We start from the raw sequence: 113,616 nt of genomic DNA on the forward strand, positions 1-113,616 counted from the left end.
AACGGCACCACTTCGGTCACCTACACCCCGCCAACCGGGGCCACACAACCCGTGGTGGCCACCTTCAGCTACCGGGCGGTGGACGCCAAAGGGCTGAAGTCGGAACCGGCAACGGTCACCATCAATGTCGCGCCCAACCGGGCACCGACCGCCAACCCGGAAACCGTCGCCACCCTGGGCGTGCCATTGACCATCAATGTGCTGGCCAACGACACCGATCCGGAAGGCAACCTGCCGCTGACGGTGCCCGCTGCCTCCCTCACCCAGCCGGCTGCCGGCCGGGGCACAGTCAGCACCAACGGCACCACGGTGACCTACACCCCACCGGCCACGGTAACCACGGCCTTCACCACCACCTTCACCTACCAGGCACGTGACTCGCTGGGGGCGCTGTCCAACCCCGGCACCGTTACTGTCAACGTGTCGCCACGGCCTGCGGCCGAAACCTTCGCGGTCACGGCAGCCACGGTCACGGCGCGCTCCAACAACCGTTACAACTGGGACATCAGCGGCACCTCGTCGGTCACCACCGGCAACACCGTGACCGTACGGGTGACCACCACGACCGGCGTGCAGACCCTTGGCACCGCCACGGTACCGGTGAACGGCCGCTGGCGCCTGGCAGTGAGCAATAGCACCACGATCATCCCGACCGCGGCACCAACGGCGACGATCACCACCAGCCAAGGCACCACGCGCACCGTCAACGTTGTGGTGCAGTGAAGGCCGGAGGTTGCAATGAAACGCCTGTACTCCCTGCTGCTCAGCCTGGCCTTGGCGGGCCAGGCCAGTTGGGCCGAGGACCTGATGGACAATGCCGACCTCGCACCCGGCAACGACCTCGGCGAACCGGTGATCATCCGCCTGCTGCCGGCCGGTGCCGGCCAGGCTGCGGTGATCGGGCAGCAAGGCTCGGGCAACCGCGCCGCCATCGACCAGAACGGCCAGGCCCTGCTGGGCCGCATCGTCCAGGCCGGTGGTGCACAGGAAGCGTACATCCTGCAGGAAGGCAGTGACCTGATGGCCATCATCAGCCAACAGGGAAATGGCAACAGCGCGTCGATCCGCCAGAGCGGCAGCAGCAACAGCGCAGCCATCCAGCAGATCGGCAACGACAACAGCGCCAGCATCGTGCAGTCCGGCACAGGCCTCAACAGCTCCGTGACCCAGGCCGGCAGTGGCCAGCATGTTCAGATCACCCAATACCGATAGACCTGGAGGCACCACCATGTACAAGCTCGCTCCGTTAAGTGCCGCTATTGTCCTGGCCCTTGCAGGTCAGGCCATGGCTGCTGACAGCACCTCGTCCCAGACCCAGGACGGCAAGGAAAACATCGCCGAAGTCAGCCAGACCCTGGCGCCATACGCCTCGGCCACCCAGACCCAGACCGGCAAAGGCCACAACCACATGGCGGTGCAGGCCGAAAGCACCAGCGATATCCGGCAGAGTGCCACCGGCCAGTACAACGCCGGCTACGCCGAGCAACTGTTCGAGAACGGCAGCCATATCACCCAGCACGCCGACGGCAGCTACAACGATGCCTTCGCCAGCCAGTCGCTGGGCCTGGGCAACGAATCGCTGCAAACCCAGCAAGGCGCCGAGAACACCTCGACCGTGTGGCAGGACAGCCAGGAAGGCAGCAAGGCCACCACCTGGCAATCCGGCCAGCGTAACGAAGCCTTCATCGAGCAGACCTTTGGTGGCAGCAACAACCGCAGCAGCATCAACCAAACCGGCCAGGACAACTATGCCGCCGCAGAGCACCTGAACCACGTCGATGGCGATATCCAGATCTACCAGGATGGCCAGGGCAACTGGGCGTATGGCGACCAGCGTGACGGCACCGGCGGCACCATCGGCATTGGCCAGTACGGTGGGGGCAACTCGGTGGAAGTGTGGCAAGACACCCAGACTGGCAGCCAGGCCTCCGTGACCCAGTCCGGCCAGATGAACGAAGGCTATATCGACCAGAGTTTCGGCAAGAACAACAAGGTCAGCCTGTCACAACAGGGCACGGCCAACGCCAGCTGGTCGGACCAGTTCGAGACCAACAACTCGACCACCACCATCACCCAGACCGGTAGCAACAACCTGCATTTCACCTACCAGAACGGTGAAAACCTCAATTTGACCATCAACACCAAGGGCAATGGCAACAGCATCACCGCCAGCAACTGGAAAGGCGCCAAGATGGGCGGCCAGTTCGGTACCAACCACAACGCAACCATCAACCAGAACGGCAATGGCAACGGCGTCAACCTGACCCAGAACGGTGACAACCAGCTGGCCACGCTGACCCAGAAAGGCACCGGCAACCAGATGGAGACCAAACAGTCCGAGATGAACAACGAGCTGTACTTCGAGCAGAACGGCACTGACAACCTCCTGATCGCCGACCAGCGTGGCACCGACAACTATGCCTACGGCAACAGCCAGGGCAAGGACAACGTCATCAACCTGGACCAGTCCGGCTACAGCAACCAGAGCTACACCAACCAGCTGTACGGTGGCGGCAACGAAGCCACCATCAAGCAGGCTGACAGCTACAACATTGCCTATGTGACCCAGGGAGGCCAGGGCAACAAGGCGTACGTCGACCAGAGCGGTGTCAACCAGACCGCGACCATCAGCCAGCTGGGCAGCACGAACCTGGCCACTGTGACCCAGCAGTAGATCGCTCCCCCTTGAACCGCGGTGCTCCTCTCCCTGGTGCCGCGGTTCCTTTTTATTCTCGTCAGAACTTCTTTTTCTTGCCGACCTGTTCGCGGGCACGCCCGCTCCCACAGGTACTCCACTGCCGTCAGAGCCTGTGCCAACCCTGTGGGAGCGGGCGTGCCCGCGAATTAGGCCAAGCCTGCCAAGCGCACTACAATGGAACCCACCCAACCCGATACAAAGCCCATGATCCAGTCCGACCTCGACCTGTTCGGCCCCCAGCCGCAACGCCTGGCCAGCCACACCGTGCTGCTGCCCGGCTTCGCCCTGGCCGATATCGAGGCGCTGCTCGATGCCCTGCGCCCGGTGCTGCGTGCCGCGCCGTTCCGGCGCATGCACACCCCGGGCGGCCTGCGCATGGCGGTCGGCCTGACCAACTGCGGCACCCTGGGTTGGGTCAGTGATGAACACGGCTACCGCTACAGCCCCTGTGACCCGCTCAGCGGCAAACCGTGGCCTGCCCTGCCCCCAGTGTTGCTCGACCTGGCCGCCCGCGCCGCGGCCATGGCCGGGTTCGACGATTTCGTACCGGACGCCTGCCTGGTCAACCATTACCTGCCGGGCACCCGCCTGAGCCTGCACCAGGACCGCGACGAGCAGGACTTCGGCCAGCCGATCGTGTCCGTGTCGCTGGGGCTTGCGGCGGTGTTCCTGTTCGGTGGCCTGCAGCGCGTCGACAAGACCCGGCGCATCCCGCTGAGCCATGGCGATGTGTTGGTCTGGGGTGGCGAAGACCGCTTGCGCTTTCACGGCGTGCTGCCGATCAAGCCCGGCGTGCATCCGCGCCTGGGCGAACGGCGGATCAACCTGACCTTGCGCAAGGCCGGTGGCTGAATCGGACCCGCGCTCCGTCACCCGGCGCAAACAGGATGAACGCACATGAAACACGTTGAACATCTTGGCCAGGCAAGCTTCCAACGATAAGCCACGCCCTCTTCAGCCTGGAGCCCACCATGCCCTGCAAGCCCTGTTCCCCGACCCTACACAGCGGAGCCGCGCGCCTATGAAAATGCCCTGCCGCGCGCCCAATGCCTCGCTGCAACTCGATTACGTACGCGACACCCTGTTCGGCCCGGTGGCACAAAGCGTGGAGTGCCAATGCCAGCTCGCCGCCCTCAACCTGCAAGGCCGGCCGGGGCTGCGCCTGCACATCTGCCCGCCGTTGCCTGACAAGGTTGACCGTGCCCACAGCGTGGCCTTTGTCTGGGACGGGCGCAGCTACCACGGTGTGGTCCGCGACCAGGGAAAATGCGGTGATGGCGGCCTGAACCTGCTGCTGGAGCTGCAGTGAGGCGATCAATGAGTGTGCCTGAGCATGGTCAGTGCCGCACAACTGGCGGATAGATGCGCCCGGCCAGCCTGGGCTGAGCAGGGCGCGGTGGGCGCGCTCAGGCAATCGCCTTGAGCGGCGCCGGGTGGCTGTCACGCAGCGCGTGCAGCTGCCCGACCAGGTTGACCAGGTCACGGCAACTGTTGAGGCTTTGCAGCGGGACCCCGCTCAGGGTCACGCCCTCATCGAGACTCTGGCCCTGACCCAGGCGGATGGTCAGGTTGGCGCCGTCCGGGCAGCTGACTTCACAACGGTCGGGCAGGCAGGCCTGCTCGATCATCTGCCGCATTTCTAGCATCGAAACTCCTATCAACGACATGGTACGACCCTCTCTGTGGGATGGCCTGTTGTGTGAGTACGCCTTTGTCAGGCGAGGCGCCAATTGATATTGCGCATGCCCGGGCAGGCGTCCATGCGCCGGGGCAATGATCGTGCGGGGAATCCTCTAGCACCTTAGTGGAAGATCGCTTGCGCAGGCGGAGGGTTCGAACGCAACGGCAGACTTAACGACGAGCGGTCCCGGCAGGCCCCAGCGATGCCCACAGGTGCTGGGCCGCATAGGCCCGCCACGGTCGCCAGGCCAGGGCTCTATGCGCCAGTTGGGCGTCATCGCCTTCGAGCAAGCGCAACGCCTTGACCAGCGCCACGTCGCCCAGCGGCAAGGCATCGGCCGCGCCGGCCTGACGCAGCGCCAGGTAGTGCGCGCTCCAGGGGCCGATACCCTTGAGTTCGCACAGCTTGCGTAGCAGGTCGTCCAGCACCTGCCCGCTGCGTAGCAGCCGGGGCTCGGCCAGTAAGGCACTGGCCAGCGTGCCCAGGGTGGCAGCGCGTGCCCGCGGCATGCCCATGCCGTCGAACTGCGCAGCCGCCAATACCGGCAGCGCCGGGAACACGTGGCTCAGGCCCGGTGCAGGCCGGCGCAGGGCCACGCCGTGGCGTTGCACCAGGCGGCCGGCCAAGGTCATTGCCCCAGCCACACTGACCTGCTGGCCCAGCACAGTGCGCATAGCCTGCTCGCAGGCGTCCCAGCCTTGTGGCACGCGCAGGCCTGGACGCTGCTGTATCAGGCAGGCCATCAGCGGATCGCGGGACAGTTCGGCATTGATGCGCGCGGGGTCGGCATCGAGGTCGAAGACCCGCCTCAGCCTGGCGATAAGGCCGGGTAGCGCAAGCGCCGGGACGCCTTCAAGGCGGACCCGCAGGTGCTGGCTGCCCGAAGGCGTCGCGTGCAGCACGGCGTGGCGACCGGCAACCACCAGGGTACGGCGGTAGGTGCCATCGAAGCAGGTCTCGATGCCGGGGATGCAGCGTGCAGCAAGGAAGGCCAGGGTCGAGGGCCAGTGGTAAGGAGCACGGTAGCGCAGCCACAGGGTGTGGTGGCCGGGGGTGGGCAATGATCGGCGCACGGCGTGCAAAGGCGTTAGCTTGGGCATGGCTGCATCATGCCAGCAAATCCAATGCCTGTACCGGCCCTGTCGCCGGCAAGCCAGCGCTCATAGAACTGCACATGACTCATTGAATTAGCAGGGACCCTGTGGGAGCGGCTTTAGCCGCGAACACCGGCGCAGCCGGTGCCATGCACCGCGTTGGACTCTTCGCGGCTAAAGCCGCTCCCACAGGGTACGAGGATCGCTTGCAAATTCAGTTATCTGTGCGACAGGGCCGGACAAGCCATTCAATCAACCAGGATCAATGTGCAGCACCGTCCCGCGCATCCTGCATCTGCCCGAACCGCCCGGCATGGAAATCGTCGAACGACTCGGCAATCTCTGCCTGGCTGTTCATCACGAACGGGCCATAACCCACGATCGGCTCGTCGATCGGCTCACCGCTGAGCAGCAGCAGGCTGGCACCTTCCAGCGCTTCGACGGCAACATCCTCACCGCCCCGGTCAAGCAGCACCAGGCTGGATGGCCCGGCTTCGCGCTCGCCGTTGATCCGCACATTGCCGCGCAACACCACCAGCGCCGCATTGCGCCCGGCGGCCACCGGCAACTGCAAGGTTGCACCGGCATTCAGGCGCAGGTCCCAGACATCCATGGCGGTAAAGGTCCGCGCCGGCCCCGAGTGGCCACGATAGTCACCTGCAATCACCCGCAGACTACCGCCCTCGCCGTCCAGGGTCGCCACCGGGATGTCTTCGGCCAGCAACGTCTGGTAGCCAGCCGCTGCGCGCTTGTCCCGCGCAGGCAGGTTGACCCACAGCTGTACCATCTCCAGCGTACCACCACTGCGGGCAAAACCTGGGGAATGGAACTCTTCATGGATGATACCGTTGGCAGCCGTCATCCACTGCACGTCACCGGGGCCGATCAAGCCACCAGCGCCGGTGGAGTCACGGTGCTCCAGCTCGCCCTGGTAAACGATGGTCACGGTCTCGAAACCGCGGTGCGGATGCTGGCCAACGCCGCGCCGCGCACTGGTCGGGGTGAAGTCGTGAGGGCCGGCATGGTCCAGCAGCAGGAACGGGCTGATCTTGCTGGCCAGGTTGTCGTAGGTGAACAGGCTGCGCACCGGGAAACCATCACCTACCCAGTGGGCGTGAGGGCTGCGGTGAATACCCAGAATCTTTTTCATGAGAAGGCTCCTCTCTTGGTTGAGATAACCTTATCAATGACGCCAATCAGCCGGTAGCTGGCTGGTTTGGCATTCATCGTTCCACTGATGGAACAATTAGCCTTGCAAGAAACCGAGCACCTGTTCGGCAGCCGTGGCCGGGTCCTCCTGCATGAAGCAGTGCCCGCCGGCGACCTGCTGCGCGGTCACATTGTGGTTGAGCGCCGCCAGGCGGTTCACCGAATGGGGCACGAAGGGGTAGGTGTGCTCGCCATACAGCACCCGCGTGGGCGTGCGGATCGCCGTAAGGCTTGCCCACATGCGCTTGGGGAACGAACTGAAGATTTCCACTTCGCGGCTGGGTCGGCACTTGAGCACCACCGCTTCGCCACAGTCGCCAATGGCATGCTCGATGTAGGCCCGCAGCGCCGCATCGGTCCAACCCTTGAAGATCCCCCGCCCCTGCAGCGAAGCCAGGGCTGCCTCGCGGTCAGGCCAGTGGCTGCGACGGCTGGCGGCCTTGCGCGCCAGGGCATGACGCTGGTGCAAGCCGACCAGGGCTGCAACCCCCATTACACCCAGCATGCTCCGGCTGAACAGTACCGGGTCCAGCAGCACCGCACGCCTGAACAGTTGCGGTTCACTGGCCAGGATCAGGCCGGTCAGTACGCCACCGAAGCTGTGGCCCACGGCAAAGCGCGGCACGTCGCCATACTCGCCTCGTCCGGCTTCGAAAGCGTCCACTGCCAACGCAGCGGTACGGTTCCAGCCACGAAACACTCCGCCATGGTCACTGTCACCATGGCCCTGGACATCGCTGAGCCACAGGTCGAAATGCTCGCCCAGGCGCATCAGCAACGGTTGGTAGGCCAGGCAGCAGAAGCCGTTGCCGTGCAGAAAGTGCAGCAGCGGCTTGCCACTGGCCGGGGTTCGCCAACCACGCAGGGTGAAGCCTTCGGCGCATTCGTGGGACCAGGGAATCAACTGCATCGGCTTACTGTACTCGCAGGTCAGGAAAACGCCGATTCTACAAACAGCAGCGGGTACAGTGAAATCACCAGTAACAAGGCCATCAGGACATTGAACAGCATCAGCCAGCGCGGGTTCTGCAACAGGTTGCGCAGGGCACTGCCGAACATCACCCACACCCCCACGCTGGGCAGGTTGACCAAGGCGAACAAGGCGGCAATGACAATGACGTTGGTCACATAGCCTTGCGCCGGCGTGTAGGTGGTGATTGCCCCCACTGCCATCACCCAGGCCTTGGGGTTGACCCACTGGAAGGCCGCCGCCCCCCAGAAGCCCAGCGGTTTGCGGGCACTGGACGAGGCTGTTCCGACCGGCCCGGAGGTGGCGATCTTCCAGGCCAGGTACAACAGGTAGGTGGCCCCGGTGTAGCGCAGTACCGTGTACAGTGCCGGCCAGGCCTTGAACACCTCGCCCAGGCCCAGGCCGACAGCCAGCACCATCACCATGAACCCGATGCTGATACCCATGGCATGGGGGATCGAGCGACGCACGCCGAAGTTCACCCCCGAGGCCAGCAGCATGGTGTTGTTGGGGCCAGGCGTGATGGAAGATACAAAGGCAAACAGCACGAAGGCGGTCAGCAGGTCGGCAGAGGCAAGCATGGCAGGCATTCCACATTCGTTATGGGTGCTGTCACACTAACGGAGTCGCCCTCCTCTGCGACCGGTACAGTTCTACTAAATTGTGTAGATACACATCGCTGTACCGCTACCACCAGACCAAGGAAGCCGTCACCATGAGCCTCACCATTCGCCCTGCCGTACGCGCCGATGCCGAGCAGATCCTGGCCTTCATTACCGAGCTGGCCGAGTACGAACGCGCCCGCCACGAGGTGATCGCGAGCGTTGCCGATATCGAAAACAGCCTGTTTGGCGAGGGCAGCACCGTACACAGCCTGATTTGCGAACGCGATGGCCAGGCCATCGGCTTTGCCGTGTACTTCTATAGCTACTCGACCTGGCTCGGGCGCAACGGCATCTACCTGGAAGACCTGTACATCACCCCTGAGCAACGCGGCGACGGCGCCGGGCGACAGTTGCTGCAACACATTGCCCGCGAGGCAGTTGCGAATAATTGCGGGCGGCTGGAATGGAGCGTGCTGGACTGGAACGAACCGGCGATCGGCTTCTACCAGAAGCTGGGGGCCGAGGCGCAGGATGAGTGGGTGCGCTACCGGCTGGATGGGGACAAGCTGGCTGCGTTTGCCCGGGGATAACCGGGGGCGCTTGCGTCCGGTTTCCGGTCAAACCCGCTCTCCTGGAACTGCGCATCACTCGGCAGGGACACTGTGGGAGCGGCTTCAGCCGCGAACACCGGCGCAGCCGGTGCCATGCACCGCGTTGGATTCTTCGCGGCTGAAGCCGCTCCCACAGGATGCCCGGAGCCCCCGCAAACTCAATTCTGGCAATTGACGCCAGCCCCGCCCCATGCTCTCCTTATGCCTCGCGTTCAGGTGCCCCCAATGGGGGTGAAACGGGAAACCGGTGCGTCGCAGGCCCTCCAGCAGGGCCGGACAAGGCCGGTGCTGCCCCCGCAACGGTAAGCGAGCGAAGCGTCTGTGCCACTGTGCCCGGTCACCGGGCATGGGAAGGTGACGCCTTCCAGGAGCCTGGCTCCTCCTCGCAAGCCCGGAGACCGGCCTGGCGTTCATGAACACCCCGCGGTGGGCGGGCGCTGTTGCATTCCCCTGGGCCGCCACGCTCGGGGCTGCCGCGCTTGCCCATTGCCCACAAAAAGCAGAGGAACGCGTCATGCCCGTCACCAGCGCCAAGCAACATAGCATCACCACCCCCGTCACCCTCAGCCAGCGTGTCGTCATCGCCGTGGGCGCCAGCCTGCTGGGCCTGTGCCTGGTGTACTTCGCCGGCTTCTCGCACATCGAGGCCGTGCACAACGCCGCCCACGACACCCGCCACAGCGCCGCCTTCCCCTGCCACTGAGTACGCCCGATGATCACACGCATTGCCCGTACCGCGGGCTTCAGCGGGCTACTGGCGGCCTTGCTGCTGACCCTGCTGCAAAGCTTCTGGGTCGCCCCGCTCATTCTCGAGGCAGAAACCTACGAGTCCGCGGCTCCGGCCGCCCAGCACGAACATGCTGGTGAAGTGGCCGCCCATGAACACAGCGCCGAAGCCTGGTCGCCGGAAGACGGCTGGCAGCGGGTGCTGTCCACCACCGGCGGCAACCTGGTGGTCGCGGTTGGCTTCGCCCTGATCCTCACCGCCCTTTACAACCTGCGCGAACCAAAGCGTGCCGGCACCGGTGCGTTGTGGGGCCTGGCCGGCTTCGTCGTGTTCTGCCTGGCCCCGACCCTGGGCCTGCCGCCGGAACTGCCAGGTACTGCAGCCGCCGACCTGGGACAACGCCAAGCCTGGTGGGTCGGCACCGCCAGTGCCACTGCGCTGGGCCTGGCCCTGCTGGTCTTCGCCCGCCACTGGTTGCTGAAGGCGCTGGGTGCCGTGCTGCTGGTCATTCCCCATGTAATCGGTGCACCGCAACCCGAGGTGCACGAGAGCCTGGCCCCTGCCGCACTGGAAACCCAGTTCAAAGTGGCCTCCTGGCTGACCAACGCGGCCTTCTGGCTGGCCCTGGGCCTGCTCAGCGCATGGCTGTTCCGGCGCTCCAGCAAGGCCTGATGCCAGCCTTTTACGCCGGCTTCGGCTGCCGCCGGGGTTGCCCGGCGGATACGCTGGAAGCCTTGCTACACCAGGCCCTGGACAACCAGGGCCTGGCGTTGGCCGACCTGCACGGCATCGCCAGCATCAGCCTGAAGGCCGACGAAGCCGGCTTGCAGCAGTTGGCCGAACGCCTCGACGTGCCCTTGGTGTTGTACGATACCGCGCAGTTGCAACCCTACGAACACCAACTCAGCCACCGCTCCGCCGCAGCCCATGCCCACAGCGGCTGCTGGGGCGTGGCCGAGAGTGCGGCACTGGCCCTGGCCAGTCAGCGGCTTGGCACGGCCAGTTTGCTGCTGACGCGCCAGGTATTGGGCCCGGCCACCCTCGCCCTGGCCTGTTGAACGTTTCACCCCCTCTTTCTTGCAAGGACTTTCCATGACGGTCTACTTCATCGGCGCCGGCCCCGGCGACCCGGAACTGATCACGGTCAAGGGCCAAAGGCTGATCCGCCAGTGCCCGGTGATCATCTATGCCGGTTCGCTGGTGCCGGCCGCCGTGCTCGAGGGCCACCAGGCCGAGACCGTGATCAACAGTGCCGAACTGCACCTGGAACAGATCATTGCCGCCATGCGCAGCGCGCATGAGCAGGGCCAGGATGTGGCCCGGGTACACAGTGGCGACCCCAGCCTGTACGGCGCCATCGGTGAGCAGATCCGCCACCTTCAGGCGCTGGGCATCGATTACCAGATCATCCCCGGAGTCACTGCCACGGCGGCCAGCGCCGCCCTGCTCGGCTGCGAACTGACGCTGCCGCAGGTAGCGCAGACCGTTATCCTCACCCGCTATGGCGACAGTTCGCCAATGCCGCCCGGCGAACAACTGGGTGACCTGGCGCGCCACGGCAGCACCCTGGCGATTCACCTGGGGGTCAAGCACCTGTCGCGTATCGTCGATGAACTGTTGCCGCACTACGGCGCGCACTGCCCGGTGGCGGTGGTGCATCGCGCCACCTGGCCGGACCAGGACTGGGTGCGCGGCACCCTCGGCGATATCGTCGAACGCGTCACGGCCAAGGACTTCCGGCGCACGGCGTTGATCCTGGTGGGCCACGTACTGGGCGATGCACCGTTTGCCGAATCGTCCTTGTACCGCGCGGGGCACGCCCACCTGTATCGCCCTGGCGACTGAGCATTGCCAGCTTCGCCGCGGGCGTAGCAGACTCCAGGTTCCCGCCTGCAAACAGGAGTCATGCCCATGCTGGACCTACGCCCCAACTGCGAGTGCTGCGATACCGACCTGCCGGGTGACAGCCCCGACGCGCTGATCTGCTCCTTCGAATGCACCTTCTGCCGCACCTGCGCCGAGACCCGTTTCCAGGGCCGCTGCCCGAACTGCACCGGCCAGTTGGTGGCACGCCCGACACGGGTTGGCCGGGCGCTGGCCAACAACCCCGCCTCGACCCAGCGCGTGACCAAATCGCACTCCGCCTGCGCTTGACCGACCTCAAAAAACAGACATTGCCGCTTTGGTAGGGTGATGTCTTTCCCCATTTTTGTAGGACTTTTCAACAAAAAGTGCGGGGACTTTCAACACTTCTATACTCGGCATTACCAAATTTCGGGAATGGTCGTATCGTGCAGCGCTTCCGATAACCCCACTTGCAGACGTATTCCTGAGTGATCCAGGAAGCGGACCACACCCCGACAGGAGTTTTCCTCATGACTACCGTGCTGATCGTCGACGACCACCCCATCGTCCGGCTGTCCTTGTGCATGTTGCTCGAACGCGAGCGCTTCCATGTCGTCGGCGAGGTCGGCAATGGTAGCGAGGTGGCGCAGGTGGCCCGCGAACTGCGCCCGGACGTGGTCATTCTCGACATCGGCCTGCCCGGCCTGGACGGCATGGAAGTGATCAAGCGCCTGCAATGCCTGGAGCCAGTCCCAAAGATCATGGTGCTGACCGGCCAGGCCACCGATCTGTATGTGCGGCGCTGCCTGGATGCCGGCATCGGCGCTTTCGTCACCAAGGAAGAAGATCACGAGGCGTTGCTGTTCGCCCTCAAGGCCTTGGTCAAGGGCTACTCGACCTTCCCGCAGATGTCGGTCAACAGCAACTCGCTGGAAAGCGAGCCGGTGCGCCTGGCCAGCCTGTCCAACCGGGAAATGGAAGTGCTGCGGCGTTTGGCGCGCGGCGAGAACAACAAGAATATCGGCACCTGCATGAACCTCAGTGCCAAGACCATCAGCACCTACCGGGGCCGCATCATGGAGAAGCTCAAGACCGAATCGCTGGTTGAAATGGTCGACCTGGCCAAGCGCAACAGCGTTTACTGAGCACTTGACGGCGATGAAGCGCCTGCTGGCAAGCGCCCTTCTGGCCATCGGCCTGGCCGGTCCCGGCGCGCTGCTCGCCAACAGCGAACCCCGCCAGTTGCTGGCCCGCTCGGTCAGCGCCGCCGCCCCGCTCGCGCTGTCCCACGAAGAGCGGCAATGGCTAAAGCAACGCCAGCACCTGGTGCTGGGCAGTTCGCGGCCCGACTACCCGCCGCTCGAAATCAACGTCAGCCAGCGCGACTACGAAGGCCTGAGCGCCGACTACGCAGGCATCATTGCCGAACAGCTGGGCATCCCCATCGAAGTGCGACGCTACGACAGCCGCCACGAAGCCATAGCTGCCCTACGCGAGGGCCGTATCGACCTGCTGGGCAGCTCCAACGCCTTCGAGGCGGCGGATGCACAGCTCATCCTCAGTGCGACCTATGCCGACGACCTGCCGGTCATCGTCACCCCGAGGGGCACAGCCTGAAGAACACGCCCGACCTTGCCGGCCTGCGCCTGGCCATGGTCGATCATTACCTGCCCGCCAGTAGCGTCCGCTCCCTGTACCCCAAGGCGCAATTGAGCCTGTATCGCTCGACCCTGGCCGGGCTGGCCGCCGTCGAACTGGGCGAGGCCGATGCCTACCTGGGCGATGCCATCAGTACCGACTTCGCGATTGGCAAGAGTTACCAGGGCACACTGAAGATCGACCATTTCTGCCAGGTCGCCCCCGGGGCGTTTGCCTTTGCCCTGGCCAGTGACAACCCGGGCCTGCGCCAACTGGTCGACAAGGCGCTGGCGCGCATCAGCGAAAGCGAACGCCTGAACATCCTGCGCCGCTGGAGCAGTGGCAACACCAGCCTGCTGCTGCAGCGCCACGTCACCGCCCTGAGCGCAGAAGAAGAAGCCTGGATCGCTGCCAACCCCAGCATCAGCGTACTGGTCAACACATCGCTTGCGCCGCTGACCTTCAACGACGCCCAGCACCGCCCCAGCGGCATTACCCTCGACCTGCTCAAGCAGATCTCGCTGCGTACGGGGCTGCATTTCAAGCCGGTCGAAAGCCCTTCGGCTCAGGCAATGGTCGAGCGCCTGGCACGCGGCGATGCGCAGATGATCGGCGCATTGGGCTACGGCACGGACCGTTCGAAACAACTGCGCTATACCCGCCCCTACCTGGTCAGCCCGCGGGTGCTGGTAACCCGCGGCGACAACGCATCACCGGCGCAGACCAAGGCGCTGGATGGCCAGCGCATCGCCCTGGTGCGCGGCTCGCCGCAACAGGCCCTGCTGCAACAACGCTACCCGCAGGCCAGGATGGTCGAAGTGGACAACCCGCTCGGCCTGATGGAAGCCGTGGCCAACGGTGCCGCCGACGTCGCCCTGAGCAGCCATATCAATGCTGCCTACTACATCAGCCATGTGTTCAAGGACCGCCTGCGCATCGCCAGTGTGCTCGACGACGACCCGGCCGTCGCCGCCTTCGCCGTGGCCGCGGGCCAACCCCAGCTGCAGGCAATCCTCGACAAGGCACTACTGAGCATTCCACCCGAAGAGCTGGACCAGCTGATCAACCGCTGGCGCACCAGTACCTTGGTCAGTGACAGCCCCTGGCGTGACTACCGCACCCTGGCCCTGCAGGTGCTGGTGCTGTCGGCCTTGCTGCTGGCCGGGGTAGTGTTCTGGAACAGCTACCTGCGCAAGTTGATCAACCAGCGCACCGAGGCCCAGCACGCGCTGCAAGCCCAGTTGGCGCTGAGCCGCGGCCTGCTCGAACAACTGCGCCAGGCCAAGGACGACGCCGAACAGGCCAGCCAGACCAAAAGTACCTTCCTGGCCACCATGAGCCATGAAATCCGTACCCCGATGAATGCCGTGATCGGCCTGCTGGAGTTGGCCCTGGAAGACAGCCGCGGCGGCCGTTGCGACACCCAGACCCTGCAGACCGCCCATGATTCGGCCATCGGCCTGCTTGAACTGATTGGCGATATTCTCGACATTTCCCGCATCGAATCCGGGCACATTACCCTGCAGCCGGTGCCCACCAACCTGGTCGAACTGGTACGTGCCACCGTGCGGGTGTTCGAAGGCAATGCAAGGGCCAAAGGCCTGCATTTGCACAGCGAACTGCCCGTTGCACCGGTCTGGGTGCTGGCTGATCCGCTGCGGCTCAAGCAGGTTTTGTCCAACCTGATCAGCAACGCCATCAAGTTCACCGATCGCGGCGAAGTCCACGCCAGCCTGCTGCTGCCCACGCCCCCCGACAACGACCACCTGGCAGTGGAACTGAATGTGCGAGACACCGGCATCGGCATCAGCCCGGCCGACCAGGCCCGGCTGTTCAATACCTTCGTCCAGGCCGACGGCCCCCGGGCACGCCAGGGCGCTGGCCTGGGACTGGTCATCAGCCGCACCTTGGCCGAGCTGATGGGCGGCAACTTGAGCTTGCAGAGCGTCGAAGGCGTTGGCACCAAGGTGCAGGTCAGCCTGCAACTGCCCGCCTGCGCAGCACCGGAGCAGGTCCAACAGCACGCCCCGACGCTGGAAAGCAGCAGCGGACCGCTGAACATACTGGTGGTCGACGACTACCCCGCCAACCTGCTGCTGCTGGAGCGGCAACTGCAGACCTTGGGGCACCGCGTGACGTTGGCGGAAAACGGCGAAATCGCGCTGGCGCGCTGGCAGGCAGCGCGCTTTGACCTGGTGATCACCGATTGCAGCATGCCGGTCATGGATGGCCACGAGCTGACCCGCCGCATCCGCAACCTCGAGGGCGAGCGCGGCCTGGCGGCATGCCGGATTCTCGGCGTCACCGCCAACGCCCAGGCCGAGGAGCGTGCCCGCTGCCTGGCCAGCGGCATGGACGAATGCCTGTTCAAACCGATTGGCCTGCGCACGCTCAAGACCCACCTGCCCCAGGCGCGTGCCCGGCAACAGCCGCCGGCGCGGCCCGGCAGCGGCTTCAACCTGAGCGAACTGCGCCACCTGACCCAGGACGACGAACAACTGATTCGGCATTTGCTGGAACAGCTGTCGCAAAGCATCAGCGAAGACCTGGGCACCTTGCGTGCACTGGCGGCGGACGCCCCCGGTGAGGCGGTGCGCGCACTGGCTCACCGGATCAAGGGTGGGGCGAAGATGCTCAGGGTGCGCACACTGGTCAAGGATTGCGAAGCCATCGAACAGGCCCACGGCCAAGGCCTGTCGACGGCTGACTTGCGCCTGCAATTACAAGCCAGCCTGGAGGCCTTGCTGGACGAGCTGGGCGATGCGCTCAGTGCAATTGCAGCGTCGAACTGATCTGGCTGATGGCGTCCACCACGTGCCGTGAACCCTGCTGGATTTCCATGATCACTGTGCCAGCCTCGTTGGCCAGCGCCACACCATGATCGGTGCGCTTCAGGCTCGACTGCATGCTGGCCACGGCCAACAGCGACAGGTCTTGGTTCTGCCGCACCACGTCGACGATTTCCAGGGTGGCCTTGCTGGTTCGCGCCGCCAGGCTGCGCACCTCGTCGGCCACCACGGCAAAACCACGCCCGTGCTCGCCGGCGCGGGCCGCCTCGATGGCCGCGTTCAAAGCCAGCAGGTTGGTCTGGTCGGCAATGCCACGGATGGTCAGCACGATCTGCCCGATCACATCCGACTGCTTGCTCACCGCATCGATGCTGCGTGCAGCATCGTTGAGCTCATGGGAAATCTGCTCGATCACCTGCACCGCCTGCTGCACAACCTCGGTACCCTTGCGCGCGCAGGCATCGGTCTGCACCGAACTGGCATGGGCAGCATCGGCGGCGCTTTGCTGGGTGCTGACCTGGCGGGTGATGTCGCTGGCGAACTTCACCACCTTGTACAAGCGGCCCTTGCTGTCGAAGATCGGGTTGTAGGAAGCCTCCAGGTAGACCGTCCGGCCATGTTTATCGATGCGTTCGAAACGGTGCGAATGGTATTCGCCACGGTTGAGCGAAGCCCAGAACTCGCGGTATTCGGCCGATTCGCGCTCATGCGCCAGGCAGAACAGCCCGTGATGGCGGCCGACCACCTCGTCCAGGCGATAGCCCATGGTATCGAGGAAGTTCTGGTTGGCCTTGATCACCCGGCCCTGCGGGGTGAATTCGATCACCGCCATGGAGCGGCTGATGGCCTTGAGCAGGCTTTCGCTCTCGTGCTCCTCCATCACCCGCTGGCTGATGTCGGATGCCACCTTGATCACGCTGCTAACCTGGCGCTTTTCATCCAGTACCGGCATGTAGCTGGCTTCCAGCCAGACTTCGCGGCCGGCCTTGTCAATGCGCTCGAAGGTACCGCTGATGGCCTTGCCCTGCCCCAGTTCGCGCCACAGTTGCTGGTATTCGGCGCTTTTCGCGTAGTCGGGGTCGCAGAACAGCCGGTGGTGCTTGCCGCGTAACTCGTCCGCGCTGTAGCCCATGGCCTGGCAAAAGCGCTCATTGGCATCGAGGATTGTGCCGTCTGGGGCGAACTCGATCATTGCCATGGAGCGGCTGATCGCCGCCAGCTTGGCCTGCAAGCTGGCCAAGGCCTGATGACTGCGCTGGATCTCGACCAGATCGGACTTGCGGTGGAAATCGAACATCCTGTCTATGCTCCCGTTGCCACCAACGAAACCCTCGGTTTCTGGCGATCCTTAGATTCAAGATACTCCAAATCGCTGCATTGTCCAGCGGGCCAGTGGTAGTATCCGCACAGATTTTCATACCACCTTGAACAGCGGATACTCACAGTGCCCCACAGCGTAAAACAGCAGGCCAACAGCGATGCTGCTGCCCGTGGTATCACCACCCCCGGCAAGTACACCGAGGGTTCGGTGCCCGGTGTCTTCCTCCATGTCACAGAGACGGCCAAGGTCTGGCGACTCCGGTACCGGCTGCATGGTGTCGGTGGCCTCTTCACCATAGGCAAGTTTCCTGATATCGGCCACGCCCGGGCCTGTCAGCTGGGGCAGGAAGCGCGCACGCTGGTTGCCGAAGGTATCAAGCCACTGACTGCCAAGAAGGAGCGCATCGCAGCCCAACTGGAAAAGGAGCAATGGACATTTCAGCGTGTCGCGGATCTTTGGTTGATCTACAAGTCGAAGAAGGCCGCCAAGACGCAGGCTGGCTACCGCTCCGTGCTGAACAACCATATCCTGCCCCGCTTTGGCGACATGCAGGTCGACCGCCTGCAGTACATGCAGGTGCGCGACCTGATACTGGGCCTTGCCCAATACCCGACCATGGCCAAGAAGGCACACAGTGTGGTCCGGGAAATCCTCGACTACGCCATTGACCTCGGCGTGCTCAAGGAGAACATCGCTGACCGTCGTATCAAACTGGTCGACATACCAAAGACAGTCCACCACGCCGCCATCGAGAACCCCGACGACCTCAAGGAGTTCATCCGCCGCCTGAATGACACGAACAGCAGCACTATCGTCTCGGGTCTTTGGCTGATGGTGCTGCTGGCAGTCCGCTCCAATGAACTGGTGCAGATGCGCTGGGAACAACTCGACCTGGACAAGGGTGAATGGCGCTACCACATGTCAAAGACGAATAAGGACCACATCGTGTTCCTGCCGACGCAGGCGGTGGGCCAGTTGAACCTACTCAAGGAACGGCAACAGGCACGCCGGATAGCACAGGTGCCGACCCCTTTCGGCAGCGGTGGCCGTACCCCCGTCGAACCTGTGCTGACAGGCTGGGTCTTGCCTTCCAGCCAAAAGGCCGGGCGTCCCATCGCTTCAATATCCCTGCTACGCCAGATCCGTGCGATGGGCTACAAACATGGCGAGCTTACTACCCACGGCTTCCGGGCGACATTCAACATACTGGGCGAGGAAGAACTAGGCATTCGCCAAGCCGTACTTGATGCCTGCCTAGGGCACAAGCGAAAGGATACCGGGAGCCTTGGGACTGCCTATGCCCGGGCCAAGCTGCTGGCACAACGGCGGGAGGCCATGCAGAAGTGGGCGGACTACATTGAGGACCTTTGGTTTGAAGTGGTCAACGGCATCTCCAGAGCGCAGGCCGAAGCACCGCTGCCCTCCCTCGATACCCCACTGCCGAGGACTTGAAATCGGGGTTCTTGGGTCTTTGGAAATGATGGCACTTCCAGAGAGCGCAGGTGCGACAACCAGAAAAAGTTACTAGTTTTTCAGTGGGCAGAACTAGTAACCGAGGCAGTGACGAGCTGTAAAGCTAAAATTAAAGTCGATATATATCGATAAATGTGGTTCCTAGTTCTTAGGTTTTGGGCACAGGTTATGAGGCGGGCTATGAACCTAGTAACCTTCTGAGAGGCCTTAGCACAGTGGTTACGTGGCTTGGTTCTTAGGTTATTAGTTTTTTATAAGATATAGGGGGGGTGTAAAAGGAAGGAGTATACCCCGATACGCATAGCCGTATAACGCTGTGCAGCAGCCCGGCGTCGGCAGAATAGGCCAGAACCTAGGAACCTGACTAAAACTAGGAACCTGACGCGCCATCATTGGCCATGTGCCATGTATGTATTTTCGTACAGTATTGGCCATTCGCCGCTATGCCGTCCTTGGCTTCTGAGAGTCACAATCAACCCTTTAACGCTCGTTGAACTGTGCTGACGCCAATGCCCAGCTTCTGCGCGATAGCCCGTATCGACATGCCTGAGTCACGCAGTTCCATAATCGCAGCGTTACCCTTGGCTGCAGTGCGCCGCTCATAGACCCCTGCCTCTTTGGCCTTGGCGATACCTTCGGCCTGACGCTCGCGGATGATTGCCCGCTCAAACTGTGCAACCGCGCCCATCATGCTCAGCATCAAATCCTGCATCGGGTCTGTCTGGCCGGTGAACGTCAGATTCTCTTTGTGGAATCGCAGGATCACCCCTTTGCCCCTGAACTCTTCGACCAGCCCCAGCAGATCGCTCAGGGAGCGCGCTAGGCGGTCGATGCTATGCACATGCAGGGTATCACCAGCTCGCAACGAACGACGCAGCAAGGCCAGCTCTGGGCGCTCCACGGTGCTGCCGCTCACCTTGTCGGTGAATACCTGGTCGAGTGTCACGCCGTCGAGCTGACGAGCAGTGTTCTGGTCGGTCGAACTGACCCGGATATAGCCAATGTCCATGCTGTTCACCTATGTATTCATAAGTCTAGACATAGACAGCATCACCCTAAAACCGTGGCGCAGCAAGCTTGGAGCGCAGGCACCTGTGTTCATTCCGACTAGTGGTCATGAGTGTACTTGTGAATACACTGAGTCAATCACCCCTGAGCACCCGAATACCTTGCTCGATGCCCTCGGCGTTAGCGTCCAGCGTTTGCAGGGCAATCATCACGCTATCGCAAGCGGGGACAGAGCCTCGCTGCTTGATCCACAGCGCCAGTTCCTCAATGCCTGCGCGCAGGGCTTGCTGGTTAAGCAGGATCAGTTCGAGGGTATCTGCAGTTACTGTCGCTTTGTCCATGATTGCTCCGGGTCAATGGCTATCGGTCAAGCGTAGCGTCAGGCCGCCAGAAAATGCGCCCCTGCCGGGCTGGAAAGTCGGCCGTGGTAGGGGTGTGTCGTCCTTTGCGTGATCGTTGAAACGTAATACTAGGGGTAAGTCCCCACGGAAATTTTCCAAGAATTTCGGCCTAAAACCTGTGCCCCTTGCACCGACGCCAATGTGCGATGCCCCTCCCCCTTAAAAATCCCCTCAAAATCCCATCATAAAATCCTTAAATTTTAATTTTCCGTATAAATCTAAACGGTAACTCATAAACGCAAACTTAAAATTCCCAGGCTAAAACAGCAACTTGTGCCAATAACCAGTTAAAAGAACGCAAACGGTACCGGGATAAATTGTCTCGGTAACTCTAACCCGCTGCCCGCAAAAGAATTTTTACGCCGAGTCGTCTACATGCAATAAACATGCCGCTCGTCGGAAAGTTATTGTATAGACAACCAACTTACAATAACGTTAGTTCATTAGCGGAACATCCGGGGGGATGCGCCAATGAACTCCAAGTCCAGTACGACAGCCGTCACTACCAGCCAGTTGGCCGACTTGTGCGCCGTCACCCCCGCTGCCATCCGCCACCACACCGAACTGCCCCGCATCCCTGTGCATGGCCCAGCCCCGGGTCGACCTGAGCACGCCATTGCATTGGCTGCCCTCGCACAGTTCGCCTTCGACCAGACCGCCCACCTCACAGAAGCCGAAGTCCGTCTGCGTCTGGCGCTGGCCGGCCGCACTGAACCCCGCCGCCTGCGCAGTAAGCACGGCAAGGTCGGCCCGTTCTACCTGACACCCAATCCAGACGGCACCTACCAGATGCGCCCACTGCTGTGCCCCAACGACCTCACCTTCGACGAACAGCTGGACCTCAAAGCCGCCATCACCACGGAGCAGCAACCATGAATCTTCCAACCTCGATGACCACGGGCCTGATCGGCCAACCGACCGAAACCCCCGACCTGAGCCAACTGGCCATCGGCATGCAACAGCTGCTGATCGAAGGCCACTACAAAGTCATTCGTTCGCTGGAGCGTGAACTTGTGCTGATGCAGCTCATGGCACTGGAAGAACGCGACAACGGCGGGTTCACCACCCATTGATTACCAGCCGCCGCGCTGGTGGAGTAAGGAGAAATGCCCGGTATTGCAGACTATTTCAGTGCCGAGAACGTCGGCAGTCTGATGCAGGACCCCCGCCTTTTGATGGGCCTCCAATTGCTGGCGCAAGGTCGCCAAGGCAGTTCCAGTCAGGCCATTGGCCAAGCGGGTGGACGAGCTGTGCAGATGTACGGCGAGCAGAAGCGCCAGCAGGAACTTGGCGACTACCGCCGCCAGATGATCGAGGCCCAGCAGGCCGACCAGCAACTGCGCCAACAAGCTGCTCAAGCCAAGGCACAGCAGCAAGCCGAGTACCGCGCCCGCCTCCAAGACCCCGCCTTCCTCGCAAGCCTCAGCCCCCTCGCACGTCAAATGGCCCAGCTTGGTGTGGACCCATCCGAACTGATCCGCGCCACCAACAGCGACAACATGCAACAGCATCGCCAAGCCTCGCTGGCTCAGCAGAGCGCCCAGTTCAACGAACGTGAAGCACGCATCGGCGCCAACACTGGATCGTCCAGCCCGCGCATGCCCACGCAGCGTCAGGTGCTGGACCAGCCCCTTGGTGACGGGATGATGCAGCGCCATGTGCTCAACCCGCAGACCGGCCAATATGAGGTCTACGGAAAACCTTTCCCGCAGTACAGCCCCGGCCGCAAGTCCAAGGATGCAACCGGTGCCGACGCCGCCACTGAGGCGATCATGGGCGCCGAGGCCGAACCTGTGCCCAGCCTGCCCGGTACCGGCAACCTCCAGTCGTATGCTCCAGGTCTACAGCAAGGCCCGGTCGGTGTCCTGCCAATGTCCGCAGCCGGTGGTAACGCCGCAGCGAAACCACAGGTCCGGGTACCGAACACCCGCAAGCCAGCAGTCAGTGGTGACCTCGCCGCCGCAAAAGGCGCCGTGGCAGCGGGCAAGTCGCGGCAGGCCGTAGTCAACCGACTGATGCAGGCCGGCTACACCGCCGAGCAGATCAAGGAAGCGGGGATTTGAACCATGGCCCTTTCGTTCGACGACTTGCCGGATGAACAACCGGTAGTTGCTGCCGCCCAGCCCGCCCCCGCACCGCAAGGTGGATTGTCGTTTGACGACCTGCCCGACGAGCAGCCAACCACTGTGCCAGCCGATCAGCCATGGAACGCCAACGACATGCTGCCGGAAAGCCTGCGCCCCATCGGTCAGGCCATCGACGATTACGGCCTGTCCCTGAGCAAGGGCATGATCGGCGCCGCCGAAGGTGTCACGGGGATTGGTGACCTTCTGACTGGTGGCCGTGTATCGCCGGGACTCAATCAGCAATATGGCTATGACCCGGCAGGCCGTCGCGCAGAACTCGACCGCATGGCCACCCCACAGCATCAGCAGGCCATGCAGCACCTCGACCGCGCCCAAGGCATGGCGGGCACGCTCCAGGCACTGCGCGAAAACCCTAGCTTGATCCCGCACGCTGTTGCCGAATCCCTGCCGAGCATGGCACTGGGGGGCGTGGCTGGCCGTGGTATCGCTGCTGGTGCAAAAGCCCTTGGCGCTGCGCCGGGTATGGCGGGCGTACTGGGCGCGGGCGCTGGTGAAGGTGTTATCGCTGCCGGCCAACAGGCCAGTTCCACAGTGCAAGAAAACCAACAGAAAGGTGTAGATGGCCTGACCCTTGGCCAGTCCGGCTTGGCCCTCGCCTCTGGTATCGGTACCGGCTTACTCGGTGCCGCTGGCGCCCGCATCGGTCGCGCCCTCGGGGTCGCGGATATCGACGCGCAGCTGGCCGGCGCCAATGGCGTGGACGTAGCCAAGGGTCTGGTCAACCGGGCGCTGGTCGGCACCGGTGTCGAAAGCCTCGAAGAACTCACTCAGTCCGGCCAACAGCAGGTACTCCAGAATCTGGCGAATGACCGCCCGGTGATGGAAGGCGTATCCAAGCAGATGACCGTAGGTGGCATCGTCGGTGGTGCCATGGGTGGCGCTGCCGGTCTGCGCCGGCCAACTATGAACACTCCAGCAGAACAGCCACAAGTGGCAGCGCAACAGCCCGAGGCTATGGCCACCCCAGCACCGGCACCCCCACCAATCCCACCACTCGCACCACAGCCGGCGCCAACTGTGCCGAAAGTGCCGTTCGCTGGGTCCACCAATGTGCGTCCACTGTTCGAGTCGATGGGTCTGAGCCAAGACCAAATGGACAGCAGCCTTGCCCTGCTGGCGGACGATGAGCCGGATATTGAAGCCGCACGCCGAGGCACCATCAGCTGGGAAGAAACCGGCCGTCTTGCTGCCCTCACCGGTACCACGGTGGAGAAGCTGCGCAAGCATCGCTTGGGCGTGGCATTCAACGCCGAAGAGCAGGTCGCGGCCACCCGCCTACTCAAAGACCAGACGATCAAGACTCTGGACCTGAGCGCCAAGATCAGCAGCGGCAACGCCACCGAACTCGAACAAGCGAACTTCCTGCAAAGCCTCAACGACCTGCGCAGTACGCAAAAAGCCGTCATGGCCAGCCGTGCCGAGATTGGTCGTGCAATGTCTGCCATGCGCGCCGACGTGACCACCATGAAACAGGCCGGCCACATGCTGGATGCCGTGGGCGGTGCTCAAGGCGTCAAGGCCATTGCCGACGCGTTGACCAATGCCTCCCGCATTGGTGGAGTGGAAGCGGCCAATAAGCTGGCCCGTCAGGCTGGCAGCGATGGTTTCTGGACCTTCTACAAATCCATGCTGCTCAGCTCGCCTGACACCCACTTCGTCAACGTCCTGTCGAACTTGGCCACCAGTGTCATGCAGGTTCCCGTCCGCGCCTTGGCCGGTGGCATCGGTGCAGCCAAACGCGCAGTAGGACTGAATGGCGAAACCCGTATCGGGGAATCCGTCTACCAGTTGGGTGGCATGCTCGAAGGTGCTATCAACGGCGCCCGTGGTGCTGTCGATTCGTGGCGCACCGGGGAAGACGCGTTCGGCGGTGAGAACAAGGCCGAGGTCTACCGCGACGATTATCCAGGTCAAAAGGTGTGGGGTGTGCCGCTGCGCATGCTCCAGTCGGAAGACCAGTTCTTCAAGTACCTGAACGATGGTATGGCCCGCTATGCCGAGGCCTACCGCATGGCCGCCAAAGAGCTAAAAGGCAAGGGCAAAGGCCCTGCAGATGTGCATAAGCGCGTACAGGAAATCATCGCCAATCCTCCCGCCGAGCTTGTACAGGCTGGTGAGGACGCGGCCCTGTTCCACACCTTCAACAACCGCGCCGGGGAAATCACTCAGGCCGTGAACCGCCTGCGCCACGCGATCCCTTATGGCGCAGGATCCTTGGTAATCCCGTTCCTAAAGACCCCTATGAATCTGGTCACCTACGCGGTTAAGCACAGCCCCGCCGCGCCGATCTTCAAGCAGGTTCGGCAAGACCTGAAAACCGGTGGCCATAGAAGTGAAGAAGCGCTGGCGCGTATGGGTATCGGCTCCCTGCTGATGGCCCTCGGTGTCGTCGGCGCCTTGAACGGCAATGTTTCCGGCGGTGGCCCGGAAGACCCGGAAGAGCGCCGGGCATGGCTCGCCGCAGGTAACCAGCCGTACAGCCTCAAGATCAACGGGCAATGGCAGCAGTACAGCCGTATCGAGCCTATGGCCACCTTGGTCGGTATCGCCGCTGACGTGGCGCACGGCTGGGAAAAACAGGAACTTGGTCTGGCCAGCTTGATGAAAGCCATTGGCCGCAACTTCACCAGCAAGACATGGCTACAAGGCCTGTCCGGTGTGATGCAGGCCATGACTGACCCCGACCGTTACGGCGGCAGCTGGATCAATCGCAGCGCTGCCACACTTGTGCAGCCCGCCACTGCCCTGTCCCATATCGGCCGGTACCTCGACCCGTTCCAGCGCGAAACCGACCGCGACAGCTTCACCGACCAACTCGCCTACCGCCTGCCCGGCCTGCGCGAATCGCTGCCCATCAAGCGCGACCAGTTCGGCGCACCACTGATGGAGCCACAGCGCCAGATCGGCCGCGCTGGCCCTATCCCATCCACTGTGCCAAGTGATGACCCGCTACGCGTGGAAGCTGACCGCCTTGGCTGGGCACCGCAGGCCATGAGAAGCACCTACCATGTGGCATCCAAGGTCCAAGGCCAGCGCGGTGAAAGGTTCGAGCTGGCCACGGAACAGCTGAACGAACTGAGCGAACTGGCCAACAGCCGGATGCACGCCGAGGCCAGCGCACTGCTGCGCTCCAGGCTCTGGCAATCCATGGACGATGACGAGCGCGTAGAGGCTCTGGACAAGATCATGAAGACCGCACGCAGCAGCGCAAAAAAGGCCTTCACCCCGCACCTACGCAATGGCAGCCGGGGCCTTATCGACTTGTACCGCAAGCAGACGGCCACCATGGCCAGAGGTAGGAAATGAACCCTGAAATTGAAGCTGCGCAAGCAGCTGTGCAAGCCGCCCGGGCACAGGTGGTCGAGCTGGAAAACGTACAGCGCTATGTAACCGACGCACTGCCGAAAGCCCAGCAGGCCCTTGAAGCGGCCGTGGCCAAGCTGCGCCGGCTGACCCAAGCAGACGGCAGCGCCGACCAACTGTGCCGCCAACACGAAATCGACCGGCTCAATGCCGCCATCAAAGAGGCCCGCAATCATGCGTGATACTGAACTGGACACCCTGCGCCGTGACGCAGAACTCCACAACTTGGACACCAGCCGCGTGCGCATCACTCCAGATGACGGCGCCTATCTGGTCACCTTCCCGCGCCCCCTGATCGCGCTTGGCCCGTGGGCTGAACATGTGCAACCAGCCGGCGCCGTTCGCTGCCGTACCGCAGCACAGGCCGAGGAAACCATGCTGCGCGGTCTGCTCAAGTTGAGCATTGCCGAGCGCCAACGGGTTCGGTGCGGCTTTGTAGTCGGCTGGGACTCACTCAGGATCAACCGCTGCCCGCTGTCCGACGATGAACTCGACGCGTACCGGCTGCGCATTGGCCACGCAGCGAAAGTGGCCCAGCTGCAGGAAGAGCTGACCGAGGCCTTGGCCGCACAGGCACGTCGCGAAGCTGCCGAACGTGGCGCCGCCGACCTGAGCGCACGCCATGGCCTGACCATACCAACTGTGCAATCCACTGAGCATCCGTCCCTGCCATTGTCTGGCAAGAAACGTCCGCGCACCCAGCGCAAAGAGGTGAACAATCATGAGTGACATTGAAAACGAAAACGGTTTTGACCTTGGCGCCATGGTCACCGAAATGACTGACAGTGCCGGCGTGGCCGATGATGTTGGCCCCGGGGACGCGGTCCCCAGCGCCATTGCCGACGACGTAGAGGACTACGCCGAGCACGACCAGCGCCAGCACGGACACTTGGCCGAACAGGCCGAGGAAGACGACAGCGAGCAGGTCGACGACCAACCCCAAGGCAAGGGCCAACGTCATGTGCCCCTTGGTGCCCTGCAGGAAGAGCGTCGCGCACGTCAGGCCGCACAGGAACAGGTACGCCAGATGCAGGCGCAGATGGCAGCCCAGCAAGCGCAGATGCAACAGTTCCAGCAATGGCAGGCGCAACAGCAGGCAGCCCAGCAACAGGCGCAGATTCCGACGTTCGAAGAGGACCCCCAAGGTCACGTAGAAGCACGGTTGCAGCAGATCGAGCAGGCCCAGCAAGCCGATGTGCAGCGCCGGCAGTTCGAGCAGGCCAGCGCGCATGTAGACCAGCAGATGCGACAGGCTGCGCCCATTGTCATGCAGATCGAAGCCGAGTTCACCGCGCAGCATCCTGATTATGGTCAGGCCTATGCGCACCTGGACAGAGAAGTGACGGCGCTTATCCAGCAGCAGCGCCCGGGCGCCACGCCGGAGCAGCACGCCTTCGCTAAAAATATCGCCATGCTGGGATTCATCCAACACTGTGCAGACAACAACCTGAACCCGGCCCAGTTGCTCTACAACAAGGCACAGGAACTTGGCTACCAGAGTGCGCACCGTACGCCAAATGGCCAGATCAAGCAGGCACCGACCAGCCTGTCCAATCTGCCAGCGGGTGGTCGGGCACCAGACGAACAGGGCGCCATTTCGGCAAGCCGGATCGCATCCATGAGCAATGATGAGTTCGACAAAATGTTCGAGGCCATGCGCCGCAGCTCTGGCGAAGGCCAGTTCGGGTTCTGACCATGGACAGTCCAATCATCCCCACCCGACGAGCCACACGCGGCGACCGGATCATGCAGGGCCTCGCAGCCCTGCAGCGTGATGTCGAGTTAGGCCGGAACGAGACGCTGAAACGCCAGCGCCGAGCTGTGTTGCGCGGCATGCGTGCCGGCATATGGGCTGACGGTCAGGGACTGACGATTGACGAGGTGGTGCAGGGGCTGAGGGCCGAGCTGTTCGGCTGGCCACTCAGGATGCTGCCGGTCCATGACGATGACGACGAACTGTGCCAGTCGGATGGGGAGTGAGGGCTTCTGGCACAGGTGGCAGGGATGCCCTTATTAACCTTCGTAGTACCTCTTAAATTCATAGGTGTCCGTGGCCTCGTCTAACTCATAGACGAAGGACTGATGCCTTACTACGCCGACCCTATCATAATAAGTGATAGTAGCTCTGCCATTACGCGGGCTTTCGTTATCGTTGAAATTGAAAGAGTAGCTTTCCTGTCCTCCAGACCTCATATCCAAAAGACGCAAACCTACTCCAGGGATTTCTGGCTCAAAAGTCATAACCAGATCGGTGGCGTCGGCGCCATTGTTACGGACAATAATTGTGTTTCTAACCAACCCCGAAACGTAGGATGCGTAGCCGGACTCAATTGAAAAAATCGCCCTGAGTGCCTCGTCCCGCTCGTCTATTTGCATTTGTAACGTGGCCCGCTGTGCCTCCATCTGCTCTAGCGCCGCTGTCGCCATAGTTGACTGATGCTGAACTGATCGCTTGAGTTCACCGGCTTGGTCCTCCAGAGCCTTAGTGCTCAATCTCAGTTCATCACCTTGCTGCAGGAAACCCAGGACCAGCCATAGGAACGCAACCGGGCCGAAGGCACCGGCTAGGAAGTCGCCCACTTCGTTCAAAGGCATATCGCCAAGGGTGCCGATGCGGCCCCACGTTAGCGCAGTGATGCCAACCAGATAGACAAGCGTGAGTGCACCGCCAATCTCCACCATGTGCTGTCGCAGGTGCCATTCTGGCTCCTTACGCTTACTGGCAATGCGTGCTCCTATCCCCACAACCGCGACGGCTACAAACAGAAGCACAATTGCTATCGGCCAATGCACCCAACCGTCATTCGGCGGCACGCTCCAGAACACACCACCAACCGGTTCCCACAAACTCGCCATTGCAACCTCTTCGCATTATTCATGGCATATGGCCAGCGATGATAGCGGCGTCGGGGTGCGTAGGGAAATAATTGGCTGTGGCAGAGAGGCCTAGGAATGCCATTTCTTGCGCCGCCAGTGCCACCATTTGCGGGGAGGGCGCGGCGCGTGCACCTCTTTATAGCCGCCCAGCCAGTTTTCAAATTCTTTCGTCGATGGTACTAGCCCGGTCCTATAGGCAGCTTCTTCGTTAACAGTGATGATTCCGACAGGTTCATCCGACAGTTGTTTAATTTCTTTCACCAGAACTTGCCCGTGAGCCTCCAGGTCTTTGCACAGCTTGAGGGAAAAGAAAATAACCTCATCGTTATAGCTGCATACAGCATCGAGAGTGCTGCGATACTCCTTGTTGTGCCCGCCAGCAACAGCTGTGCCGAAATAAAGGTCCGCGAGCGAAAATCCTGGCGGGAGGTCTTCTTTAGAAAACCGGTCTAGGAGATTATTCCTATGATTGATAGCTTCCCCAAGCCGCGTATCGCTATCCATAAGCGCAAGGGCAGCCCGCAGGGCAAGCCCGGAACTGGATATTTTATGCATCACTAGTTGCTGCAGATCCCCTGTCGGCATAGATACATGCAAAAACTTCAGGCGGTCAATTACTAGCACCGCCTCGCCAGTACCCGCTTTAACCGCAGCGTGGAACTTTTCTCGCTCTGCCTCATACCTAACTTTGACAGGTTTGATGTACTGGCTTTTCGAGGACAATGCAGCGTTGAGGATCGCCATACCAATGGTTATGCCTGTATTCACCGCCCTGATTTCGGCAGTCAGCTCGTCTATCCGCTTGGCCTTCTTGGCGATCTTCTGTGCTGCCGAGGCGCCGACCTTCGCGCCCACTAGGGCAGTGATGAACGCGGCGGCAGCCGTCATAATGAAGGGAAACCAGTCGAACTTATCCCAAAAATCCATCGCCGGCAGCCACGATGGCGAAGCCGTAAACACACCATGCACTGGTTCCCACGAAGCCATTGCAATCCCTTCTCTCAATCCATGGCACATAGCCAGCGATGATAGCGGCGTCGAGGATAATCTTGCCAGCATGGACCGCACGCCGACCATGTGCTGAACTGACTGTGCCCACCATCGGAGCAAGCAGCCATGTCACCCGACGACATCCTGGCATTCGTTGAACGTGAGTACAGCCACCTGGTAGCAGAGCCGCGCCACAACCCTGACGGCTGGGCATTCTTCCTCGGGGCTCCGCGTCGTGGTGCTGACAGCAACCGGATTTTTCGCGCAGTACAGCACAGTGGTGGCGGCCCCACCAGGCTCAAGTTGGCAGTGACCTCCAGGCTGAAGGGCGAGCCGGTGGAGATTGATTTCACGGGGGGTAGTGCAGCGCTCCAGGCCTTGATCGACAGAGAGCTGGAGCGGTACCGAGACGGCCTCTAGTCGATCATGCCGCATCCCCAGGGAAAGGGCCACGCAGGCAGCTCAGGATGTATTTGGTATCGAGACCGGCGATGTGGTCGCGTATCTGCTGCGCCAGCTCGGGGTCGGTCGCAGGATCGAGCGCCATCCGCGCTTCCTCCTGCAGCATGGCCAACGCAGCGTCGAACATCATCAGCTCCAGGCGACACTTCGCTTCGGCCAGCCGGTATTCCAGCTCGTCGAATTCATCCATTGTCATCGTCACCCTCGAAGAACTCGCCCAGGTCGATATCACTGGGCGGGGTGATGTCCTTTTCGTTGCGCTCAATGCGGGGCACAGCTTTACCCGCTTCCTCGACAGCGCGATTCGCTACTGACCACGCACCCAGCGCGTCCAGCAGCTTCTGTGCAGCAGTGTCACGCTGTTTCGCGTCGTCCGGGTCGGCATCGCGCGCCCTGCTCAGCTCGATAATATCCATGCGCAGCTGTCGCGCTAACTTCGGGTCGGTTGCTGGGTTCAAGGCAGCGGCAATGTGCTGGTCGAGCATGATATCCGCATACTCGACGGCCTTGTTTTCCACCGCACGCTTGGCCGCACGCAGCTTTTCGCGATGCTCGGCAGCAACGGATTTGACCGCTTCCTTTTCAATGCGCTGGCCAGCCCTGCCGGTCAGAATCAACGGGATCAGCACAGGTTGTGCCAGGGCGGCGGTGCCGGAAATGGAATTACTCATGGTTGGCCACCTCGCAGGGTTGGTCTTGAACTGGGAACACACACTTGTCAGATTTCAGGAAGGTGCCACGGTCCTTTGGTGACATGCCCCGCCACCAGTCATCGGTCGGCGTTGTCAGGTAAACACTGACCCTTGCCCCGCCCGATTTCCCGCCCGGGTATTCGACTTTGCCTTCCCATGGCTTCCAGCCCATTTTGTTCAGCGCCTTGCCCACCGCTGGGTAAGTGACTGCGCAGCCCCACAGCTCGTGCTTGCGTTCACCCAATAGCAAACTTGCAATCTGGTCAGCAGTGACTGCGCCTCGGTTGAACGGCGGTACGCTCGCCTCCCGCATTTCCAGCAGCTTGACGTACAACGTGCCTTGGCTGATGCCCTGCAGGGCCTTGGCAGCTTCGGTCTGAGGCACAGGGGCATAAGGGTTCCAGTCGGCATCGAACTTCCAAGTGGCCAACACACCTGCCACCAGCGCCGGCCCCGGCCCATCCATCCATTCCAGCAGCTTGACGTAGTATTCAGGGGGTTTCCGGTCAGCCTCGCACTGGAACACAGCGATACGCCGGTCACCCTGTGCCAGTGGCAGCGCGTCCCTGTGGTTTGTCGTGATAACGAAATGCGTGATGTTGCGAATATCCTTGGCCGGCCGGCCCTTGCCCTCGAAGCTGGTCTGCCCCTCGGAAATCATGTTCTTGAAGTTTTCGTACCAGTCGGCCCGGTCGCTTCTGGTCGCCTCGTTAATCACGAGCAACCGCTTGTGCTCCATAGCGTCATCGAAGCCCTTGGTCAGTGCCCGGCCGCTGACGTTGCCGACCATGGACCACCCGAATACCTTGGACAGCAGGTTGTACAACGTGGACTTACCAACGCCTTGCTCTCGCGAATAGAACAGGAACGCCGATGGAATCTTGATTTCAGGCGTCTGGTACAGCTGTGCCAACCAGTGCATAAAGTACCGGACCACAACATGGTCGCCATCGCTGATATACATGAGGTGATCGGTCAGTGGCTTGATGCTCTCGGGCGTGGCGGTCATGTCGGGTGGGCACATGTCTTTCTTGCGCTCATACCAGAGGTTGAACACCTCCGGGTTGCATTCATGCTCCAGCTTGCTGGTCGGCTCCATGACGATGCGTCGGGCCACTCGCTGCAAGGGGTCATTCCACGTCCACCAGATCAGCCCCGAGGGTTGGCGCTCTTCGCTGCCGTCAGCCTTGGTGATCGTCAGGTCGCCATAGTGCTTGCTGCAATACTTGATGAACCCGTTCTTGCCGAACACGTCACCCGACGCGATGTGATAGGCGCGTTCATCACCGTTCGCTGTGAGCATCACGAAGTCTTGCGAGATATAGCGGAGGATTTCCCTCGACTCGGGGTCGATGTGTAGACCACCGCCAGACTTGGGCGGGGTGGATTGCACTGGTGGTTGCTGCACCTGTGCAGTCGACTTCGACGCGCTCGGTTGCACAGGGGCTTGCTGTGCAGGCGCTTCCCGCGCTTGCTTCATGGAGGTCAGCAGACCGCTGGCGTCAGCCTGCCTTGTGCCGAACTCGACCTGCTCATTCGGCACGACGGTTTGTTCTGGCAGACCGTCCGCATCATTGGTCGGTGGCAGGTCAAGCAGTGTGGCACTGCTCGAAATACTGACATTGGATTCACCGGGCACAGGTGACGCTTGCTTGGCAGCGCGCTTGGATTTTCGGCGTGCGTCCTTTGCTTCCTCTTCGGCCAACTTGGCGGCCATTTCTGCATTCATCTTGTCCTTGATTTCAGGCGGGATGCCACTTGCCCCAGCGCCAGCGCCTGTTAAAATATTGCTACTCATTAGATACACCCCCTAGCCTCTACCGGAATGCACAACTGGTAGGGGCTTTTTCTTTTCAGGCTGGTTGACCACGGCCGTAGGCAGCATCGCGTTCTGCGAGCTTGGCCTTGATCCACGCTTCCACTTCGGTACGCACGAACATGCGCTTGCCTACAGCACCGTCGGTACGGCGTGGGCTGATTTCCAGTGGTGCCGGGAACCCCAAGGCGATGTACTTGTACATGGTCGCATCGCTTCGGGCGTCAATCAGACGCTTGGCCTCTTCCCACGGCATCAGGAAGCCGGGGGCAGTCATCAGGGGTTTCTTTTGGTTGCTCATCTCAAATACTCCCAAGGTGATATGCATGGGGGTTCGTGAGATGGCTTTTTAGGTGGGAGTACTGCGCTAGAGAGGCTGCTTTATCCTGTGCTGCCGTCGCGGTGGAAATCGAACATGACGCCGGGCTCCTGTATGCGCGGTGTCCTGAGCATAGTTCGCCTGGTGTAAGTCGTGTTTTTTGTGGCGCCTGTGAAATCGAGCGCCGCCCGCGCTGCGCATCGCGAGCGAAGCTCGCTCCTACATTTGTTTCGGGCCAGTAACGCCTGCACCAGCGCGCGCGACCGCCTTGTTTGTTTCACACGATATCGAGGTGGACGCCAAAGGGCCGCGCGCCTCTGCCTCAGGAATAATTGGCCCGAAACAGATGTAGGAGCGAGCTTCGCTCGCGATGCGCCGCGCGGGCGGCGCTCGGTCTCGAAACCACCCCACCCCTCAAGACGAGCTCAGGAACTCTCCCGCACCATCAACTCAAAGCCCAGGTCCTGCTGCGCATTCGGTACCCGCTTGCCATCGAGCAACGCCAGCAGCGCCTGCGCCGCACCGCGCCCAACGGCGGCCCGAGGCGTGCGAATCGAGGTCAGCCGCGGCACCATGTGCGCCGAAGCCGGCAGGTCGTTGAAACCGACCATCGCCACCTGTCGCGGTACCTCGACCCCCTGGCGCAATGCCTGCAGCACCGCGCCCTGGGCCAGGTCGTCGTTGCAGAAGAAGATACCGTCGACATCCGGCGCCTGCTGCAGCAGCTGGCTGAACAGCGCGCTGCCCAGGGCAATGGAAGAAGGCTCCGGCGCCAGCACCTCCAGCTCGGCCGCCTGCAAGCCGGCCTCGGCCAACGCCTGGCGGAACCCTTCGGCACGCTGCATCACCCGCGGGTCGAGCTGGGCGGCAATGAACGCCAGGCGCTTGCGCCCGCGCTCGATCAGGTGGCGGGCCGCAGCACGCCCGGCCTGCTGTTGCGAGAAGCCGACCGACAGCGCCCCGGCCTCGCCATTGAGTTCCATCATGTGCACGCAGGGTACGCCACTGGCCGCCAGCATCTGCCGCGATGCCTCACTGCGCTCGAAGCCGGTCAGCAGCATGCCGCAGGGCTGGTAGGCCAGGTAATTGCGGATCAGGTTCTCTTCTTCGGCAAGATCGTAGTGATAGTTGCCGATCAGCACCTCGAGCCCGCGCGGGCGCATGACCTCATGAATGGCCTCCAGGGTGTCGATGAACAGCTGGTTGGACAGCGACGGGATCAACACCACCACCGACTGGCTGCGTGCCGAAGCCAGGGCCCGGGCCGCCGGGTTGGCCACATAGCCCAGGCTCGCTGCAGCCGCAACGACCTTTTCGACCAGCTCCGGCGCAACCGTGCTGACACCACGCAGGGCGCGCGAGGCGGTAATCGGGGAAACCCCGGAAAGCCTGGCAACTTCTGCCAGGGTGGGACGACCTGTGGTGCGGGAGCCGGTGCGGGACATGAGTGTTGTAATTTTACTACTTGCAAGGAAAGGGAACGGCCACTAAGGTAGCGCTGTCTCAGGACGCAGGCAATGTAATCTTTGGTAGCAGCCTCCGCACGCTCGCCGCCAAGCGTCCATACTGCGTAAGGACAAGATCAATAACACCGGGGAGGTGACTGTTCGTCGATGACGGGACAGCGCTATCTCACCCGCAGGAGGTACTGATGAATTCTCCCCTGTCCGCCATCGTGGTGATGGGCGTGGCCGGTTGCGGCAAAAGCTGCATCGGCGCTGCAATCGCCACCCGAAGCGGCGGCCGCCTGATCGAAGGCGACGCTTTCCACCCTGCCGAAAACATCCGCAAGATGAGCGCTGGCATCCCCCTGGACGACAGCGACCGTGCCGGCTGGCTGGTGCGTCTTGGTCAGGAACTGCAAGCCACGACCCAGGCTGGGGAGCGTCCGATCCTGACCTGTTCGGCCCTCAAGCGCCGCTACCGTGACACCCTGCGTGATGCCATGCCGGGGCTGGTGTTCGTGTTCCTCGAACTGTCGCCCGCCGAGGCCGAAAAACGCGTGCTGGCCCGCCCCGGGCATTTCATGCCGGCGAGCCTCATCGACAGCCAGTTCGCTGCCCTGGAACCGCCACACGGCGAACCCCTGACCCTGGCGCTTGACGCCACCCAGCCCATCGAAGCGCTTGCCGAAGCGGTGGACCGCTGGCTAAAGGACCGCGGTGAGCGGGGCCTGGCACAAACCGCCTGACCTTGCCGACTTTCCTGGCTCACTAAAGACAGCGCTACCCTGCCCCGTAAACGTGCGCAAAGTTTCAAAAAAGCTACGCCAAAACAACGATAAGACCGAGGCCTTCAAACCATGTTCGGACTGGCTACTGATACCTTCCTGCTGCTCGACGCGCTGGTTACCATCGTCGGGCTGATCCTGCTGATCACCCACTTCAAAGTTCACCCCTTCGTCGCCCTCACGATCGCGGCCGGCTTCCTTGGCCTGACCTCCGGCATGCCGGTGGCCAAGGTCATGAAATCGTTCCAGGACGGTTTTGGCGGCGTGCTGGGCTTCGTCGGCATCGTGCTCGCCCTGGGTACCATGCTCGGCAAGCTGATGGCCGACTCCGGGGGCGCCGACCAGATCGCGCAAACCCTCATCCGCGCCTTTGGCAAGAAGAACGTGCACTGGGCCATGATGTTCGCCGCCTTCCTGGTGGGCATCCCGCTGTTCTTCGAAATCGGCTTCGTGCTGCTGATTCCACTGGTGTTTATCGTCGCCCGGCGCTCGGGCGTGTCGCTGATCAAGATCGGCATTCCGCTGCTGGCCGGCCTGTCGGTGGTGCACGGCCTGGTGCCCCCGCACCCGGGCCCACTGCTGGCGATCGGCATCTTCCATGCCGACATCGGCAAGACCATCTTCTATGGCCTGATCGTGGCATTGCCTACCGCCATCATCGCCGGCCCGCTGTTCGGTAACTTCATTTCCCGCTACATCCCGGGCACCCCGTCCCAGGAACTGATGGACCAGATCGCCAAGGAGTCCGACCAGGGCAACCTGCCGAGCTTCACCATTACCCTGGTCACCGTGCTGCTGCCGGTGGTGCTGATGCTGCTGAAGACCTTCGCCGACGTGGTGCTACCCGCCGAGCACATCGTGCGCCAGTGGATGGACCTGATCGGCCACCCCATCACCGCCCTGCTCGCCGCCCTGCTGCTGGCCTTCTACACCTTCGGCGCGGCCCGTGGCTTCAACCGCCAGCAGATCATGAAGATGCTCGACCAGAGCCTGGCTCCGACCGCGGCGATCGTGCTGATCGTGGGTGCCGGTGGCGGCTTCAAGCAGATGCTGGTGGACACCGGTGTGGGCAACGTGATCGGGCAGATGGCCGTACAGGCGGAGATTTCGCCGATCATGCTGGCCTGGCTGGTAGCGGCGGTAATCCGCATCGCCACCGGTTCCGCCACGGTCGCCACCATTACCGGCGCAGGCATCGTCGCACCAGTGATCGACCTGGTGCCGGGGGTTAACCGTGAACTGCTGGTGCTGGCCACCGGTGCCGGCTCGTTGATCCTGTCCCATGTGAACGACGCCGGCTTCTGGCTGGTTAAGCAGTACTTCAACATGACCGTGGCGGAAACCTTCAAGACCTGGAGCATGATGGAGACCATCCTGTCGATCGTCGGCATCATCTTCATCATGTTGCTGTCGCTGGTGGTGTAACCGTTGATCGGAGTAATGGCACCTTGAAGTTCGGGTAGGGCCGAAGGGAAGTATCAGCCCTACCCGAAGCAAAGGAGCCTGCCATGCCCCGCTCAAGCATTCTGCTGATTGCCCTGCTCGCCACGCCGCTGGCCCTGGCTGCCGGCACCGGCCCCACCTACCCCGACGACCCGCACAACCCGGCGCCCAAGCCGGGCGCGGACAGCACCCTCAACCCGATCGAAAAGCCCATGCCACGGGACACCGACCCACGCATAAAGGGCAACGACCCGGACAGCCCGCCGGCGGAACAGAATGACGACCGGGATTTGCCGGGGATGGATGGCAGCGGCTCGGAAGGCACCGGGCGGCAGGGAGCAGCCGATATTCAGCGTTGATCAATGATCCTGAATGTTTCGCGGCCCCTTTGGGAGCAACTGTCTTGCTCAAATTCTAAAAGTTGGCGCGCTCCCACAGGGGCCCCTGTACGGCCCATTATACGATGCTCACCACTGGCGCTTGTCCGGCCTGGTCAGCCCCAGCTTCTCGATCCGGTAACGCAGCATGTCCCGCGATAGCCCGAGCAAGCGCGCCGACTTGGTGACGTTCCAGTCCGTGCGGTCCAGGGTCTTGCAGACCAGGTCGCGCTCCATGTCCGGCAGGCTGGTGCCCGGCTCCGGTTCGTGCCGGGGCATTTCGAACATCGCAGGCGCCGCTTGCTGCACCAGCGGCTCGTCGATCAGGGTCATGCACAGGTTCAGCTGATGCGCCTGCACCACCTCGTTCGGTGCCAGCAGCACTGTCTGCTCCAGCATGTTGCGCAGTTCGCGCACATTGCCTGGCCAGCTGTAACCGAGCATCAGCTTTTCCGCCTCGGCGCAAAAGCGCAGGTTCGGCTTGCCATAACGCCGGCCATGATGGGCCAGGAAATGCCGCGCCAGCAGCAGCACGTCCTGCCCGCGGGCATACAGGCGCGGCACCTTAAGGGCAATGATGCGCAGGCGGAAGAACAGGTCGCGGCGGAACTTGCCTTGCTGCACCATCTGCTCCAGGTTGCAGTTGGTAGCACTGATCACCCGCAGGTCGACCTTGCGCTCCTTCACCGCGCCGATCCGGCGGATGCTGCGGTCTTCCAGCAACTTGAGCAGCTTGGCCTGCAGCACCAGGTCCATCTCGCCAATCTCGTCGAGGAACAAAGTACCGCCATCGGCAGCCTCCACCAGGCCCACCCGGCGCTCCTTGGCGTCGGTAAAGGCGCCCTTCTCATGGCCAAACAGTTCGGCCTCCAGCAGGTTGGCCGGGATCGAGGCGCAGTTGAACTCGATGAACGGCCCCTTGCTGCGCGACCCATCAAAATGCAAGGCGCGGGCCACCAGCTCTTTGCCGGTACCGGTCTCGCCTTCGATCAGCACCGGTGGCAAGTCGTCGCTGGCCATGCGCCGCTCGGCATCCAGCACCTGCCGCAGGGTGTGCTTGAGGGAGAGCATCGTCGGTGATTCGCCGATCAACGCCTGCAACCCTGACTTCTGCGCCTCGCGCTCCTGGTAGAACGACAACGTGCGCTCCATGCGCTCAGCGGCCAGTGCCTTGTCCAGGGTGAGCTTGAGCTCGGCCAGCACCACCGGTTTGCTCAGGTAATGGAAGGCGCCCTCCTTCATTGCCTGCACGGCATCTTCGACATTGCCATAGCCGGTCATCATGATCACTTTCAGGTCCGGCACCTGCGCCACCAGGGTGCGCAGCAGGTCGTGCCCGCTCATGCCCGGCAGCGAGTTGTCGGTCAGCACCGCATCGGGCTGGGCCCGCTTGATCTGCTCCAGCGCCAGCTCCGCGCTGTGGCATACGGTGACCTCGAAGCCCTTGAGGCTGAGGTAGGTGCGAATGTTGTCGGCGAGGATTTCATCATCCTCGACTACCAGGATGCTGTGCTCCATGGTCCCCTCCCGCTGCGATATTGAATGTGAGGCTTACGCGGGTTCCTTCCTCTTCGCGGCTGCTCAGGCTGACCGAGCCGCCAAAACGTTCCATGATGCGTTTGACCAGGGCCAGGCCTACGCCCAGGCCGCCCTGCTTGGTGGTGTAGAACGGCTTGAACACCATCCGTTCCTGCTGTTGGCTCATGCCCTTGCCGGTATCGCTAAGGACGAACTCGGCACGCTGCCCATCCTGCACATTGACCTGGGCGCGCAGCATGCCGCCTTCGGGCATGGCTTCCAAGGCATTGGAAAACAGGGTGTTGAGAATTTGCGTGAGCTGTAACGGCTGGCTGGCCACCCACTGTGACTCGGGGCCTTCGTAGCAGAAGCGCACGCCGTTACGTTCGATCTGCTGGGCGAATGCCAGGTGGGTGTCCTCGATGGCCGTCACCAGGTCCACGGCCTCGGCCTCGTCGCTGGTCGGGCGCAATGACACCAGCAAATCACGCACCCAGCGCGACATGCGGTCGACCTGGCTGATGATGTCGGTGATGTTCTTCTGCGCCGCGGGGTTGGCGATTTCCTGGGCCAGTTCGGCGCTGGAACGAATGTTGGCCAGTGGATTGCGCAAGCTGTGAGCCACCGCTGAGGACATCTCGCCCAAGGCCACATAGGTTTCACCCGCCACCAGCCGGTCCTGCTGTAGGCGCAGCAGCTGCGCCGCGCGGCGCACGATCCAGAACAGGCCGAAGTAGACCAGCGCCCCGCCCACCAGGGTCGAGGCCCAGATCAGCACATAACCGCGCTGGATGCGCCGGACCAGGTCCTGCGGCTCCTTGTATATTTCCACCATGGCCAGCACCTGCTCGCCCTGGCTGTCGAACAGCGGGATGTAGTTCTCGATGAACAGGTAGCGCGGTTCACGCTGGAACTTCTGCTCCTCGCGGTCGTCCTCGGCCTGGTGGTAGCTGGCCGACACCGCCTTGCGCGAGCGAAAGGCGCGGTCGAGGTCGCCGTCGGCCTCGATGCGCTCACCGATCAGCTCCGGGTTGGTCGACCAGACGATGGTGTGGTCGCGGGCATAGACGTTGGCCAGCAAGGTGTCCGGCAGGTGCTCGACATGGTCGAGAAACTCGACCCGGGTCGATTCAGCCAGCGCCGGGGTGAACTGCAAGTGCTGCTGGTCCAGGCGCGGGTTAAGCAACTCGCCCATGGTGGTACCCGGCGGCAACTGCGAATGGCGCACCTCGGCCTGGGCCATGGCCTGGATGAACTGAGCGGTGAGCATGGCATCGCGCTCGACGCTGTCGTTAACCACGAAACGCGTCGACACATAACCCAGCCCGCCCGCCACCGAGGCGATGATCAGCAAGCTGATGACCGAAAACCAGCGCAGCAGATTGAATTCGCGCAATGGCACGGCCACATCGCTGGCGGTAGTACTGGCCTTGTCGGAAACTTCGTTTTCCAGCGTCTGCATCGCGTGCTTCCCGCGCAGGGCGTCCGTTCAGAAATGCGTCAAGGCGACCAATGGTAGCCAATTGATAGCACCTCACCCGTGCAGCCGCAGCTGCCATTTGTCGCGTGTTGCGCTTCACCTGTCACATTGCAAGAATTTAGCCAGCCATCTAAAAATATTTTTATTTGTTATTTTTTCAAGTAGTTACTCAATATTCCTAAAGTAGTCCGGAGGAAAATTCCCCACATTTGGGTTTTTTTACCCTAAAAACATTAGTTATTTAAAATCAATAAGATATTTAAATTTGTTAACGTCAATCAGGAAGATTTGAACAGCCGGAAGTTCAACGAAACCCGGGTGCCATGGCCTTCACTGCTGCTGAGCCGGACGGTGCCGCCGAAGCGCTCCATGATGCGCTTCACCAACACCAGACCCACGCCCAACCCACCCTGCTTGGTGGTGAAGAACGGCCGAAAGGCCATGCGCTGCTGCTCTTCGTTCATGCCTTTGCCGTTGTCGGACAGGCGCAGGGTCAGGCTACGCCGGTCGTGGCGCACCACCTCGACACGCAACCGCCCCCCCTGCTCCATCGACTCCAGGGCGTTGGCGATCAGGCTGCTGAAAATCTGCCGCAGTAACGCCGGGTGCCCCAGCACCTGCACCGCCGGTAACGGTTGCAGGTCCAGGCTCACCCCACCACGTGCCAATGGCACCGCGTAGGTCTGCAGGCTTTCCTGCAATGCCAGCGGCAAATCCACCGCCACTGCCTCATCGTTGAGCGGGCGCAATGACTGCAACATCTGGCGGATCCACTGCGACATGCGGTCGACCTGGCTGATGATGTCGTTGACATTGCGCTGCGCCGGGCCATCATCGAACGCCTGGGCCAGTTCGGCACTGGAACGGATGCTGGCCAGCGGGTTGCGCAGGCTGTGGGCCACCGCCGAGGACACCTCACCCAGTGCCACGTAGGTTTCGTTGTTGATCAGCCGCTTCTGCTGCACCGCCAGTAGACGCGCGGCGCGGTGCATGATGCCGTACAGGCCGACGTAGACCAGGCCGGCACCGACGGTGATCGCCAGCCAGATCAGGATCAGGCCATGCTCGATGCGCCCGATCAGGTCATGGGGCTCTTTGTAGATCTCGACCATGGCCGTGACCTGCTCACCATCGGCATCGAACAGCGGAATGTAGTTCTCGATGAACAACTGCTCGGGTGAAGTGACGAACTTCTGCTCGGCGCGGGCCTGCTCGAAGTTGTGGTAGCTGGCCGAGACTCGCATCTTGTACTCGAAGGCCTGCTCCAGGTCGCTGTCGCCCTCGATCAGCTTGCCGACCAGCGCCGGGTTGCTGGACCAGATCACCGTCCGGTCCGGGGCATAGATGTTGGCCAGCAGCATGTCAGGCAGGTGGGCGATGTGGTCAAGGAACTCCCCGCGCGCCCTGCGTCGGGCGTCCGGGTCGACGTCGAGCAGGTTGGCGCGGTCGATGCGTGGGTCGAGCAGTTCACCCATGGTGCGCACATTGGGGATCGACACATGGCGCACTTCGGCATCGGCGATGGAGGTGATGAACTGCGCAGTGAGCAAGGCATCGCGTTCGATACTCTCGTCGATGATGAAACGGCTGGAAATCAACCCCAACCCGACCGCTACCGAGAGGATGATGGCCAAGCTGACCCAAGCGTACCAGCGCAGCAGGTTGAAAGGCTTGCGTGGGGTGGCCAGCTCGCTACCGGCAGGTACTTCAATAGCGTCGGAACGAGGGGCGATGTCCATGGCGGACTCCACAACTGGGCACCTTCAGAAGGTTATAGTCCAGAGTTGGGGAAACCATCGGGTTAGCTTGGTGGCATCCGCCGAAGGGTATTGTTTCCGTACTTGCCGAGTGGCGCCCGCCCTGAAAAAAATCCAGATGCCGGCGCGGCCCCTGTGGGAGCGGGCTCGTCGAGGCGTCGAACCGCCGCGAACACCGGCGCGCCGGTGCCAGCCACCGCGTTGAATTCTTCGCGGGCACGCCCGCTCCCACAAGGGAACGTGGCACGCTCTCGAACATTGTTCCCTGTGCGGCAGCGCAGCCCAAAGGGCTGGGCAATCTCCCACAGGGAAAATTGCAAAGGCTAATCACCCGACAACCCCTGCAACCTGCGGTACTCCCGCAGCACATTGGGCACATAGCGCCGGGTCTCGGCGAACGGTGGTACCGCACCACGGCGCAACACCGCGTCGGGGCCGGCGTTGTAGGCCGCCACGGCCAGGGTGATGTCATTGTCGAACAAGTCGAGCATGCGCTTGAGGTAGCGGGCCCCGCCCTGCACGTTGTCTTCCGGGTCCAGGCGGTTTTCCACGCCCATCTCGCGGGCGGTATCCGGCATAAGTTGCATCAGCCCCACCGCACCCGCCGGTGAACGGGCCTTGGGGTTGTAGCCGGACTCAGCCTTGATCACTGCATGCAGCAACGCCGGGGGGACATCGTTGGTGCGCGCTGCGGCGGCAACCAGCTTGGCGTAGGGGCGGCCTGTGATCAGCTGCGCGTTGGCCGGGCCGGCCTGGGCCTTCGGCTCGCTGATCACCGTTTCATAGAGGCGCCCGGGTCGATGGACGTTGGTCAGTATGTAGCTGCCTTTGGCATCGATGGAAATGTACACATCGGCCTGGGCAGCACCTGCCACCAGCCAGATCAAACCGAGAATGAGTCCACGCATGTCGGTCGCCTCTTCGTGGTACCCCCAATGTTGGGGAATATGCCCCGGAAAACCCGAGGTCGATGACCACGACGCAAGCACTGTGCCGCTTTCCGTGCCGCATGCTGCAAGGCCCCAAGGCAGGCGTGCACGGCTGTTGCATGGAGCCTGCAAAAGCTTGTCCCCATGCAGCGGAGGGCTTCACCATGCAGCGCAGAACCAACCCCCAACATGGTTTCACCCTGCTTGAACTCCTGGTGGTGCTGGTAGTGCTCGGCCTGCTGGCCGGTATCGTCGCGCCCAAGTATTTCAGCCAGCTCGGCCGCTCCGAGGCCAAGGTGGCGCGGGCTCAGATAGAGGGGCTGAGCAAGGCCCTGGACCTGTACCGCCTGGAAGTCGGCCACTACCCCAACAGTGAGCAAGGCCTGCAGGCCCTGGTGGTCGCCCCCAGTGGCGAAGCGCGCTGGACCGGCCCGTACCTGCAGAAGGCCGTGCCGCAGGACCCGTGGGGCCGCCCGTACATCTACCGGCAACCCGGCGAGAATGGCGGCGAGTACGACCTGCTGTCGATGGGCAAGGACGGCCAGCCCGGTGGCGACGGGGAAAACGCCGAAATCACCAGCTGGCAATAGGGAGAGCGGCCATGCGCTACAGCCTCAAGGCCCTGGGCAGGCAGGGTGTGGTGCAGTTGCAGATCGACGCCGAGGACGCCGACCAGGCCCGCCGCCAGGTCGAGGACCAGGGCCTGCGCGTGCTCAGCCTGCGTGGCCACGGCGGCGCCTTGCGCGGCATGGCCTGGCGCCGCGAGGCAAGCTTTGACCTGGTGCTGTTCAGCCAGGAGCTTTCGACCCTGCTCAACGCCGGCCTGCCGCTGATCGACGCGCTGGAGAGCCTGGCGGAAAAGGCCCCCGCAGCCGCAACGCGCAAAGTGCTCGCCGAGCTGGTCCGCCAACTGTACGAAGGCCGCTCGCTGTCCCAGGCCCTGGGCCAGCAGCCACGGGTGTTCCCACCGCTGTACGTGGCGCTGGTGCAGTCCAGTGAGCGTACCGGCGCGCTCGGCGACGCCCTCGCCCGCTACATCAGCTACCGCCAGCGCCTGGACCTGGTACGGCAGAAACTGGTGGGGGCCTCGGTCTACCCGTTGCTACTATTGCTGGTGGGCGGTGGCGTGGTGCTGTTCCTGCTTGGCTACGTGGTGCCGCGTTTCAGCCAGGTATTCGAGGGCATGGGCACGGAATTGCCCTGGCTGTCACGGTTGCTGATGCAGATAGGTCTGTTCCTGCATGCCCAGCAACTGCCGCTGGCTCTGGGCAGCCTTGGCACGGTCACAACGCTCTGGCTGCTGCGCCGCCAGCCACGGGTGAGGCGCTGGGCGGCCTGCCAGCTGCGGCGCCTGCCGGCACTGCACCAACGCCTGATGATGTACGAACTGGCGCGCTTCTATCGCTCGTTGGGCATCTTGCTGCAAGGCGGCATACCCATCCTCACCGCCATGGGCATGGCCCGCGGCCTGCTCGGCAGCGCGGCAGCCCAGGGCCTGGAACGGGCCAGCCAGCGGGTCGGCGAAGGGCTGCCGCTGTCCGATGCGCTGGAGGCCGGGCAACTGGTCACGCCGGTATCGCTGCGCCTGCTGCGGGCCGGCGAGCAGTCCGGCAACCTGGGCGAGATGCTGGAGCGCTGCGCCGACTTCCATGACCAGGAAATCGGCCGCTGGGTGGAATGGTTCGTCAAGCTGTTCGAACCGCTGCTGATGACCTTCATCGGCCTGCTGATCGGCCTGATCGTGATCCTGATGTACATGCCGATCTTCGAACTGGCCTCGAGCATTCACTGAAGCGCCAGGCCCATGTTTTCACGCAGGTCATAGGGCTTCCTCGGAAATGGTGGTGCCTGTCCCGGCCTCTTCGCGGGCAAGCCCACTCCCACAGGTACTGTGCAGCACTTCAGGACTGTGCAATCCCTGTGGGAGCGGGCGCGCCGGCGAACACCGGCGTAGCCGGTGCCATCCAGCGCATCGCTCGCTCCCACAAGGTCCGCCGCTACAGCTCCAAAACCCCAAGGCCAAGCCCGCCATGCCCAAAATCGATGATTGACCCACACATATCATTCATCGTGATAATAACCTTCGGCCCGTTCGATTCGTGCCTCACGCGCAAGACACTCACACTCCGCCCACTACTAATACATTGGCGGAGTTCTCCATGGAACAATCACTCAAACCCTTGCGCTTCCCCCTCGCTGCCCTGGCAGTGGTGGTGATCAGCGCTTGCGGTCGAACCCCCGACGCCGTGCAGGCTCCCGCCGCGCCGAAGGTCAGTGTGGCCAAGGTGATCGAGCAACCGATCAACGAATGGGACGAGTTCACCGGCCGCCTCGAAGCCCCGGAAACCGTCGAGGTGCGCCCACGGGTCTCCGGCCAGATCGACCTGGTGGCCTTCACTGAAGGCGCCCAGGTCAAGAAAGGCGACCTGTTGTTCCAGATCGACCCACGCCCGTTCCAGGCAGACGTCCGCCGCCTCGAAGCCCAACTACAGCAGGCCAAGGCCACCGCCATCCGCAGCGCCAACGAAGCCCGCCGTGGCGAACGCCTGCGTGACAGCAACGCCATTTCCGCAGAGCTGGCCGAATCGCGTAGCAGCGCCGCCGCCGAAGCCCGCGCCGGGGTCGACGCGATCCAGGCCCAGCTCGACCTGGCACGCCTGAACCTCAGCTTCACCCGTGTCACCGCGCCCATCAGCGGCCGTGTCAGCCGCGCCCAGTTCACCGCCGGCAACATCGTCACCGCCGATGTCACCCCGCTGACCAGCGTGGTTTCCACCGACAAGGTCTACGCCTACTTCGACGCCGACGAGCGCGTGTACCTCAAGTACACCCAGCTGGCCCGCGAAGGCCAGCGTGGCCAGAGCACCCCGGTGTACCTGGGCCTGACCAACGAAACCGGCAACCCGCACCTGGGCCAGATGAACTTCGTCGACAACCAGGTCAACCCGCGCACCGGCACCATCCGTGGCCGCGCGGTGTTCGACAACAGCGACGGCCAGTTCACCCCGGGCCTGTATGCACGCCTGAAACTGGTGGGCAGCGCCCAGTATCAGGCCGTACTGATCAACGACGAAGCCGTAGGCACCGACCTTGGCAAGAAGTTCGTGCTGGTCATGGACAAGGACAACAAGGCCGCCTACCGCGCCGTGGAGCTGGGGCCGAAGCTGGAAGGCCTGCGCATCGTGCGCAGCGGCCTGGGCAAGGACGACCGCATCGTGGTCAAGGGCCTGCAGCGCGTGCGCCCTGGCTCACCGGTCACCCCGGAAGAGACACCGATGGCCAGCGAACAGACCCTCGCCGCCCTCGCCCAGCAGCGCCAGGCTCTGGAAGCCAGCAACCCGGCGCCGAAGGTGGCGGGCAACAACGTGAAAGTCGCCAGCGCCCAGGCGCCACGCGGTTAAGGGACCACACCGATGAACTTCTCGAAATTCTTCATTACCCGGCCGATCTTCGCCGCGGTGCTGTCCCTGGTGCTGCTGATCGCGGGTTCGATCTCGCTGTTCCAGCTACCTATCAGCGAATACCCCGAAGTGGTGCCGCCCACCGTGGTGGTGCGCGCCAACTTCCCCGGCGCCAACCCCAAGGTCATCGGCGAAACCGTCGCCGCGCCGCTGGAGCAGGCCATCACCGGTGTGGAGAACATGCTGTACATGTCCTCCCAGTCCACCGCAGACGGCAAGCTGACCCTGACCATCACCTTCGCCCTGGGTACCGACCTGGACAACGCCCAGGTGCAGGTGCAGAACCGCGTCACCCGTACCCAGCCCAAGCTGCCCGAGGAAGTGACCCGCATCGGTATCACCGTCGACAAGGCCTCGCCCGACCTGACCATGGTCGTGCACCTGACCTCGCCGGACAACCGCTACGACATGCTCTATCTGTCCAACTACGCCATCCTCAACATCAAGGACGAGCTGGCGCGCCTGGGCGGCGTGGGTGATGTGCAGCTGTTCGGCATGGGCGACTACTCGCTGCGTGTATGGCTGGACCCGAACAAGACCGCTTCGCGCAACCTCACCGCCAGTGATGTGGTAGCTGCCATCCGCGAGCAGAACCGCCAGGTGGCCGCCGGCCAGCTGGGCGCCCCGCCCGCCCCGGGCTCGACCAGCTTCCAGCTGTCGATCAACACCCAGGGTCGCCTGGTCAATGAGGAAGAGTTCGAGAACATCATCATCCGCGCTGGTGCCGATGGCGAAATCACCCGTCTGAAGGACATCGCCCGGGTCGAGCTCGGCTCCAGTCAGTACGCCCTGCGTTCGCTGCTGAACAACCAGCCGGCGGTGGCCATCCCGATCTTCCAGCGCCCAGGCTCCAACGCCATCGAGATCTCCGACGAAGTACGGGCAAAAATGGCCGAACTGAAGAAGGACTTCCCCGAGGGCATGGACTACAGCATCGTCTATGACCCGACCGTGTTCGTCCGTGGCTCCATCGAGGCCGTGGTACACACCCTGTTCGAAGCGCTGGTGCTGGTCGTGCTGGTGGTCATCCTGTTCCTGCAGACCTGGCGCGCCTCGATCATCCCGCTGATGGCCGTGCCGGTATCGCTGATCGGTACCTTTGCCGTGATGCACCTGTTCGGCTTCTCGCTCAACGCGCTGTCATTGTTCGGCCTGGTCCTGGCCATCGGTATCGTGGTGGACGACGCCATCGTCGTGGTGGAAAACGTCGAACGCAACATCGGCCTGGGCCTGAAACCGCTGGAAGCCACGCAGAAGGCCATGGGCGAAGTGACCGGGCCGATCATCGCCACCGCCCTGGTGCTGTGCGCCGTGTTCGTACCTGCCGCGTTCATTTCCGGCCTGACCGGGCAGTTCTACAAGCAGTTCGCCCTGACCATCGCCATTTCCACGGTCATCTCGGCGTTCAACTCCCTGACCCTGTCGCCGGCCCTGGCTGCCGTACTGCTGAAGGACCACCACGCGCCGAAAGACCGTTTCTCGCGGTTCCTGGAAAAACTGCTGGGCAGCTGGCTGTTCACCCCGTTCAACCGCTTCTTCGACCGCGCCTCCAACCGCTACGTCGGCGGTGTGCGTCGGGTCATCCGCTCCAGCGGCATCGCCCTGTTCGTGTATGCCGGCCTGATGGGCCTGACCTACCTGGGCTTCTCGTCCACTCCGACCGGTTTCGTACCAGCCCAGGACAAGCAGTACCTGGTGGCGTTCGCCCAGCTGCCTGACGCAGCCAGCCTCGACCGCACCGAAGCGGTGATCAAGCGCATGAGCGAAATCGCCCTGAAACAGCCTGGCGTGGCCGACTCGGTAGCCTTCCCTGGCCTGTCGATCAACGGTTTCACCAACAGCCCGAACAGCGGCATCGTGTTCACCCCGCTCAAGCCGTTCGACGAGCGCAAGGACCCGAGCCAGTCGGCAGCGGCCATCGCAGCTGCACTGAATGCCCAGTTCGCCGACATCCAGGACGCCTACATCGCGATCTTCCCGCCCCCGCCGGTACAAGGCCTGGGCACCATCGGCGGCTTCCGCCTGCAGATCGAAGACCGCGGCAACCTGGGCTACGAAGCGCTGTACAAGGAAACCCAGAACATCATCGCCAAGAGCCACAACGTGCCGGAGCTGGCGGGCCTGTTCACCAGCTATCAGGTCAACGTGCCGCAGGTCGATGCCGCCATCGACCGGGAAAAGGCCAAGACCCACGGTGTGGCAATCACCGACATCTTCGACACCCTGCAGGTTTACCTGGGCTCGCTGTATACCAACGACTTCAACCGCTTTGGCCGCACCTACCAGGTCAACGTCCAGGCCGAGCAGCAGTTCCGCCTCGATGCCGAGCAGATCGGCCAGCTGAAGGTGCGCAACAACCTTGGCGAGATGATCCCGCTGGCGACCTTCCTCAAGGTCAGCGACACCTCCGGGCCGGACCGGGTGATGCACTACAACGGCTTCATCACCGCCGAGATCAACGGCGCCGCGGCACCGGGCTACAGCTCCGGCCAGGCGGAAGCTGCGATCGAGAAGCTGCTGAGAGAGGAACTGCCCAACGGCATGACCTTCGAGTGGACCGACCTGACCTACCAGCAGATCCTCTCGGGTAACACCGCGCTGTTCGTGTTCCCGCTGTGCGTGCTGCTGGCCTTCCTGGTGCTTGCTGCCCAGTACGAAAGCTGGAGCCTGCCGCTGGCGGTGATCCTGATCGTACCGATGACCCTGCTGTCGGCCATCACCGGGGTGATCGTGTCGGGTGGTGACAACAACATCTTCACCCAGATCGGCCTGATCGTACTGGTAGGCCTGGCGTGCAAGAACGCGATCCTGATCGTCGAGTTCGCCAAGGACGAACAAGCCAAGGGCCTCGACCCGCTGGCTGCGGTCCTGGAAGCCTGCCGCCTGCGTCTGCGGCCGATCCTGATGACCTCGATCGCCTTCATCATGGGTGTGGTTCCGCTGGTGTTCAGCTCCGGTGCCGGCTCGGAAATGCGCCATGCCATGGGTGTGGCGGTGTTCTCGGGGATGATCGGCGTGACCGTATTCGGCCTGTTCCTGACCCCGGTGTTCTTCTTCCTGATTCGCCGTTTCGTCGAGCGTCGCCAGGCCCGCAAGGCCGAACACGTTCAAGTGCTGGAGAACCATGCATGAACCTGCTCAAACCCTTGACCCCGAGCCTGCTGGCGTTGGCCTTGGCGGCCTGCGCGGTAGGCCCGGACTACCAGGCGCCGGCCACCGAGCCCGCGCAGCTGGCCAGCGATGTACAGGCCAAGGCCTACGACCGTAGCCGCTTCGAAAGCCTGTGGTGGAAGCAGTTCGACGACCCGGTACTGAACCAGTTGGTGCAGGCTTCGCTGGACGGCAACCGTGACCTGCGCGTGGCCTTCGCCCGCTTGAAATCGGCTCGTTCAATCCGTGAAGACGCCGAGAACGATCAGTTCCCGGTGGTCACCAGCCGCGCCAGCAGCGACATCGGCAAGGGCCAGATCCCCGGCCAGACCACGCAACGGGTGAACAGCGAGCGCTACGACCTGGGCCTGGACATGGCCTGGGAGCTTGACCTGTTTGGCCGCATCCAGCGCCAGATCGAAGCCAGCGAAGCCCAGGAAGCGGTGGCAGCGGCCGACCTGCAGCAGTTGCAGGTCAGCCTGATCGCCGAGCTGGTCGATGCCTATGGCCAACTGCGCGGTGCACAGTTGCGCGAAAAGATCGCCCTGGCCAACCTCAAGACCCAGCAGGAATCGCGGGCCATCACCGAAACCCTGCGCGATGCCGGTGTCGGCAACGACCTCGACGTGGTGCGTGCCGATGCGCGCCTGGCCGGGGTTGAAGCCACCGTACCGCAACTGCAGGCGGAACAGGCGCGGGCCCGACACCGCATCGCCACCCTGCTCGGCCAGCGCCCCGAGGCGCTCAGTGTCGACCTGTCGCCCAAGGCTCTGCCGGCGATCGCCAAGGCGCTACCGGTGGGTGACCCGGGAGAACTGCTGCGCCGCCGCCCGGACATCCGCAGCGCCGAACGCCAGCTGGCAGCCGCCACCGCCAATGTTGGCGTGGCCACCGCCGACCTGTTCCCCCGTGTCAGCCTCAGCGGCTTCCTTGGCTTTACTGCCGCCCGCGGCTCGCAGATAGGCTCCTCGGCAGCCAATGCCTGGGCGCTGGGCCCGAGCATCACCTGGGCCGCCTTCGACCTGGGCAGCGTGCGCGCCCGCCTGCGCGGTGCCAAGGCCGATGCCGAAGGGGCGCTGGCCAACTACGAACAACAGGTGTTGCTGGCCCTGGAAGAATCGGCCAACGCCTTCAGCGATTACGACAAGACCCAGCAGCGGCTGTTGTCGCTGATGCGCCAGAGCGACGCCAGCCGCAAGGCGGCGGAACTGGCCTCGATTCGTTATCGCGAGGGCACGGTGGACTACCTGGTGCTGCTCGATGCCGAGCGTGAGCGGCTGAGCGCTGAAGATGCGCAAGCCCAGGGTGAGGTCGAGCTGTACCGCGGCATCGTCTCGATCTACAAGGCCCTGGGTGGCGGCTGGCAACCGGAGACTGTCGCCAGCGCGCACTGATACCCCCGTTTCAACGACTCCTTTGGTTGGCTCCTCCCCCAACCGTTTGCCCCGCAGGCCTTGGTTTGCGGGGCTTTTTTATGTTTTTTTGGTTTTTTTTGGGGGGGTTGGGGGTGTTCGCCACGACATCATCGTTGTCGTCGAGATCGAGCGCCGCGCGGGCGGCGCTCGATCTGTGCCCCACCTCAAAACCCGAGCCAGACACCTGGCAGCCTTCACTCGGTTGCATTTACCCCCCAGCTAGCCCAAGCTCTGCCCTTCCCGCCGCCACGGACCGTCCGATGCCCAGACGCCACCGCTACCTGATCGCCCTGCTGCTGTTGATCCTGGTATCGGCCCTGTTCGGCTACCTGTGGCGCGACGCCCCACCAGCCCCGCCGAACTTGCCGGCACACAGCTACGCCAAGGCCCTGCGCCAGGCCCACGACGGCCAGCCCGGTGCCGCCCGGGTGCTGTACCAGCAGTTGCAACGCACCGACTTGCCCGCCATCCGCCGCGCGGCGCTGTACGCCGAGTTGCCCAACTACCCCTCGCCGCAGGCATTGAAACTCGCCCGTCAGGACCTGGAGCATGCCGACCCGCTGGTGCGCCGAGCGGCCATTGCCGGTATCCGTCGCCTGCTACCGGCGGCGCAGCGCAGCCTGGTACTCGGCCCGCTGCTGGACGACGACGAGCAAAGCGTACGCTTTGCCGCGGTAGATGCCCTGCTCGGCCTTGCCCCCGATGACATCGGCCTGTATTTCGGCCCGCTGCAGGTAGCCTTGGAGCAATACCAGCAGGCCCTGGAGCAACAACCCGAGGAGGCCGATGCCCAAGTGCACCTGGCGCGCCTGTACCTGCACGAAAACGACTACACCCAGGCCGCCAACGCCCTGCAACGAGCGCTGGCAGTCGCCCCTGGCAACCTCGACGCATTGGCTACCCAGGTACGCCTGCTGGAGCGCCAGGGCCATCACGACGCTTCGCGCCAGGTGCTGGGCAAAGCCTTGGCGCTGAGCCCCGATTCAGCCTTTCTGCAGTACGAACTGGGGCTCTGGCTGAACCGCCACGAACAGCGCGAGTACGCCTTGCTGGCCTTGTCCCGCGCCGTCGAACTGGACCCGGACAACACTGACTACCGCTATACACTGGCAGTCACCCTGCATGAGCTGGAACAACTCGACGCCGCGCAAAAGCAACTGGAAACCGTGCTCAGCCGCCAGCCGGCGAATCGCCGGGCACGGGTGTTGCTGATCCAGTACTGGAAGGAAACCGGCCAGTTGCAGAACGTGCAGGTGCTACTGGCCGAGCTGGAGCGGCAGAACCCGGACGATCCCGTGCTGCAACAGGGCCTGTAGGCAACGCCCGAAATTTTGTTGAACCCTGGGACTGCGCCCAGGGTCCAGTGGATATCGGACCACCCTGCAGGAGAGTCGTTTTGGCCAGTTCGTTGGCGCTGGACGAACGTGCGTTGATCCTGGCGCCCCCGCCTTTAGCCACGGATACTGCTCGCCTGCTCGCTGGCGCCGGCATCGACAGCCTGTGCGCGGTCGACCTGGCCAACCTGCAGGCCTGCCTGTCCGAAGGCGCAGGCCTGGCAATCATTGACGAGCAAGTGTTCAACCAGGGCCCAAGCGCATTGCTGCAGGCATTCATCGACCAGCAACCGAGCTGGTCGGACCTGCCCATCGTGCTGCTCAGCCAGGGCAAGCAAGCGACCATGGGCTCGACCAACCACCCGGTGGGCAACCTGGTACTGCTGGTCGCACCGTTCGAAAACGCCCAACTGCTGCACATGACCCAGTCAGCCCTGCGCAACCGGCGCCGGCAGTACCTGGCGCGCGACCAGTTGCTCGACCTGCAGCAACGCCTGGACGCCCAAGCCGCGCCTCCCGGCGAAGGCCACGAGCGCAGCGAGTTCGCCCGCCACCAGACACGCAAGATGGAAGCCATCGGCCAACTGGCCGGGGGGGTCGCCCATGACTTCAACAACCTGCTCACCAGCATTGGCGGCAGCTTTGAACTGATCGACCGGCGCCTGCGCCAGGGCCGCAGCGATGGCCTGGACACCATGCTGCGCATGGGCCGAGAGGCAGTGTCACGTGCCGCCCACCTGACCCACCGCCTGCTGGCCTTCTCTTCCCGGCAATCGCTGCACAGCCAGCAGGTCGATCTGCACGGCCTGCTTCAGGCAAAGCGCCTGAAGGCCTGCCTGAGCCCGGCCGTGACCCTGCAGGTGCACATCGCCAAGGGCCTGTGGTCCGTCGAAACCGATGCCCAGCAGTTGCAGGAAGCCCTCGACAACGTGCTGCTCAATGCCTGCGAAGCCATGCCCAGCGGCGGCCATCTGCGCATCGAGGCGAGTAACCAGCATATCGGCACCGGGCAATTTGCTGGCGGCTCCCTGTGCGCCGGTGACTATGTGCGCCTGCGCATCATCGATGACGGCCAAGGCATGGCGCAAAGCACGCTGGAGCATGCCTTCGAGCCGTTCTTCAGCACCAAGGCGATCGGCCAGGGTATCGGCCTGGGCCTGTCGATGGTTTACGGCTTCAGCAAGCAGTCCCACGGCCATGTCACCTTGCACAGCCAGATCGGCCAAGGTACCCGGGTGGACCTGTACCTTCCACGCCATTCCGGCAAGGCCCAGGCGCCGGGCAAAGCCGTGCAACCCACGCAACCCATGGAAGGTAGCCGGGGCCATCACGTGCTGGTGGTCGAGGACGACCCGCATGTCCGCCAATTGCTGTGCCAGGCCCTGCGCGAGGATGGCTTCGCCTGCCACAGTGCCGCCAACGCCAACGAGGGCCTGAAGGTGCTGCGCTCGACACAACCGGTGGATTTGCTGGTTAGCGATGTCGGCTTGCCCGGCATCAATGGCCGCCAGTTGGCCGAAATTGCGCGCAGCCAGCGCCCACGCTTGCCGGTGCTGTTCATCACCGGCTACGCGGAAACGGCCATGGCCCGCGAGGGCTTCCTGGAGGCGGGCATGCACCTGATCTGCAAACCCTTCGAGCTGAAGCAACTGCAGGCGCAGGTGACGCAGATTCTGGGCAAGCCCTGAAACGCATTACGCCTCAAGCATGCGTAACGCCTGGTCGGCAAGGTCCGCCAGCGGGAACGGCTTGTTCATCAATGCCGTGCCCGGCTGTTCGAGCAACTGCGCTTCAATCGGCTGATCCGCGTAACCTGTGATGAACAGGATCTTCTGCTGCGGCAGTTGCATGCGCATGGCCTTGGCCACCTGGCGACCACTGAAACCACCCGGCAAGCCGATGTCGGTGATCACCAGGTCGAACGGGCCGCCATGGCGGAAGCGCTCCAGCGCACTGTTGGCATCGCCCACCTCAGTGACTTCGAAACCACGCTCGGTCAGGTACTCGCGCATGACCGCACGCAATCCGAGCTCGTCATCGACCAGCAACAACCGCTCGCCCTGGGCCAGTCGGTGCGAACGCTGCAACAGCTTGGGTTCCTCGGGTACCGGTTCATGGCACCTCGGGAACAGCATGCACACCTTGGTCCCCAGGTCTGGTGTCGACTCGATCCACACGTAGCCCCCAGATTGGCCGACAAAGCCATATACCATCGAAAGGCCAAGCCCTGACCCGCGCCCGACAGGTTTGGTGGTAAAGAACGGCTCAAAGGCCCTGGCAATGTCTAACGCCGACATGCCATGCCCATCATCCTCTACATGCAAGGCCACGTAATCGCCTGGCGGCAGGCCGCTCTCATCTGGAAAACACGCCGTCAGCCGCCTGTTGACGCTATGGAGTGTGACAGTACCACGCTCCAGGCATGCCTCACGGGCATTGGTACACAGGTTGATCAAGGCATTTTCAAGCTGTGATACGTCCAGGCTCACTGCCCACGGCGTAACATCCAGCTGCCAGTCCAGGCGCATCTCGGCACCTAGCGTCCTCAGCAGCAGTGGTTCGATCAACCTCAGTTGACGGTTGAGGTCCAACGGTTTGGGGGCCAATGGTTGATAGCGGGAAAACGCCAGCAAGCGATGGGTCAGCTCCATGGCACGCTGCACCGAGTCACGCGCCACCTCGACATAGGCCTCTACCCGCTCCAGTCGTCCTTCCTGCAGGCGCCGTTGCAGCAATTCGAGGCTGCCACCGATCCCGGACAGCAAGTTGTTCATTTCATGGCCCATGCCCCCGGCCAACTGGCCAACCACCTCCAGGCGTTCGTTGTTGCGCATCAGGGCTTCGGACTGACGAGCGGCCTCTTCACGGTCCTCGGTGATATCCCGGCCAACCGCAGTCAGCAGGCTGCCATCGAAGCGCGCGCTCCAACGAAACCAATGGTAATGACCATCGCGATGACGCAGGCGGGTCTCCAGCTGCTCGGTGTTGCTGTACTGCAGGAACCCGGACACGGCCACCTGTACTTCGGCGCGATCCGCCGGATGCACCAGCTCCAGTACCGGGACGTCCCGTACCTGCTCTTCGGCCCAACCCAGAATGCGGTACCAGGCGGGGTTGGCGGCATGCACCTTCAACTCGGGAGTAACCGTCATCATCGCATCACGCGACAACTGCCAGAACTGCTCGCGCTCTGCTACGTGCTGCTCGATCTGTCGCTCGAAGCCTCGCGCCTGCTCGCGCCAATGGCGGTACGCCTCAATGCTCGCGGTGGTCTCGATCACCGTGTGCAGAAACCCCGCCACGCTGCCCAGTTCATCACGAATCGGCGCATAACCGAATGCACACCACAACGGTTCCATGCCTTCGCCACAGGCAATCCGCAGTGGTGGGTCCTCGACAAAACTCGAGTGCCCTTCAAGCGCCTTGAACACCCAAGGCCCCATCGCCGGCCATACATCGCTCCACAGTGCATCGAAGGCCAGGCCCAATGCATCCAGGGCAACCGGCCGCAACGCCCGGTAGGCATAGTTGTGGATCACGCTAAGGTCCGGCCCCCAGACCACGGCACACGGGAACGGTGACAAGTGCATCATGTCGACGACAATGCGCAACGAGGCCGGCCAGCGCGGCAATGGCCCGAGCGATGTGCGCCCCCAGTCGAAGCGTGCAATCCGCTCGGCCATCATGTCCGGCGTCAACACAGGCGGTTGCAGGATGACCTGCGGTGCAGGCTCGCGCGGCGTACCGTTTGCGACCACTATCGTGACTCCAGCAGGGTTCAGGAAAGCGCACGGGCGCCCCCGTGGATGCCGTTCACGTTAGCACAACACACGCCACGCAATAATGGCGTACTCGCACCTGACAGCTATGCTCATTAGGTTTTCCCTCGGGCCAGGGAGCAACGGCCCATTCAGGTTGCCGACGGGAGCGTGGTCATGAGCAAGAAAATGCTGGTGGTGCTGACCAATACAGCCAAGTATCCGACCCTCAAACGGGCGACCGGGTTGTGGCTGGGGGAAGCCGTGCACTTTGTCGAAAAAGTCGAAAATGCCGGCTACACGGTCGATTATGTCAGCCCGCAAGGCGGCTACGTACCCGTCGACCCGCACAGCCTGCAAATGGCCCCCGACCTGGACTGGCAGTGGTATGACGACAAACGCTTCATGAGCCGCCTGGGCAACACCTTGAGCCCTGGCCAGGTGAAAGCCGAAGAATACAGCGTCATCTACTACACCGGCGGGCACGGGGTAATGTATGACTTTGCCGACAATCAGCCGCTGCAGGAGCTGGCACGCCGGGTCTACGAGAGCAAGGGCATTGTCGCTGCGGTCTGCCATGGTGTTGTCGGCCTGCTGAACATCAAGCTCAGCGACAACAGCCTGTTGCTGAAGGACCGTCAGGTGACCGGTTTCTCCAATACCGAGGAAAAGCTGGTCGAACTGGACAAGGTGGTCCCCTTCCTGACGGAAAACGAGCTGGGCGCCCGCGGCGGTAACTACAACAAGCATGATGACCCGTGGCAGCCGTATGTGGTTGCCGATGGTCGGCTGATCACCGGGCAGAACCCTGCCTCCACAGAATTGCTGGCCGAGAAAGTGCTCGCAAAACTCAAGGGCCGTTAGCGGCCTACGCCGGGCTTCCGGATTTCCCATAACGCGCACTGCACCCGGCCTACAGCCGGCCGGTCATTGAATACATAGGCTCAGGGTTCAACTGTTCACCACGAACAGTTTCGGACCGGAGAGCAATTGGCCTATGTCGAAAATCATGCACGCCGGGCGCAGCTTGCTGGAACTGCTGCTGCTCATCGCCTTGGGCCTGGTGCCCGTGGTTTCAGGGTTGCTGGTAATGGTATTCCAGCTGGAAACGAAACTCGCGGAAAACGCGAACATTTCGGTCCAGGAGGCAGTTTTCAGTGTCGATCAGGCGCTGGACCGCATGCACGAGACCGCTCTTCAGGCCCTGCCCTTTGCGGGCAAACCGTGCAACGACGTCATCGGCAAGTTGCAGGACCAGGTGGCCGGCCGCTCCATGGTGCGTTCGCTGTCCCTGGTCAAGGGCAACCAGGCCTACTGCAGCACCACTTCGGATTCACTGGCTGACTTGTCGGCCCTTGCCCTGTCCGGCCGCCAGGTCGAACTGGCTTACGGGGCAGGGGCAGCGACCAACAAATTGCTGGTCAACTTTTACCTGGGTGGCAATGACAACGGTGTCATAGTGACCGCCTATGCCATGCAACTGCGCAACGAACTGGACGCTTTCCAGGACGGCTTGACGCTGCTGCTGGAGTTTGGCGACCGGTACATCTGGAGCCACGGAGACAGCCGCGACAGGCAACGTCCCTCTCAGTCCGAGTTCACTGCAAACGCGCATTCGGTCAAATATGGATATGAGGTCAAGGGTGGCTACGCCCAAGGCTATACCGCCCGGGAAGCCCGCCAGTCGATGCTGCAAATCCTGCCTTCGCTGATGTTGGTGGGGATCGTGACGGGCTCGATTGTCTACCTGACCCTGTTCAGGGCGCGGGTCGGCCGGCGTGGTACCGCCGCCAACCATGCATGACGGCGGCGGTACTCCAAAGGGGATCAGTCGGTGCTCAGCACACCACGGCGCACCTGGTCGCGCTCGATGGATTCGAACAGGGCCTTGAAGTTGCCCTCGCCAAAGCCGTCATCACCCTTGCGCTGGATGAACTCGAAGAACACCGGGCCCAGCAGAGTCTCGGAGAAGATCTGCAGCAGCAGGCGCTTGTCGTCAGGCTGCGAGGCACCATCGAGCAGGATGCCACGTGCTTTCAGCTGGTCTACCGGCTCGCCGTGACCTGGCAGGCGCTCTTCGAGCATTTCGTAGTAGGTTTGCGGCGGTGCAGTCATGAAGCGCATGCCGAAGCCCTTGAGGGCGTCCCAGGTCTTGAGCAGGTCATCGGTCAGGAAGGCCACGTGCTGGATGCCTTCGCCGTTGAACTGCATCAGGAACTCTTCGATCTGCCCGGAGCCCTTGGACGACTCTTCGTTCAGCGGGATGCGGATCATGCCATCCGGTGCGGTCATGGCGCGCGAAGTCAGGCCGGTATACTCACCCTTGATGTCGAAGTAGCGGATTTCGCGGAAGTTGAACAGCTTCTCGTAGAAGCCGGCCCAGTACGACATGCGCCCGCGATAAACGTTGTGGGTGAGGTGGTCGATGATCTTTAGGCCGGCACCCACCGGGTTGCGGTCGACTCCTTCGATGAACTTGAAGTCGATATCGTAGATCGAGCTGCCCTCTTCGAAACGGTCGATCAGGTACAGCGGCGCACCGCCGATCCCCTTGATCGCCGGCAGGCGAAGCTCCATCGGGCCGGTTTCGATTTCCACCGGCTGGGCGCCCAGCTCCAGGGCACGAGCATAGGCCTCATGGGCGTTGCGCACGCGGAACGCCATGCCGCATACCGACGGGCCGTGTTCGGCGGCGAAGTACGAGGCAATGCTCTTGGGTTCGTTGTTCAGAATCAGGTTGATGTCACCCTGGCGATACAGGTGCACATCCTTGGAACGGTGGGTAGCCACCTTGGTGAAGCCCAGCATCTGGAATACCGGCTCGAGTACGCCAGGTGTCGGCGAAGCCAGTTCGATGAATTCAAAGCCCATCAGGCCCATTGGATTGTCGAAAATATCAGCCATGTTCGTGTCCTCATCTGCAGCGAAAAATTATTGATTGCGTGGGATGTGGAACGGAAACGGTGGTGAGCACGGGATACCCCGTACGCTGCGGGCGAGGAAGTCACCTATGATCAGCTTGAACCCATGGTATGTCATATGGACCCATTCTCGGCGGGCTTGATCCTTCGGCATTGAAGGACCTTATTGTTGTATTCGTAAATCGATTCTACATTGCGTAAAATGGTTTGTCGCGTTTTAGTTGCTCGCGAGTTCCGACAAGCGGCTATCCTCTCGTAATCCTTCCTACAGACCAGATCAGCATGCCCCTTACCGTCAAACGCCGCGCCGGCCTCGGCTGGCGCACCCTGCTACCCTGGGTCGTCGGCGTGCTGCCGGTGGCATGCGGCCTGGCCGTGATGAACTGGCAGATCGAACGCGAAATGCAGGCCAGCAGCCAGGCCACCACCCGTCAGGTGATGGAGCATGTCGAGCGCATCCTCGACAACCTGTCCAGCGCTGCCAATGCCCTGCTGCCGCTTGCCGGCAGCCCGTGCGACCAGGCCCAGCTCACGCTGCGCGCCCAGGTCACGCGCAACGCCTTCGTGCGCTCGACCAACCTGTTCCGTAACAACAACCTCTATTGTTCCTCGTTGTTCGGCGCCTTCGACGAAACAGTCAGACCCGGCGACTACACCGACGGCAAGCTGTGGCTGATGGACGGCAACTCGGTCACCCCGAGCCACCCGCTGCTGGTGTACCGGATCAGTGACGGCGACCGCGGCGCAATCAGCACGGTGGATGGTGACCACCTGCTGACGGCGCTGCGCCTGATCGGCCCCGATGAAGACCTGCAGATTCGCGTAGGCGATGCCTGGCTGGGCAAGGATGGCATCGTGCACAAGGGCGTGCCACCCACCGCAGCCAACGCAAATGTGCTGCTGAGCTCGACGCGTTACCCGTTCAGCGTGCACGGCGGCTATGGCGCCGACAAGCAGGGCCAGCTGTGGCGCAGCCACTACCCCGCCCTGTTCGGCTTGCTGCTGGTACTGGGCTCGGTAGCCGCCCTGGTGTGCCGCTGGCAGGTTCGTCGCGCCACCTCGCCGCGCGCCGAACTGCAACGGGCCCTGGAGGCTGACGAGTTCCTGCCCTACTTCCAGCCGGTGGTGCGCAAGGGCGATTACCGCTGGGCCGGCGCCGAAGTGCTGATGCGCTGGAACCACCCGCGCGAGGGCCTGGTACGGCCCGACCTGTTCATCCCCTACGCCGAACACAGCGGGCAGATCGTCGCCATGACCCGTGCGCTGATGATGCACACCGCGCAGAACCTGGCGCCCTATGCCGGGCTGCTGGAGGACGGCTTCCATATCGGCATCAACATCACCGCCGACCACTGTCGCGACTTCAGCCTGCTGGACGACTGCCGCACCTTCCTCCAGCACTTCCCGCCAGGCAGGGTGGTGCTGACCCTGGAGCTGACCGAGCGCAAGCTGATCGAGGCCACGCCGGTGGCCCTGGAACTGTTCGAGAAGCTGGATGCCATGGGCGTGAAGATCGCACTCGACGACTTCGGCACTGGCCAGTCAAGCCTCAACTACCTGCGCCAGTTCAAGGTCGACTACCTGAAGATCGACCAGAGCTTCGTCGCCATGATCGGTGGTGACGCGCTGTCGGTGCATATCCTCGAGACCATCATCGAGCTATCGGCCAAGCTAGGCCTGGGCATCGTTGCCGAAGGCGTGGAAACCGAAGCCCAACGCGACTACCTGGCCCAGCACGAGGTGGACTTCCAGCAGGGCTACCTGTTCGCAAGGCCCATGCCGGCCGACCAGTTCCTCGAAGCGCTGGCCGCACGCCCGGCTGCATCGCGGTTGCCGCAAGCCGCGCCCCCTGAGATCATGCGCGGCTGATCCACCCGCTCAATTCCCTATTCGAGGCATTCGTGTCAAAAGGCATTCTTTCGTCGGTCATGGCGTCCTGTCTGTTCGCCGTGATGTATTTCTATACCTCTCTGCTCACACCACTCGATGGCGAAGAGATCTTTGGCTGGCGTACCCTGTTGACGCTGCCCTGCCTGACCCTGTTCATGCTTGTCTCGAAAGACTGGAAACGGGTGGGCGAACTGCTCGCCCGGGTAAAACGCACACCGCTGCTGTTGCTGGGTATGGTCGGCACGTCGTGGCTGATGGGCGTGCAGCTGTGGTTGTTCCTCTGGGCTCCCCTGCACGGGCGCAGCCTGGAAGTGTCGATGGGCTATTTCCTGCTGCCGCTGGCCATGGTCCTGACCGGGCGGCTGGTTTATGGCGAGCGCCTGTCACGCCTGCAGAAGGTCGCCGTGACCTGCGCCGCGCTGGGCGTGGGCCACGAGCTGTACCAGCATGGCAGTTTCGCCTGGGAAACCCTGGTGGTGACGATCGGTTACCCGATCTACTTCGTGTTGCGCAAGCGCTGCCGCACCGAGCACCTGGGTGGCCTGTGGTGCGACATGTGCCTGCTGTTGCCCTGGGCGTTGTACTTCGTGATCCAAGGCCCGCTTTCTCCTGCCGATCTGCAGGCACACCCCGGGCTGTATGCGTTGATCCCGATCCTCGGGGCAATCAGCGCATCGGCCCTGATCGCCTACGTGCTGGCCAGCCGCTTGCTGCCGTTCAGCCTGTTCGGCCTGCTCAGCTACGTCGAACCGGTGCTGCTGGTGGGCGTGGCGCTGCTGCTGGGTGAAACCATCGGCCCGGACCAGTGGCTAACCTACCTGCCGATCTGGGCCGCAGTGCTGGTGCTGGTGATCGAGGGATTCAAACACCTGCTGCGTCAACGTCGCCGTTCGGTATAAGCCGAACCTGGCGCACCCGCCGCTCCTCAACCGCTTCCACGGTTAGCGTCCAGCCATTCCAGGCCAGGCGGTCACCGACCATCGGCAGGCGGTCGAGCAGGCTCATTACCAGGCCCGCGAGGGTCTGGTAGTCCTCGGTGGCGCGGGCGCTGAAGCCGGTACGCGCCTGTACCTGGCTAAGGTTCAACGCACCGCTGACCACAAAGCCTTCACCTTCCTGGACAATGCCCGGGCCTTCGACCTCGCTGGCATCGGGCAGCTCGCCGGCAATCGACTCGAGGATATCGGTCATGGTCAGCAGGCCGGTGAAGTCACCGAACTCGTTGACTACGAAGGCGATGTGCGTCGACTGGCTACGCATCTGTTCCAGGGCGTTGAGGATGCTGAAGCTCTCAAGCAGGTTCAGCGGTACCCGGGCCATGCCTTCCAGATCGGGCTGGCTGCCCGACAGCAGTTCCTTGAACAGCTCCTTCTTGTGCACGAAGCCCAGTGGCTCGTCCACGCGGCCATCGCGAATCAGCGGCAGGCGCGAGTACGGCGAGTTGGCCAAGGCCTGGACAATGATGTCGGCCGGCTGCGCCAGGTCGATCATATCGACCTCGGCGCGGGCGGTCATCACCGTGCGGATGGGGCGCTCGGCCAGGTTCAGCACACCACTGATCATCACCCGTTCGCGACGGTCGAACAGCACCTGCTCCTCACCGCCTTCGACCAGGTCGGCGATTTCCTCGCCCACCTCGTCAGCCTCGACCCGGCGGCCACCCAGCAGGCGCAGCACGGCATGCGCGGTGCGCTCACGCAGCGGTCGGTGCTGCTGCAGGCTGCGCTTGCGGCGGGCACGGGCCAGCTGGTTGAACAGCTCGATCAGGATCGAGAAGCCGATGGCCGCATACAGGTAACCTTTGGGGATATGGAAGCCTAGGCCTTCGGCGGTCAGGCTGAAGCCGATCATCATCAGGAAGCCCAGGCACAGCATGATCACCGTGGGGTGGGCGTTGACGAAGCGGGTCAGCGGCTTGCTGGCAACGATCATGATGCCGATCGAGAAGATCACCGCGATCATCATCACCGACAACTGCTCGACCATGCCCACCGCGGTGATCACCGCGTCCAGCGAGAACACCGCATCGAGCACCACGATCTGCGCCACGATCGGCCAGAACGCAGCGTGGCGCACCGCACCGCTGGCCTGGGTCACGTGGCCTTCCAGGCGTTCATGCAGCTCCATGGTGGCCTTGAACAGCAGGAAAACGCCACCGAACAGCATGATCAGGTCACGGCCCGAGAAGCTCTTGTCGAACACCTCGAACAACGGCGCGGTCAGGGTGACCATCCACGAGATACTGGCCAACAGGCCAAGGCGCATGATCAACGCCAGGCTCAGGCCAATGACCCGCGCGCGGTCGCGCTGGTGCGGCGGCAGCTTGTCGGCGAGGATGGCGATGAACACCAGGTTGTCGATACCCAGCACCAGCTCGAGGACGATAAGCGTCAACAGGCCCAGCCAGGCCGTGGGGTCGGCTAGCCATTCCATTAGCGAGTACTCACGAGGGCAGCGTCACGTGGACGGGAGAAGGAAGGCCGTAAAGGCCGGGGACTGGGGGGCTCCGCGAAGGTGCTCATATAGACCTTGATAGCAAATTGGGGAAATGATCCTACAAGCGCTGCAGCGTTCTCTGATAGCACAAAACTATTACAAAACCTGTAACAACATCTCCGGAGCCACGCTCTCATAGAACTGCACATAACTCATTGAATTAGCGGGGACCCTGTGGGAGCGGCTTTAGCCGCGAACACCGGCGCAGCCGGTGCCATGCACCGCGTTGGATTCTTCGCGGCTAAAGCCGCTCCCACAGAGTACGAGGATCGCTTGCGAATTCAGTTATCTGTGCGACAGCGCTGCCCAAAGGGCTGGGCAATCTCCCACAGGGAAATGCATTGGTCCGGAGTGGGTACTTTTCTTCAATACCACAGGCTGCCGATACCCGAGCATGGAGGCCCCCCTCAACCACACGGATCACCCTCATGAGCCTGTCCCTGTCCATGGCCGCTTTCGCACTGGCGGCCTCGATCTCCCCCGGCCCGGTCAACATCGTCGCGCTGGGCAGCGGTGCCCGCCATGGCCTGCGTGCCAGCCTGGCGCATGTGGCCGGTGCCACGCTGGGCTTCTGCCTGCTGCTGGTGCTGGTCGGGCTTGGCCTGCATCAACTGCTGCTGCGCTGGCCTTTGCTGGGCCTGCTGTTGCACTGGGGCGGCGTGGCGTTCCTGCTGTACATGGCATGGAAGCTGGCCAGCGACGACGGGCAGCTCGGCAGCGCACATCCCACCCAGGCCCCTTCGGCCTGGCACGGCGCGGCGATGCAATGGCTCAACCCCAAGGCATGGCTGGCAGCGGTGGCCGGGGTGGGTGCCTACACCGGCGGTGAGCAGCAGTTGCTGTGGCTGTTTACCTGGATCTACGGGCCGATCTGCTTCATTTCGGTGGCCAGCTGGGCGTGGGCCGGAAGCGTGGTTCGTCAGTACCTGGGCAACCCACGGCACATGCGCCTGCTGAATCGGGGCTTGGCGGCCTTGCTGGTGGGCAGCGCGGTTTACCTGGTCATTTAAGGCTGGCTGCACACCGGCCTGTCGCTGGCAAGCCAGCCCCCCCGGCCGCGCTGCCCTCAAGACCTGTGCAGTACCTGTGGAAGCTGGCTTGCCGGCGATAGGGCCATGACGGCCAACAGGGCAATTCAACCGAATGCGTTGCGGTAATGCCCCGGCGTCGCCGCCAGGTGCTGTTTGAAGGCCCGCTGCAGGTGCGCCTGGTCGGCAAACCCGGCCTCATGTGCAACCTCGGCAATTGCCCGGCCCAGGCGCAGTTGCGCCCTGGCCAGTTGCACGCGCTGATCGAGCAGGTAGCCATGCGGCGTCAGCCCGAAGCGTTGGCGGAACGCACGAATCAGGTACGAGCGCGACAGGCCGCAGGCCGCGCAGATGTCGTCCAGGCTCAGCGGATCGCTACGGTGGGCGCGTATGAACGCTGCCGCCGCGTCCAGCCGCGGGTTGCCCTCGTCGTTCACGCCAACATTACCGTCAAGCAAATCCGGCAGTGCGCCAAACAGCGCCGCCAGGCGGGCTTCCCGGTCTGGCACGCTGGCGTCGAACAGGTCGGCAAAGGCCTGCAACAGGCACCGGTACAACGCCGGCGAGCTACTCCAGGTCTGGGCCGGCAAGGCAAACCCCAGCGCTTGCAACCAAGGCATATCGACAAACAACATCAGGTAGGACCACGGCTCCCCGGCGATGGGGTTGCAGGCATGCACCACACCTGGGTTCATCAGCACCGTGGTACCGGCCTCCACCTTGATACGCTGGTCACCGTTGAGGTAGGTGCTGTGCCCACCCGTGATCACCCCGATGGAAAAGCTCTCATGGGAATGCGCGGCGTAGCACACCTGCCGCCCGTCCCCTACCCGCCGGGCTTCGACGAAGGGCAGCGCCGGGTCGCGCCAGAACCGTGATACCTCGATCATCCCTCACCCCGCTCGCAGCTGCCATGCGCCCGGATACTACACGCTTATCGCGGAAACAGGTCCAACGTCCGCTCCACTTCGCCAATATCGATCGTGAAACCATCGCCTTCGGGTATCCCGACCACAAAGCCGAAATGCTGGAGGTCACGGTCCGTCAGGTACTTGTAGTAGCTGACAAACCGGTTTGGCGGCTGCAAGGTCAGCAGGCAACCGCCGGCCTGCAATACATTCACCCCATGCACCAGCTGGCTACCCTCTACACCAATGACCACCCGCCCCCCGGCGCAGGCCGCGACGATACTTGGTACATCGGTCTTCAGCGGGTCGACGATGCGAAAGCCGCGGGTGGCGCGCAAGTGCTCGGCCAACGCCAGCTCATTGCGCAACAGGCGCAGGTCACCATCGCCACCACGCAGCAGAAACACCCCAGGGTGTGGGGCATACAGCACATGCGACAGCAACTTGTTGCCCATGGCCCGGTAGCGGGCATGCCGGCTGCGGTTGTTGGCCAGGTCATCGAACAACACCAGCTCACGGAAAAACGCACTGCGCAGGCGCAGCGGGTTCATCTCCAGCCAGTCTTCATAGGCCGGCGCCTGGGTAAACAGCGGGAATCTGGCCGAAGGCGCGGTGGTTACCGGTATGCCTTCGTTACAGGCCAGCGCATAGGTCGGGCAATCCTCCATCAGCCAGGTACCGAACCACGTATTGCCATTTTGCGTGCAATAGATGGCCGCACGGTCGATTTCATTGTCCACGATGATGGTCGGCAGGAGGCCCGGTTTCAGCGACAGCCAGTGGCTGGCGTTGCCCTTGTACAACGCCCCGTCGACCAGCCACACCTCCTTGATCAGGTAGCCGCGGGTTGGCCCTTGCAGCGTGCTGATACCGCCCTCCATGGTGCGTGCAGGGTGCACGTAGGGATAGAAACGCTTGCCTTCCCAGCCCGTCACCCGCTCCAGTTGGCCTGGCAGGTAAAAGGCCGGGGGCGAGACCGTGACTTCACCAGGGGCAATGTCCCAGCTCTTGGCCGCAATGCTCTTGAGGTCGATGGTGCTGTTCCCGCCCAGCCGTTTGCGCGCCATATAACGGTAGGCGGCCAAGGTCCAGGTGTGCTGCCTGTCTGCGGGCGCTGGACTGAACTGCGAGATGTCGCTTCCCATGAAGCGTCCTCCCTTGGTGACAAGGTCAAAAGCCTGGCGCGATGTGCCAGATCAACGCCTCCCTGGCATCTGTTCAGTTGCACATGACCCTTTCCATGGTGGGCGGTGACTTCAGGTTGGCGTAACGGCGACGCAAGCTTTCCACGAACGGTTCGCCCGCCCCGTTGCCACCATAGAAATAAATCTTGTGCAGGCCGCCAAACACCATTTCCTGGTAACGGCTGGCAACTTCCTCGTCACTCGGGCCCTCGGGCAACCCCAGGTGCAGCGTGAGCTTCTCGCCTTCGATAGCGAACATCGGTGTGTCCCAGAGGAACTTTGCCGTGCCGGTTCTGGGTAACCGGACAAACAGACAGGCATGATTACCCAGCGAATCGATATCGCCACCGCGGCGGCGCTTCCACTTCAACAAACCGTCATCCGGGCGCGCCAGGCAAAGACCGATGTCGTAATAATCGAAGCCCTGCATCAGTGCCCACTCCAGGGCCATGAAAGTGGTGATCGAGTTCACTTCGCGCAACTTCCGTGCATCGGTAAACACCGCCTCGCAATAGCCGAAACGCAACGTGCTCCAATAACGCTTGCCCGCGCGTACCACTTCACAGCCCAGGTGGCAGCCGATCACTTCATCGCCCAAGGTGATCAAGTCGAGCCGACCGACGCTCCTGGCAATGCGAAACACTTCGTCAGTGGGAAACTGCGCGGTATGGATACCCTGCCTGGCGCTGGCATAGGGGCGCAGCAGGTCGCGGTCGGCCATGGCGATTTCGTCGTCCGAGCGGGCCTGGCGCATCTGGTACAGCGGGCGGTTCTTGCGGATGCTGCGGCGCAACTCGCTGTCATAGCGCGCAGTGATGTCCTCCAGCGAGCGCCCCAGCGGCACCACGGCGCTCAGGTAATGCGGCACCGACAATGCCCCCGACGTCGGTATTTCGCTGACCACCACCACGTGGCTGGCCGCTATCGTCGCGCTTGCGCTGTCAATAGCTGCAACGTTGCCCTGGCCCTTGCCGGCAATCAGCAGCTTGGCCATTTCCCGTTGCTGCTTTCTACCGATATAAACAATTTCGTAGGGACTTTCCTGCTGCAACCGAAACCTGGCAACTTCCCAGCGCCAGAAACAGGCGCGCGCCATCACTTCAAGTACCTTGCTGGCCAGGTGTCTCATTTCATAGCGTATGGAGGGCGAGATGAATTTTCGCGCCACAGCCGTCAAGGTCGCTTTCATTTCTTTTTCGACGTCCTTCGATGTGCACCATGGTCTACCGGGAAAGGGCAACAACTCAGCAAAATTAACTATGGCATTGATATTAAGGAGTTATCTGCAAAAACCCATATCAATTGACTATTTAAGGTGCGCACAACCACTTTCGCAAGTGGCACTTTGATTGCATTTCATTGGGCTTCTCGAAGTTTTGCAAAGTTTAATGGCGTCAAATTTCCTGCATGAATAGCGCATCCGCCAAGCACTTATCTATCAACATACCCAATCCGCGTTATCCCATTACCACTTGGCTATTGAGAAATAACGTTTGATGCCTTCTTTGCATAAAAGGAGCATCGACATGCCAGCCAACAACCCCCATCAACCTTTGCTCGAGGCGCAACTGCCACACTGGGCACGCCAGGCAACCCCCAACCAGTGGGCCACATTGAAGCAAACCCAGGTCGCCCCGTGGCAGGCACAGGACTGGTTCGCCAACGCAGCCCCCGACCTGCGCCAGGCAGTGCATGCCAGCCAGGCGCGGCTGATGCATGCGCAAGCAGCCTTGGCCTGCTCACTCAAAGGCCTGAAACAGATCACTGAGTTCGCCGAGCCAATGCTGCAGGGACGCCTTGCTGAACAAGGCTTTCACGCACCGCTGCGCAATACCCAATTGCTGCGGGTCGAACGCAGCTGGCACTGGAGCGTTCTGCGCTATCTCTATCGCCATCGTCGCGACAACCTGCTACAGGCCGCCCTGCAGAACTTCGCCGATGACGAGGCGTTCACCCCCGAAAGTGCCATTGCCCTGAGCGACAACATTCAGGTCACGCCGATACTGGTAAACGGCTCCTTCCCCCTCGGCATGCAAGTACCCGTGGCGCGCGTTGCGCTGAAGTCTGAGCAGTATCAGGTGGAACGGCTACCACTGGCGCCTGCCGCTTTCGCCACACTGTGCCGTGACCTGGACCTGGGTAACGCTTACCAGGCCCACCTGGAAGAACACTTCGCCCGACCCGCTACCCGGGCCTTGGCCATCAGGGTGCAAAAAGACCGCCTGCGCCTGGCGGCCGACCTGGCCTATCTGCGGCACCTGCTTGACGGTAACACGCGCGATCAGGTCGAACAGCTGTTGCAGGGTGGCGCGGTGAAGTGCTGGCAACTGGCGCTGTTCGGCACGGCCCTGCACGAAGTCATGCTGATCGATGCCGGCAGTGCGGGGCTGGCGCTGTACTTGCCCGGCCATGACCCGGCCCTGCGTCAATGCAACAACCTGGACGCGGTACACGATACGCTGGCGACCTTGCTGCTGGAACCGGAAGCCCGCCAGGCCTTCACGGCCTACATCAGGCAGGACGAGCGCACGCACTTTCTCGACCTGCTGCAGCAAAACCTCGACGCCACAGGCAGCACGGCCTACGACCGCCAATGGCAGCGCACAGCGCAAGCGGACCTGCGCCCCACACGCGTGGCCATCACAGCCGAGCCTTTCGGCCACTACCAGGACCTGCACCTGGCCCGCCTCAAGCTTGAAGCCAGCCTGCTGGCGGTCCCGACAGCGACGGCCGATGCCAACGCGCGGGCCAGGCGCCTGGAGGAATGGGAAAGCCTTGGCCTGGATGCACTCAATATCGCCGCGTTCTTCATTCCGGGTGTAGGCACCCTGATGCTGGCGGTCACTGCCTGCCAACTGCTCGGCGAGGCCTTCGAGGGCTACGAGGCCTGGCATGAAGGCGACCGTCACCTGGCGCTGCGCCACCTGGAGGCGGTCGGCCTCAACTTGGCCGTCATCGGTGGGTTCGTGGTAGCGGGCAAGGTGATACCCAAGCTGTTCAACAGCCCGTTGATGGAACATCTGCAGCAAGTACGCGGCAACGACGGGCGCTACCGGCTATGGAATGAAGACCTCACCCCCTACCGCAGTACCGTGACACTGCCGGAAAACCTGCAGCCCAATGCCCTTGGCCAGTACCTGTACGAGGGCCGGCATTTCATCCGCATGGATGGTCAACTCTTCGAACAACGCTTCGACAACGACCTGCAGCAATGGCGCGCCATTCACCCCGAGAAGCCCGATGCCTGGCAGCCACCGCTGGCGCACAATGCCCAAGGCGCCTGGCGCGGCCAGCATGAACAGCCAGGCCAGTGGCCATTCGCGAAGCTGGTGCGCCGTCTTGGCGAGGCATATGCCGCATACACGCCAGAACAGCTGGCGCAGGCCGGCCGCCTCTGTGGCATCGACGCCGCGCGCTTGCGCCGGGTGCACCTGGAAGGCCAACCAACGCCCCCGCTGTTGCTCGATGCCCTGCAGCGCATGGCGGCACAGGCCGAGGTAGAGGCGTTGGCCGACAAGGCCCCGCCCGGCCTGTTCGAGCGGCTCTACAACGGCAGCGCGCCCACCACCCCGTCAACGCAGAAGCTGCTCGATGCCTATCCACGGCTTTCCCCTGCCCTGGCCAGGCGTTTGCTGGCACCGCTGGGCGAGGCCGAATTGCTCGCCTGGCAACAGCACGGTCAATTGCCCACACAGGTTCGCCAGTCGCTGGAGCAGGTGCACAGCGAGCTGCCCTTGGTACGCGCGCTGGAAGGCGTGCTTCAGCCAGCCCGGACCAGCAGCGATAGCGAACGCCTGCTGTTCAGCGCACTGGATGCCATGCCCGACTGGCCTGAGGACCTGCGCCTGGAGCTGCACGGCGCCAGCCCGGAAGGCCCTCGGCTAGAGCATGTCGGCAGCGACCAGGCCACCACCCTGCGCCGCGTGATCAAATCGGCCGAAGGCTATGAGATCGACCGGGGCGAGCGCCCCGCACCAGCGCCGCGTGATCCGGACCTCTGCCGCGCCTTAGAGCAGGCACTGCCACGCTCACAACGCAATATGCTGGGTATCCCGACGGCCGATGGCAGCTCGCTGCGCCAGCGTGTACTGGGTTGGGTCGACAACCACAGAGAGACATTGGCCCAGCGGCTCTGGGGGGACTGGGCGCTGCTGCGCAAGCCCATGGGCCGCTTGCTCGGCGGTCGGCCGCTTGCCCCCGAACCGCCGCAGCCGCGCCTGGTTGGCTCGCTGGCCGGGGCCTATCGCCGCTTGTTCCCGGACGCCACCGATCAGGAGTTCGAAAATTGGCTCGGCAGCGATGAGGACAACCCGTACGTCGATGACATTCGCTCACCCACACAGCGGCTGCGCGCCCTGCAGCAGCGCCTGAATACCCTGCGCCGCGACCTGCAGGAATGGGCCCGGCCCGATCCACAACACCCTCACCAACGGCACCTGGCCATCCGCCCCATCCTCAACGCCTGGCGACGGCTGTCGACCGTAGCACTTGAAGGGGGTGGCCGCATGCACAGCCTGGACCTTTCCGGCCTGGAACTGGACAATCAGGCCTTGACCAGCCTGGCCTTGCCGGACGACTTCACCCATGTGGAGCACCTGTCACTCAGCAACAATCGTTCGCTCAGCCAGTTGCCGGCCGAGTTCTACGAACGTTTCCCCAACCTCAAGCGCCTGCTGCTGACCGACTGCCGGTTCGATACCATGCCTCGCCTGGGCAGGCCTGAGCACCTCACCTGGCTGGACCTGGAAGGCAACCGCATTACCTGGGATGCCCAGGCCCAGCACGCGCTGAACCGCTGCTCCGGGCTTGCAGTACTGGACCTGTCGGGCAACCCGCTGCTGCAGGCCCCGGACCTGCGTGAGCTGGCCTATCTGAAGACATTGTTCCTGAACGACTGTGCGCTCCGCGAGTTGCCGCAAGGCCTGGACCGCATGGTCGAGCCCATCATCCTGGACATAGGCGACAACCAACTGCTGCGGCTGCCAGACGGTTTCAACGTGCCACGGCCAGTTGCAGACGCCCTGCGTCTGGAGAGCGACTGGCTGGGCGCCCCTGTGCTTGCGCAGATCGAGGCCTACAACGCGGTGCACCAGGTGGACCTGCTGGTGTGCGCAGGCGACTATCTGGAATTTTTCGAACGAACCGGCCCGGCCGAAATGGCCCTGTGGCAACGGTTACCGCTGCAGTACCGCCGCGACCTCAGGCCCTTGCTTGAGCTTGAACCGTTCCTGTCCCACCCACGGTATGCCCGTACAGAGTTCTGGCGGCGCCTGGCCTTGATCGACGAAGACCCCGCCCTGCGCCAGCAATGGTTGACACACCCACCCTACGACCTGTTCAACCTCCCGCTTTGACATTGACCCCGATGCCTGCCTGTACGACAGGCAGGCACTTACACCGATGTTAAGCCAGACTGGTGTTTTTCCGGCGGCCGGTGCATGCTCGAAGCTGAAGCGATTCACCTGGCTCGAAACCCGCCCTGCAATGTGAGGTGCAGTACCCATGGACCGTCTGCTCGATTCACTCTTCCCCAGCGCCGAGAACATCCCGGAAACCTGGCGCCTGGGAGCCCCCCTGGAACAACGCGACTACCTGGTGAACGGTGAGCTCAGGCGCTGGGACGGCCCCCTGGCCACGGTGCGCAGCCCGGTCTGGCTAAAGGACGGCAACGAAGAGCGCCAAGTGGTGCTGGGCAGCGCCCCGCTGCTCGATGCCGATACCGCGCTCAGCGCCCTCGATGCCGCTGTGCAGGCCTACGACAAAGGCCGCGGCGCCTGGCCGAACATGCGGGTGGCCGAGCGCATCCAGCACGTCGAAACCTTCCTGGCACGCATGCGTGAGCAGCGCCAGGCCGTGGTCAAGCTGCTGATGTGGGAGATCGGCAAGAACCTCAAGGATTCAGAAAAGGAATTCGACCGCACCTGTGACTACATCGTCGACACCATCAATGCCCTCAAGGATCTCGACCGCCGCTCCAGCCGCTTCGAGCTGGAACAGGGCACACTGGGCCAGATCCGCCGTGCACCGCTGGGCGTGGCCCTGTGCATGGGGCCCTACAACTACCCGCTGAACGAAACCTTCACCACGCTGATCCCAGCGCTGATCATGGGCAACACCGTGGTGTTCAAGCCGGCCAAGTTCGGTGTGCTGCTGATTCGCCCGCTGCTCGAAGCCTTCCGGGACAGCTTCCCGCCGGGGGTGATCAACGTCATCTACGGCCGTGGCCGGGAAACGGTGAGCGCGCTGATGGCCAGCGGCAAGGTCGATGTGTTCGCCTTCATAGGCACGCACAAGGCCGCCAGCGACCTGAAAAAACTGCACCCGCGCCCGCACCGCCTGCGCGCCGCGCTGGGCCTGGATGCCAAGAACCCGGGCATTGTGCTGCCCCAGGTGGACCTCGACAACGCCGTCGAAGAGGCAGTCACCGGTGCGCTGTCGTTCAATGGCCAGCGCTGCACGGCACTGAAAATCCTGTTCGTCCACGAGGACGTGGTCGATGCCTTCCTCGACAAGTTCCAGCGCAAGCTGGCCGCGCTCAAGCCCGGCATGCCATGGGAGCCTGGCGTAGCGCTGACACCGCTGCCAGAGCCCGGCAAGGTTGACTACCTTGACGGCCTGGTCGCCGATGCCACCGCCAAGGGCGCACGCGTGCTCAACGAAGGCGGCGGGCACAGCCGTGGCTCGTTCTTCTACCCGGCCGTGCTGTACCCGGTAAAGCCCGACATGCGCGTCTACCACGAAGAGCAGTTCGGCCCGCTGGTTCCAGTGGTGCCTTACCGCGACCTGCAGACAGTGATCGACTATGTGCTGGACTCCGACTACGGCCAGCAACTGAGCCTGTTCGGCAATGACCCGGCGACCATCGGCAGCCTGGTCGACATCTTCGCCAACCAGGTCGGGCGCATCAACATCAACGCGCAATGCCAGCGCGGCCCCGACACCTATCCGTTCAACGGCCGCAAGAATAGCGCCGAAGGCACCCTGTCGGTACACGACGCCCTGCGTGTGTTCTCGATCCGCACGTTGGTCGCAACGCGCTTCCAGGAGGCCAACAAGGAACTGATCAGCGAGATCATTCGCAACCGGCAGTCGAGCTTCCTGACCACCGACTACATCTTCTGACGGCCGCGCTTATAGAGAATCGATCTATCACCGCTGTCGATTTTCCATCCGCGCAAACGACTCTAAGCAACAGGGCGCCCACCGGCGCCCACTTCCAAGGAGAGTCGAACATGGCAGCCAAACCCATTCCCGAAGGCCAGCGCAGCATCACCCCCTACCTGGCCATCAACGACGCCGCCAAGGCCATCGAGTTCTACAAGAAGGCCTTCGCTGCCGTCGAGATGTTCCGCCTCGACGCCCCGGGGGGCCGCGTCGGCCATGCCGAGCTGAAGATCGGTGACTCGTCGCTGATGCTTGGCGACCCCTGCGACATGGAGGGCGGCCTCACCGCCAGCCAGAAGCTCAGCGGCGCAGGCGTTGGCCTGCACCTGTATGTCGAGGACTGCGACAAGGTCTACGCCCAGGCCCTGGCGGCCGGCGCCACCCAGCTGAGTGCGGTGACGGACCAGTTCTACGGCGACCGCAGCGGCACCCTGAAAGACCCGTTCGGCAACATCTGGTTCGTTTCCACCCACAAGGAGGACCTGACCCCCGACGAGATCCGCGCCCGCGCGGCGAAAATGTTCAGTGCAACTGAGCGGTAAGTTGAAAGCGGCGCGACTTTGCTTGAAGCTTGGGGCTCGTAGCTGGGAGCTGCTTCATGCGAATCATCGACAAAACCGCCGCACAGGTCCGTAGCCTGACCCCCGCAGAAGAGGAGCTGCTGGTCGGCTTTGCCACCGGCAGCCTCACCGGCCCACGCCTGCTACAGGCCAACCAGCTGCTGATGAAGGTACGCAACGCCAACCAGTGGCTAGCATGCGACTGCCGCAGCGATGCCTTGCCGGTGCTCAATGTCACCCTCAACGGCAACACTGGTACGCTGTTTCTCAAGAACAACCCGGGTACCGCCGAGCACGCGCCCGGCTGCCCGTTCACCAAGGACGAGCGAGAAGCGGCCGAGCGTGAAAACGACCCCGCGCCACCCGCGGCTTGGCTACCGCCCGACACACCGTTGCGCCTGATCGGCGACTTCCGCAGCAGCACCGCCAATGGCGGCGGCGATGGCAGCGAGCGGCGAGAACAACAGCGCCTGCTGTCACTGCTGCTGACCTGGATCGAAACCAGCGGCCTCAACCTGTATGCCACGCACCTGAAAAAGGACCTGACCGGGCAATTTGCCGAGTTGCGCAGCGTGGCCAGCCGCTATCCGCTGCAGGAACGGGTCCCCGCCAGCAACTACCTGGAAACCCGCCTGGACATGAAGCACATGATGATGCTCAAGTCCCGCCTGCGCGAAGCCACGGTGTTCGGCAGCCACCGCCGCCACGGCCTGCTGCTGGACTGCGTGGACCAGATCAAAGGGCGCAAGCTGTTCAACAACCGCAGTGAAGACGGCTTCGACTTCCAGGGCCACCACCTGTACTGGGGCGGCAACCGCACCGCCGGGCCGTTACTGGCCTTGGCGCTGTACTCGCCGACCAGTGCCGGCAGCCATTTCTACGAGCTGATTCATGTGGCCAGCGTGCCGGTGCTGTCCCGCGCGCACCTGTTCCCGGTGTATCGGGACGAAGAACGCGAGCCGCTCAAGGCCCTGGTATCGCTGGTCGACTGGATGGCCAGCAAGGGCGTGAAAGTGCAAATGCGCCGCCCGGTGATCGGCGGCCAGGTGATGGATGAACTGGTGATGACCTCGGACCAGGACCGGGTGTTGTCGGTGTCATTGCTGGAGCAACCCATCGGGCCCGAGCCGGATACCGAGAATTTCAAGCGCTACGCCGACTTCAAGAGCCTGGAAACCTTCCGCAAGTTCGTAGCGGGCTTCTTCATGCGCGAGCGCTGAGGGCCGTGGGCTCGCCTTGATCTTTATAGCGCCAACGGCAACCCCGTCAACTCATCCCGCGGCACTTCCAACGCGGCGAAAACCCGGGCCTCTGCCGCACCATGGTTGCGGTAATGGAACAGGCTGATGTTCCAACGCTTGCCAAGCCGCTCCAGAAAGCCCAGCAACGCCCCGGGGCGCTCGGGGAATTCGAAGCGCAGCACCCGCTCGTCAGCCCCGGGCGCGGCATGGCCGCCCACAGTATGCCGTACATGCAGTTTGGCCAGTTCGTTGTCGGTCAGGTCCAGTACGCTGTAGCCCTGCTCGCGCAGGCTGGCCAGCAACTGCTCGCGTGGGTCGTGCAGCGGGTGTGTCTGCACACCCACGAACAGGCGCGCCTCCTTGCCAGGGTAATAGCGGTAGTTGAACTCGGTGATCTGCCGCTTGCCCAGGGCCTGGCAGAAGGCGCGGAAGCTGCCCGGCTGTTCCGGGATGGTGACAGCGATGATCGCCTCGCGCTGCTCGCCCAGTTCGGCACGCTCGGCGACATGGCGCAGGCGGTCGAAGTTGACATTGGCCCCGGAGTCGATGGCCACCAGGGTCTGCCCCTGCACGCCGTCGCGCGCCACGTACTTCTTGATCCCGGCCACAGCCAGGGCGCCGGACGGCTCGGTGATCGAGCGGGTGTCGTCATAGATGTCCTTGATCGCCGCGCACAGCTCGTCGCTGCTCACGGTCACCACCTCGTCAACGAAGTGCCGGCACAACTCGAAGCAATGGGCGCCGATCTGCGCCACCGCCACACCATCGGCGAAGGTGCCAACCTGCGGCAGGATCACCCGCTCACCGGCGGCCATGGCAGCCTGCAGGCAGTTGGAGTCCTCCGGCTCGACGCCGATCACCTTCACCTCAGGGCGCAGGTACTTCACATAGGCGGCAATGCCAGCAATCAGCCCACCGCCACCCACCGGTACGAAGATGGCATCCAGCGCCCCCGGGCGCTGGCGCAGGATCTCCATGGCCACGGTGCCCTGCCCGGCGATCACATCCGGGTCGTCGAACGGTGGCACGAAGGTAGCGCCTTCGCTGTCGGCCAGTTTCAGCGCGTGGGCCAAGGCATGGGGGAAGCTCTCACCGTGCAGCACTACATGGCCACCGCGCGAACGTACCCCTTCCACCTTCAGCGATGGCGTGGTGGTCGGCATGACGATGGTGGCCTTCATGCCCAGGTGCGATGCCGCCAGGGCCACACCCTGGGCATGGTTGCCCGCGGAGGCGGTGATCACCCCGCGCTCGCGCTGCACGGTACTCAGGCGTGACAGACGAGTGTAGGCACCGCGGATCTTGAACGAGAAGGTAGGCTGCAGGTCTTCCCGCTTGAGCAACACCTGGTTGCCCAGGCTGGCAGACAACGCGGGCGCAGCCTGAAGGGGCGTTTCGATGGCCAGGTCGTACACCGGGGCGGCAAGAATGCGCCGCACCTGCTCCGACAGCAGTTGCTGAGGGGTGACGGTAGAGCGAGGGCTGACGAAGCTGGTCATCGATGACTCCTTGGCTGTGTTCACGTTGCCCAGGAGTCAGAGAGAAAAACCCGCCTCCAGGGCGGGTTCGGTGCACGTACGCGCTAGCCCGCCAAGCTGATAATGGCGGTAATAATAATGGCGTCGACGTGCGGGAAAGTATTCATGGGGTAGGAACTTAGCCGGTAGTGCGGCACAAAGTCAACACTTCGCCTGCTGCGCCGAAAGCGGCACATCGAACACCTTGTCGAAGCCCCACTGGAAGACAAACGCGTAAACGAAGAAGAACACGAACAACGCCAGGTTGGTCAGCAACGCCGCCCACAGGCTGACATCCAGCCAGTACGCCACCAGCGGCAGCAGGATCAACACCAGCCCGCCCTCGAAGCCCAACGCATGCAGCAGGCGCCGCAGGAAAGTGCGTTCACGCTGGAGCTGGCGCGCTTCCCAGCGCTCGAACACCCAGTTGTAGCCCATGTTCCAGCTCATCGCGATGCCCGACATCAGCACCGACAGCACGGTCGACTGCGCCATGCCGGCACCGAACGCCAGCTCCAGCGCGGGCGCCACGCAGGCGACAGCGATGGCTTCGTAAAGAATGGCCTGGACAATCTTGCGTGCCTTGCCTTGCATGTTCAGCTCCCTGGTTTAACGACCTGTAAAGCTACAAGAAGTGGCCCACAAGAAAAAGCCAGAAATTTGGACAAGCCTGCGTTCGGCTGCTTGTATCTATCCAGTACAAACGGCGACAAGTCGTACAACTTCGTCCAGGGAATCGAACGAGGATAAAGACGATGGCCCACCCCTTCCTGCCGGTGTCCGCCACATGAGCCTGGCATTCATCGATTTTCTCACCTACGTGCTGTTCGGCCTGAAGATCCTCGCGATCGTCCTGGCCTCGCTGATGTTCCTGCTGGGCCTGGATGACCTGTTCATCGACCTGTGCTACTGGGGCCGCAAGCTTATCCGGCGTTTTCGCATCTACGACAAGTACGAGAAAGCCGACGAAAAACGCCTGTACGAGGTACCGGAGAAGCCTCTGGCCATCATGGTCCCAGCCTGGAACGAAGTGGGCGTGGTCGGTGAGATGGCGCGCCTGGCTGCCTCGACCATCGACTACGAGAACTATCAGATTTTCGTCGGTACCTACCCCAACGACCCGCAAACCCAGGCCGATGTCGACGCGGTGTGCCTGCACTACCCCAACGTGCACAAGGTGGTCTGCGCCCGCCCCGGCCCTACCAGCAAGGCCGACTGCCTGAACAACATCATCGACGCGCTGCTGCGCTTCCAGCAGGACGCCGGCATCGAGTTCGCCGGCTTCATCCTGCACGACGCCGAAGACGTGATCTCGCCCATGGAGTTGCGCCTGTTCAACTACTTGTTGCCGAACAAGGACATGATCCAGATACCCGTGTACCCCTACGCACCGGAGTGGAAAGGTTTCACCGCCGGCCACTATGTCGACGAGTTCGCCGAAAATCACGGCAAGGACGTGATCGTGCGCGAGGCACTGACCGGCCAGGTACCCAGCGCCGGGGTCGGCACCTGCTTCAGCCGCCGCGCCATCAGTGCACTGCTCGAGGACGGCGACGGCATCGCCTTCGACGTGCAGAGCCTCACCGAAGACTACGACATCGGTTTCCGCCTGAAGCAAAAGGGCATGAAGTGCATCTTTGCCCGCTACTCCATCACCGACCCGGCGCTGACCCTGAAGCAGGAATGGCGCCCGGGCATGAGCCGCGAATTCTCCCAGGTGATCTGCGTGCGCGAGCATTTCCCGCGCGACTGGCAGCATGCCATCCGGCAGAAGTCGCGATGGATCGTCGGCATCGTCTTCCAGGGCACCAGCAACCTGGGCTGGAGCCGCAAGGGCGCGCTCAACTACTTCCTCTGGCGTGACCGCCGCGGCCTGTTCGCCTACCTGCTGAGTTTCCTGGTCAACCTGTTGCTGCTGGTGTTGCTGGCCATGTGGCTGGTCACGGTGATTGCGCCAGAGTCGTGGCGCTTCATGTCGATCCTCAGCGACAGCTGGCTGCTGGCCACCTTGCTGTGGCTTAACGGGCTGATGCTGTTCAATCGCCTGTTCCAGCGCGCCTGGTTCGTCACCCGCTTCTATGGCCTCGGTGAAGGCCTGCTGTCGGCGCCGCGGATGATGTGGAGCAACTTCGTCAACTTCTTCGCCAACCTGCGTGCCCTGCGCCAGGTGATGGAAATGGGCGACTCGCGGCGCGTGGCCTGGGACAAGACCACCCACGAATTCCCCGCCATCGCCGCCCCCGCCCGCACGCCGCTGGGCCAGCGCCTGGTGGCCAAGGGCCTGATCAGCGACGCACAGCTGCAACAGGCGATCACCAGCCCGGTACGCCGGCGCCTGGGCCGCGAGCTGCTGCTGCGCGGCTGGTTGAACAGCGAACAGTTGGTGGCCACCCTGGCCGAGCAACTGGACCTGCCCTGGGCACCGCTTAACCCGTTCAAGCTCGACCCGCAACTGATCGCCAAACTGCCGCGCAAGCTGGCGACGCACTATGGCGTGCTGCCCGTGGCCGAAGACGGCGACACGCTGGTGCTGGCCAGCGAAAGCCCGGTGAGCCAGGTGTCGCTGGGGGTAATCAGCCGCCACCTGAAGCGCCCGGTCAGCGCCCGCCTGGCGCCTCAGGGCCGGGTGACCCTGGGCCTGCGCTACCACTACCCAAGCCCTTGGCAGAAGCCGGAAACCCGCGAGATGCTGGCCATCCTCGCACGCCACCAGGATGACGAAGCGCTGCTGGAGCGGGTCAGCCACCACCAGGTAATGCTCGGCGCGCTGCTGCAGGTGCGCGGCATGGTCCCGGTCACCCTGTTCAACCAGGCGCTGATCGACTTCGACCCGGAACACCAGAGCCTCGGCGAGCACCTGATCGCCCGCGGCATCATCACCGAGCAGGTGCTGCAGCAGGCCCTGACCGAACAGGCCAGCGAACAGCAGGCCGCCTTTGACCTGACCCGGGAGGTGGCATGAAGCCGCGCTTTTCCCTCACCTTCACTGGCTTGTTGCTGTGCTCCGCCGCCCTGCCCGCCGCAGCTTCGGCGCCGATGACCGACTTCCAGCGGTTCACCAGCTACCCGTTCATGGAACGCAGCTACCGCGAAGCGAAAAAGGACAACTGGGCCGAGGTCGAACGCCTGACCCGCCACGTGCTGGGCCGGGTACCGAACAACGACGAAGCCCGCGCGCTGCTGGTGGAAGCCCTGGCTCACCAGCGCCGCTACAAGGAGGCCGAAGCCCTGGCCGAACAGTTGGACGGCAGCCCCGAATACGCCAACGCCCTGCTTGAACTGCGCCTGACCTGGATCGAACAGGACCCGCCGCCGGCCAGCCAGGTGGAACAATGGCTGTCCACCAGCGATGGCACCAACCGGGTGCGCCTGTGGCAGGCCTACAGCCTGAGCCTGGCCAAATTCGGTGGTGCAGCCAAGGCGCTGGACTGGCTCAACCAGTTGCCACCACAGAGGGACGGCCAGGTGCTGCGCCTGGCCCGGGCCAACTTCGCCGAACAACTGCGCAACTGGAAGGAAACCATCGAACAGCTGCAGCCGCTGGCCGACCAAGGCCAGTTGCCCGCGCAGGACTGGCAGCGCCTGGCCAATGCCTATATCCAGCAGGTGGATGAAAAAGGGCTGAACGCGCTGCTGCCCAGCGCCCCTTCCCCCGAAGCAGCCAACCAGGCCCGCCTGGCCATGGCCAACCGCGCCATCGCTGTCGGCCAGAACCAGCAGGCCCAGCGTTGGCTGCAAGCACTGCCGGCCGCGCAGCTGAACCAGCCAGAGCAGCGCCAGCAACTGTGGGAGCTGGCCCGCGAAGGCCACGACGCCCCCTTGGTACAGCGCCTGAGCAACCAACTGCAACGCCCCTGCCTGGAAACCGTCGACTGGCTGTCGCGCCGCGACCCGGAGCTGGCGCGCGAGCAGTTCAAGGGCTGCACCGCCAGCACCGACCCAAGGGCCTACGCCGTGCTCAGGCAACGCCTGTACGGCGACCCGCCACAGCCCCCTCAACCACGCACCGCCGCCGAATGGGAACAACGCTATCGGCAGAGCGGCGACCTGGCCGCGCTGGAGCAAGCCACCTTCCTGCTGACGCAACAGGGCCACGGCGAACGCGCCCGGCAACTGCTGGAGCAGGCCTACGACCGCCACCAGGGCCGCCTTGCCCCGTCACTGCTGCAGCGCCTGGGCAACCTGTATGCGCGTAACGACGGGCCGCTGGACAGCCGCCGCATGCTCAGCCTGATCCCTCGGGTCGACGCCGGTACTCGTGCCCAGCTGCTCGGCCGCCTGGCCGAGGCTGGCCAGTGCGATGCCGTGCGCCAGGCCGTACCGGCTACCCCGAGCGAACCTGGCCAGTACCGCGCCCTGGGCCGCTGCGCCATGCCCGACCAGCCCGGCGAAGCGGTGGTCTACTACCAGGCCGCCGAGCGCTTGGGCGACGGCGGTAACCGCCTGCCACTGGCTTACGCCCTCGAGGCAGCCGGGGACTCCGAGGCCGCCCTGCCCATCTGGCGTAACTTGCCCGACAGTGCCTGGACCGACAACGCCCGCCTCACCGCCGCCCGTGGCGCGCTGAACGCGGGCGACGCGCAAGCTGCCCGGCGCTATTGGGACGCTGCCGCGCACAATGGCGCCGACGACTGGGCCCTGGGTGCCGCCATCGCCCAGCGCCAAGGCGATTACCAGGCCGCGCTGGGCTTCCAGCGCCAGGCCCTGGCGCACACCCCACGCGCCGACCATTACTACGCTGCCTCCAGCACCGCGCTACTGGCCGGGGACAGTGCCCAGAGCAGCGCCTGGCTGGCCGAAGCCGTGCGCCTGGCCCCCGACCAGCCGCGCTACCGCGCCGACTACGGCATGCGCCTGGCCGGGTCGACGGACAAGGCCCAGCGCCACCAGTCGATCCCCTACCTGGAACGCGCCACCCACGACTTCCCCGAGGACTACCGCCTTGGCGAGACGCTGGCCTTGCGCTATGACGAAGCCGAAGACAGCGCTTCGGCACGCCGCGAACTGCGCCGCATCCTCGATGTGGAGCAGGACCTGGTCGACGGCGACGACGAATACGGCAGCCTGGAAGCACGCAAGTACCGCCAGCGCCGCGCCCACGAAAGCCTGTCGCGGCGCGACACCATCACCCTGGCCAGCACCTGGTCGCCGGCCGGCACCTCGACCAACGACAAGTTCCTCGACAATGGCCAGCGCAGCGGTACTTCGCGCCGCGCACAATCGCAGAACGTGCAACTGGCCATGTGGGACCACGCTCTGGGCGAAGAGCCCAGCCGCAACGGCAGCACCCTGTCGGTTTATGGCCGTGTGCTGTTCGGTGGGCAGAGCCGCACCGACTACGCGCAAAGCATGGGCACCGGCGTCGGCCTGCGCTACAAGCCACTCGGCCAGGCCAACCTCAACCTGTATGCCGAGCTGTACCACCAGCGACAGATCGACGAGGAGCACTACCGCGGCCTGAGCCTGGGCCAGCTGCTGAGCCCGGCCAAGGTCGGTGGCAACTGGGGCGATTTGCGTCACCACGCCGAATCGAGCAACGACCTGCTGTTGCGTGCCACCGCCTCGTTCCTCGACCAGGGCGACTGGCGTAACGACTGGCGGGTCGACGAAGACGACTGGAACGAGCGCTTCCTCTACCTCGACGCCGCCTGGTGGACCCGTGCCGGCGACCACGCCTGGCTGTCGCGCTACCAACAGGGCCACGCCTGGAAGCTGCCGGGCAGCTCGCCGCAAACCATCATGCCCTATGGTTTCGTCGAGTTTTCCAGCCAGGACCCGAGCAACGATTGGCGTCAGGACGCCCGGGCCGGGGTTGGTGTGCGCTGGCAATGGTGGTTCGACGACGACCGCTACAACGCCTACCGCGGTTCGCTGAAAGTGCGTGCCGAGTACCAGCAATCGCTGGGCGGCAATCTATACGAGCGCGCCAACGGCGTGCTGGTCGGTGCGGAGATGACCTTCTGATGCGTACGTTCCTGGCCCTCTGCCTGCTTGCTCTGTGCCTGCCGGCCAGCGCCGATCAGCGCCTGTTCTACCAACCCCTCAACCGCGATGCCAATGTCACCCCCGCCCAGTGGCAGCAACTGTGGCACGCCACCGTGGCCCAGGGCGGCAAGACCCTGATCGTGCAATGGAGCGCCTATGGCGACAGCGATTTCGGCGGTGCCCAGGGCTGGCTGGCCAACAGCCTGCGCAGCGCGCGTGCCCAAGGGCTGCAACTGGTGTTGGGGCTGTACATGGACCCGGCCTACTACCAGCGCCTCGACGAACTGGATGGCGAAGGCCTGAACAGTTACTGGAAAGCGCAACTGGGGCGCTCGCTCAGCCAGTACCAGCAGTTGCACCAGGCGTGGCAGTTGCCGGTGGATGGCTGGTACCTGCCCATGGAGCTGGACGACCATCATTTTCGCGAGGCCGAACGCCGTGATGCCCTGCACAGCCAGTTGCAGGCCTTCAACCGGCAGCTGGACAAGCCATTGCACATCAGTGCCTTCAGCGCCGGCAAACTGTCGCCGCGAGTCAATGCCGCCTGGCTGGATCAACTGGCCGGGCTGGGCTTGACTGTGTGGTGGCAGGATGGCGCCGGGACCGGGCGCTTGCCCGCGTTGGTACGCCAGGGTTACGAACAGGCCTTGCCATGCCGAGTGGGCGTGGTGCGCGAGGCGTTCCGCCAGGTGAGCAAGCCAGGGCAGGCGTTCAGGGCTGAGCCGGCCCAGCCAAAGACGGGCGGCGGGTGCCATGCCGAGGCGGTGTTCGACCTGCGTTACCGGCCATGGGCCCGGGGTGTTCTGCCCACCAATTGAGTCTCCAGGCCCGGCCCTTTCGCGGGCTCGCCCGCTCCCACAGGCCCCCCACAGCAGCGGAAATCTGCGCGGTCCCTGTGGGAGCGGGCGAGCCCGCGAAAGGGCCGGGCCTGGCATAGCAGTACTCACAGGAGCCCGAATGTTCAAGACCATCGAAGCCCACGTGCGCAAGCAGGTCGCCCCCGCCGCCCTGCGTGCCGAGTTCCGTCAGCACGAATTCGAGGCCATGCGCCCGTTCTGCCTGCTCGTGTTCTGCGTCAGCATCCTGATCTGGCTGGTGTTCGACCTGATCGTCAGCTTCCTCGGCGGCCAGGGTTTCACCTGGCTGTCCTATCTGTTCATCACCCTGCTCATCAGCCTCACCGTGGTGCTGCGCTTTACCCGTCGCAGCCATCACTTCGACGTGCTCAACCTGCTGTTCATCGCCACCATCACTGTGGGCATGCGCCTGGTGATCGATGGCATCCCGGTGACCCTGCGCCCGGTGTGGCTGGTACTCGGGGTCTCCACCGTGCTGTATGCGGTGTCGGTGCTCCCGGTTCGGCGCTGGTCGTTCTTCTGTGCCATGGCCATCACCTGGTTGGTGCTTAACCCGTTCTACCACACCCGTATCGAAGCGGACGCGCTCGAAGGCGCCATGCTGTTCAGCTACGCGGTGTTCCTCAGCGGCCTGGTCATCTACAGCTACCTGCAGATGCGCAAGGCCAAGCTGCACAACTTCTATCTGTCCAAGGTGCTGCTGGAACAGGCCTATGTCGACGCCCTGACCGAAATCCCCAACCGCCGCTCGTTCATGGCCCAGGCCGGCCGCCAGCTGCGCCTGGCAACGGCCGAGCAGTACCTGGCGATGATCGACATCGACAATTTCAAACGGGTGAATGATCGTTTCGGCCATGACGTGGGCGATGAAGTGCTCAAGCGCGTGGCCCTGCATATCAAAGCGAGCATGGCCGGTTACGAGTTTGCCCGACTGGGCGGTGAGGAGTTCGCGATCTATTTCCACGGGCTGGACCAGCAAGGCGCCGAGCAACGGGTGGCGGCGTTGTGCCAACGGGTGCGCGAGGACGTTGGCAAGCACCCGGTGACTGTCAGCATCGGCCTGGCCCGGGTGGACCAAGGCGACAGCCTGACAACGGCGCTGGTGCGCGCCGACCAGGCGTTGTACGAGGCCAAGCACAGTGGCAAGGACCGCTTTGTACTGTGGTCCGCCCGGCTGGCAGACCAGGGTTAGCAGGCCCGGCCTCTTCGCGGGCTCGCCCGCTCCCACAGGGACCGCACCGCCTGCGAACCCTGTGCCTGTCCTGTGGGAGCGGGCATGCCCGCGAAAGGGCCGGCACAGGCAACCCATCACCCGGCAGGCAAACGAATCCGGAACTGCGCCCCACCCAGCGCCGACTGCGCCACGGTCAAGGTGCCACCCTGCCCCTCGATCGCCCGCCGGCTGATCGCCAAGCCCAGGCCAAACCCGCCGGTATTGCGGTCGCGGCTACGGTCCAAGCGGTAGAACGGCTGGAAAATCCGTTCGCGCTCCTCCACCGGAATACCAATCCCGTCATCCTCGACCGTCACCAGGCAGGCACCATCCTCTTCCAGGCGCAAGCGCAGCAACAGGCTCTCGTCGCAGTAACGCATGGCATTGCGCACCAGGTTCTGCACCGCCCGTGCCGTCAGCCGTGGGTCCAGCACAAAACGCGGCAAATCCTCCTCGGCCCGCACCTCCCACTGGATACCCCGGCCATCGAGTTCCTCGGCAAAGCCACCGAGCACGCTGTCGACCAGCTCCAGCAACGACACCTCGACCCGCTCGCGGGCCTGGTCGGCGTTGTACAGCCGGCTGTAGGACAACAGCTCCAGCACCAGCTCATCCAGCTCGCGCACATGCCCCACCAGCTCCAGCAGGCGTTTGCGGCAGGCTGGCGGCACTTCGTCGAACAGCAGCACCAGGCCGAAGTCCAGCCGGGTCAACGGCGTGCGCAACTCGTGCGACACCGCATTGAGCAGCTCGCGCTGCTGGTTCACGTGGCGCTCCAGGTCACTGGCCATGGTGTCGAACACCCCGGCCAGTTCACCGATGTTGGAGTGCGGCGAAATGTGCGTACGCTCGGCCATCTGCCCCTGGCCCAGGCGCCGGGCGGTTTCCTTGAGGCGCTCCAGGTCGCGCCAGTGCGGCCATACCCATAGCAGCAGGCAGCCGAGCATGGCCGCACCGATCAGTACGGTCACGCCCCACGACAGCACGTTGATGTCCAGCGGGTCTGGCGGTGAGTGCAGGCGCACCAGCCATTCCTTGTCCAGCGGCGCCAGCACCGTCTCGTAATAACCCCATTCGGCAATGCGCACAGCGTACAGGCCGTGCTCCAGGCGCGCCTGCTCATCCTCGCTCAAGTCGGCCTGGTCCATGCGCAGCAGCTGCAGTTCCAGCGGCGCGAAATCACTGGCCAGCTCTTGCTCCACTGCCGGCCACTGCTCGCGCGGGGCCTGGCGGAACTGGCGCACGATCAACGACTGCACGCCCTTGGCCTGGTCCAGGTTATAAGCCATGAAGCGGTCCTGGAACAGGCCGACGATGGTGTCAGGGATGAACAACAGCGCACCGGCATAGGCGACGATGATCACCAGGTACAGCCGCACCAGTATCTTCAGCATGGGCGGTCAGCACTCCCACTCGACGCGGCTGAACAGGTAGCCCTTGCCCCACACGGTCTTGATCTTGCGCGCTTCGCCGGCGTTATCGTCGAACTTGCGCCGCAGCTTGGAGATGGCTACATCCACCGAGCGGTCAGTGCCGTTGAACTCGATACCACGCAACTGCTGGAGGATGCGGTCGCGGTTCAGCACTTCGCCAGCATTGCGCGCCAGTACCACCAGCAGGTTGTACTCGCCGCTGGACAGCTCCACCTCTTCGCCGCGCCAGCTCACGGTGCGCTCGGCCAGGTCGATGCGCAGGCCGCCGATCAGGATCAGGTCATTGTCCAGGCGCGGCTCGTTGACGCTACTGCGACGCAGCAGGGTGCGCACGCGGGCCAGCAGCACACGCGGCTCGCAGGGCTTGGTCACGTAGTCGTCAGCGCCCATTTCCAGGCCCAGGACCTGATCGTGGCTGTCATCGCGGGCGGTCAGCATCAGGATCGGCAGGCCCTGCGACTCCTGGCGCAGCAGGCGGCACAGCTGCAAGCCATCGATGCCCGGCAGCATCAGGTCGAGGATGACCAGGTCAGGCTTTTGCCGGCGGTACTCGTCCAGCACATGATCGCCACGGGCGATCACCTGAACATGGAAGTCGTTGCGTTGCAGGTAACTGGCGATCAGCTCGGACAGGGCGCTGTCGTCTTCGACCAGGAAAATATTCGGCATAGGCGCTTGGGAATCTGGATTGAGGTAGGCCTTGCCGGCCTCTTCGCGGGTAAACCCGCTCCCACAGGGACCACACAGGTTCCAGATGCTGTGCGGTCCCTGTGGGAGCGGGTTTACCCGCGAAGAGGCCGGTACAGGTACACGCAGAATATAGAACCCTACAGGTCGAGAGGATTCTTCTTCACACTTTTTCACACTCGCCCTACAGGTATTAACAGCCACCCAAGGAACGCCTGCCGTAGCATACAGGCGGTCATCATCGGAAGATCCGTATGTCTACTACCCTCCCCCCCCGCCTGCGCCCATTGGCGCTTCTGGCGTTTCTGAGCCTGTCCCTGGCCGGCTGCGACGACAGCGCCGAGCAGGAAGAACAGGCCCCCACTCCGCAAGTGCGGGTGGAAACCCTGCAATTGCAGCCACTGGCCATCAGCAGTGAACTCAGCGGCCGCATCCTTGCGCCGCGTACCGCCGAAGTGCGCGCGCGGGTCGCGGGCGTGGTGCTCAAACGGGTGTACCGCGAAGGCAGCGACGTCAAGCAGGGCGATGTGCTGTTCCTGATCGACCCGGCACCGTTCAAGGCCGACCATGACAGTGCTCGCGCCACCCTGGCCAAGGCCGAGGCCACCCTGTACCAGGCGCGCCTGCAAGAGCAGCGCTACCGCGAGCTGGTCGACGACAAGGCCGTCAGCCGCCAGGAATACGACAACGCCAAGGCCAGCTACCTGCAGGCCGATGCCGCAGTGGCCGAGGCCAAGGCCGCCCTGGAGCGCGCCCGCCTCAACCTCGGCTACGCCACCGTGACCGCACCGATTTCCGGCCGTATCGGCCGCGCCCAGGTCACCGAAGGTGCGCTGGTCGGGCAGAACGAGACCACGCCGCTGGCGACCATCCAGCAGCTGGACCCGATCCACGCCGATGTCACCCAGTCGACTCGCGAACTCAACGCCCTGCGCCGCGCCTTGCGTGCTGGCGAGCTGCAGCAGGTCGGTGACGGCCAGGCCCGTGCCACGCTGATCCAGGACGACGGCAGCACCTACCCGCTGCCGGGCAAGCCGCTGTTCTCTGACATCAGCGTCGACCCCAGTACCAACCAGATCACCCTGCGCAGCGAGTTCCCCAACCCGGACCTCGACCTGCTGCCCGGCAGCTACGTGCGCGTGCGCCTTGAGCAGGCCGTGCAGCCCAAGGGCCTGAGCGTGCCGCAACGCGCCATCCTGCGCGACAGCGCCGGCGTGCCCAAGGTGCTGGTGGTCGACCCGCAAGCCCGGGTCAGCGACCGCCAGGTAGTGCTGGGCAGCGCCCAGGGCGACCGCTGGATCGTCAGCGAAGGCCTGGCCCCCGGCGAGCAGGTAGTGGTCGAGGGCCTGCAACACGTCAAGGCCGGTGACCAGGTGCAGGTCGACAACGCATCAGGGGCACCGCCCATCGCACAGCACACTGGCCAGTGAGGGCCTGACTCATGCCGCAATTCTTCATCGACCGCCCGGTATTCGCCTGGGTGGTCGCCCTGTTCATCCTGCTGGCCGGTGCCCTGGCCATCCCGCAGCTGCCGGTGGCCCAGTACCCCAACGTGGCACCGCCGCAGGTGGAAATCTACGCCGTGTACCCGGGCGCTTCGGCGGCGACCATGGACGAGAGCGTGGTCAGCCTGATCGAACAGGAGCTCAACGGTGCCGACAACCTGCTGTACTTCGAGTCGCAGAGCAGCCTGGGCAGCGCCACCATCACCGCCACCTTCGCCCCGGGCACCAACCCGGACCTGGCCCAGGTCGACGTGCAGAACCGCCTGAAGGTGGTCGAGTCGCGCCTGCCACGCCCGGTGACCCAGCAGGGTCTGCAGGTGGAAAAGGTCTCCACCGGCTTCCTGCTGCTGGCCACCCTCACCTCCGAAGACGGCAAGCTCGACGAAACCGCCCTGTCGGATATCCTCGCGCGCAACGTGATGGACGAAATCCGCCGCCTCAAGGGCGTCGGCAAGGCCCAGCTGTACGGTTCGGAGCGTGCCATGCGCATCTGGATCGACCCGCGCAAGCTGATCGGCTTCAACCTCACGCCCAACGATGTGGCCGAGGCCATCGCCGCGCAGAACGCCCAGGTGGCCCCCGGCAGCATCGGCGACCTGCCCAGCCGTAGCACCCAGGAAATCACCGCCAATGTGGTGGTCAAGGGCCAGCTGAGCACCCCCGAGGAGTTCGCCGGGATTGTCCTGCGCGCCAACCCGGACGGTTCCACGGTGACCATCGGCGATGTCGCCCGGGTCGAGATCGGTGCCCAGGAATACCAGTACGGTACGCGCCTGAACGGCAAGCCAGCCACCGCCTTCAGCGTGCAGCTGTCGCCGGGCGCCAACGCCATGGAAACCGCCACCCTGGTGCGGGCGAAGATGCAGGACCTGGCGCGCTACTTCCCGGAAGGCGTCAAGTACGACATCCCTTACGACACCTCGCCATTCGTCAAGGTGTCGATCGAACAGGTCATCAACACCCTGTTCGAAGCCATGCTGCTGGTGTTCGCGGTGATGTTCCTGTTCCTGCAGAACCTGCGCTATACCCTGATCCCGACACTGGTGGTGCCGGTGGCGCTGATGGGTACCTTCGCCGTGATGCTGGCCATGGGCTTCTCGGTCAACGTGCTGACCCTGTTCGGCATGGTGCTGGCCATCGGCATCCTGGTCGACGATGCCATCGTGGTGGTGGAAAACGTCGAGCGGATCATGGCCGAGGAAGGCCTGCCGCCCAAGCAGGCCACGCGCAAGGCCATGGGCCAGATCAGCGGCGCGATCATCGGCATTACCCTGGTACTGGTGGCAGTGTTCCTGCCCATGGCCTTCATGCAAGGCTCGGTGGGGGTGATCTACCAGCAGTTCTCGCTGTCGATGGCAGTGTCGATCCTGTTCTCTGCGTTCCTGGCCCTAAGCCTGACCCCGGCGCTATGCGCCACCCTGCTCAAACCCGTGGCCAAGGGCGAGCACCATGAACGCAAGGGCTTCTTCGGCTGGTTCAACCGCCGCTTCGAAGGCATGAGCAACGGCTACCAGCGCTGGGTGGTGCAGGCGCTCAAGCGCAGCGGCCGCTACCTGCTGGTATACGCGCTGCTACTGGCGGTGCTGGGCTATGGCTTCAGCCAGCTGCCCACGGCGTTCCTGCCCACCGAAGACCAGGGCTACACCATCACCGACATCCAGCTGCCGCCAGGCGCCAGCCGCATGCGCACCGAACAGGTGGCGGCACAGATCGAGGCGCACAACGCCGAGGAACCGGGCGTGGGCAACACCACCCTGATCCTGGGCTTCAGCTTCTCCGGTAGCGGGCAGAATGCGGCGCTGGCCTTCACCACCCTCAAGGACTGGTCCGAACGCGGTGCCGACGACAGCGCCCAGTCGATCGCCGACCGCGCGACCATGGCCTTCACCCAGCTCAAGGACGCCGTTGCCTACGCCGTGCTGCCGCCGCCGATCGACGGCCTTGGCGAGTCGACCGGCTTCGAGTTCCGCCTGCAGGACCGCGGTGGCATGGGCCACGCCGAGCTGATGGCCGCCCGCGACGAGCTGCTGGCAAATGCCACCAAGAGCAAAGTGCTGACCAACGTGCGCGAAGCCTCGCTGGCGGAAAGCCCGCAGGTGCAGCTGGAAATCGACCGCCGCCAGGCCAATGCCCTGGGCGTGTCGTTTGCCGATATCGGCACGGTGCTGGATGTGGCCGTGGGTTCCAGCTACGTCAACGACTTCCCCAACCAGGGCCGTATGCAGCGGGTGGTGGTGCAGGCCGAAGGCGACCAGCGCAGCCAGGTCGAAGACCTGCTGAAGATCCACGTGCGCAACGACAGCGGCAAGATGGTGCCACTGGGTGCATTCGTCCAGGCCAGATGGGTCAGCGGCCCGGTGCAACTGACCCGCTACAACGGCTACCCGGCGGTGTCGATTTCCGGCGAGCCGGCGGCCGGCTACAGTTCGGGCGAAGCCATGGCCGAAATCGAGCGCCTGGTGGCTCAGCTGCCGGCCGGCGCCGGCCTGGAATGGACTGGCCTGTCGCTGCAGGAACGGCTTTCCGGTAGCCAGGCACCGATGCTGATGGCGCTGTCGTTGCTGGTGGTGTTCCTGTGCCTGGCAGCGCTGTACGAAAGCTGGTCGATCCCCACAGCGGTACTGCTGGTAGTACCGCTCGGCGTGCTCGGTGCGGTGCTGGCGGTGACCCTGCGCGGCATGCCCAACGATGTGTTCTTCAAGGTCGGCCTGATCACCCTGATCGGCCTGTCGGCGAAGAACGCCATCCTGATCATCGAGTTCGCCAAGAGCCTGGTCGACCAGGGTGTCGATGCCGCCGACGCCGCTGTGCAGGCCGCGCGCCTGCGCCTGCGCCCGATCGTGATGACCTCGCTGGCGTTCATCCTTGGCGTGGTACCACTGGCCATCGCCAGCGGCGCCAGTTCGGCCAGCCAGCAGGCAATCGGCACCGGCGTGATCGGCGGCATGCTCAGCGCCACCCTGGCGGTGGTGTTCGTGCCGGTGTTCTTCGTGGTGGTAATGCGCCTGGCCGGGCGACACCAGGCGCGTAATGCCGACACGCAAACCGTGACCCGCGAAAGCTGACTGGACAAGCCCCGCGTGAAATGGGAGGGTTCCCGGCAATGACTGCCCGGAACCCTTTTTCATGCCTGATGCCCTGCCCCCCTGCTCCATCCTCATTCTCGCCGGTGGCCGCGGCCAACGCATGGGCGGCCGTGACAAGGGCCTGGTCGACTGGCAGGGCGAACCGCTGGTGGCGCATGTGCAACGCGTGGTACGGCCACTCAGCGATGACCTGGTGATTTCCTGCAACCGTAACCAGGAGGCCTACCGGGCGTATGCCGACCAGTTGGTGGGCGATGCCGAGGCGGACTACCCCGGGCCGTTGGCGGGGGTGATTGCCGGGCTCAAGGTGGCGCGGCATGAATGGGTGGTGCTGCTGGCCTGTGATGCGCCGCTGGTTGACCGGGGGTTGATCGAGGACCTGCTGCGCTTGGCGGTGGCCAGTGACAGTGCGGCGATGGTGCGCCAGGGTGGGTACTGGCAGCCAATGTTCAGTGTGCTGCCACGCCGGGTGTTGCCGGTGCTGGAGCAGGCCTGGGCGGCGGGTGAGCGGAGTTTGCAAAAGGCCTTGCTGCGTGAAGCGGTGCAGGGGCTGGAATGTGCCGACGATGATCGCAGGTTGAGCAACTTCAACAGCCCGGAGTTGTTGCAAGGCTGAGGTCATCTACTGCCTGTGTTGGCCTCTTCGCGGGCATGCCCGCTCCCACAGGTTCTCCACTGCTCTTGAGGCCTGTGCAATACCTGTGGGAGCGGGTTTACCCGCGAAGAGGTCGGCACAGGCAACACATCACCCGGCAGACAATTCCTCGACACTGATCTCGCGCATGCGGAACTTCTGCACCTTGCCGGTCACCGTCATCGGGAACTCATCGACAAAGCGGAAGTACCGGGGCACCTTGAAATGCGCAATCCGCGCCTTCGCCCACTCGCGCAGTTCCTCCGCGCTGGCCGTATGCCCCGGGTGCAGCCGCACCCAGGCCACGATCTCTTCGCCGTACTTGCTGCACGGTACGCCAATCACCTGCACATCGGCCACCGCCGGGTGGGTGAAGAAGAACTCTTCCAGTTCGCGCGGGTAGATGTTCTCGCCGCCACGAATGATCATGTCCTTGCTGCGCCCGACAATACGCACATAGCCCTGCTCGTCCATCACCGCCAGGTCGCCGGTGTGCATCCAGCCTTGTTCATCGATGCTTTCGGCGGTGGCCTTGGGGTTGTTCCAGTAGCCCAGCATCACGCTGTAACCCCGCGTGCACAGCTCGCCGATCTCGCCACGCGGCACGGTGTTGCCGTCGGCATCGATCACCTTGTTCTCCAGCCGCGGCTGGGTACGCCCGACGCTGGTCACGCGGCGCTCCAGGTCGTCGCTGGCGCCGGTCTGCAGCGACACCGGGCTGGTCTCGGTCATGCCGTAGGCAATCTGCACCTCGGCCATGTGCATCTCGCCGATAACCCGGCGCATCACTTCGATCGGGCAGGTGGCACCGGCCATGATCCCGGTGCGCAGGCTCGACAGGTCAAACTCGCCACGCTGCGGGTGGTCCAGCTCGGCGATGAACATGGTCGGCACGCCATACAACGCAGTGGCCCTTTCTTCCGCCACCGCACGCAGGGTGGCCAGCGGGTCGAAGGCGTCGTTGGGGTAGATCAGGGTGCTGCCGTGGGTCATGCAGCCGAGGTTGGCCATGACCATGCCAAAGCAGTGGTACAACGGCACCGGCACCACCAGCCGGTCATGCGCGGTCAGGCCCAGGCTCTCGCCGACCATGTAGCCGTTGTTGAGGATATTGCCGTGGCTGAGCGTGGCGCCCTTGGGGAACCCCGTGGTGCCCGAGGTGTACTGGATGTTGATCGGGTCGTCGCAGCGCAGTTGTGCCTGGCGCTCGGCCAGGGCTTCGCGGCTGACCGCCTCGGCACGGGCTTGCAGGTCGTGCCAGGCGAGGAAGCCCGGCGGTGGCGCAGCGGCCAGGCTGACCACGCCGCGCAGCTCGGGGAAGCGCTCGCAGATCAGGGCGCCCGGCTGGCCGCTGGCCAGGCCCGGGACCAGGCCCAGCAGCATGGCGTGGTAATCGGAGGTCTTGAACGCGCCGGCGCAGATCACCCAGCGGCAGCCGGACTGGCCAAGGGCGTAGTCCAGTTCGCTGGAGCGGTAGGCCGGGTTGATGTTGACCAGGATCGCGCCGACCTTGGCGCTGGCGAACTGGGTGATGCACCACTCTGCGCAGTTAGGGGCCCAGATGCCGAGGCGGTCACCGGGCTGCACGCCCAGCGCCATCAGCGCGCGGGCGTGCTGGTCGACGGCTGCGGCCAGTTGCCGCCAGGTGTAGCGCAGGGCCTGGTGGCGGACTACCAGGGCTTCGCGGTCGGGGAAGCGGGCGACGGTGGTGTCGAAGGCGTCGCCGATGCACTGGGTAAGCAGGGGTTTGTCCTGATTGCCCTGGGAGTAGCTTGGCTGGGGCATGGGCGGTCTCTTGTTGTTCTTGTGTTGATTGAGCGGGCCTCTTCGCGGGTAAACCCGCTCCCACAGGGACCGCACCACATTCAGCCCCTGTGGAGCTCCTTGTGGGAGCGGGTTTACCCGCGAAGAAAGCAACACCGGTTTAACGGATGAACACCTGCGGCGTAGTGGTGGACATGTCGCCACCCGGCAACTTGATGTTCTTCACCTTCTCCAGCGTATCCGGGTTGAACACCGCCAGGTCGTTGAAGGTGCCGCCCAGGTACAACTTGTCACCCTTCTTGTCGAAGGCCACGCAGTAGTAAGTGTGGTCCAGATTCGCCGCCTTGATCAGCTTGCGCTGCTTGAGGTCGTACTTGGCCAGGCGGTTGAGCACGCCGTAGATCTGGTTCGGGTCTTTCGGCGAAACCAGCCCGGTGAAGTACAGCTCGGTCAGGTCGGCGAACTCCTGGGTGTGAGTCTTGCCGGTCTTCAGGTCGACGCTCAGGTAGCCATACAGCAGCTCGGCGGTGGCCGGGTCCTGCTTGTCATCCTTGAACCTGGCAATGGTGTACAGCATCGAGAACTCGTGGCGCGGGCTCTGGTGCGGCCAGAAATACAGCACGTCCGGGGCGCTGTAGCCTTTACGGTTCCAGTTGCGCAGCGGCAAGGCTACCGTGTACTTGCCGGTCTTCACGTCCATCTTGTAGATGTCCGGCCCGGCGACGTACAGGCTGCCATCGTCCGCCGCACGCATCAGGTACACCTGGCGCGGCATCGGGAAGGTGCGTACCGGCTTGGCCTCAAGGCCATCGGCGGTGCTGAACACCTCCAGTCGCGGTGGCTTGACCACGTAGTGGTCGTTCAGGCGCTGGGTCGGGTTGACCGTGGCGTACACCTCCTTGCCGTCCGGGCTGATGGCGAACGAGTACATCGACCGGCCCACCTCACCCGGCACGCTGGACAGGTTGGCGTGGAAGGTATTCTTGCAGGTGTCCAGGTCGATGCCGTAGATGTCGCCGTAGTGGTTGTTGAGCACGTAGGCGGTGCGGTTGTCCGGCGCCATCATCGCGGTGCCGGGGCCGAACTTGTCGGGCATGACGCAGCTCTTGTATACCGTGTCACTGGCCACATCGACCACGTGCAGGTTGTTCGGGTAGTTGGTCACGATCATGTATTCGTGGCCAGCCTTCAGCGCCGGCCCGGTGTCGGCGGCCTGTACCAGCCCGGCGCAGGCCGTGGCGGCGATGGTGAGCGCGAGTGACGCGCAGCGTCCAGCTTTCATGCGGTTTCCCCTTGTCGTTCTTGTTGGGCCGGTCACTTGTCTTTCGGGAACACGGTGCCGAGGTTGCGCCAGTCTTCGGCGGAGTTGCTCGCCTGGGCGTTCCAGTCCTGATAGGTGCTCATCATGTCCGGCACCTGGGCCGGCCACCAGCAAGGGTCGGAGCAGCCATACAGGTCGGCCTCCATCGGCTGGCACAGCGAACTCACGCCACCAAAGGCGTCCACTTCCCAGCCCGGGTCGGTGGTGGCGGTGCAGCCTGCCACCGCGCTCATGGCCATGACTTCTTCGACGCGGTCTTCGGCGGCGGCCTGCTCGAGGATGCGCGCCTTGTTGTTCAGGGGCTTCAAGTGCTTCATGTCAGTGCGCCTTCCGCGGGGTGATGTAGCGATCGATGAAGGCCGGGTTGGCGGCCATGATGCGGCTGTAGACTTCAATGCCGAAGTCGACCCAGTCGCGCATCAGTTCGCAATAGTGGTAGGTCGGGTGCTGCGGGTCGCCGTAGCGGGCATAGCTTTCGTGGTAGCAGCCACCGGAGCACAGGTTGCGGATGCGGCAGCTGTCGCAGCCGGTGTTGCTGCGGTCCAGGCGCTGCGACAGGAAGTCGTTGAGCTGAGCCTGCTTCACGCCCTGATGCACGTTGCCGAAGGTCGGCAGGCTGGAGCCGGTGAAGCGGTGGCACAGGTTCAGCTCGCCCTCGTGGTCCACTGCCAGCATCTTCAGCCCGGCGCCGCACGGCAGGGCCTTCTTGTGGCCTTCGTGGATGTCGGTGATCAGCTGGTGCAGGTTGGAGAAGCCGATGTTGCGGTGCTCCAGCGCAGCCTCCAGGTAGCGTCGGCCCAGCGCCTTCATGTTGGCGAACACCTGCACCAGTTCTTCGCCGGTAAGGTTGAAGTTGGCCATGTCGCCGGAGGTAACCGGGGCAAAACCGACTTCAGCGAAGCCCAGCTCGTTGAACAGGTGGTTCCAGATGGTCTCGACGTCGGTGATGCCACGGGTCAGCGTGACCCGCGCCCCCACCGGGCGGCTGTGGTAGCGCGACAGCAGCATGTCGACCTTGCGCCGCACCACGTCATAGGTGCCCTGCCCGCCCACGGTGATGCGGTTGCGGTCGTGCACGGTCTTGGGGCCGTCGATGCTGATCGACAGGCCGAAACGGTGGGCGTTGAGCCAGTCGATGATCTCTTCGGTGAGCAGCGTGGCATTGGTGGTCATGATGAACTCCACCTGCTTGCCCGCCTCGGCGAAGCGCCGCTCGCAGTAGGCAACCATGTGTTCGATCAGCGGCCGGTTGGACAGCGGCTCGCCACCGAAGAACACCACGCTGTAGCGCTCCTCGTCGGGCGACTCCTTGAGCAGCATCTCCACCGAGGCTTCAGCGGTGGCGGTGCTCATCTTCTTGCCCGCGGACGGCTTGTCCAGGTCTTCCTTGTAGCAGTAGGTGCAGCTGAGGTTACAGCCGGTGTTTACGTTGAGCACCACGGTGTTCAGCGCAGTGCGCTCGACCTGCTTTAGGGCGATTTCCGGGGTCAGCGGCGAGCCGTCGCTGACCAGTTCCAGCGCGATCAGTTCGCGCAGGGTGTCCTGGATATCGTCGCCGGCAAACTGCTGGCCAAGGCGCTGCATCAGCTCCTCGGCCGAGCAGCCTTGCTGGCGCAGGGTGTCGATGATGCCGCCGGTCACCGCGTCGGCGGTGAACAGCGAACTGCTGGGGATATGGAACAGCATGCGGTCGGCATCGACCTGCACTTCATGCAGGTTGCGTTCGACCAGGTTCAGTAGTGCGCCCATGGCGACCTCCCGATAATCGATCCGTTGGAAAACCGTTAGCCCCCTGCCGTTACGGCAGCGGCGGGTTGTTCCAGCGCTGTACGGTGACGATCATGTGCCCTTCGCCCGTCTGGCCACCGTCGGCCAGGGTGGCGATGACCTTCAGGTTGCCAGCGTTGTTGGTCATCATCTTGCGCTCTGGGTTGGGGCCAGCGCCGCCTGGCACGAACACGCCATCGGCCTGCATCTTCCCGGCGAACTTGACGTCTTCGTCCTCGACCGCACGCTCGTTGAACGGCTCGACCTTCCAGCTGGCCGGCAGGTAGCCGATGCGCAGCGGCTGGCCATTGGCGTCCTTGCCCCAGGCTTCGGCCTCGAAACGGCCCTGCACCTTGGGCACCGAGGCGCCGTTTTCGCCGATGCGGGCGATGGAGAATGCCGGCACCACCTTCACTTCCTCGACCTTGTCGTAGACCGCCAGGTTGACGCCCTTGAGCGCACCTACGGCGACTTCGCGCTGGCCCGGCTTGGCATCGGCTGCGGCGCGGGCCTTCACCCGTACCAGGGTCGGGGTCTGCTCCAGCACCTCGGTCACTTCCACGCCAGCGCCCAGGTCCGGTTTGCCGGCCAGGCCGCTGCCGACCAGGGTGATTTCGCTTTCGCCACCGGCCTTGATGAATGCCGGTTGTACCGCCAGCAGGCGCGCCTTGCCCTCCTTCACTGCAGTGAAGTCCAGGCCACGCTCATCGTGGTCGGCCTCGAACATGCGGCCCTTCATTTCGCCATCCAGCGCAGCGAACACCTGGCGCAGGTTGGCGTCGCCGACCTTGACGTTGCCACGCCATTCATAGCCGTTGTAGAGGATCGCCGAGCCGCTGCCATTGAACGGTGTACCGTCGGCATAAGCGCCCTTGACCTCGACCTTGAAGGTGTCGCCCTGGTCAGGCGTGACACTCATCACCCCGCGCACATCGCCCTTGGCCAGCATGTGGCCGCTGAATGCCCACTGGCCCGGCAGCGCATCGGCCTTGGGCCTGGCCTTCTGCCATTCGGCCCACGCCGCGCTTTCCAGCGGGTAGCGCTTGGCAAGGTCGGGCACCACTTGCTGCAGGGCGATCGGCAGCCAGTCGCGGTCACGCGCCTGGGCCTGGTATTCGAGGGATGGCCACTGGCCGAGATGGAAGTTGACCAGGTGCTCCCATTCCTTGGCCGGGCGCCGCTGCAAGGCGACGCGGGCACCGGAGTGGCAACGGCCACAGGTTTCGCTGAGCCGGGTGTCGAACTGCTCGACGGTGTTCAGCCGGCGCTCCATGGCATAACGCACGCCATCGGTTTCGCTGGGCGCCAGGCCCTGCTTGTCGGCCAGGTACTTGACCAAGGTGCGGCGGTCATCGTCGCTGATCTGCAGGCCGTGCATCACCTGCATGCGGGCGATGCTCATCAGCCAGCCTTCCGGGGTCTTGCGCTGGTGGCTGATACGGCTGTAGGTGTCGTTGCCTTCGGGGATATGGCACCCCATGCACTTGTTCTGCAACAGGCTCGGGCCCTGCTCGGCCGCCATGGCCTGGGTGCTCAGCAGCGCGGCGGCGACCAGCGCCAGTTTGCCCGCATGCCGCCGGAGTCGAGTCGTCTTCAAGGTCAGACCTCCACGGTTGTTGTTCTTATCGTTGTCGCACGCTTTGGTACAGCAGGTGTGCATGTGACGGTTGTGATACAGGAACTGTGCCAGGTGCTGTAAAAATGTTTCCTTTCAAGCTTTTAGCTGGTTTTCCGGGCTTTGCTGCCAGCAGAGATGGCCAATTGCAGCGTGCCATTTCGCGACAGGGTGTTTCATCCTGAGACAGGGGCCTGCTGCGCAGGCCTTCGCGGGCATGCCCGCTCCTACAGGCATCGCACCGGCCCTCGGCATTGCGCATCCCCTGTGGGAGCGGGCGTGCCCGCGAAGAGGCCGGAACAGCCACTGTTTCACCACCGTCTCACAGCGTCTCAATGTGCAACAGCGCAATCCTGCAATCCCAACCTTGCAACAAGACAAAACCCAACCCGTTCAATGATTTGCAGCCATCTGCCGACCTTGGCACGCACATTGCGCCTGTGCCCGTCACATCCAATGACAAGAGGCACCGTCCCATGCTTTGCGAACTGCCCATCCTGCCCGCCACCCGCGCCTTCCTCGAACGCAAGCTGAAGATGCGCATCGGCGCCGACTGGCAGGACGCCGCCAGCGGTCGCACCCTGTCGTTCCGCAACCCGGCCACTGGCGAGGTGCTGGGTGAAGTGCCCGCGGCCGAGGCCGAAGATGTCGACCGCGCCGTGCGCGCCGCGCGCCAGGCCTTCGATGATTCGCCTTGGAGCCGCCTGCGCCCACGCGAACGGCAGAACCTGCTGTGGCGCCTGGCCGACCTGATGGAACGCGACGCCCGCCAGCTGGCCGAACTGGAATGCCTGAACAACGGTAAGAGCGCCACCGTGGCCCAGGTGATGGACGTGCAACTGGCCATCGACTTCCTGCGCTACATGGCCGGCTGGGCCACCAAGATCGAAGGTAGCACCGTTGAAGCTTCAATGCCGTTGATGCCCAACGACCAGTTCCACGGCTTCGTCCGCCGCGAGGCGGTGGGTGTGGTCGGTGCCATCGTCGCCTGGAACTTCCCGTTGCTGCTGGCCTGCTGGAAGCTCGGCCCGGCCCTGGCTACCGGCTGCACGGTGGTGCTCAAGCCCGCTGACGAAACACCGCTGAGCGTGCTCAAGCTGGCTGAGCTGGTGGACGAAGCCGGCTACCCGGCTGGTGTGTTCAACGTGGTCACCGGCACCGGCCTGAACGCCGGCGCCGCGCTCAGCCGCCACCCTGGCGTGGACAAACTGACCTTCACCGGCTCCACCGAGGTCGGCAAGCTGATCGGCAAGGCGGCCATGGACAACATGACCCGCGTCACCCTGGAGCTCGGTGGCAAGTCGCCGACTATCGTCATGCCCGACGCCAACCTGCAGGAAGCCGCCGCCGGCGCGGCCACGGCGATCTTCTTCAACCAGGGCCAGGTGTGCTGCGCAGGCTCGCGGCTGTATGTGCACCGCAAGCATTTCGACAATGTGGTGGCCGACATCGCCGGCATCGCCAACGGCATGAAGCTGGGCAGCGGCCTGGACCCGGCGGTGCAGATGGGCCCACTGATCTCGGCCAAGCAGCAGGACCGCGTCACCGGCTACATCGAGCTTGGCCGCGAGCTGGGCGCGACCATCGCCTGCGGTGGCGAGGGCTTCGGGCCGGGCTACTTCGTCAAGCCGACGGTGATCGTCGATGTCGACCAGCGCCACCGCCTGGTACAGGAAGAGATCTTCGGGCCGGTGCTGGTGGCGATGCCGTTCGATGACATCGACGAAGTGATCGGCATGGCCAACGACAACCCCTATGGCTTGGGTGCGAGTATCTGGTCCAACGACCTGGCCGCCGTGCACCGGATGATCCCGCGCATCAAGTCGGGGTCGGTGTGGGTCAACTGCCACAGCGCCCTCGACCCTGCCTTGCCGTTTGGCGGCTACAAGATGTCCGGCGTCGGCCGCGAGATGGGGGCGGCTGCCATCGAGCACTACACCGAGCTGAAGTCGGTGTTGATCAAGCTCTGATCATTGTCCTGTACCGGCCTCTTCGCGGGCTTGCCCGCTCCTACAGGATTACCGCAGGTCTGAATCCTTTGGGGTCCCTGTGGGAGCGGGCGTGCCCGCGAAGAGGCCGGTACAGGCAACAAAAAAACAACAACAAAAACATGGAGCACACCATGAGGCACACTCTCGCCTGCACATTGGCCCTGCTGTTCGCCGCCCCCGTCACCCAGGCCTACGAGCTGTACAACCACAACGGCACCACCCTCAACGCCGACCTCGAAGCCCTGTTCGGCGCCTTCCACAGCGACGAAAGCTTCAACCTGGCCGGCAACCGCAAGCCCGGTAGCACCGCCTGGCAGGAAGGCTACGTCAAATATGGCCTCAGCGGCAGCCAGGCCCTGGCCGACAGCGGCGCGCTCTACGGCGCCTTCAACCTGCTCAGCTCCGCCACCTGGGGCGATGGTGACGCCGCCGGCCTGACCCTGGGTGACGAGCGCCGCACCGCCGTCGAAGACCTGTACCTTGGCTGGCGCTCGGCCAACCTGTTCCCGGCCCTGGGTGAAGACGGCGTGGACATTTCCGGCGGCCGCCAGGTGGTGACCCTGGGTGACGGCTTCCTGATCCAGGGCGACCCGGTGAACCTGGGCAAGGTCGACCTGGGCGCCAACTTCGACCGCGGCGGCGCCTACTACCTGGCCGCACGCAAGGCCTTCGACCGTACGGCCGTGCTGCGCCTGGGCGGCAAGCAAGGCTGGCGCAGCGACCTGATGTGGCTGAAGTCCGACAACCACTACCAGGCCGACACCTCGCTGGCGGTGGCCAACCTGGAACACGTCACCGACGCCGGCACCGTGGGCCTGAGCTGGATCCGCGGCCTCGACGTGGACCAGCGCTACGCGCAGATCATGGGCCTGGAACACCGCGACGGCATGGACACCGCCAGCTTGCGCGGGCGCGGCAACCTGGGGGTGAAAGACCTGGAGCTGGCCGCCGAGTACGTGACCCAGGACAAAACCGGCGGGCGGGAGAACGCCTGGTACCTGGAAGGCAACTGGACCTTCTCCGAACTGCCCTGGTCACCCACCGCCACCTACCGCTACAGCCGTTTTTCCGAGGATTTCGACCCGCTGTTCTATGGCCTGAGCCGTGGCTATGGCACCTGGTTCCAGGGTGAAGTGGCGGCCAACTATGCTGGGCCGTTCAACAGCAACAGCCAGGTGCACCACGTGGCGCTCAAGGGCAAACCACGGGACAACCTGACCGTGGGCGCACTGTACTTCGACTTCGATACGCTGGACACCGACCAGGGCAACCTGGGCGGGCGGGAGCTGGACCTGTATGTGGAATGGATGGTCAACGACCACCTGTTGATCAGCCCGCTGGTAGGGTTCTACAAGCCGGAGCGCAGTGCGGCCGATGGCGGCACGCAGCTGGGTGGGCGGGATGCCGGGACCTACATGCAGTTGATCGTCGGGACTTTCTTCTGATTCGAGATCCCGGGGCTGCTGCGCAGCCCATCGCGACACAAGGCCGCTCACACAGGTACAGCGCTGCCCTCAAGGTTTGCGTGAACCTGTGGGAGCGGCCTTGTGTCGCGAAAGGGCCGCAAAGCGGCCCCTGCAATCTCAAGCCAGGCCCTGCTCCAACAACCACCGCCGCACCATTCTCTGCTGCTCCCCCGACAGGCCCGACACCACTGCCTCAAGAGGCCGACCAGCCTGCAACTCCCGCACCACCGGCGCCAGCTCCACCCCCTGCAAATGCCAAACCCCCAACGGCTGATCCGCCGTCACCACCACCTCGGCCGCATCCACCAGCCCGTCACGCAACACCGGCCGCCGCTCGACCCTCACCGCGCGCCAGTCCGCCGCCACGTGCAATGCCTGCATGTCCGGCCACCCCTGCCGCCGCGCCCAGAACGGCTGCCCCACCCGCCCCTGCTCCTGTCCATAGAAATCGCGCCCGATCCGGGCAAAGCGCAAAAACAGCTGCTCGACCCGCTGCTGGTGAAACTGCCGCGCCAACCCTGCCCGCTCGGGCCTGCGCAGCAAGGTATTGATCACCACCGGCGCCTGCAACGCCGAAGACAGCGACTGGAAGATCCCGTTGCCCGACAGCGGGTCAACGGCCATTGCGGCATCGCCCACGCGTATCCAGTCCTGCCCGACACATTCGCCGGCCAGAATCGCGGTGCTGCTGCGCGCATGCACCTGTGCCGGCGCCAATGCCCTGGTATCGAACAGCTCGGCCACCAACGCACTGCCGGCTCGCCGCGCCGCACAGTAATCCGCCAACCCGGCCTTGCCCGGCAGCCCGGCGGCGTCCAGGGTGACTTGCCAATAGCAGCGGCCGTCTTCCAGGCGCGCCATCCACGCCCAGCCATCTTCCAGGCTCTCCACCGCCGACGCTGGCGCACCAGGGTTGGCCTGCCAGACATTCAGCAAGCTGACCGTCTCCGGCCCGCGCAGGCGATCTGCGGCAAGCGGGGCCTGGCGGCCTCGGGCTTCGACCAGGAAATCGGCCTGCACTACCTGCCCATCGTCCAGGCGAACAAGATGACCGCCCTCGTGCGCGACCTCGCGTACCCGCCCCTCGATCACGCTCACACCCGCCCGCTGAAGGTCGTCGCGCAGCGCCCGATCAAAACGTTGCCGGTCGAGCAGAAACTCCTGGTTCAGTTGCAGTTGCTGGCCGTTCCAGTGCACCTGCCGAGTGGCCGGTATGGCCGCCTGGCTCAAGGCACCTCCAAGCCCCGCATGACGCAAGCCTTCAAGCACCCGTTGCGATACCCCTTCGACCGCCGCGAACCGGCGCCACTCGGACACCACCGTGACCGCGTAACCCAGCCGCCGCAGGCCAATGGCCGTGGCCGCACCCGCAGGGCCTGCCCCCAGCACCACAATGCGCGGTTCAGGCATGGCCAGCACCTCGTCGCTCGGGGCCGGCAAACACCGCGTGGTGGCGCAACCAGTCATGCACCTGCTGGTGGTCCATGCCTGGCGCCTCACGCAGCAACGCCGCAATCCTGCCGCTCAAGGCCGCGCACCCCAGGCTCGCGCCCGCCCTGCCGCCCGCCCCCACATAACCGCCAAAATCTGCCTGTCGGGTACCCAGCCAAGACCACTGGCCCGGCGCGCACCGGGCATCGCCGGTGACCCGGATCACCCCAGGGTAGTTGGCCGGATACACTGGCCCGCCCTGGGCCGGGCTGGACGCGCACAGCAGCACACCCGCGGCCAAAGCCTCGGCGCAGGCCTGGTGCAGCACAGGCCGGTCCTGCTGCAGGCCAAGGCTGAGGTTGACCAGCGTAGCCCCCGCCTCCACCAGCCACAGCAGCGCCGCCGCCACCTGCAAGGCGCTGGTGCTGGCCTGGGCGCTGAAAACCTGGGCCAGCAGCACAGGCACCGGCCCGGCCTCCCGCTGCAAGCCGGCGAGCACCGCGCTACCGTGCCCAAGCTGGTCGGGCAGCATTTCACCTTCGCGCAGCTGGCCGTCCTCCAGCCAGAAGCGACGCGCGCCCAGCAAGGCGCTGGCCTGCTCCGGCGAGCAGCCACTGTCGATGACGCCAACGCGCACGTCAGTGCCCATGCTTGATCACCTCCCCGGGCAGTACCTGCAACTGGCCATCGTGCAGCTGCAGGTGCAGGTCGGCATCGGCCAGGGTCGAAGCACGGTGGCTGATCAGGATGCGCGTGCGGCCAGCGAACAGCTGGTCGATGGCCGCAATCACTTCGCGCTCGGTGGCTTCGTCCACCGCCGAGGTGGCCTCGTCCAGCACCAGGATCGCCGGCGCCTGCAGCACTGCGCGGGCGATGGCAATGCGTTGTTTCTGCCCGCCGGACAGCTGCTGGCCACGCTCACCCAGCTGGCCGTCCAGGCCCAGCGGCAGGCTGTCGACCAGGCTGTCCAGCCGCGCCAGGCGCACCACCTGCTGCAGTTCCGCACGGCTGGCTTCGGGCACGCCATAGGCCAGGTTCTGCGCCAAGGTGCCACGGAACAGCACGATATCCTGGCTGACCACCGCGATACGGCGGCGCAGCGCGGCCAGGTCCAGCTCGCGCAGGTCGGTGCCATCCAGCAGAATGCGCCCGGCGTCCGGGTCGTAGAAGCGTTGCAGCAGGTCGATCAGGGTCGACTTGCCTACCCCCGAGGCACCGCTGATGGCTACCTTGAGGCCACCCGGCACGCACACCTGCACGTTGTTCAGCACCGCGCCCTGGCGCCCTTCATGGGCAAAGCTCAGCCCCTCTAGGCGCAATTCGCCCGGGCCATCGGGCATGGGCTGCGGGTTGGCTGCCGGGCGCACGGCCACGGCCTCCTGCTTCAGTTCCATCACCCGCCCCAGGCTTACCGCCATGCGCTGCACCGCCACGTACAGGCCCAACAGGCTCTGCACCGGCCCTACCGCCATGCCCATGTAAGTGGAAAAGGCAATCAGCGCCCCCAGTTGCCAGGTGCCCTGGATCACCCACCAGCCGCCGACCAGGAACGCGCAAGCGCGGCACCATGAGGTCAGCGTGCCGGGAATGGCCTGGGTGAAGAATTCGGTCACCTGCACCTTGAGCAGCTGGCGCATGTAGCCCTGGCCCAGCTGGTCCAGGCGCCCCGCCTCGCGCCCTTGCTGGCCAGCCGCCTGGATGAACTTCATCGCCGGCAAGGTCTCGACCAGGAACGACGACACATCCGCCGAGCGTTCGCGCAGGTTACGTACTTCGCGCTCTACCTTGCGCCGCATCCAGCGCAACCACAGCACTTCGATCGGCACCAGCAGCGCCAGCAGCAGTGACAGTTGCCACGACAGCATCAGCATCAACACCACCGCGCCCACCAGGCCGATCACCGCCGACACCGCCGAAAACAGCGAATCCACGGCAAAACGCTGGATTTCCGCCACATCGCCATCCAGCCGCGAAAGGATGTCGCCGATGCGCCGCCGCCCGTAGAACGTCGGCGACAACTGCTGCAGGTGGCGGTACAGGTCATCGCGCAGGGCAAACAGGATGCGCCCCGACAAGCGCGTGTGCAGATAGCGGTTGACCCCGGCCAGCACGGTACCCAGCAGGCCCGCGCCGATCATGATCGCCGCCATGTGCCAGAGGGTCTGGTAGTCCTTGGCCAGCAGCCCGTCGTCAATCAGCGTCTTGACCAGCCAGGGTTGCGCCAGCGCCAGCAACGAGGCGCCCAGCGACAAACCGAGCAACAGGCCGATGGCGCGCCGATGGGGGCGCACGAAGCCATACAGCCAGGCCAACGCCTGGCGCATCAGTACAGGGTCGCTGGATTCCACCAGCCGGGCGAACAGGCCGCCCATGTCAGCCGCGCAACTGCTTGAGCTTGCGGTACAGCGTGGCCCGGCTGATACCCAGCGCCTCGGCCGCCGCGGACACGTTGCCCTGATGGCGCGCCAAGGCGCCACGGATCAGCTCCAGTTCGTTGTCCTTGAGGCTACCGGAGGGTGCCGTGCCGCTGGCCAGTTCGTCCAACAGGCAGTCGGTGAGGTGGTCGAGGGTCAACACCTGCTCACCGTCCTCGCGCATCGCCAGCGCCGTGCGCACGACCATTTCCAGCTGGCGGATGTTGCCCGGCCAGTCGAAGCCTTCGAGCAGCGCGGTCAGGGCCGGGTCCAGGGTCACGCCCCGGGCATCGGACTTGTCCAGCAGCCCCTGGATGATCGCTGCCAGATCATCGCGCTCGCGCAGCGCCGGCAAGCGCAGCGACACACCGTTGACCCGGTAGTAAAGGTCTTCGCGGAAGTGCTGTTCCTGCACCAGGCGCTTGAGGTCGCGGTGCGTAGCACAGATCAATGCCACATCGATGTCCTGCTCGTCGCCGGCACCCAGCGGCGCTACACGGCGCTCCTGCAGTACCCGCAGCAGGCGCGCCTGCAGTGCTAGCGGCATGTCGCCGATCTCATCGAGGAACAGCGTGCCACCATGCGCCTGCATCAGCCGCCCGACCATGCCGCCCCGGCGCGAACCGGTGAACGCACCTTCACGGTAGCCGAACAGCTCGGACTCGATCAGCCCTTCGGGAATGGCCGCGCAGTTGACTGCCACAAACGGCTTGTCGGCGCGCGGGCTGGCCTGGTGCAGGGCCCGGGCGACAACTTCCTTGCCAGTACCGGTCTCGCCCAGCAGCAGCACCGGCAGGCCATTGCCCAGCCCCTGGCGGGCCATGCGCAGGTTGCGCGCCAGGCGCGGGTCACCACCGGCCAGGGCGTCGAGTGCCGGCGACTGCTTGCCCAGCGCCGGCTTGCTCACCGGCGTGCTGCCGTTGACCCGGCCATGGCGCGGCAGCTGCAGGGCGCGGAAGTAGAACTCGCCCTTGGCCGTTTGCACGCTGCTCACCCCACCCTGCCACAGACGCGCGATGAAGGCCGGTGATCGTTCACCCAGCAAGTCGCTGCTGCGCCGGCCCAACAGCTCATGGCGCGGCACCTGCAACAGCTGGCAGGCACTGTCGTTGGCGGCCAGCACTTCACCGTCCAGGCTTAACGCCAGCAGGCCATGCCAGGCGCTGTTGAGGTATTGCGGGCGGCTGTGGAAGGCCAGCACCAATTGCTCCGGGTGGCACAGGCCAAACAGACGGCTTTCGATGTTGCCGGCTGCCAGCATCAGCGTCGACAGGCTGTCCTGTGGCTGCGCCATCACCCCTTCGCGGGTGATGTCGAGCACACCGATCACTTCGCCGCGAGGGTCGCGCAGGGGCACCGAGGTGCAGGAGAACGGGCTGAGGCGGTCGAGGTAGTGTTCGCCGCAATTGATCAGCGTCGGCCGACCTTCCACCACGGCAGTGCCGATGGCGTTGGTGCCACGCAATGACTCGCTCCAGCAACTGCCCGGGTGCAGGTCGCGCAGGCCCTCGCGGCTGAGCACGTGGGTCTGGCCTTCGATGGCCAGCACGTTGGCCTGGGCATCGCCAAGGATGACAATGCCGGCCTTGCCCTGGCGCGCAACCAGGTAGTCCAGTTCGGGGGTAACAGCGTCGACCAGCAGGCGGTTGCGCTCCAGCAGCATGCGCAGGTCATGGCCCTGCTCCAGGCCCAGGCCGACCTGTTCACCTTGCAGGCAGTCCAGGCCATGGCCCAGGCTGCGGCGCCAGGAAGCGTCGATCTCGTCACGCAGCATGCCCAGCGGCAGCTCGCCTTCGCTGGCCAGTTTCAGACGGGCCTGGCGAGATTCGTGCAGCGGGTCGTGGGCGTTTGTTATTAGTTGTCGCGCCATTTTCTACTCCGGCTGTGCCCCGCCAAGGTGACGGGGAACGGGCTTGGGAATTTTCCGCAGTGTGCGGGAGAAATGGCTGGGCGTCATCTGGTTGATGGATTGGGGGGGGGCTGGGGTGTATGGCTTGGGTTTTGGGTGGAGGCGGAGATCGAGCGCCGCCCGCGCGGCGCTTCGCAGCACAAGGCTGCTCCTACATCTGTTTCGGGCCAGTCTCGCCTGTACCAATGCACGCGACCGCCTTGTTTGTCCGACTGGATATCGAGGTAGACACCAAGGGGGCGCGCGCCGCTCCCACAGGAATAATTGGCCCGAAACAGATGTAGGAGCAGCCTTGTGCTGCGAAGCGCCGCGCGGGCGGCGCTCGATCTCACAGGCGCCAAATCTCTATCGCCAGGCACCTCGAACCCCAAACACAGAACCCAAGTCAGCCCCCCCAGCTACGGTGCTTTCCCCCGCCCCGCCAACTGCTGCCTCTCTACCCCATCCAGCAACGCTTCCACCACCGCCTTGGCCGAATCCAGCCCATGGTCATTGCTCAACAACAGATCACGGCAGGTCCCCTTGGCCAGCTCCAGTGCCTTGAGATTGGTCGCAAATGCCCCTTTGAGCAGCGTGGACAGGTGCACCAGCGCATCTTCGTAGTCCACCCCAGAACGCACGGCAAACAACGGCGGATGGCTGCATTCGCAGGTGGAGAAACTGGAGGATGCCGTGGTGGCGCGTACGGGAGGATCAGGTAAGCCTTTTGTCATTGTGTCGCTCCTTGATTCACTGGAGCCGCCACAAATCGCTACCAAACGAGATGGTGACGGCTGTACGCAGGTTGGTAGACCGGGAATCAAGGAAACCGGCGCGCACGGAGGCGCCCTACGCACAGCCGCCATAAAACGAAACAGCCGGGCACAAAAAAGCGCCAACTGTATCGCAGAGCGGGCGCTTGTGCGCCTTGATTGATCGCGGGCTACCAAACCCGGCTGCTGGATTTACAGCAGCGGGCAAAGACTACCGATGTCGGGGAAGCGTTTCAAGCGAAGGGAAGGTGCAGTAACACTTCCGTTGACGCCTCTCACTCATCACCGGCCGGCGAATCAGCAGTGATCACCATGTTGTGTCGCCTGCACCGGCCCATTCGCGGGTAAACCCGCTCCCACAGGGACGGCGCGGGCTTCGAGTTGACGCTGATCCTGTGGGAGCGGGTTCACCCGCGAAGAGGCCCTCAAAGCCAATCACGGCTGCTCATTCTGGCTAAGATACTTGTCCACCGTAGCCTGCCCCTCCCCCGCATCCCCCGCCACCTGCCACAGCCGCCGTTCGATCCCCTGCGCCAGCAAATGCCCCACTGCCGCCTCGATCGCCGACAGCACGCACAGCTGCGCCGGTTCGTTGGTGGTGTACCCCACCTCAGCCTCCAACAACTTCTTGAACTCGATGAACTTGAACACCCCGGCATTGCGGCCGACCGAGTAGATGGTCTTGCTGGTCATCACATTGGCCAGTACCTGCCCGGTGCGCACGTCCACCGCACGCAGGTTCACGGTCACCTGGTCGACGCGGTACTCGCGGGAGATATCTATGCCCAGGTAACGAGCGCCCTCGCCGCCACTGCGCACGTTGGTGTCGTAGGCGATGATGCCGCCCTCCAGCATCAGGTTGGCGGCCTGCAGCGGTGGCAGTTCGCCCATGATGTTTTCCGGCACGTCGGGCTTTTTCTGCGAAGCACGGATGATCTTGCGCTCGGTCAGCAGGTTCTGCAGGCCTTCACGCTCCAGCACCACGAACCAACCGCTGGCATTCAGGGCATCCATCAGCATGCTTGCCGCGCCCTGGGTGACGCTGGTGGAGAACGAACTGGCCGGAGTCGGCTTGTACTGCCCGGTCTGGTCGCGGAAGCCATACACCACCGCCATCAACCGGCCCTTGGGCCGTGGCATGTTGATCAGGTCGTAGTAGGTCGACGCCCGTGGGGTCAGGGTCGGGGTTTCCGAGTCCTGTTCGGCGGGCATCGGTTCGCGCAGACCACAACCGTGCAAACCTAGGGCGGTGAGGATCAGCAGCGTGCTCAGCAGACGTTTCATGGTGTTCTCTCCCCAACAAAAAGCCTTTCCCCCTCAAGGGTTCAGGCCACTGACCTCAATGATCGAAATTTCTCCTGTGGCGCGATCGGTGACCTTGATACTCAAGGCCCCGGAATCGTCGATGACGTCGATGAGAAACGCATCGGTCGCCATGCTGCCGGTGTTGCCGTTACTGATGTTGTCCAGCAACTGCGACAACATCCGCGACTCCAGCTGGTTACTGAAGCGCTCCAGGGCCGTGGTGCCGGTAAAGGCCGAGGCACGGTCCTTGAGGTCGGGGTCGTCGTAGTCGTTCTGCGCCTGGGCGTTGTTCAGCAGCCAGGTGCCATTGAGCGGGTTGCCGCCAAAGGCCGGGTTGATCGGGGTGTACACCAGCTCGGTGGCCTGGGCGGCAAATGCGCTGGCCAACAGGCAGGCGGCGATGCAACGGGGTATGTGGTGCTTCATAGCTCGTCCCTCTCCAGATCGGTGGTGTCCTGCAGCAGGCGTTGCAACTTGCGTTGAATGATTTGCTGCTTGACCAGGTCGGCTGCTGCAACGGCCTCGTCCTTGAGCTCGGTGGTGTTCGGTGGCAGAAAGCGCCGGTACACCACCTCGCGCTCGAATTCCACGGTGACCAGGCTGCCCCAGCGGGCATCCGGGCGTTCGCGCACCACCAGGTTGAAGTCCAGGCGGCTGGTGGCGCGCAGGCGGTCGGCAAAGTAGTAGTAAAAGTCGTGGCCGATGTGCGAGATGGTGTTGTCGACGATGAACCCCTGCATCTCGTCCTCGTTCCCGCCCCTGGCCGAGGTGGCCAGCACGGCCATCAGCAGCAGGCCCAGGCACTGCACGGCCAGGCGGCTCATGGCGTGTCTCCCGGGCCGGCATGGGTCTGCACGCCACCGGCACTTTCGGTAAAGGCCTGCTCGGCGACGAACTGCCAGTCGCTGTAGTGCTCCAGCCCTTCGAAACCGCTCCATTCGGCGCTGAAGCCACTGCGCTTGAACGGGGTGGCGTCCGAGCGGCTGTGCACACCGGTGATGCGGCCGTCGATCGAGCGCAGCAGGCCCCATTCGTCACTGTTGGTGATGGGGTCGGGGTACAGCCGGCGAATGTGCCGCCTGGCCTGCGGGAAGCGGTTGTCCTGCAGCAGGTCGGCCAGCTCCTGCGGATACTGGGCCAGCCCCGGCGAGGCGCGGTAATAGCTGCGCAGGGCCTGGGCGTACTGGCTGCCCACCCACAACAGCTGGCGTTCGCGGTCGCGCTGGGCAGCACTGGTCCAGAGCGTGCCGGTGGCGGCCAGGGCCACGCTGCTGACCGCAATCAGCAGCAGCACGCCCAGGTAGGTGAAGCCACCGTTGGCCTTACCATTCCGCGTACAGGCTGCCATCCCGCGCCCTCCCTGTGGCACCGCTCTTGATATCGGCTACGCCACCGGCCACGCCTTCGGGCGGTGGTACCAGCTGCCAGGCATCGCTGCGCTCGGTGATCGGGTCGACCGGGGTGTTGCGCAGGTAACGCTGCTCCACCAACTGTTCCAGCGAGTCCGGGTAGTGGCCGGTGTCGCCGTAGTAGTGGTCCAGCGCCTCGCGCAGCACCGCCAGGCTCTGGCGCAGGGTGGCTTCGCGAGAGCTTTCCAGGCTGTTGAAATAGCGCGGCATGGCGATGGTCATCAGCGTGGCGATGATCGCCAGCACCACCAGCAGTTCGATCAGGGTGAAGCCTTGGCGGCGTTTCATGGCTGTCACCATTGCCCGTAGGGGATGTTGTTGAGGCCTTTGCCACGGGCCTTGGAATAGACGTCAAATACGTCTTCGCCTTCACGCGGGTTGTCGGGGCTGCTGTCGTAGGCGCGCAGCCCCCAACCGCCCTCGTCCTCACCCTTGGCCGCCACCAGCGGGTCGTGCGGTATGCGCCGCAGGAAGTAGAACTTGGCGCCCTTGGCACTGCGCACATCACGCACACCGTCGACCAGCACCTGCAGGTTCGGCGGGTAGCCACTGGCGTCCAGGCGCTTCTCGATGTAACCGGCATCGAACGCTCGCTTGTAAGCGTCGATAGCGTCGCGAATCTGGTACAGCGCCTCGCGCAACTGTTGTTCCTTGCCGCGGCGCACCACGGTTTCGGTCAACGGCGCGGCCATGCTGGCGAGCAGCCCGAGCAGTGCCAGGGTCAGCACCACCTCGATCAGGCTGAACCCCTGCATGCGGCGCTGCGCGATCATGGCCGTGGGCTCCCTTTGGCCGGGGCGACCGCCATCTGGCTGTCCGCCACCGGGGTATCGGTGGCCGGGGCATTGCCAGGTACATCTGCCGGCGGCAGCGGCGCCATTTGCCGCACCTGCATGGCCGACTCGGTGCCGGTGGCGAACTCCATGTCCGACGGGCTCTGGTACGGAAGGTTGCGCACGATGCGCGGGGTGATCGCCAGCACCAGCTCCGACTTGCTCATGTCGTCCTTGTTGCTGCCGAACAACCGGCCCAGGCCGGGGATGTCGCCAAGGCCCGGGATCTTGTTGCCGCTGGCGTTGTGGTCGTTGCGCACCAGGCCGGCCAGCACCTGGGTTTCGCCATCGTGCAGGCGCAGGGTGGTCTGGGCGTTGCGGGTGTCGACCTGGACCGGGATGGTGCCTTGGCGCGTGGCTTCCAGCGGGGTGGCGTTGCTCACCTCCAGGGCTACCTTGATCGCCACTTCGTTGTTCAGGTGTACGGTAGGCTGCACTTCAAGCTTCAGACCCACGTCCAGGTAGGTCACGCTCTCGGTAATCACCGGGCCCTGGGTGGACGGCACCGAGGTGGCACTGATGATCGGTACCCGCTGGCCGATGTGGATGCGCGCCTGCTCGCGGTTGCTGACGCGGATCACCGGGCTGGCCAGGGTGTTGATGTCCTTGTCCTGAGCGTTGATCTTGGCCTGCGGCGCCGGCGCGATGCTGATGCGGCTGGAGTCGATGCCCTTGAGCTGGTCGAGCACGCTGACCGGCTGGCCGTCGGAGCTCAGCACGCCGAAGGTGTTGGGCCATTGCAGGCCAAGGTCGAGGATGCGCGAGGTGGCCACTTCCATCACCTCCACTTCCAGCACCACCTCGGGGTTGGACTGGTCCTGCGATTGCAGCAGCTTCTCGGCCATGCGCACGGCATCGGGGGTGTCGCGCATGGTCAGGGTGTTGAGGCGTTCGTCGACGAACACGTCGCGGGTCTTGAGCATGGTCTTGACCATGTTCAGCGCGGTGTTGGAGTCGATGCTGGTCAGGTAGAAAGTGCGCATGACCAGTTCCTGATAGTCCTTGGTCTTCTGCGGCGAGTCGGGGTAGATCATCAGGGTATTTTCATTGACGATCTTCTGCCGCAGCTGGTTCTGCTCCAGCAGCAGCGCCACGGCGTCCTCGATGCGCAAGTCACGCACGAAGATGGTGGCCTTCATGTCCGGACGCATGTCCTTGTCGAAGATGAAGTTGATGCCGGCGACCTGGGACAGCACTTCGAAGATGGTCTTCAGGTTGGCATCGCGAAACTCCAGGGTCACCGGCCGTTCCAGCTTGCTGCGCAGCTGCGGGAACGGTTGCGCGGTGCGCGCCTGGACATTCTCGATATCGCTGCGCAGGGCCACGCCCTTCTGGTTCTGCGGGTCCAGGCGCAGTACTTCGCGCATGTAGCGCTCGGCACCGAACAGGTCGCCCTGGCGCAGCGCTGCCTGGCCCAGCGCCACGCGCTCGTCAAGGGTGCGGATCAGCTCCAGCTGACGGATGCCTTCCTGGGCGCGGCGGTTGTTCGGCTCCAGGGTCAGTACCCGGCCATAGCCCATGCGGGCGCCAGCGAAGTCGTGGCGAATGCGGTCGGCATCGGCCTGGGTCAGCAGTGCCTCAACCGCAGCCTGACGGCTGTGGGCCATTGCAATGTTCAGCTCGGTGTCACGCGGGTCCTCGCGCAGGGCCTCTTCCAGGCGGGCGATGCCGGCTTCGTACTGGCCCTCCTTCATCAGCTGGTCGCTGTCCTCGCGTACCGCACTGGAGCCGCAGCCGGCAAT

General features: G+C 63.8%; 96 protein-coding genes, 2 pseudogenes and 1 riboswitch (2 of these 99 running past the window's edge). Of the genes and pseudogenes, 51 read left to right on the forward strand and 47 right to left on the reverse strand.

The annotated features are described in order from the left end of the window. The 5 genes from A4C63_RS19735 to A4C63_RS19755 form a co-directional block, all read left to right on the forward strand. Nucleotides 1-723, forward strand: the 3' portion of a protein-coding gene (locus A4C63_RS19735) for an Ig-like domain-containing protein (RefSeq protein ID WP_063914180.1). 1,515 nt of this gene lie to the left of the window's left edge; the window shows 723 of its 2,238 coding nt (coding positions 1,516-2,238); its start codon lies beyond the left edge, outside the window; its stop codon occupies nucleotides 721-723. A 15-nt stretch (nucleotides 724-738) separates the two neighbouring features. Continuing rightward, nucleotides 739-1,212 carry a curlin gene (locus A4C63_RS19740; RefSeq protein ID WP_063914181.1) on the forward strand — a complete coding sequence of 158 codons (474 nt, stop codon included), beginning with the start codon at nucleotides 739-741 and terminating at the stop codon, nucleotides 1,210-1,212. A gap of 16 nt (nucleotides 1,213-1,228) precedes the next feature. Further along, entirely contained in the window at nucleotides 1,229-2,674 is a 1,446-nt protein-coding gene (locus A4C63_RS19745; RefSeq protein ID WP_063914182.1) for a curlin, read from the forward strand. Between the two features lie 228 nt (nucleotides 2,675-2,902). Then, on the forward strand, nucleotides 2,903-3,550 hold the full coding sequence (gene alkB, locus A4C63_RS19750) for a DNA oxidative demethylase AlkB (protein ID WP_063914183.1): 648 nt from the start codon (nucleotides 2,903-2,905) through the stop codon (nucleotides 3,548-3,550). Nucleotides 3,551-3,719: 169 nt separating this feature from the next. Further along, complete coding sequence (locus A4C63_RS19755) at nucleotides 3,720-4,007, forward strand: hypothetical protein (protein ID WP_063914184.1); 288 nt, start codon at nucleotides 3,720-3,722, stop codon at nucleotides 4,005-4,007. 97 nt (nucleotides 4,008-4,104) lie between these two features. On the opposite strand, the gene A4C63_RS19760 is transcribed toward A4C63_RS19755, so the two are convergent. The 5 genes from A4C63_RS19760 to A4C63_RS19780 all read right to left on the reverse strand — a co-directional run bounded on the left by A4C63_RS19760 (nucleotide 4,105) and on the right by A4C63_RS19780 (nucleotide 8,242). Then, nucleotides 4,105-4,365, reverse strand: coding sequence for a DUF1652 domain-containing protein (locus tag A4C63_RS19760; RefSeq protein WP_063914185.1), 261 nt, complete (start codon nucleotides 4,363-4,365; stop codon nucleotides 4,105-4,107). A gap of 184 nt (nucleotides 4,366-4,549) precedes the next feature. Further along, nucleotides 4,550-5,479 carry a DNA-3-methyladenine glycosylase gene (locus A4C63_RS19765; protein ID WP_063914186.1) on the reverse strand — a complete coding sequence of 310 codons (930 nt, stop codon included), beginning with the start codon at nucleotides 5,477-5,479 and terminating at the stop codon, nucleotides 4,550-4,552. A gap of 256 nt (nucleotides 5,480-5,735) precedes the next feature. Beyond that, nucleotides 5,736-6,623, reverse strand: coding sequence for a pirin family protein (locus tag A4C63_RS19770; RefSeq protein ID WP_063914187.1), 888 nt, complete (start codon nucleotides 6,621-6,623; stop codon nucleotides 5,736-5,738). Nucleotides 6,624-6,719: 96 nt separating this feature from the next. Then, nucleotides 6,720-7,592: an alpha/beta fold hydrolase gene (locus tag A4C63_RS19775; protein WP_063914188.1), complete on the reverse strand. Its 873-nt coding sequence runs from the start codon at nucleotides 7,590-7,592 to the stop codon at nucleotides 6,720-6,722. Between the two features lie 20 nt (nucleotides 7,593-7,612). Further along, nucleotides 7,613-8,242, reverse strand: coding sequence for a LysE family translocator (locus A4C63_RS19780; RefSeq protein WP_063914189.1), 630 nt, complete (start codon nucleotides 8,240-8,242; stop codon nucleotides 7,613-7,615). A gap of 125 nt (nucleotides 8,243-8,367) precedes the next feature. Between A4C63_RS19780 and A4C63_RS19785 the strand changes: the two genes are divergently transcribed. The 8 genes and pseudogenes from A4C63_RS19785 (at nucleotide 8,368) to A4C63_RS19820 (ending at nucleotide 15,870) form a co-directional block, all read left to right on the forward strand. Then, the gene (locus A4C63_RS19785; RefSeq protein WP_063914190.1) at nucleotides 8,368-8,847 is read left to right on the forward strand and encodes a GNAT family N-acetyltransferase; all 480 of its coding nucleotides are present in this window, start codon (nucleotides 8,368-8,370) and stop codon (nucleotides 8,845-8,847) included. 218 nt (nucleotides 8,848-9,065) lie between these two features. After that, nucleotides 9,066-9,290, forward strand: a riboswitch (cobalamin riboswitch). A gap of 92 nt (nucleotides 9,291-9,382) precedes the next feature. Beyond that, nucleotides 9,383-9,571, forward strand: coding sequence for a CbtB domain-containing protein (locus A4C63_RS19790; protein ID WP_025339304.1), 189 nt, complete (start codon nucleotides 9,383-9,385; stop codon nucleotides 9,569-9,571). Nucleotides 9,572-9,580: 9 nt separating this feature from the next. Continuing rightward, nucleotides 9,581-10,267 carry a CbtA family protein gene (locus A4C63_RS19795; RefSeq protein ID WP_063914191.1) on the forward strand — a complete coding sequence of 229 codons (687 nt, stop codon included), beginning with the start codon at nucleotides 9,581-9,583 and terminating at the stop codon, nucleotides 10,265-10,267. Beyond that, complete coding sequence (locus A4C63_RS19800) at nucleotides 10,267-10,653, forward strand: cobalamin biosynthesis protein (RefSeq protein WP_063914192.1); 387 nt, start codon at nucleotides 10,267-10,269, stop codon at nucleotides 10,651-10,653. The genes A4C63_RS19795 and A4C63_RS19800 overlap by 1 nt, the downstream gene beginning before the upstream one ends. 34 nt (nucleotides 10,654-10,687) lie before the next feature. Continuing rightward, nucleotides 10,688-11,440: a precorrin-4 C(11)-methyltransferase gene (gene cobM, locus A4C63_RS19805; RefSeq protein WP_063914193.1), complete on the forward strand. Its 753-nt coding sequence runs from the start codon at nucleotides 10,688-10,690 to the stop codon at nucleotides 11,438-11,440. A 66-nt stretch (nucleotides 11,441-11,506) separates the two neighbouring features. Beyond that, the gene (locus A4C63_RS19810; RefSeq protein ID WP_063914194.1) at nucleotides 11,507-11,749 is read left to right on the forward strand and encodes a DUF1272 domain-containing protein; all 243 of its coding nucleotides are present in this window, start codon (nucleotides 11,507-11,509) and stop codon (nucleotides 11,747-11,749) included. A 221-nt stretch (nucleotides 11,750-11,970) separates the two neighbouring features. Further along, on the forward strand, nucleotides 11,971-12,585 hold the full coding sequence (locus A4C63_RS19815; protein WP_063914195.1) for a response regulator transcription factor: 615 nt from the start codon (nucleotides 11,971-11,973) through the stop codon (nucleotides 12,583-12,585). Nucleotides 12,586-12,598: 13 nt separating this feature from the next. Next, a pseudogene (locus A4C63_RS19820) lies at nucleotides 12,599-15,870 on the forward strand (transporter substrate-binding domain-containing protein). On the opposite strand, the gene A4C63_RS27100 reads toward A4C63_RS19820, so the two are convergent. Continuing rightward, nucleotides 15,845-16,339 (reverse strand): methyl-accepting chemotaxis protein, encoded by a 495-nt coding sequence (locus A4C63_RS27100; protein WP_256202958.1) that lies wholly within the window; start codon nucleotides 16,337-16,339, stop codon nucleotides 15,845-15,847. The pseudogene A4C63_RS19820 and the gene A4C63_RS27100 sit on opposite strands and share 26 nt — an antisense overlap. Nucleotides 16,340-16,381: 42 nt before the next feature. Next, nucleotides 16,382-17,164, reverse strand: a pseudogene (locus tag A4C63_RS27105) (PAS domain-containing protein); the annotation flags it as partial. A 147-nt stretch (nucleotides 17,165-17,311) separates the two neighbouring features. Between A4C63_RS27105 and A4C63_RS19830 the strand changes: the two are divergent. Continuing rightward, complete coding sequence (locus A4C63_RS19830) at nucleotides 17,312-18,640, forward strand: site-specific integrase (protein ID WP_082888379.1); 1,329 nt, start codon at nucleotides 17,312-17,314, stop codon at nucleotides 18,638-18,640. A 493-nt stretch (nucleotides 18,641-19,133) separates the two neighbouring features. On the opposite strand, the gene A4C63_RS19835 is transcribed toward A4C63_RS19830, so the two are convergent. Both A4C63_RS19835 and A4C63_RS19840 read right to left on the reverse strand, forming a co-directional pair. Beyond that, the gene (locus tag A4C63_RS19835; protein ID WP_063914197.1) at nucleotides 19,134-19,670 is read right to left on the reverse strand and encodes a recombinase family protein; all 537 of its coding nucleotides are present in this window, start codon (nucleotides 19,668-19,670) and stop codon (nucleotides 19,134-19,136) included. 133 nt (nucleotides 19,671-19,803) lie between these two features. Beyond that, nucleotides 19,804-20,010, reverse strand: a complete 207-nt coding sequence (locus A4C63_RS19840) for a hypothetical protein (protein ID WP_063914198.1) — start codon at nucleotides 20,008-20,010, stop codon at nucleotides 19,804-19,806. 531 nt (nucleotides 20,011-20,541) lie between these two features. Between A4C63_RS19840 and A4C63_RS19845 the strand changes: the two genes are divergently transcribed. From A4C63_RS19845 to A4C63_RS19880, 8 genes are read left to right on the forward strand one after another with little or no spacing between them, the layout of a single operon-like run. Beyond that, on the forward strand, nucleotides 20,542-20,946 hold the full coding sequence (locus A4C63_RS19845) for a hypothetical protein (protein WP_063914199.1): 405 nt from the start codon (nucleotides 20,542-20,544) through the stop codon (nucleotides 20,944-20,946). Next, a complete protein-coding gene (locus tag A4C63_RS19850; protein ID WP_156510894.1) occupies nucleotides 20,943-21,143 on the forward strand; it encodes a hypothetical protein in 201 nt (66 codons plus the stop codon). The genes A4C63_RS19845 and A4C63_RS19850 overlap by 4 nt, the downstream gene beginning before the upstream one ends. Before the next feature lie 33 nt (nucleotides 21,144-21,176). Then, the gene (locus A4C63_RS19855) at nucleotides 21,177-22,133 is read left to right on the forward strand and encodes a hypothetical protein (protein WP_063914201.1); all 957 of its coding nucleotides are present in this window, start codon (nucleotides 21,177-21,179) and stop codon (nucleotides 22,131-22,133) included. Between the two features lie 3 nt (nucleotides 22,134-22,136). Then, nucleotides 22,137-25,523, forward strand: coding sequence for a hypothetical protein (locus A4C63_RS19860; protein WP_063914202.1), 3,387 nt, complete (start codon nucleotides 22,137-22,139; stop codon nucleotides 25,521-25,523). Then, a complete protein-coding gene (locus A4C63_RS19865) occupies nucleotides 25,520-25,762 on the forward strand; it encodes a hypothetical protein (RefSeq protein WP_063914203.1) in 243 nt (80 codons plus the stop codon). Before A4C63_RS19860 ends, A4C63_RS19865 begins: the two co-directional genes overlap by 4 nt. Beyond that, on the forward strand, nucleotides 25,755-26,309 hold the full coding sequence (locus A4C63_RS19870) for a hypothetical protein (RefSeq protein WP_063914204.1): 555 nt from the start codon (nucleotides 25,755-25,757) through the stop codon (nucleotides 26,307-26,309). Before A4C63_RS19865 ends, A4C63_RS19870 begins: the two co-directional genes overlap by 8 nt. Beyond that, a complete protein-coding gene (locus A4C63_RS19875) occupies nucleotides 26,302-27,273 on the forward strand; it encodes a hypothetical protein (RefSeq protein ID WP_063914205.1) in 972 nt (323 codons plus the stop codon). Before A4C63_RS19870 ends, A4C63_RS19875 begins: the two co-directional genes overlap by 8 nt. Before the next feature lie 2 nt (nucleotides 27,274-27,275). Continuing rightward, the gene (locus A4C63_RS19880) at nucleotides 27,276-27,560 is read left to right on the forward strand and encodes a hypothetical protein (RefSeq protein ID WP_063914206.1); all 285 of its coding nucleotides are present in this window, start codon (nucleotides 27,276-27,278) and stop codon (nucleotides 27,558-27,560) included. A gap of 33 nt (nucleotides 27,561-27,593) precedes the next feature. On the opposite strand, the gene A4C63_RS26630 is transcribed toward A4C63_RS19880, so the two are convergent. Continuing rightward, nucleotides 27,594-28,436: a hypothetical protein gene (locus A4C63_RS26630; protein WP_063914207.1), complete on the reverse strand. Its 843-nt coding sequence runs from the start codon at nucleotides 28,434-28,436 to the stop codon at nucleotides 27,594-27,596. 90 nt (nucleotides 28,437-28,526) lie between these two features. Beyond that, nucleotides 28,527-29,444, reverse strand: coding sequence for a hypothetical protein (locus tag A4C63_RS19890; RefSeq protein ID WP_156510895.1), 918 nt, complete (start codon nucleotides 29,442-29,444; stop codon nucleotides 28,527-28,529). A 129-nt stretch (nucleotides 29,445-29,573) separates the two neighbouring features. Between A4C63_RS19890 and A4C63_RS19895 the strand changes: the two genes are divergently transcribed. Further along, complete coding sequence (locus A4C63_RS19895) at nucleotides 29,574-29,867, forward strand: hypothetical protein (protein ID WP_063914209.1); 294 nt, start codon at nucleotides 29,574-29,576, stop codon at nucleotides 29,865-29,867. A 4-nt stretch (nucleotides 29,868-29,871) separates the two neighbouring features. On the opposite strand, the gene A4C63_RS19900 is transcribed toward A4C63_RS19895, so the two are convergent. From A4C63_RS19900 to A4C63_RS19920, 5 genes are all read right to left on the reverse strand, one after another. Continuing rightward, nucleotides 29,872-30,099 carry a hypothetical protein gene (locus A4C63_RS19900; protein ID WP_063914210.1) on the reverse strand — a complete coding sequence of 76 codons (228 nt, stop codon included), beginning with the start codon at nucleotides 30,097-30,099 and terminating at the stop codon, nucleotides 29,872-29,874. Beyond that, on the reverse strand, nucleotides 30,092-30,580 hold the full coding sequence (locus A4C63_RS19905) for a hypothetical protein (RefSeq protein WP_063914211.1): 489 nt from the start codon (nucleotides 30,578-30,580) through the stop codon (nucleotides 30,092-30,094). The genes A4C63_RS19900 and A4C63_RS19905 overlap by 8 nt, the downstream gene beginning before the upstream one ends. Then, nucleotides 30,573-32,399 carry a primase-helicase family protein gene (locus A4C63_RS19910; RefSeq protein ID WP_156510896.1) on the reverse strand — a complete coding sequence of 609 codons (1,827 nt, stop codon included), beginning with the start codon at nucleotides 32,397-32,399 and terminating at the stop codon, nucleotides 30,573-30,575. The genes A4C63_RS19905 and A4C63_RS19910 overlap by 8 nt, the downstream gene beginning before the upstream one ends. Before the next feature lie 55 nt (nucleotides 32,400-32,454). After that, nucleotides 32,455-32,718 (reverse strand): AlpA family transcriptional regulator, encoded by a 264-nt coding sequence (locus A4C63_RS19915; RefSeq protein ID WP_232062804.1) that lies wholly within the window; start codon nucleotides 32,716-32,718, stop codon nucleotides 32,455-32,457. Between the two features lie 443 nt (nucleotides 32,719-33,161). Continuing rightward, a complete protein-coding gene (locus A4C63_RS19920; protein ID WP_025339312.1) occupies nucleotides 33,162-34,181 on the reverse strand; it encodes a LacI family DNA-binding transcriptional regulator in 1,020 nt (339 codons plus the stop codon). A gap of 206 nt (nucleotides 34,182-34,387) precedes the next feature. On the opposite strand from A4C63_RS19920, the gene A4C63_RS19925 reads away from it, so the two are divergent. From A4C63_RS19925 to A4C63_RS19935, 3 genes are all read left to right on the forward strand, one after another. After that, complete coding sequence (locus A4C63_RS19925) at nucleotides 34,388-34,927, forward strand: gluconokinase (RefSeq protein WP_063914214.1); 540 nt, start codon at nucleotides 34,388-34,390, stop codon at nucleotides 34,925-34,927. A 111-nt stretch (nucleotides 34,928-35,038) separates the two neighbouring features. Then, entirely contained in the window at nucleotides 35,039-36,391 is a 1,353-nt protein-coding gene (locus A4C63_RS19930; RefSeq protein ID WP_063914215.1) for a GntP family permease, read from the forward strand. Nucleotides 36,392-36,474: 83 nt separating this feature from the next. After that, nucleotides 36,475-36,768 (forward strand): hypothetical protein, encoded by a 294-nt coding sequence (locus A4C63_RS19935; protein WP_063914216.1) that lies wholly within the window; start codon nucleotides 36,475-36,477, stop codon nucleotides 36,766-36,768. Nucleotides 36,769-36,876: 108 nt separating this feature from the next. Here the strand turns inward: A4C63_RS19935 and A4C63_RS19940 are convergent, their stop codons facing one another. The 4 genes from A4C63_RS19940 to A4C63_RS19955 form a co-directional block, all read right to left on the reverse strand. Then, on the reverse strand, nucleotides 36,877-38,304 hold the full coding sequence (locus tag A4C63_RS19940; RefSeq protein WP_063914217.1) for a sigma-54 dependent transcriptional regulator: 1,428 nt from the start codon (nucleotides 38,302-38,304) through the stop codon (nucleotides 36,877-36,879). Continuing rightward, nucleotides 38,273-39,766, reverse strand: coding sequence for a HAMP domain-containing sensor histidine kinase (locus A4C63_RS19945; protein ID WP_063914218.1), 1,494 nt, complete (start codon nucleotides 39,764-39,766; stop codon nucleotides 38,273-38,275). The genes A4C63_RS19940 and A4C63_RS19945 overlap by 32 nt, the downstream gene beginning before the upstream one ends. Before the next feature lie 296 nt (nucleotides 39,767-40,062). Then, nucleotides 40,063-41,523: a HAMP domain-containing sensor histidine kinase gene (locus A4C63_RS19950; protein WP_063914219.1), complete on the reverse strand. Its 1,461-nt coding sequence runs from the start codon at nucleotides 41,521-41,523 to the stop codon at nucleotides 40,063-40,065. Nucleotides 41,524-41,864: 341 nt separating this feature from the next. Further along, nucleotides 41,865-42,449: a lytic transglycosylase domain-containing protein gene (locus A4C63_RS19955; protein WP_063914220.1), complete on the reverse strand. Its 585-nt coding sequence runs from the start codon at nucleotides 42,447-42,449 to the stop codon at nucleotides 41,865-41,867. 185 nt (nucleotides 42,450-42,634) lie between these two features. On the opposite strand from A4C63_RS19955, the gene gspG reads away from it, so the two are divergent. From gspG to A4C63_RS19990, 7 genes are all read left to right on the forward strand, one after another. Further along, nucleotides 42,635-43,060, forward strand: coding sequence for a type II secretion system major pseudopilin GspG (gspG, locus tag A4C63_RS19960; RefSeq protein ID WP_063914221.1), 426 nt, complete (start codon nucleotides 42,635-42,637; stop codon nucleotides 43,058-43,060). 11 nt (nucleotides 43,061-43,071) lie between these two features. Next, nucleotides 43,072-44,262 carry a type II secretion system F family protein gene (locus tag A4C63_RS19965; protein ID WP_063914222.1) on the forward strand — a complete coding sequence of 397 codons (1,191 nt, stop codon included), beginning with the start codon at nucleotides 43,072-43,074 and terminating at the stop codon, nucleotides 44,260-44,262. A 367-nt stretch (nucleotides 44,263-44,629) separates the two neighbouring features. Beyond that, the gene (gene mexE, locus A4C63_RS19970) at nucleotides 44,630-45,871 is read left to right on the forward strand and encodes a multidrug efflux RND transporter periplasmic adaptor subunit MexE (protein WP_025339323.1); all 1,242 of its coding nucleotides are present in this window, start codon (nucleotides 44,630-44,632) and stop codon (nucleotides 45,869-45,871) included. 12 nt (nucleotides 45,872-45,883) lie between these two features. Then, nucleotides 45,884-49,063 (forward strand): efflux RND transporter permease subunit, encoded by a 3,180-nt coding sequence (locus A4C63_RS19975; RefSeq protein ID WP_063914223.1) that lies wholly within the window; start codon nucleotides 45,884-45,886, stop codon nucleotides 49,061-49,063. Further along, the gene (locus A4C63_RS19980; RefSeq protein ID WP_063914224.1) at nucleotides 49,060-50,475 is read left to right on the forward strand and encodes an efflux transporter outer membrane subunit; all 1,416 of its coding nucleotides are present in this window, start codon (nucleotides 49,060-49,062) and stop codon (nucleotides 50,473-50,475) included. Before A4C63_RS19975 ends, A4C63_RS19980 begins: the two co-directional genes overlap by 4 nt. A gap of 281 nt (nucleotides 50,476-50,756) precedes the next feature. Beyond that, nucleotides 50,757-51,812, forward strand: a complete 1,056-nt coding sequence (locus tag A4C63_RS19985) for a HEAT repeat domain-containing protein (RefSeq protein ID WP_063914225.1) — start codon at nucleotides 50,757-50,759, stop codon at nucleotides 51,810-51,812. Nucleotides 51,813-51,892: 80 nt separating this feature from the next. Next, the gene (locus A4C63_RS19990; RefSeq protein WP_063914226.1) at nucleotides 51,893-53,518 is read left to right on the forward strand and encodes a response regulator; all 1,626 of its coding nucleotides are present in this window, start codon (nucleotides 51,893-51,895) and stop codon (nucleotides 53,516-53,518) included. A 6-nt stretch (nucleotides 53,519-53,524) separates the two neighbouring features. On the opposite strand, the gene A4C63_RS19995 is transcribed toward A4C63_RS19990, so the two are convergent. After that, nucleotides 53,525-55,588, reverse strand: coding sequence for a PAS domain-containing sensor histidine kinase (locus A4C63_RS19995; protein WP_063914227.1), 2,064 nt, complete (start codon nucleotides 55,586-55,588; stop codon nucleotides 53,525-53,527). Between the two features lie 177 nt (nucleotides 55,589-55,765). Here A4C63_RS19995 and A4C63_RS20000 point away from each other — a divergent pair, with 177 nt between their 5' ends. Further along, nucleotides 55,766-56,452: a type 1 glutamine amidotransferase domain-containing protein gene (locus A4C63_RS20000; protein WP_063914228.1), complete on the forward strand. Its 687-nt coding sequence runs from the start codon at nucleotides 55,766-55,768 to the stop codon at nucleotides 56,450-56,452. A 133-nt stretch (nucleotides 56,453-56,585) separates the two neighbouring features. Further along, nucleotides 56,586-57,392, forward strand: a complete 807-nt coding sequence (locus A4C63_RS20005) for a CSS-motif domain-containing protein (protein ID WP_063914229.1) — start codon at nucleotides 56,586-56,588, stop codon at nucleotides 57,390-57,392. A gap of 23 nt (nucleotides 57,393-57,415) precedes the next feature. Here A4C63_RS20005 and hppD read toward each other — a convergent pair whose 3' ends face one another. After that, nucleotides 57,416-58,492: a 4-hydroxyphenylpyruvate dioxygenase gene (hppD, locus tag A4C63_RS20010; RefSeq protein ID WP_025339331.1), complete on the reverse strand. Its 1,077-nt coding sequence runs from the start codon at nucleotides 58,490-58,492 to the stop codon at nucleotides 57,416-57,418. A gap of 299 nt (nucleotides 58,493-58,791) precedes the next feature. Between hppD and A4C63_RS20015 the strand changes: the two genes are divergently transcribed. Both A4C63_RS20015 and rarD read left to right on the forward strand, forming a co-directional pair. Then, on the forward strand, nucleotides 58,792-60,378 hold the full coding sequence (locus A4C63_RS20015) for an EAL domain-containing protein (protein ID WP_063914230.1): 1,587 nt from the start codon (nucleotides 58,792-58,794) through the stop codon (nucleotides 60,376-60,378). A 32-nt stretch (nucleotides 60,379-60,410) separates the two neighbouring features. Continuing rightward, nucleotides 60,411-61,298 (forward strand): EamA family transporter RarD, encoded by an 888-nt coding sequence (gene rarD / locus A4C63_RS20020; protein WP_063914231.1) that lies wholly within the window; start codon nucleotides 60,411-60,413, stop codon nucleotides 61,296-61,298. Here rarD and A4C63_RS20025 read toward each other — a convergent pair. After that, a complete protein-coding gene (locus A4C63_RS20025) occupies nucleotides 61,261-62,832 on the reverse strand; it encodes a TerC family protein (RefSeq protein WP_063914232.1) in 1,572 nt (523 codons plus the stop codon). The two genes, rarD and A4C63_RS20025, sit on opposite strands and share 38 nt — an antisense overlap. 491 nt (nucleotides 62,833-63,323) lie before the next feature. Between A4C63_RS20025 and A4C63_RS20030 the strand changes: the two genes are divergently transcribed. Further along, entirely contained in the window at nucleotides 63,324-63,905 is a 582-nt protein-coding gene (locus A4C63_RS20030) for a LysE family translocator (protein ID WP_063914233.1), read from the forward strand. Between the two features lie 125 nt (nucleotides 63,906-64,030). On the opposite strand, the gene A4C63_RS20035 is transcribed toward A4C63_RS20030, so the two are convergent. The 3 genes from A4C63_RS20035 to A4C63_RS20045 all read right to left on the reverse strand — a co-directional run bounded on the left by A4C63_RS20035 (nucleotide 64,031) and on the right by A4C63_RS20045 (nucleotide 67,204). Beyond that, nucleotides 64,031-64,813 carry an AraC family transcriptional regulator gene (locus A4C63_RS20035; protein WP_063914234.1) on the reverse strand — a complete coding sequence of 261 codons (783 nt, stop codon included), beginning with the start codon at nucleotides 64,811-64,813 and terminating at the stop codon, nucleotides 64,031-64,033. A 44-nt stretch (nucleotides 64,814-64,857) separates the two neighbouring features. Continuing rightward, the gene (locus A4C63_RS20040; protein ID WP_063914235.1) at nucleotides 64,858-65,976 is read right to left on the reverse strand and encodes a glycosyltransferase family 61 protein; all 1,119 of its coding nucleotides are present in this window, start codon (nucleotides 65,974-65,976) and stop codon (nucleotides 64,858-64,860) included. Nucleotides 65,977-66,049: 73 nt separating this feature from the next. Then, a complete protein-coding gene (locus A4C63_RS20045) occupies nucleotides 66,050-67,204 on the reverse strand; it encodes a hypothetical protein (RefSeq protein WP_063914236.1) in 1,155 nt (384 codons plus the stop codon). A gap of 337 nt (nucleotides 67,205-67,541) precedes the next feature. Here A4C63_RS20045 and A4C63_RS20050 point away from each other — a divergent pair, with 337 nt between their 5' ends. The 4 genes from A4C63_RS20050 (at nucleotide 67,542) to A4C63_RS20065 (ending at nucleotide 74,959) form a co-directional block, all read left to right on the forward strand. Further along, complete coding sequence (locus A4C63_RS20050; RefSeq protein WP_063914237.1) at nucleotides 67,542-71,369, forward strand: leucine-rich repeat domain-containing protein; 3,828 nt, start codon at nucleotides 67,542-67,544, stop codon at nucleotides 71,367-71,369. 148 nt (nucleotides 71,370-71,517) lie between these two features. Continuing rightward, complete coding sequence (locus A4C63_RS20055; RefSeq protein ID WP_063914238.1) at nucleotides 71,518-73,137, forward strand: NADP-dependent glyceraldehyde-3-phosphate dehydrogenase; 1,620 nt, start codon at nucleotides 71,518-71,520, stop codon at nucleotides 73,135-73,137. Between the two features lie 110 nt (nucleotides 73,138-73,247). Further along, nucleotides 73,248-73,721, forward strand: coding sequence for a VOC family protein (locus A4C63_RS20060; protein WP_063914239.1), 474 nt, complete (start codon nucleotides 73,248-73,250; stop codon nucleotides 73,719-73,721). A 56-nt stretch (nucleotides 73,722-73,777) separates the two neighbouring features. Further along, entirely contained in the window at nucleotides 73,778-74,959 is a 1,182-nt protein-coding gene (locus A4C63_RS20065; protein WP_063914240.1) for a hypothetical protein, read from the forward strand. A 23-nt stretch (nucleotides 74,960-74,982) separates the two neighbouring features. Here A4C63_RS20065 and ilvA read toward each other — a convergent pair whose 3' ends face one another. Then, nucleotides 74,983-76,479, reverse strand: coding sequence for a threonine ammonia-lyase, biosynthetic (ilvA, locus tag A4C63_RS20070; RefSeq protein ID WP_063914241.1), 1,497 nt, complete (start codon nucleotides 76,477-76,479; stop codon nucleotides 74,983-74,985). A 180-nt stretch (nucleotides 76,480-76,659) separates the two neighbouring features. After that, complete coding sequence (locus tag A4C63_RS20075; protein ID WP_063914242.1) at nucleotides 76,660-77,091, reverse strand: PACE efflux transporter; 432 nt, start codon at nucleotides 77,089-77,091, stop codon at nucleotides 76,660-76,662. 193 nt (nucleotides 77,092-77,284) lie between these two features. Between A4C63_RS20075 and nrfB the strand changes: the two genes are divergently transcribed. From nrfB to A4C63_RS20095, 4 genes are all read left to right on the forward strand, one after another. Next, complete coding sequence (gene nrfB / locus A4C63_RS20080; RefSeq protein ID WP_063914243.1) at nucleotides 77,285-79,459, forward strand: cyclic di-3',5'-guanylate-activated glycosyltransferase NrfB; 2,175 nt, start codon at nucleotides 77,285-77,287, stop codon at nucleotides 79,457-79,459. Then, nucleotides 79,456-82,461, forward strand: a complete 3,006-nt coding sequence (locus tag A4C63_RS20085; RefSeq protein WP_063914244.1) for a phage receptor — start codon at nucleotides 79,456-79,458, stop codon at nucleotides 82,459-82,461. Before nrfB ends, A4C63_RS20085 begins: the two co-directional genes overlap by 4 nt. Then, nucleotides 82,461-83,300 carry a DUF4434 family protein gene (locus A4C63_RS20090; RefSeq protein ID WP_063914245.1) on the forward strand — a complete coding sequence of 280 codons (840 nt, stop codon included), beginning with the start codon at nucleotides 82,461-82,463 and terminating at the stop codon, nucleotides 83,298-83,300. Before A4C63_RS20085 ends, A4C63_RS20090 begins: the two co-directional genes overlap by 1 nt. Nucleotides 83,301-83,439: 139 nt before the next feature. Further along, nucleotides 83,440-84,531, forward strand: coding sequence for a diguanylate cyclase (locus A4C63_RS20095; protein WP_063914246.1), 1,092 nt, complete (start codon nucleotides 83,440-83,442; stop codon nucleotides 84,529-84,531). 116 nt (nucleotides 84,532-84,647) lie between these two features. Here the strand turns inward: A4C63_RS20095 and A4C63_RS20100 are convergent, their stop codons facing one another. Both A4C63_RS20100 and A4C63_RS20105 read right to left on the reverse strand, forming a co-directional pair. Beyond that, complete coding sequence (locus tag A4C63_RS20100) at nucleotides 84,648-85,946, reverse strand: ATP-binding protein (protein ID WP_063914247.1); 1,299 nt, start codon at nucleotides 85,944-85,946, stop codon at nucleotides 84,648-84,650. Nucleotides 85,947-85,952: 6 nt separating this feature from the next. Continuing rightward, nucleotides 85,953-86,654: a response regulator transcription factor gene (locus tag A4C63_RS20105; RefSeq protein WP_003259958.1), complete on the reverse strand. Its 702-nt coding sequence runs from the start codon at nucleotides 86,652-86,654 to the stop codon at nucleotides 85,953-85,955. A gap of 272 nt (nucleotides 86,655-86,926) precedes the next feature. Between A4C63_RS20105 and A4C63_RS20110 the strand changes: the two genes are divergently transcribed. The 3 genes from A4C63_RS20110 (at nucleotide 86,927) to mobA (ending at nucleotide 91,879) form a co-directional block, all read left to right on the forward strand. Beyond that, complete coding sequence (locus tag A4C63_RS20110) at nucleotides 86,927-88,102, forward strand: efflux RND transporter periplasmic adaptor subunit (protein WP_063914248.1); 1,176 nt, start codon at nucleotides 86,927-86,929, stop codon at nucleotides 88,100-88,102. 11 nt (nucleotides 88,103-88,113) lie between these two features. Then, entirely contained in the window at nucleotides 88,114-91,242 is a 3,129-nt protein-coding gene (locus A4C63_RS20115; protein WP_063914249.1) for an efflux RND transporter permease subunit, read from the forward strand. A gap of 61 nt (nucleotides 91,243-91,303) precedes the next feature. Beyond that, nucleotides 91,304-91,879, forward strand: a complete 576-nt coding sequence (gene mobA, locus A4C63_RS20120) for a molybdenum cofactor guanylyltransferase MobA (protein ID WP_063914250.1) — start codon at nucleotides 91,304-91,306, stop codon at nucleotides 91,877-91,879. Between the two features lie 129 nt (nucleotides 91,880-92,008). Here mobA and A4C63_RS20125 read toward each other — a convergent pair whose 3' ends face one another. From A4C63_RS20125 to peaA, 5 genes are all read right to left on the reverse strand, one after another. Next, on the reverse strand, nucleotides 92,009-93,682 hold the full coding sequence (locus A4C63_RS20125; protein WP_063914251.1) for a fatty acid CoA ligase family protein: 1,674 nt from the start codon (nucleotides 93,680-93,682) through the stop codon (nucleotides 92,009-92,011). Between the two features lie 139 nt (nucleotides 93,683-93,821). After that, complete coding sequence (gene peaD / locus A4C63_RS20130; RefSeq protein ID WP_063914252.1) at nucleotides 93,822-94,943, reverse strand: quinohemoprotein amine dehydrogenase subunit beta; 1,122 nt, start codon at nucleotides 94,941-94,943, stop codon at nucleotides 93,822-93,824. A 32-nt stretch (nucleotides 94,944-94,975) separates the two neighbouring features. Beyond that, nucleotides 94,976-95,299: a quinohemoprotein amine dehydrogenase subunit gamma gene (qhpC, locus tag A4C63_RS20135; protein WP_004375838.1), complete on the reverse strand. Its 324-nt coding sequence runs from the start codon at nucleotides 95,297-95,299 to the stop codon at nucleotides 94,976-94,978. Nucleotide 95,300: 1 nt separating this feature from the next. Further along, nucleotides 95,301-96,731 (reverse strand): quinohemoprotein amine dehydrogenase maturation protein, encoded by a 1,431-nt coding sequence (peaB, locus tag A4C63_RS20140; RefSeq protein ID WP_025339352.1) that lies wholly within the window; start codon nucleotides 96,729-96,731, stop codon nucleotides 95,301-95,303. Between the two features lie 49 nt (nucleotides 96,732-96,780). Beyond that, entirely contained in the window at nucleotides 96,781-98,346 is a 1,566-nt protein-coding gene (gene peaA / locus A4C63_RS20145; RefSeq protein ID WP_063914367.1) for a quinohemoprotein amine dehydrogenase subunit alpha, read from the reverse strand. Nucleotides 98,347-98,840: 494 nt separating this feature from the next. On the opposite strand from peaA, the gene A4C63_RS20150 reads away from it, so the two are divergent. Both A4C63_RS20150 and A4C63_RS20155 read left to right on the forward strand, forming a co-directional pair. Beyond that, nucleotides 98,841-100,334 (forward strand): aldehyde dehydrogenase, encoded by a 1,494-nt coding sequence (locus tag A4C63_RS20150; protein ID WP_063914253.1) that lies wholly within the window; start codon nucleotides 98,841-98,843, stop codon nucleotides 100,332-100,334. Nucleotides 100,335-100,486: 152 nt separating this feature from the next. After that, entirely contained in the window at nucleotides 100,487-101,800 is a 1,314-nt protein-coding gene (locus A4C63_RS20155) for a hypothetical protein (RefSeq protein WP_063914254.1), read from the forward strand. Nucleotides 101,801-101,938: 138 nt separating this feature from the next. On the opposite strand, the gene A4C63_RS20160 is transcribed toward A4C63_RS20155, so the two are convergent. The 12 genes from A4C63_RS20160 to A4C63_RS20215 form a co-directional block, all read right to left on the reverse strand. After that, nucleotides 101,939-103,231, reverse strand: a complete 1,293-nt coding sequence (locus A4C63_RS20160) for an NAD(P)/FAD-dependent oxidoreductase (RefSeq protein WP_063914368.1) — start codon at nucleotides 103,229-103,231, stop codon at nucleotides 101,939-101,941. Beyond that, on the reverse strand, nucleotides 103,224-103,901 hold the full coding sequence (locus A4C63_RS20165; RefSeq protein WP_063914255.1) for a hypothetical protein: 678 nt from the start codon (nucleotides 103,899-103,901) through the stop codon (nucleotides 103,224-103,226). Before A4C63_RS20165 ends, A4C63_RS20160 begins: the two co-directional genes overlap by 8 nt. Next, nucleotides 103,891-105,624 (reverse strand): ABC transporter ATP-binding protein, encoded by a 1,734-nt coding sequence (locus A4C63_RS20170; protein ID WP_063914256.1) that lies wholly within the window; start codon nucleotides 105,622-105,624, stop codon nucleotides 103,891-103,893. The genes A4C63_RS20165 and A4C63_RS20170 overlap by 11 nt, the downstream gene beginning before the upstream one ends. 1 nt (nucleotide 105,625) lies before the next feature. Beyond that, nucleotides 105,626-107,536 carry a sigma-54-dependent Fis family transcriptional regulator gene (locus A4C63_RS20175; RefSeq protein ID WP_063914257.1) on the reverse strand — a complete coding sequence of 637 codons (1,911 nt, stop codon included), beginning with the start codon at nucleotides 107,534-107,536 and terminating at the stop codon, nucleotides 105,626-105,628. 437 nt (nucleotides 107,537-107,973) lie between these two features. Beyond that, the gene (locus A4C63_RS20180; RefSeq protein ID WP_063914258.1) at nucleotides 107,974-108,204 is read right to left on the reverse strand and encodes a hypothetical protein; all 231 of its coding nucleotides are present in this window, start codon (nucleotides 108,202-108,204) and stop codon (nucleotides 107,974-107,976) included. A 558-nt stretch (nucleotides 108,205-108,762) separates the two neighbouring features. Then, nucleotides 108,763-109,611, reverse strand: a complete 849-nt coding sequence (locus A4C63_RS20185; protein WP_063914259.1) for a CsgG/HfaB family protein — start codon at nucleotides 109,609-109,611, stop codon at nucleotides 108,763-108,765. Nucleotides 109,612-109,644: 33 nt separating this feature from the next. Then, the gene (locus tag A4C63_RS20190) at nucleotides 109,645-110,058 is read right to left on the reverse strand and encodes a curli assembly protein CsgF (RefSeq protein WP_063914260.1); all 414 of its coding nucleotides are present in this window, start codon (nucleotides 110,056-110,058) and stop codon (nucleotides 109,645-109,647) included. After that, complete coding sequence (gene csgE, locus A4C63_RS20195) at nucleotides 110,055-110,456, reverse strand: curli production assembly/transport protein CsgE (RefSeq protein ID WP_063914261.1); 402 nt, start codon at nucleotides 110,454-110,456, stop codon at nucleotides 110,055-110,057. The genes A4C63_RS20190 and csgE overlap by 4 nt, the downstream gene beginning before the upstream one ends. Then, entirely contained in the window at nucleotides 110,453-110,980 is a 528-nt protein-coding gene (locus A4C63_RS20200; RefSeq protein ID WP_063914262.1) for a type II secretion system protein, read from the reverse strand. The genes csgE and A4C63_RS20200 overlap by 4 nt, the downstream gene beginning before the upstream one ends. Beyond that, on the reverse strand, nucleotides 110,955-111,329 hold the full coding sequence (locus A4C63_RS20205) for a type II secretion system protein (RefSeq protein WP_063914263.1): 375 nt from the start codon (nucleotides 111,327-111,329) through the stop codon (nucleotides 110,955-110,957). Before A4C63_RS20205 ends, A4C63_RS20200 begins: the two co-directional genes overlap by 26 nt. 5 nt (nucleotides 111,330-111,334) lie before the next feature. Further along, nucleotides 111,335-111,814 (reverse strand): type II secretion system protein, encoded by a 480-nt coding sequence (locus A4C63_RS20210; protein WP_015270589.1) that lies wholly within the window; start codon nucleotides 111,812-111,814, stop codon nucleotides 111,335-111,337. Beyond that, a protein-coding gene (locus tag A4C63_RS20215; protein ID WP_063914264.1) for a secretin N-terminal domain-containing protein crosses the window boundary here: on the reverse strand, nucleotides 111,811-113,616 show its 3' portion. Its footprint extends 60 nt past the window's final position; only the last 1,806 of its 1,866 coding nucleotides appear in the window; the start codon falls outside the window, past its right edge — the gene reads right to left on this strand; its stop codon occupies nucleotides 111,811-111,813. Before A4C63_RS20215 ends, A4C63_RS20210 begins: the two co-directional genes overlap by 4 nt.

The organism is Pseudomonas sp. p21 (assembly GCF_001642705.1).
In the GTDB taxonomy this organism is placed as follows: domain Bacteria; phylum Pseudomonadota; class Gammaproteobacteria; order Pseudomonadales; family Pseudomonadaceae; genus Aquipseudomonas.

What these genes read in the sequence shown, in the direction of transcription:
- cobM (WP_063914193.1), top strand. Translation starts at nt 10,688, where the DNA reads ATGACGGTCTACTTCATCGGCGCCGGCCCCGGCGACCCGGAACTGATC.
- peaD (WP_063914252.1), bottom strand. Translation starts at nt 94,943, where the DNA reads ATGAAAGCTGGACGCTGCGCGTCACTCGCGCTCACCATCGCCGCCACG.
- A4C63_RS20175 (WP_063914257.1), bottom strand. Translation starts at nt 107,536, where the DNA reads ATGGCGCGACAACTAATAACAAACGCCCACGACCCGCTGCACGAATCT.
- A4C63_RS19795 (WP_063914191.1), top strand. Translation starts at nt 9,581, where the DNA reads ATGATCACACGCATTGCCCGTACCGCGGGCTTCAGCGGGCTACTGGCG.
- A4C63_RS20185 (WP_063914259.1), bottom strand. Translation starts at nt 109,611, where the DNA reads ATGAAACGTCTGCTGAGCACGCTGCTGATCCTCACCGCCCTAGGTTTG.
- A4C63_RS19765 (WP_063914186.1), bottom strand. Translation starts at nt 5,479, where the DNA reads ATGCCCAAGCTAACGCCTTTGCACGCCGTGCGCCGATCATTGCCCACC.
- A4C63_RS20205 (WP_063914263.1), bottom strand. Translation starts at nt 111,329, where the DNA reads ATGAAACGCCGCCAAGGCTTCACCCTGATCGAACTGCTGGTGGTGCTG.
- A4C63_RS20170 (WP_063914256.1), bottom strand. Translation starts at nt 105,624, where the DNA reads ATGGGCGGCCTGTTCGCCCGGCTGGTGGAATCCAGCGACCCTGTACTG.
- A4C63_RS20045 (WP_063914236.1), bottom strand. Translation starts at nt 67,204, where the DNA reads ATGAAAGCGACCTTGACGGCTGTGGCGCGAAAATTCATCTCGCCCTCC.
- A4C63_RS19755 (WP_063914184.1), top strand. Translation starts at nt 3,720, where the DNA reads ATGAAAATGCCCTGCCGCGCGCCCAATGCCTCGCTGCAACTCGATTAC.
- A4C63_RS19900 (WP_063914210.1), bottom strand. Translation starts at nt 30,099, where the DNA reads ATGGATGAATTCGACGAGCTGGAATACCGGCTGGCCGAAGCGAAGTGT.
- A4C63_RS20105 (WP_003259958.1), bottom strand. Translation starts at nt 86,654, where the DNA reads ATGCCGAATATTTTCCTGGTCGAAGACGACAGCGCCCTGTCCGAGCTG.
- A4C63_RS19890 (WP_156510895.1), bottom strand. Translation starts at nt 29,444, where the DNA reads ATGGCTTCGTGGGAACCAGTGCATGGTGTGTTTACGGCTTCGCCATCG.
- A4C63_RS20025 (WP_063914232.1), bottom strand. Translation starts at nt 62,832, where the DNA reads ATGGAATGGCTAGCCGACCCCACGGCCTGGCTGGGCCTGTTGACGCTT.
- A4C63_RS19935 (WP_063914216.1), top strand. Translation starts at nt 36,475, where the DNA reads ATGCCCCGCTCAAGCATTCTGCTGATTGCCCTGCTCGCCACGCCGCTG.
- csgE (WP_063914261.1), bottom strand. Translation starts at nt 110,456, where the DNA reads ATGAGCCGCCTGGCCGTGCAGTGCCTGGGCCTGCTGCTGATGGCCGTG.
- A4C63_RS19915 (WP_232062804.1), bottom strand. Translation starts at nt 32,718, where the DNA reads ATGAGCAACCAAAAGAAACCCCTGATGACTGCCCCCGGCTTCCTGATG.
- A4C63_RS19770 (WP_063914187.1), bottom strand. Translation starts at nt 6,623, where the DNA reads ATGAAAAAGATTCTGGGTATTCACCGCAGCCCTCACGCCCACTGGGTA.
- alkB (WP_063914183.1), top strand. Translation starts at nt 2,903, where the DNA reads ATGATCCAGTCCGACCTCGACCTGTTCGGCCCCCAGCCGCAACGCCTG.
- A4C63_RS19930 (WP_063914215.1), top strand. Translation starts at nt 35,039, where the DNA reads ATGTTCGGACTGGCTACTGATACCTTCCTGCTGCTCGACGCGCTGGTT.
- nrfB (WP_063914243.1), top strand. Translation starts at nt 77,285, where the DNA reads ATGAGCCTGGCATTCATCGATTTTCTCACCTACGTGCTGTTCGGCCTG.
- A4C63_RS19955 (WP_063914220.1), bottom strand. Translation starts at nt 42,449, where the DNA reads ATGCGTGGACTCATTCTCGGTTTGATCTGGCTGGTGGCAGGTGCTGCC.
- A4C63_RS19840 (WP_063914198.1), bottom strand. Translation starts at nt 20,010, where the DNA reads ATGGACAAAGCGACAGTAACTGCAGATACCCTCGAACTGATCCTGCTT.
- A4C63_RS19860 (WP_063914202.1), top strand. Translation starts at nt 22,137, where the DNA reads ATGGCCCTTTCGTTCGACGACTTGCCGGATGAACAACCGGTAGTTGCT.
- A4C63_RS20040 (WP_063914235.1), bottom strand. Translation starts at nt 65,976, where the DNA reads ATGGGAAGCGACATCTCGCAGTTCAGTCCAGCGCCCGCAGACAGGCAG.
- A4C63_RS19945 (WP_063914218.1), bottom strand. Translation starts at nt 39,766, where the DNA reads ATGCAGACGCTGGAAAACGAAGTTTCCGACAAGGCCAGTACTACCGCC.
- A4C63_RS19790 (WP_025339304.1), top strand. Translation starts at nt 9,383, where the DNA reads ATGCCCGTCACCAGCGCCAAGCAACATAGCATCACCACCCCCGTCACC.
- A4C63_RS20060 (WP_063914239.1), top strand. Translation starts at nt 73,248, where the DNA reads ATGGCAGCCAAACCCATTCCCGAAGGCCAGCGCAGCATCACCCCCTAC.
- mobA (WP_063914250.1), top strand. Translation starts at nt 91,304, where the DNA reads ATGCCTGATGCCCTGCCCCCCTGCTCCATCCTCATTCTCGCCGGTGGC.
- A4C63_RS20125 (WP_063914251.1), bottom strand. Translation starts at nt 93,682, where the DNA reads ATGCCCCAGCCAAGCTACTCCCAGGGCAATCAGGACAAACCCCTGCTT.
- A4C63_RS19865 (WP_063914203.1), top strand. Translation starts at nt 25,520, where the DNA reads ATGAACCCTGAAATTGAAGCTGCGCAAGCAGCTGTGCAAGCCGCCCGG.
- A4C63_RS19835 (WP_063914197.1), bottom strand. Translation starts at nt 19,670, where the DNA reads ATGGACATTGGCTATATCCGGGTCAGTTCGACCGACCAGAACACTGCT.
- A4C63_RS20110 (WP_063914248.1), top strand. Translation starts at nt 86,927, where the DNA reads ATGTCTACTACCCTCCCCCCCCGCCTGCGCCCATTGGCGCTTCTGGCG.
- A4C63_RS19895 (WP_063914209.1), top strand. Translation starts at nt 29,574, where the DNA reads ATGTCACCCGACGACATCCTGGCATTCGTTGAACGTGAGTACAGCCAC.
- A4C63_RS20200 (WP_063914262.1), bottom strand. Translation starts at nt 110,980, where the DNA reads ATGGCAGCCTGTACGCGGAATGGTAAGGCCAACGGTGGCTTCACCTAC.
- A4C63_RS19800 (WP_063914192.1), top strand. Translation starts at nt 10,267, where the DNA reads ATGCCAGCCTTTTACGCCGGCTTCGGCTGCCGCCGGGGTTGCCCGGCG.
- A4C63_RS19980 (WP_063914224.1), top strand. Translation starts at nt 49,060, where the DNA reads ATGAACCTGCTCAAACCCTTGACCCCGAGCCTGCTGGCGTTGGCCTTG.
- A4C63_RS20190 (WP_063914260.1), bottom strand. Translation starts at nt 110,058, where the DNA reads ATGAAGCACCACATACCCCGTTGCATCGCCGCCTGCCTGTTGGCCAGC.
- A4C63_RS20015 (WP_063914230.1), top strand. Translation starts at nt 58,792, where the DNA reads ATGCCCCTTACCGTCAAACGCCGCGCCGGCCTCGGCTGGCGCACCCTG.
- A4C63_RS19785 (WP_063914190.1), top strand. Translation starts at nt 8,368, where the DNA reads ATGAGCCTCACCATTCGCCCTGCCGTACGCGCCGATGCCGAGCAGATC.
- A4C63_RS19740 (WP_063914181.1), top strand. Translation starts at nt 739, where the DNA reads ATGAAACGCCTGTACTCCCTGCTGCTCAGCCTGGCCTTGGCGGGCCAG.
- qhpC (WP_004375838.1), bottom strand. Translation starts at nt 95,299, where the DNA reads ATGAAGCACTTGAAGCCCCTGAACAACAAGGCGCGCATCCTCGAGCAG.
- A4C63_RS20085 (WP_063914244.1), top strand. Translation starts at nt 79,456, where the DNA reads ATGAAGCCGCGCTTTTCCCTCACCTTCACTGGCTTGTTGCTGTGCTCC.
- A4C63_RS20165 (WP_063914255.1), bottom strand. Translation starts at nt 103,901, where the DNA reads ATGGGCACTGACGTGCGCGTTGGCGTCATCGACAGTGGCTGCTCGCCG.
- A4C63_RS19780 (WP_063914189.1), bottom strand. Translation starts at nt 8,242, where the DNA reads ATGCCTGCCATGCTTGCCTCTGCCGACCTGCTGACCGCCTTCGTGCTG.
- A4C63_RS20030 (WP_063914233.1), top strand. Translation starts at nt 63,324, where the DNA reads ATGAGCCTGTCCCTGTCCATGGCCGCTTTCGCACTGGCGGCCTCGATC.
- A4C63_RS19950 (WP_063914219.1), bottom strand. Translation starts at nt 41,523, where the DNA reads ATGGACATCGCCCCTCGTTCCGACGCTATTGAAGTACCTGCCGGTAGC.
- A4C63_RS20035 (WP_063914234.1), bottom strand. Translation starts at nt 64,813, where the DNA reads ATGATCGAGGTATCACGGTTCTGGCGCGACCCGGCGCTGCCCTTCGTC.
- A4C63_RS20115 (WP_063914249.1), top strand. Translation starts at nt 88,114, where the DNA reads ATGCCGCAATTCTTCATCGACCGCCCGGTATTCGCCTGGGTGGTCGCC.
- mexE (WP_025339323.1), top strand. Translation starts at nt 44,630, where the DNA reads ATGGAACAATCACTCAAACCCTTGCGCTTCCCCCTCGCTGCCCTGGCA.
- A4C63_RS19925 (WP_063914214.1), top strand. Translation starts at nt 34,388, where the DNA reads ATGAATTCTCCCCTGTCCGCCATCGTGGTGATGGGCGTGGCCGGTTGC.
- A4C63_RS19920 (WP_025339312.1), bottom strand. Translation starts at nt 34,181, where the DNA reads ATGTCCCGCACCGGCTCCCGCACCACAGGTCGTCCCACCCTGGCAGAA.
- A4C63_RS19985 (WP_063914225.1), top strand. Translation starts at nt 50,757, where the DNA reads ATGCCCAGACGCCACCGCTACCTGATCGCCCTGCTGCTGTTGATCCTG.
- A4C63_RS19940 (WP_063914217.1), bottom strand. Translation starts at nt 38,304, where the DNA reads ATGGAGCACAGCATCCTGGTAGTCGAGGATGATGAAATCCTCGCCGAC.
- A4C63_RS26630 (WP_063914207.1), bottom strand. Translation starts at nt 28,436, where the DNA reads ATGGCGAGTTTGTGGGAACCGGTTGGTGGTGTGTTCTGGAGCGTGCCG.
- A4C63_RS19855 (WP_063914201.1), top strand. Translation starts at nt 21,177, where the DNA reads ATGCCCGGTATTGCAGACTATTTCAGTGCCGAGAACGTCGGCAGTCTG.
- A4C63_RS19845 (WP_063914199.1), top strand. Translation starts at nt 20,542, where the DNA reads ATGAACTCCAAGTCCAGTACGACAGCCGTCACTACCAGCCAGTTGGCC.
- A4C63_RS20150 (WP_063914253.1), top strand. Translation starts at nt 98,841, where the DNA reads ATGCTTTGCGAACTGCCCATCCTGCCCGCCACCCGCGCCTTCCTCGAA.
- A4C63_RS20005 (WP_063914229.1), top strand. Translation starts at nt 56,586, where the DNA reads ATGTCGAAAATCATGCACGCCGGGCGCAGCTTGCTGGAACTGCTGCTG.
- ilvA (WP_063914241.1), bottom strand. Translation starts at nt 76,479, where the DNA reads ATGACCAGCTTCGTCAGCCCTCGCTCTACCGTCACCCCTCAGCAACTG.
- A4C63_RS20065 (WP_063914240.1), top strand. Translation starts at nt 73,778, where the DNA reads ATGCGAATCATCGACAAAACCGCCGCACAGGTCCGTAGCCTGACCCCC.
- A4C63_RS19870 (WP_063914204.1), top strand. Translation starts at nt 25,755, where the DNA reads ATGCGTGATACTGAACTGGACACCCTGCGCCGTGACGCAGAACTCCAC.
- A4C63_RS19910 (WP_156510896.1), bottom strand. Translation starts at nt 32,399, where the DNA reads ATGAGTAGCAATATTTTAACAGGCGCTGGCGCTGGGGCAAGTGGCATC.
- A4C63_RS20155 (WP_063914254.1), top strand. Translation starts at nt 100,487, where the DNA reads ATGAGGCACACTCTCGCCTGCACATTGGCCCTGCTGTTCGCCGCCCCC.
- A4C63_RS19850 (WP_156510894.1), top strand. Translation starts at nt 20,943, where the DNA reads ATGAATCTTCCAACCTCGATGACCACGGGCCTGATCGGCCAACCGACC.
- gspG (WP_063914221.1), top strand. Translation starts at nt 42,635, where the DNA reads ATGCAGCGCAGAACCAACCCCCAACATGGTTTCACCCTGCTTGAACTC.
- peaB (WP_025339352.1), bottom strand. Translation starts at nt 96,731, where the DNA reads ATGGGCGCACTACTGAACCTGGTCGAACGCAACCTGCATGAAGTGCAG.
- A4C63_RS19760 (WP_063914185.1), bottom strand. Translation starts at nt 4,365, where the DNA reads ATGTCGTTGATAGGAGTTTCGATGCTAGAAATGCGGCAGATGATCGAG.
- A4C63_RS20055 (WP_063914238.1), top strand. Translation starts at nt 71,518, where the DNA reads ATGGACCGTCTGCTCGATTCACTCTTCCCCAGCGCCGAGAACATCCCG.
- A4C63_RS20095 (WP_063914246.1), top strand. Translation starts at nt 83,440, where the DNA reads ATGTTCAAGACCATCGAAGCCCACGTGCGCAAGCAGGTCGCCCCCGCC.
- A4C63_RS19875 (WP_063914205.1), top strand. Translation starts at nt 26,302, where the DNA reads ATGAGTGACATTGAAAACGAAAACGGTTTTGACCTTGGCGCCATGGTC.
- A4C63_RS19905 (WP_063914211.1), bottom strand. Translation starts at nt 30,580, where the DNA reads ATGAGTAATTCCATTTCCGGCACCGCCGCCCTGGCACAACCTGTGCTG.
- A4C63_RS20075 (WP_063914242.1), bottom strand. Translation starts at nt 77,091, where the DNA reads ATGCAAGGCAAGGCACGCAAGATTGTCCAGGCCATTCTTTACGAAGCC.
- A4C63_RS19775 (WP_063914188.1), bottom strand. Translation starts at nt 7,592, where the DNA reads ATGCAGTTGATTCCCTGGTCCCACGAATGCGCCGAAGGCTTCACCCTG.
- hppD (WP_025339331.1), bottom strand. Translation starts at nt 58,492, where the DNA reads ATGGCTGATATTTTCGACAATCCAATGGGCCTGATGGGCTTTGAATTC.
- A4C63_RS19815 (WP_063914195.1), top strand. Translation starts at nt 11,971, where the DNA reads ATGACTACCGTGCTGATCGTCGACGACCACCCCATCGTCCGGCTGTCC.
- A4C63_RS20160 (WP_063914368.1), bottom strand. Translation starts at nt 103,231, where the DNA reads ATGCCTGAACCGCGCATTGTGGTGCTGGGGGCAGGCCCTGCGGGTGCG.
- A4C63_RS20210 (WP_015270589.1), bottom strand. Translation starts at nt 111,814, where the DNA reads ATGATCGCGCAGCGCCGCATGCAGGGGTTCAGCCTGATCGAGGTGGTG.
- A4C63_RS19965 (WP_063914222.1), top strand. Translation starts at nt 43,072, where the DNA reads ATGCGCTACAGCCTCAAGGCCCTGGGCAGGCAGGGTGTGGTGCAGTTG.
- A4C63_RS20100 (WP_063914247.1), bottom strand. Translation starts at nt 85,946, where the DNA reads ATGCTGAAGATACTGGTGCGGCTGTACCTGGTGATCATCGTCGCCTAT.
- A4C63_RS20050 (WP_063914237.1), top strand. Translation starts at nt 67,542, where the DNA reads ATGCCAGCCAACAACCCCCATCAACCTTTGCTCGAGGCGCAACTGCCA.
- A4C63_RS19880 (WP_063914206.1), top strand. Translation starts at nt 27,276, where the DNA reads ATGGACAGTCCAATCATCCCCACCCGACGAGCCACACGCGGCGACCGG.
- A4C63_RS19745 (WP_063914182.1), top strand. Translation starts at nt 1,229, where the DNA reads ATGTACAAGCTCGCTCCGTTAAGTGCCGCTATTGTCCTGGCCCTTGCA.
- A4C63_RS19810 (WP_063914194.1), top strand. Translation starts at nt 11,507, where the DNA reads ATGCTGGACCTACGCCCCAACTGCGAGTGCTGCGATACCGACCTGCCG.
- A4C63_RS19975 (WP_063914223.1), top strand. Translation starts at nt 45,884, where the DNA reads ATGAACTTCTCGAAATTCTTCATTACCCGGCCGATCTTCGCCGCGGTG.
- A4C63_RS20000 (WP_063914228.1), top strand. Translation starts at nt 55,766, where the DNA reads ATGAGCAAGAAAATGCTGGTGGTGCTGACCAATACAGCCAAGTATCCG.
- A4C63_RS20090 (WP_063914245.1), top strand. Translation starts at nt 82,461, where the DNA reads ATGCGTACGTTCCTGGCCCTCTGCCTGCTTGCTCTGTGCCTGCCGGCC.